At 59.0% G+C, this 115,343-nt stretch carries 100 protein-coding genes, 2 tRNA genes and 1 pseudogene (2 of these 103 only partly in view); 26 read left to right on the top strand and 77 right to left on the bottom strand.

The genetic code is table 11. From position 1 onward, the window contains the following. A protein-coding gene (locus tag J5276_RS19490) for an asparaginase (RefSeq protein ID WP_065704452.1) crosses the window boundary here: on the bottom strand, positions 1 to 322 show its 5' end (the start). 632 nt of this gene lie to the left of the window's left edge; 322 of the gene's 954 nt are visible here — the first part of the coding sequence; the start codon lies at positions 320 to 322; its stop codon lies beyond the left edge, outside the window. Then, the gene (locus tag J5276_RS19495; protein ID WP_019564934.1) at positions 319 to 1,776 is read right to left on the bottom strand and encodes an amino acid permease; all 1,458 of its coding nucleotides are present in this window, start codon (positions 1,774 to 1,776) and stop codon (positions 319 to 321) included. The genes J5276_RS19490 and J5276_RS19495 overlap by 4 nt, the downstream gene beginning before the upstream one ends. A gap of 289 nt (positions 1,777 to 2,065) precedes the next feature. Between J5276_RS19495 and J5276_RS19500 the strand changes: the two genes are divergently transcribed. Next, positions 2,066 to 3,478, top strand: a complete 1,413-nt coding sequence (locus J5276_RS19500) for an aspartate ammonia-lyase (RefSeq protein WP_065704453.1) — start codon at positions 2,066 to 2,068, stop codon at positions 3,476 to 3,478. On the opposite strand, the gene J5276_RS19505 is transcribed toward J5276_RS19500, so the two are convergent. The 4 genes from J5276_RS19505 to J5276_RS19520 all read right to left on the bottom strand — a co-directional run bounded on the left by J5276_RS19505 (position 3,447) and on the right by J5276_RS19520 (position 9,610). Further along, on the bottom strand, positions 3,447 to 4,163 hold the full coding sequence (locus J5276_RS19505; protein ID WP_019564936.1) for a FadR/GntR family transcriptional regulator: 717 nt from the start codon (positions 4,161 to 4,163) through the stop codon (positions 3,447 to 3,449). The genes J5276_RS19500 and J5276_RS19505 overlap by 32 nt on opposite strands. Positions 4,164 to 4,380: 217 nt before the next feature. Next, positions 4,381 to 7,452, bottom strand: a complete 3,072-nt coding sequence (locus J5276_RS19510) for an efflux RND transporter permease subunit (RefSeq protein WP_019564937.1) — start codon at positions 7,450 to 7,452, stop codon at positions 4,381 to 4,383. Beyond that, positions 7,449 to 8,534, bottom strand: a complete 1,086-nt coding sequence (locus J5276_RS19515; RefSeq protein ID WP_174012120.1) for an efflux RND transporter periplasmic adaptor subunit — start codon at positions 8,532 to 8,534, stop codon at positions 7,449 to 7,451. Before J5276_RS19515 ends, J5276_RS19510 begins: the two co-directional genes overlap by 4 nt. Beyond that, positions 8,534 to 9,610, bottom strand: a complete 1,077-nt coding sequence (locus J5276_RS19520; RefSeq protein WP_113048788.1) for an efflux RND transporter periplasmic adaptor subunit — start codon at positions 9,608 to 9,610, stop codon at positions 8,534 to 8,536. Before J5276_RS19520 ends, J5276_RS19515 begins: the two co-directional genes overlap by 1 nt. Positions 9,611 to 9,915: 305 nt before the next feature. On the opposite strand from J5276_RS19520, the gene J5276_RS19525 reads away from it, so the two are divergent. Beyond that, entirely contained in the window at positions 9,916 to 10,530 is a 615-nt protein-coding gene (locus tag J5276_RS19525; protein ID WP_019564940.1) for a TetR/AcrR family transcriptional regulator, read from the top strand. A 570-nt stretch (positions 10,531 to 11,100) separates the two neighbouring features. Then, positions 11,101 to 12,132, top strand: coding sequence for a fatty acid desaturase (locus tag J5276_RS19530; protein ID WP_035199703.1), 1,032 nt, complete (start codon positions 11,101 to 11,103; stop codon positions 12,130 to 12,132). 47 nt (positions 12,133 to 12,179) lie between these two features. Here J5276_RS19530 and J5276_RS19535 read toward each other — a convergent pair whose 3' ends face one another. Genes J5276_RS19535 through J5276_RS19545 form a run of 3 tightly spaced genes read right to left on the bottom strand, consistent with a single transcriptional unit; the run spans position 12,180 to position 13,584 of the window. Then, positions 12,180 to 12,755 (bottom strand): DUF4865 family protein, encoded by a 576-nt coding sequence (locus tag J5276_RS19535; RefSeq protein ID WP_035199704.1) that lies wholly within the window; start codon positions 12,753 to 12,755, stop codon positions 12,180 to 12,182. Continuing rightward, the gene (locus J5276_RS19540; protein ID WP_080671296.1) at positions 12,752 to 13,186 is read right to left on the bottom strand and encodes a cupin domain-containing protein; all 435 of its coding nucleotides are present in this window, start codon (positions 13,184 to 13,186) and stop codon (positions 12,752 to 12,754) included. The genes J5276_RS19535 and J5276_RS19540 overlap by 4 nt, the downstream gene beginning before the upstream one ends. Beyond that, positions 13,183 to 13,584 (bottom strand): tautomerase family protein, encoded by a 402-nt coding sequence (locus J5276_RS19545; protein WP_019564945.1) that lies wholly within the window; start codon positions 13,582 to 13,584, stop codon positions 13,183 to 13,185. The genes J5276_RS19540 and J5276_RS19545 overlap by 4 nt, the downstream gene beginning before the upstream one ends. A gap of 107 nt (positions 13,585 to 13,691) precedes the next feature. On the opposite strand from J5276_RS19545, the gene J5276_RS19550 reads away from it, so the two are divergent. From J5276_RS19550 to J5276_RS19560, 3 genes are all read left to right on the top strand, one after another. Then, positions 13,692 to 14,594, top strand: coding sequence for a LysR substrate-binding domain-containing protein (locus tag J5276_RS19550; protein WP_013761885.1), 903 nt, complete (start codon positions 13,692 to 13,694; stop codon positions 14,592 to 14,594). A 147-nt stretch (positions 14,595 to 14,741) separates the two neighbouring features. Further along, positions 14,742 to 15,197: an Lrp/AsnC family transcriptional regulator gene (locus J5276_RS19555; RefSeq protein ID WP_013761886.1), complete on the top strand. Its 456-nt coding sequence runs from the start codon at positions 14,742 to 14,744 to the stop codon at positions 15,195 to 15,197. Continuing rightward, positions 15,197 to 15,826 carry a LysE family translocator gene (locus tag J5276_RS19560; protein WP_035199708.1) on the top strand — a complete coding sequence of 210 codons (630 nt, stop codon included), beginning with the start codon at positions 15,197 to 15,199 and terminating at the stop codon, positions 15,824 to 15,826. Before J5276_RS19555 ends, J5276_RS19560 begins: the two co-directional genes overlap by 1 nt. 38 nt (positions 15,827 to 15,864) lie before the next feature. Here J5276_RS19560 and J5276_RS30410 read toward each other — a convergent pair. The 29 genes and pseudogenes from J5276_RS30410 to J5276_RS19705 all read right to left on the bottom strand — a co-directional run. After that, positions 15,865 to 15,999: pseudogene (locus tag J5276_RS30410) on the bottom strand (aldehyde dehydrogenase family protein); the annotation flags it as partial. 36 nt (positions 16,000 to 16,035) lie between these two features. Continuing rightward, positions 16,036 to 17,118, bottom strand: a complete 1,083-nt coding sequence (locus J5276_RS19570) for an ABC transporter ATP-binding protein (protein WP_065660446.1) — start codon at positions 17,116 to 17,118, stop codon at positions 16,036 to 16,038. After that, entirely contained in the window at positions 17,115 to 17,915 is an 801-nt protein-coding gene (locus J5276_RS19575; protein ID WP_035199713.1) for an ABC transporter permease, read from the bottom strand. Before J5276_RS19575 ends, J5276_RS19570 begins: the two co-directional genes overlap by 4 nt. A gap of 1 nt (position 17,916) precedes the next feature. Beyond that, complete coding sequence (locus J5276_RS19580) at positions 17,917 to 18,744, bottom strand: ABC transporter permease (protein ID WP_370647636.1); 828 nt, start codon at positions 18,742 to 18,744, stop codon at positions 17,917 to 17,919. Positions 18,745 to 18,853: 109 nt separating this feature from the next. Further along, positions 18,854 to 19,864 (bottom strand): ABC transporter substrate-binding protein, encoded by a 1,011-nt coding sequence (locus J5276_RS19585; protein ID WP_174012122.1) that lies wholly within the window; start codon positions 19,862 to 19,864, stop codon positions 18,854 to 18,856. 56 nt (positions 19,865 to 19,920) lie between these two features. After that, positions 19,921 to 20,235 (bottom strand): NIPSNAP family protein, encoded by a 315-nt coding sequence (locus J5276_RS19590; RefSeq protein ID WP_174012124.1) that lies wholly within the window; start codon positions 20,233 to 20,235, stop codon positions 19,921 to 19,923. 4 nt (positions 20,236 to 20,239) lie between these two features. Then, positions 20,240 to 21,706, bottom strand: coding sequence for an aldehyde dehydrogenase (locus tag J5276_RS19595; RefSeq protein WP_065704548.1), 1,467 nt, complete (start codon positions 21,704 to 21,706; stop codon positions 20,240 to 20,242). 4 nt (positions 21,707 to 21,710) lie between these two features. Next, the gene (locus J5276_RS19600; RefSeq protein ID WP_035199716.1) at positions 21,711 to 22,751 is read right to left on the bottom strand and encodes an LLM class flavin-dependent oxidoreductase; all 1,041 of its coding nucleotides are present in this window, start codon (positions 22,749 to 22,751) and stop codon (positions 21,711 to 21,713) included. Next, positions 22,748 to 23,686 carry a flavin reductase family protein gene (locus J5276_RS19605; RefSeq protein ID WP_035199719.1) on the bottom strand — a complete coding sequence of 313 codons (939 nt, stop codon included), beginning with the start codon at positions 23,684 to 23,686 and terminating at the stop codon, positions 22,748 to 22,750. Before J5276_RS19605 ends, J5276_RS19600 begins: the two co-directional genes overlap by 4 nt. Then, positions 23,683 to 24,528, bottom strand: a complete 846-nt coding sequence (locus J5276_RS19610) for an alpha/beta fold hydrolase (RefSeq protein WP_035199722.1) — start codon at positions 24,526 to 24,528, stop codon at positions 23,683 to 23,685. The genes J5276_RS19605 and J5276_RS19610 overlap by 4 nt, the downstream gene beginning before the upstream one ends. An 11-nt stretch (positions 24,529 to 24,539) precedes the next feature. Further along, positions 24,540 to 25,142 carry an amino acid synthesis family protein gene (locus J5276_RS19615; RefSeq protein ID WP_003511499.1) on the bottom strand — a complete coding sequence of 201 codons (603 nt, stop codon included), beginning with the start codon at positions 25,140 to 25,142 and terminating at the stop codon, positions 24,540 to 24,542. Between the two features lie 118 nt (positions 25,143 to 25,260). Next, a complete protein-coding gene (locus J5276_RS19620) occupies positions 25,261 to 26,439 on the bottom strand; it encodes an iron-containing alcohol dehydrogenase (RefSeq protein ID WP_038494319.1) in 1,179 nt (392 codons plus the stop codon). 97 nt (positions 26,440 to 26,536) lie between these two features. Next, on the bottom strand, positions 26,537 to 27,268 hold the full coding sequence (locus J5276_RS19625; protein WP_025595347.1) for an amino acid ABC transporter ATP-binding protein: 732 nt from the start codon (positions 27,266 to 27,268) through the stop codon (positions 26,537 to 26,539). Positions 27,269 to 27,297: 29 nt separating this feature from the next. Continuing rightward, on the bottom strand, positions 27,298 to 27,987 hold the full coding sequence (locus J5276_RS19630) for an amino acid ABC transporter permease (RefSeq protein ID WP_003511502.1): 690 nt from the start codon (positions 27,985 to 27,987) through the stop codon (positions 27,298 to 27,300). A gap of 76 nt (positions 27,988 to 28,063) precedes the next feature. Then, on the bottom strand, positions 28,064 to 28,924 hold the full coding sequence (locus J5276_RS19635) for a transporter substrate-binding domain-containing protein (RefSeq protein ID WP_174012127.1): 861 nt from the start codon (positions 28,922 to 28,924) through the stop codon (positions 28,064 to 28,066). Between the two features lie 184 nt (positions 28,925 to 29,108). Beyond that, positions 29,109 to 29,804: a GntR family transcriptional regulator gene (locus tag J5276_RS19640; RefSeq protein WP_003511504.1), complete on the bottom strand. Its 696-nt coding sequence runs from the start codon at positions 29,802 to 29,804 to the stop codon at positions 29,109 to 29,111. 144 nt (positions 29,805 to 29,948) lie between these two features. Then, positions 29,949 to 30,833, bottom strand: coding sequence for a formyltetrahydrofolate deformylase (purU, locus tag J5276_RS19645; protein WP_003511505.1), 885 nt, complete (start codon positions 30,831 to 30,833; stop codon positions 29,949 to 29,951). A 91-nt stretch (positions 30,834 to 30,924) separates the two neighbouring features. Continuing rightward, on the bottom strand, positions 30,925 to 32,232 hold the full coding sequence (gene glnT, locus J5276_RS19650; RefSeq protein ID WP_003511506.1) for a type III glutamate--ammonia ligase: 1,308 nt from the start codon (positions 32,230 to 32,232) through the stop codon (positions 30,925 to 30,927). Between the two features lie 83 nt (positions 32,233 to 32,315). Further along, positions 32,316 to 33,644, bottom strand: a complete 1,329-nt coding sequence (locus J5276_RS19655) for an FMN-binding glutamate synthase family protein (protein WP_003511507.1) — start codon at positions 33,642 to 33,644, stop codon at positions 32,316 to 32,318. Between the two features lie 16 nt (positions 33,645 to 33,660). Then, positions 33,661 to 34,347 carry a GXGXG domain-containing protein gene (locus tag J5276_RS19660; protein WP_035200614.1) on the bottom strand — a complete coding sequence of 229 codons (687 nt, stop codon included), beginning with the start codon at positions 34,345 to 34,347 and terminating at the stop codon, positions 33,661 to 33,663. Between the two features lie 35 nt (positions 34,348 to 34,382). Next, entirely contained in the window at positions 34,383 to 35,288 is a 906-nt protein-coding gene (locus tag J5276_RS19665) for a glutamine amidotransferase family protein (RefSeq protein WP_019564960.1), read from the bottom strand. 96 nt (positions 35,289 to 35,384) lie between these two features. After that, on the bottom strand, positions 35,385 to 36,062 hold the full coding sequence (locus J5276_RS19670; protein WP_019564961.1) for a helix-turn-helix domain-containing protein: 678 nt from the start codon (positions 36,060 to 36,062) through the stop codon (positions 35,385 to 35,387). 296 nt (positions 36,063 to 36,358) lie between these two features. Continuing rightward, positions 36,359 to 36,721 (bottom strand): hypothetical protein, encoded by a 363-nt coding sequence (locus J5276_RS19675; protein ID WP_003511512.1) that lies wholly within the window; start codon positions 36,719 to 36,721, stop codon positions 36,359 to 36,361. A 318-nt stretch (positions 36,722 to 37,039) separates the two neighbouring features. Continuing rightward, positions 37,040 to 37,129, bottom strand: a tRNA-Ser gene (locus J5276_RS19680). Positions 37,130 to 37,326: 197 nt separating this feature from the next. Further along, a complete protein-coding gene (locus J5276_RS19685) occupies positions 37,327 to 38,208 on the bottom strand; it encodes a dihydrodipicolinate synthase family protein (RefSeq protein WP_038494355.1) in 882 nt (293 codons plus the stop codon). Beyond that, positions 38,205 to 39,845, bottom strand: a complete 1,641-nt coding sequence (locus J5276_RS19690) for an ABC transporter ATP-binding protein (RefSeq protein ID WP_038494358.1) — start codon at positions 39,843 to 39,845, stop codon at positions 38,205 to 38,207. The genes J5276_RS19685 and J5276_RS19690 overlap by 4 nt, the downstream gene beginning before the upstream one ends. Beyond that, positions 39,838 to 40,761, bottom strand: a complete 924-nt coding sequence (locus tag J5276_RS19695) for an ABC transporter permease (RefSeq protein ID WP_038494361.1) — start codon at positions 40,759 to 40,761, stop codon at positions 39,838 to 39,840. The genes J5276_RS19690 and J5276_RS19695 overlap by 8 nt, the downstream gene beginning before the upstream one ends. Positions 40,762 to 40,775: 14 nt before the next feature. Next, entirely contained in the window at positions 40,776 to 41,690 is a 915-nt protein-coding gene (locus J5276_RS19700) for an ABC transporter permease (protein WP_003511517.1), read from the bottom strand. A 73-nt stretch (positions 41,691 to 41,763) separates the two neighbouring features. Next, positions 41,764 to 43,272 (bottom strand): ABC transporter substrate-binding protein, encoded by a 1,509-nt coding sequence (locus J5276_RS19705; RefSeq protein WP_038495835.1) that lies wholly within the window; start codon positions 43,270 to 43,272, stop codon positions 41,764 to 41,766. Positions 43,273 to 43,592: 320 nt separating this feature from the next. Here J5276_RS19705 and J5276_RS19710 point away from each other — a divergent pair, with 320 nt between their 5' ends. From J5276_RS19710 to J5276_RS19720, 3 genes are read left to right on the top strand one after another with little or no spacing between them, the layout of a single operon-like run. Continuing rightward, positions 43,593 to 44,789 carry an exo-alpha-sialidase gene (locus J5276_RS19710; protein ID WP_174012129.1) on the top strand — a complete coding sequence of 399 codons (1,197 nt, stop codon included), beginning with the start codon at positions 43,593 to 43,595 and terminating at the stop codon, positions 44,787 to 44,789. Next, positions 44,786 to 45,742, top strand: a complete 957-nt coding sequence (gene pdxA / locus J5276_RS19715; RefSeq protein ID WP_038494367.1) for a 4-hydroxythreonine-4-phosphate dehydrogenase PdxA — start codon at positions 44,786 to 44,788, stop codon at positions 45,740 to 45,742. The genes J5276_RS19710 and pdxA overlap by 4 nt, the downstream gene beginning before the upstream one ends. After that, a complete protein-coding gene (locus J5276_RS19720) occupies positions 45,739 to 46,866 on the top strand; it encodes an iron-containing alcohol dehydrogenase (protein ID WP_065704462.1) in 1,128 nt (375 codons plus the stop codon). Before pdxA ends, J5276_RS19720 begins: the two co-directional genes overlap by 4 nt. A 48-nt stretch (positions 46,867 to 46,914) precedes the next feature. Here J5276_RS19720 and J5276_RS19725 read toward each other — a convergent pair whose 3' ends face one another. From J5276_RS19725 to J5276_RS19740, 5 genes are all read right to left on the bottom strand, one after another. Then, the gene (locus J5276_RS19725) at positions 46,915 to 47,622 is read right to left on the bottom strand and encodes a FadR/GntR family transcriptional regulator (RefSeq protein WP_003511522.1); all 708 of its coding nucleotides are present in this window, start codon (positions 47,620 to 47,622) and stop codon (positions 46,915 to 46,917) included. 4 nt (positions 47,623 to 47,626) lie between these two features. Further along, positions 47,627 to 48,667, bottom strand: a complete 1,041-nt coding sequence (locus J5276_RS19730) for a four-carbon acid sugar kinase family protein (RefSeq protein WP_111789632.1) — start codon at positions 48,665 to 48,667, stop codon at positions 47,627 to 47,629. A 160-nt stretch (positions 48,668 to 48,827) separates the two neighbouring features. Further along, positions 48,828 to 49,877 (bottom strand): polysaccharide deacetylase family protein, encoded by a 1,050-nt coding sequence (locus J5276_RS30415; protein ID WP_065704465.1) that lies wholly within the window; start codon positions 49,875 to 49,877, stop codon positions 48,828 to 48,830. Between the two features lie 6 nt (positions 49,878 to 49,883). Beyond that, a complete protein-coding gene (locus tag J5276_RS30420) occupies positions 49,884 to 51,071 on the bottom strand; it encodes an ATP-grasp domain-containing protein (protein WP_065660426.1) in 1,188 nt (395 codons plus the stop codon). A gap of 165 nt (positions 51,072 to 51,236) precedes the next feature. After that, entirely contained in the window at positions 51,237 to 51,626 is a 390-nt protein-coding gene (locus J5276_RS19740; RefSeq protein ID WP_003511527.1) for an acyl-CoA thioesterase, read from the bottom strand. Between the two features lie 172 nt (positions 51,627 to 51,798). On the opposite strand from J5276_RS19740, the gene J5276_RS19745 reads away from it, so the two are divergent. Further along, positions 51,799 to 51,993, top strand: a complete 195-nt coding sequence (locus tag J5276_RS19745) for a hypothetical protein (protein WP_013761913.1) — start codon at positions 51,799 to 51,801, stop codon at positions 51,991 to 51,993. A gap of 38 nt (positions 51,994 to 52,031) precedes the next feature. Here J5276_RS19745 and J5276_RS19750 read toward each other — a convergent pair whose 3' ends face one another. Then, positions 52,032 to 53,840 carry an ABC transporter ATP-binding protein/permease gene (locus tag J5276_RS19750; RefSeq protein ID WP_112291791.1) on the bottom strand — a complete coding sequence of 603 codons (1,809 nt, stop codon included), beginning with the start codon at positions 53,838 to 53,840 and terminating at the stop codon, positions 52,032 to 52,034. After that, positions 53,825 to 54,061, bottom strand: a complete 237-nt coding sequence (locus J5276_RS19755; RefSeq protein WP_162693136.1) for a hypothetical protein — start codon at positions 54,059 to 54,061, stop codon at positions 53,825 to 53,827. The genes J5276_RS19750 and J5276_RS19755 overlap by 16 nt, the downstream gene beginning before the upstream one ends. 71 nt (positions 54,062 to 54,132) lie before the next feature. Between J5276_RS19755 and J5276_RS19760 the strand changes: the two genes are divergently transcribed. The 7 genes from J5276_RS19760 (at position 54,133) to J5276_RS19790 (ending at position 66,338) form a co-directional block, all read left to right on the top strand. Then, a complete protein-coding gene (locus J5276_RS19760) occupies positions 54,133 to 57,462 on the top strand; it encodes a DUF2126 domain-containing protein (RefSeq protein WP_003511533.1) in 3,330 nt (1,109 codons plus the stop codon). A gap of 1 nt (position 57,463) precedes the next feature. Further along, positions 57,464 to 59,869: a circularly permuted type 2 ATP-grasp protein gene (locus J5276_RS19765; RefSeq protein WP_149910305.1), complete on the top strand. Its 2,406-nt coding sequence runs from the start codon at positions 57,464 to 57,466 to the stop codon at positions 59,867 to 59,869. A 4-nt stretch (positions 59,870 to 59,873) separates the two neighbouring features. Next, a complete protein-coding gene (locus J5276_RS19770) occupies positions 59,874 to 60,752 on the top strand; it encodes a transglutaminase family protein (RefSeq protein WP_065660424.1) in 879 nt (292 codons plus the stop codon). A gap of 157 nt (positions 60,753 to 60,909) precedes the next feature. Further along, positions 60,910 to 62,148, top strand: coding sequence for a TadE/TadG family type IV pilus assembly protein (locus J5276_RS19775; protein WP_111851326.1), 1,239 nt, complete (start codon positions 60,910 to 60,912; stop codon positions 62,146 to 62,148). Positions 62,149 to 62,310: 162 nt separating this feature from the next. After that, a complete protein-coding gene (locus J5276_RS19780; protein WP_174012131.1) occupies positions 62,311 to 63,933 on the top strand; it encodes an ABC-F family ATP-binding cassette domain-containing protein in 1,623 nt (540 codons plus the stop codon). 86 nt (positions 63,934 to 64,019) lie between these two features. Beyond that, positions 64,020 to 65,168, top strand: coding sequence for an alpha-hydroxy acid oxidase (locus J5276_RS19785; RefSeq protein WP_111801866.1), 1,149 nt, complete (start codon positions 64,020 to 64,022; stop codon positions 65,166 to 65,168). A gap of 189 nt (positions 65,169 to 65,357) precedes the next feature. Beyond that, positions 65,358 to 66,338, top strand: coding sequence for a GNAT family N-acetyltransferase (locus J5276_RS19790; protein WP_370647628.1), 981 nt, complete (start codon positions 65,358 to 65,360; stop codon positions 66,336 to 66,338). Positions 66,339 to 66,353: 15 nt separating this feature from the next. Here the strand turns inward: J5276_RS19790 and J5276_RS19795 are convergent, their stop codons facing one another. The 11 genes from J5276_RS19795 to cpdR all read right to left on the bottom strand — a co-directional run bounded on the left by J5276_RS19795 (position 66,354) and on the right by cpdR (position 79,729). Next, on the bottom strand, positions 66,354 to 68,558 hold the full coding sequence (locus J5276_RS19795; protein ID WP_174012135.1) for a methyl-accepting chemotaxis protein: 2,205 nt from the start codon (positions 68,556 to 68,558) through the stop codon (positions 66,354 to 66,356). A 297-nt stretch (positions 68,559 to 68,855) separates the two neighbouring features. Then, positions 68,856 to 70,355: an FGGY-family carbohydrate kinase gene (locus tag J5276_RS19800; protein WP_161986919.1), complete on the bottom strand. Its 1,500-nt coding sequence runs from the start codon at positions 70,353 to 70,355 to the stop codon at positions 68,856 to 68,858. Then, entirely contained in the window at positions 70,348 to 71,190 is an 843-nt protein-coding gene (locus tag J5276_RS19805) for a class I fructose-bisphosphate aldolase (protein WP_174012168.1), read from the bottom strand. Before J5276_RS19805 ends, J5276_RS19800 begins: the two co-directional genes overlap by 8 nt. A gap of 2 nt (positions 71,191 to 71,192) precedes the next feature. After that, complete coding sequence (locus tag J5276_RS19810) at positions 71,193 to 72,917, bottom strand: glycerol-3-phosphate dehydrogenase/oxidase (RefSeq protein ID WP_174012137.1); 1,725 nt, start codon at positions 72,915 to 72,917, stop codon at positions 71,193 to 71,195. Between the two features lie 122 nt (positions 72,918 to 73,039). Next, positions 73,040 to 74,038, bottom strand: coding sequence for an aldo/keto reductase (locus J5276_RS19815; protein ID WP_174012139.1), 999 nt, complete (start codon positions 74,036 to 74,038; stop codon positions 73,040 to 73,042). Next, complete coding sequence (locus tag J5276_RS19820) at positions 74,035 to 75,009, bottom strand: sugar-binding transcriptional regulator (protein ID WP_019564982.1); 975 nt, start codon at positions 75,007 to 75,009, stop codon at positions 74,035 to 74,037. Before J5276_RS19820 ends, J5276_RS19815 begins: the two co-directional genes overlap by 4 nt. A gap of 29 nt (positions 75,010 to 75,038) precedes the next feature. Beyond that, on the bottom strand, positions 75,039 to 76,040 hold the full coding sequence (locus tag J5276_RS19825; protein WP_112154889.1) for an ABC transporter permease: 1,002 nt from the start codon (positions 76,038 to 76,040) through the stop codon (positions 75,039 to 75,041). Between the two features lie 12 nt (positions 76,041 to 76,052). Further along, positions 76,053 to 77,573, bottom strand: coding sequence for a sugar ABC transporter ATP-binding protein (locus J5276_RS19830; protein WP_112154888.1), 1,521 nt, complete (start codon positions 77,571 to 77,573; stop codon positions 76,053 to 76,055). Positions 77,574 to 77,642: 69 nt separating this feature from the next. Continuing rightward, positions 77,643 to 78,656, bottom strand: coding sequence for a substrate-binding domain-containing protein (locus J5276_RS19835; protein ID WP_003511565.1), 1,014 nt, complete (start codon positions 78,654 to 78,656; stop codon positions 77,643 to 77,645). Positions 78,657 to 79,210: 554 nt separating this feature from the next. Beyond that, positions 79,211 to 79,285 (bottom strand) — tRNA-Val (locus J5276_RS19840). A gap of 81 nt (positions 79,286 to 79,366) precedes the next feature. Next, positions 79,367 to 79,729 (bottom strand): cell cycle two-component system response regulator CpdR, encoded by a 363-nt coding sequence (cpdR, locus tag J5276_RS19845; RefSeq protein WP_003497910.1) that lies wholly within the window; start codon positions 79,727 to 79,729, stop codon positions 79,367 to 79,369. A 181-nt stretch (positions 79,730 to 79,910) separates the two neighbouring features. On the opposite strand from cpdR, the gene J5276_RS19850 reads away from it, so the two are divergent. Both J5276_RS19850 and hisN read left to right on the top strand, forming a co-directional pair. Continuing rightward, a complete protein-coding gene (locus J5276_RS19850; RefSeq protein WP_065704484.1) occupies positions 79,911 to 80,795 on the top strand; it encodes an N-formylglutamate amidohydrolase in 885 nt (294 codons plus the stop codon). Between the two features lie 320 nt (positions 80,796 to 81,115). Further along, complete coding sequence (hisN, locus tag J5276_RS19855; protein WP_013761929.1) at positions 81,116 to 81,892, top strand: histidinol-phosphatase; 777 nt, start codon at positions 81,116 to 81,118, stop codon at positions 81,890 to 81,892. 53 nt (positions 81,893 to 81,945) lie between these two features. Here the strand turns inward: hisN and J5276_RS19860 are convergent, their stop codons facing one another. Then, complete coding sequence (locus J5276_RS19860) at positions 81,946 to 82,887, bottom strand: alpha/beta fold hydrolase (protein WP_065704486.1); 942 nt, start codon at positions 82,885 to 82,887, stop codon at positions 81,946 to 81,948. A gap of 385 nt (positions 82,888 to 83,272) precedes the next feature. Between J5276_RS19860 and hspL the strand changes: the two genes are divergently transcribed. Beyond that, on the top strand, positions 83,273 to 83,755 hold the full coding sequence (gene hspL, locus J5276_RS19865; protein ID WP_003511572.1) for a heat shock protein HspL: 483 nt from the start codon (positions 83,273 to 83,275) through the stop codon (positions 83,753 to 83,755). A gap of 66 nt (positions 83,756 to 83,821) precedes the next feature. Here hspL and J5276_RS19870 read toward each other — a convergent pair whose 3' ends face one another. Continuing rightward, entirely contained in the window at positions 83,822 to 84,841 is a 1,020-nt protein-coding gene (locus tag J5276_RS19870) for a bile acid:sodium symporter family protein (protein WP_025595317.1), read from the bottom strand. A gap of 99 nt (positions 84,842 to 84,940) precedes the next feature. On the opposite strand from J5276_RS19870, the gene J5276_RS19875 reads away from it, so the two are divergent. Beyond that, a complete protein-coding gene (locus J5276_RS19875) occupies positions 84,941 to 85,801 on the top strand; it encodes a LysR substrate-binding domain-containing protein (protein WP_065704488.1) in 861 nt (286 codons plus the stop codon). Between the two features lie 18 nt (positions 85,802 to 85,819). On the opposite strand, the gene glpK is transcribed toward J5276_RS19875, so the two are convergent. The 19 genes from glpK to J5276_RS19970 form a co-directional block, all read right to left on the bottom strand. Further along, entirely contained in the window at positions 85,820 to 87,319 is a 1,500-nt protein-coding gene (gene glpK, locus J5276_RS19880; RefSeq protein WP_003511578.1) for a glycerol kinase GlpK, read from the bottom strand. A 69-nt stretch (positions 87,320 to 87,388) separates the two neighbouring features. Beyond that, the gene (locus tag J5276_RS19885; RefSeq protein WP_003511579.1) at positions 87,389 to 89,110 is read right to left on the bottom strand and encodes an ABC transporter substrate-binding protein; all 1,722 of its coding nucleotides are present in this window, start codon (positions 89,108 to 89,110) and stop codon (positions 87,389 to 87,391) included. Between the two features lie 76 nt (positions 89,111 to 89,186). Beyond that, the gene (locus J5276_RS19890; RefSeq protein WP_013761935.1) at positions 89,187 to 89,480 is read right to left on the bottom strand and encodes a DUF2160 domain-containing protein; all 294 of its coding nucleotides are present in this window, start codon (positions 89,478 to 89,480) and stop codon (positions 89,187 to 89,189) included. A 1-nt stretch (position 89,481) separates the two neighbouring features. Continuing rightward, complete coding sequence (locus J5276_RS19895; protein WP_003511581.1) at positions 89,482 to 90,405, bottom strand: carbohydrate ABC transporter permease; 924 nt, start codon at positions 90,403 to 90,405, stop codon at positions 89,482 to 89,484. A 3-nt stretch (positions 90,406 to 90,408) separates the two neighbouring features. Continuing rightward, complete coding sequence (locus J5276_RS19900) at positions 90,409 to 91,275, bottom strand: carbohydrate ABC transporter permease (protein WP_003511582.1); 867 nt, start codon at positions 91,273 to 91,275, stop codon at positions 90,409 to 90,411. A gap of 2 nt (positions 91,276 to 91,277) precedes the next feature. Continuing rightward, positions 91,278 to 92,348 (bottom strand): ABC transporter ATP-binding protein, encoded by a 1,071-nt coding sequence (locus tag J5276_RS19905; protein WP_013761936.1) that lies wholly within the window; start codon positions 92,346 to 92,348, stop codon positions 91,278 to 91,280. A gap of 13 nt (positions 92,349 to 92,361) precedes the next feature. Next, the gene (locus J5276_RS19910; protein ID WP_013761937.1) at positions 92,362 to 93,432 is read right to left on the bottom strand and encodes an ABC transporter ATP-binding protein; all 1,071 of its coding nucleotides are present in this window, start codon (positions 93,430 to 93,432) and stop codon (positions 92,362 to 92,364) included. A gap of 38 nt (positions 93,433 to 93,470) precedes the next feature. Continuing rightward, the gene (locus J5276_RS19915) at positions 93,471 to 94,994 is read right to left on the bottom strand and encodes a glycerol-3-phosphate dehydrogenase (protein WP_019564992.1); all 1,524 of its coding nucleotides are present in this window, start codon (positions 94,992 to 94,994) and stop codon (positions 93,471 to 93,473) included. 108 nt (positions 94,995 to 95,102) lie between these two features. Beyond that, positions 95,103 to 95,876: a DeoR/GlpR family DNA-binding transcription regulator gene (locus tag J5276_RS19920; RefSeq protein ID WP_003511588.1), complete on the bottom strand. Its 774-nt coding sequence runs from the start codon at positions 95,874 to 95,876 to the stop codon at positions 95,103 to 95,105. 141 nt (positions 95,877 to 96,017) lie between these two features. Beyond that, positions 96,018 to 97,496, bottom strand: coding sequence for a siroheme synthase CysG (gene cysG / locus J5276_RS19925; protein ID WP_003511589.1), 1,479 nt, complete (start codon positions 97,494 to 97,496; stop codon positions 96,018 to 96,020). Continuing rightward, the gene (locus J5276_RS19930) at positions 97,468 to 100,116 is read right to left on the bottom strand and encodes a nitrate reductase (protein WP_174012140.1); all 2,649 of its coding nucleotides are present in this window, start codon (positions 100,114 to 100,116) and stop codon (positions 97,468 to 97,470) included. Before J5276_RS19930 ends, cysG begins: the two co-directional genes overlap by 29 nt. Before the next feature lie 214 nt (positions 100,117 to 100,330). Then, the gene (nirD, locus tag J5276_RS19935) at positions 100,331 to 100,666 is read right to left on the bottom strand and encodes a nitrite reductase small subunit NirD (protein ID WP_003511593.1); all 336 of its coding nucleotides are present in this window, start codon (positions 100,664 to 100,666) and stop codon (positions 100,331 to 100,333) included. A 5-nt stretch (positions 100,667 to 100,671) separates the two neighbouring features. After that, on the bottom strand, positions 100,672 to 103,119 hold the full coding sequence (nirB, locus tag J5276_RS19940) for a nitrite reductase large subunit NirB (protein ID WP_174012142.1): 2,448 nt from the start codon (positions 103,117 to 103,119) through the stop codon (positions 100,672 to 100,674). A gap of 5 nt (positions 103,120 to 103,124) precedes the next feature. Beyond that, a complete protein-coding gene (locus J5276_RS19945) occupies positions 103,125 to 103,922 on the bottom strand; it encodes an ABC transporter ATP-binding protein (protein WP_003511595.1) in 798 nt (265 codons plus the stop codon). Positions 103,923 to 103,935: 13 nt separating this feature from the next. Then, positions 103,936 to 104,829: a nitrate ABC transporter permease gene (gene ntrB, locus J5276_RS19950; protein WP_035199774.1), complete on the bottom strand. Its 894-nt coding sequence runs from the start codon at positions 104,827 to 104,829 to the stop codon at positions 103,936 to 103,938. Positions 104,830 to 104,941: 112 nt separating this feature from the next. After that, the gene (locus J5276_RS19955; RefSeq protein WP_019564997.1) at positions 104,942 to 106,234 is read right to left on the bottom strand and encodes a CmpA/NrtA family ABC transporter substrate-binding protein; all 1,293 of its coding nucleotides are present in this window, start codon (positions 106,232 to 106,234) and stop codon (positions 104,942 to 104,944) included. Positions 106,235 to 106,611: 377 nt separating this feature from the next. Continuing rightward, the gene (locus J5276_RS19960) at positions 106,612 to 107,889 is read right to left on the bottom strand and encodes a CmpA/NrtA family ABC transporter substrate-binding protein (protein ID WP_112682391.1); all 1,278 of its coding nucleotides are present in this window, start codon (positions 107,887 to 107,889) and stop codon (positions 106,612 to 106,614) included. A 36-nt stretch (positions 107,890 to 107,925) separates the two neighbouring features. Continuing rightward, complete coding sequence (locus tag J5276_RS19965; RefSeq protein WP_003511609.1) at positions 107,926 to 108,513, bottom strand: ANTAR domain-containing response regulator; 588 nt, start codon at positions 108,511 to 108,513, stop codon at positions 107,926 to 107,928. A gap of 102 nt (positions 108,514 to 108,615) precedes the next feature. Next, positions 108,616 to 109,269 (bottom strand): GntR family transcriptional regulator, encoded by a 654-nt coding sequence (locus J5276_RS19970; RefSeq protein ID WP_003511611.1) that lies wholly within the window; start codon positions 109,267 to 109,269, stop codon positions 108,616 to 108,618. Between the two features lie 263 nt (positions 109,270 to 109,532). Here J5276_RS19970 and J5276_RS19975 point away from each other — a divergent pair, with 263 nt between their 5' ends. The 5 genes from J5276_RS19975 to J5276_RS19995 form a co-directional block, all read left to right on the top strand. Next, entirely contained in the window at positions 109,533 to 110,774 is a 1,242-nt protein-coding gene (locus J5276_RS19975) for an NRAMP family divalent metal transporter (protein ID WP_209159632.1), read from the top strand. A gap of 122 nt (positions 110,775 to 110,896) precedes the next feature. Next, positions 110,897 to 111,664 carry a LamB/YcsF family protein gene (locus J5276_RS19980; RefSeq protein ID WP_111782997.1) on the top strand — a complete coding sequence of 256 codons (768 nt, stop codon included), beginning with the start codon at positions 110,897 to 110,899 and terminating at the stop codon, positions 111,662 to 111,664. An 11-nt stretch (positions 111,665 to 111,675) separates the two neighbouring features. Then, a complete protein-coding gene (locus tag J5276_RS19985) occupies positions 111,676 to 112,485 on the top strand; it encodes a putative hydro-lyase (RefSeq protein WP_003511619.1) in 810 nt (269 codons plus the stop codon). Between the two features lie 7 nt (positions 112,486 to 112,492). Next, positions 112,493 to 114,091: a 5-oxoprolinase/urea amidolyase family protein gene (locus J5276_RS19990; RefSeq protein ID WP_174012144.1), complete on the top strand. Its 1,599-nt coding sequence runs from the start codon at positions 112,493 to 112,495 to the stop codon at positions 114,089 to 114,091. A gap of 11 nt (positions 114,092 to 114,102) precedes the next feature. Continuing rightward, positions 114,103 to 115,343 carry the 5' portion of an acetyl/propionyl/methylcrotonyl-CoA carboxylase subunit alpha gene (locus J5276_RS19995; RefSeq protein WP_174012146.1) on the top strand. It continues 490 nt past the right edge of the window, so only the first 1,241 of its 1,731 coding nucleotides appear in the window; the start codon lies at positions 114,103 to 114,105; its stop codon lies off the right edge, out of view.

The following is a 115,343-nucleotide window of genomic DNA, read 5'->3' on the forward strand; positions in this document are numbered from 1 at the left end:
TGGCATGCTGCAAATGCACGAGCAGCGAGGATTCTTCCATCGCATCGGTTCCATGCAGAACGACGACACCGGTGACAGCGGGATCATTGAGCTCCACGCCTACCGCATCGCTGATGCGCTGTATGTCGGCCAATGTCAGGCTGGAGGAATCCTTCGCCATCAGATCGACCGGCTTCAGCCTCGCGTTGATTTGCGGAACCAGTGCAAGCAGGTCTTCACCCGAAAGGCTTGGTGTGCTGGCGCCATCGGCGCCGCGCCTGCTGGCGATGGTACCACCGGTGGCGATGACCGCCACCAATGGAGCTTCACCATGCCCGCTCAATGCGACGCTCCCGCGCCTGCACGTTCGCCGGCCAGACGGTGGATACGGTCGCGCAGCATATACCAGCCGATGACCAGCGCCGGGATGATGACCAGCAGCGAAGCGATGGTCCACGAGCCGACAGGGTAATCAAAAGCCATCAGCACCAGCACGCCGAACAGGAAGACGAGTGTGAGAATGCCAGTGTAAGGCGCACCGAACATGCGGAAATCCGGGCGAGCCAGTTCGCCGCGCCTGGAAAGCTGCCACAGTTTGAGCTGGCAGAGCACGATGACGGCCCATGCGCAGATGATGCCGAGCGCCGACAGGTTGAGTGCAATTTCGAAGGCCGCAGCTGGCACGACGGCGTTCAGCGCCACACCGAGAACGGTGACGGCGGCGGTCACCGCAATACCGCCATAGGGCACGCCGGCCTTGTTCATCTTTGCCAGCGCTGCCGGCGCCGATCCAGAGACCGCCATCGAATGAAGAATACGGCCGGTAGAATAAAGCCCGGCATTGAGCGAAGACAGCACGGCGGTTAGCACCACAAGGTTCATGATCACATCCGCACCCTGAACACCGATGGAACCGAAGAAGGTAACGAAGGGGCTCTCGCCAGCCTTATAGGCGGTATAAGGCAGAAGCAGCGTGAACAGCAATACCGAGCCGACATAAAACACCACGAGGCGCAGCACCACGGCGCGGATGGCGCGGGGCATGACTTTGCGAGGGTCTTCGGTTTCCCCTGCCGCCGTGCCGATCAGTTCGATCGAGGCGTAAGCGAACACTACCCCCTGAATGATGACGAAGGCAGGAAGAATGCCGTTCGGGAAGAAGCCGCCATTGTCGGTGATAATGCTGAAGCCTGTCACATGCCCTTCAATGGGCGTGCCAAAGATGACGAAATAGACGCCAACGACGAGGAAGATCGCAAGCGCCAGCACCTTGATCAGGCTGAACCAGAACTCAAGCTCGCCAAAAACCTTCACCGACAGCATGTTCATCGCCAGCACAACCAGAAGTGCCGTCAACGCAAACACCCATTGGTCGATGCCCGCCAGCCAGGGGACGTAGTGCTTGAAGAAGTTCATATAGAGCGCAACGGCGGTCACATCGGCCACCGAGGTCATTGCCCAGTTCAACCAATACATCCAGCCGGCAAAGAAAGCCATCTTCTCGCCATAGAACTCGCGGGCATAGGACACGAACGAGCCGGAACTCGGGCGATGCATGATAAGTTCGCCAAGTGCACGCAGCACCAGAAACGCAAAGAAGCCGCAAAGCGCATAAACAAACACCAGCGCCGGACCGGCCTGCGCCAGCCGTCCACCGGCGCCCAGGAACAGCCCGGTGCCAATTGCGCCACCAATCGCGATCATCTGGATCTGACGCGGTTTAAGTGCCTTGTGGTATCCGAGGTCTTCTTCCGTGAAGACCTCGCGTTCGGCAGGTGCCGTTTTTACAGATTTCATTGATATTTCTCCTCCCAATGAATTTGCTTTGCAGTCGGCGATACGCCGGAAATCAAAATTGGAACTGGCATGCTCGGCGCTGGATACAGCGCCAGCAAGCTCATGCATCGCTGTAAAGCTGCATGACAGATTTTTGCCCTCATAATTGCAGAGAATGCCGTTCGTCAAGGGGATCGAAGCATTATTGACCTTCGTACGGCGAAGGATTAAGGTCGAAAAATCTGTAAGACAGCTTTACAGATTTTGGTAACGCTTTGAGCTATTGGAGGAAAAAGTGGGCGTGACGCGCATGGAGCATGATTTGCTCGGAACGAAGGAAATTCCGGCAGATGTTTATTGGGGCGTGCACACGGCACGCGCGGTGGAGAACTTTCAGATCACCGGCGTAACGATCGGCCACAACCCCTATCTCGTCAGGGGACTTGCCTATGTGAAGGAGGCCGCCGCCCTCGCCAATCACGAGCTTGGCTTGCTTGACCAGGAGCGGATGGAAGCAATCGTCAGAGCCTGCCGCGAAATTCGTGAGGGTGCGCTTCACGAGCAGTTCGTCGTGGACGAAATTCAGGGCGGTGCTGGCACTTCCACCAACATGAACGCCAACGAGGTCATCGCCAACCGGGCACTTGAACTGCTCGGCCACGCGAAAGGCGATTATGCCCACCTTCACCCCAACGACCACGTCAATCTCAGCCAGTCCACCAACGATGCTTATCCGACGGCGGTCAATGTAGGAATGATCGAAGCGATCGACGATCTCGCGGCTTCGATGGGTGTGCTGAAAGACGCGTTCGATCGCAAGGCACAGGAGTTTTCCGGCTTCATCAAGCTGGGACGGACGCAATTGCAGGATGCCGTGCCGATGACGCTCGGTCAGGAGTTCCGCACTTTCGTGGTGATGCTGGGCGAGGATCAGGCCCGCCTCATCGAATCCGCAGCCCTGCTGCACGAGATCAATCTCGGCGCCACCGCCATCGGCACCGGGCTCAATGCACCGCGCGGTTATGCGGCGCTTGCCTGCCAGCATCTGGCGCGGTTGACCGGACGCCCGCTGGTGACGGCCGCCGACCTGATCGAAGCGACGCAGGACCCCGGCGCATTTGTGCATCTGTCCGGCGTGTTGAAACGTGTCGCCGTCAAACTGTCAAAAACCTGCAACGACCTTCGCCTGCTCTCTTCCGGCCCGCGCGCCGGCATCGGCGAAATCACCCTGCCCTCCGTTCAGGCGGGGTCCAGCATCATGCCGGGCAAGATCAATCCGGTCATTCCCGAAATGGTCAATCAGGTGGCTTATGCGGTAATCGGCAACGACATCACCATCACAATGGCCGCCGAAGCCGGGCAGCTACAGCTGAACGCCTTCGAGCCGATCATGGTGCGTGCCCTTTCCCAGAGCATCAGCCAGCTGAGCGCCGCTTGCCGGACTTTGGCGGCACGTTGTGTCGATGGCATCGTCGCCAATCCCGCCATCATGGCACAGCGTGTGGAGGAATCGATCGGTCTCGCAACCGCGCTTAACCCGCTGATCGGATACTATGCAGCAACTGACGTCGCAAGGGAGGCGCTGGCCAGCGGCCGCACCGTCCCGCAGGTGGTGCTGGAGCGCGGCTATCTGACGGAGGAGCAACTTCATCAGGCACTGAGCCCCCGCCACCTCGCCAACCTACCCGCGCTTACGGGTGTCGAGCCCGATCTTCTCCAATAATGGTCGTTACCACCTGCTTCACCTGACCCAGGTGAAGCTCCATCGCTTCGCGCGCATCGGGGGACGAACCCCGCCGGATCGCCTCGACGATCCGGCGGTGCTCCAAATTCGATGCAACGCGCCGGCCAGCCATCAGGTTGACCATCTCGGACTGTTGGGAAAGAGCCTCGCGCGCATCGGCCACAACCTTGGCAAACAGTGCATTGGACGAGGCTTCCGCAATGGCGCAATGAAATTGCCCGTCCAGCAGCACCCACGGATGCGGCCTTTCCTCAGCCTCCATCCTGTCGCAGAGTTCGAGCAGGGTCTCTAGTTGGGCATCCGTGCGCCGTAGCGCCGCCCAACCGGCCGCCGGCACCTCAATGAAGGGGCGTGCCTCGATCAGGTCACGGGCGGAATATGCTCCGTAACTCAATTCAGCAGGCGGTGTGGCGGTCATTACATAGGTGCCGCTACCCGTGCGCGTCTGCGTCAACCCCAGAGTCTGGAGAGATCGCAACGCCTCGCGCACGATCGGCCGGCTGACACCATATCTTTCCGCCAGATGGGCTTCGGAGGGCAGCCGGGTTCCGACCACGAGCTGACCAGAGGTGATGGCCGAACGGATATCTTCGAACACCACTTCTGCGGCATTCTTGCGATTGATCGGCTTTGCGTCCGCAAGCCAATCCGACAACCCGCCCATCCTTGAACCCTCCGGCACCCTTGGTCTGTCAACGACGCAGAAGCAAACGCTTATCTATTGAAGGACAGCGCCGCTGCCGCAGCTAAGCCGATCTTCCTAACACTATCTGCGCCGAAGGAACAACGATGGCGGGCACATTTGCAGAATTTAAGCGGGACAGTGGCTTTGCCGGCGCCACACCCTCGCGATCACGAGGGTGTGGCTGTCTCACAGGAAATTACGTCTTGATTTCCTGTGCTTCCTGCTTGTCATCTTCGCGCGGAATGCGGAACCACGCGACATAGAGTGCCGGAAGGAACAGCAGCGTGAGCGCCGTGCCAACCACGATGCCGCCCATCATGGCATAGGCCATCGGACCCCAGAATATCTCCCGAGATATGGGGATGAGGGCAAGTGTTGCCGCCGCAGCCGTCAGCATGATCGGTCGCATGCGATGCTCGGTCGCCTCGATGACGGCGCGCCAGGCCGAGACCCCCTCGCTTCTGAGATGTTCGATCTGAACGACGAGAATGACCGAGTTTCGGATCAGAATACCGATCAGTGCCAATATGCCGAGAATGGCGACGAAACCCATCGGCGCGTTGGAGAGCAGCAGCGCTGCCACCACGCCGATCAGCGCCGTCGGAGCAACGGCAAAGACAAGAAACAGCCGGCTGAAGCTCTGCAACTGAACCATAAGGATCGTTGCCATCGCAAACAGCATCAGAGGCACCACGGCTACGATTGGCGCCTGCGAATCCGCGCTGGATTCCACCGAGCCTCCTATTTCCACCTTGTACCCCACGGGGAGCGACTTTTCGAAAGCCTCGAGTTTCGGCTTCAACTGCTCCACGATCGTCGCCGGCTGCGTCGGGCCGATGATGGCAGCCTTGACCGTGACTGTCGGAATTCTGTCGCGACGCCAGATGGTCGGCTGTTCCAGCTCGTAGCGGAAATTGGCGATTGCCGACAGCGGCACGGCCTTGCCGTTCGTGGCCGGCAATTGCAGGTTCTGCAATGTTTCGATGGAGCCGCGCTCCGCCAGCTGCGCACGCGCCACCACATTGACGAGGTAGATATCATCCCTGACCTGCGTCACGGTGGAACCCTCGACAATGCTGTTCATTGCATTGGCGATGTCTTCCGAAGAGACACCGAGCTGGCGGGCCTTGTCCTGCAAAACGTCGACCTTGACCACCCGCGTCGGCTCATTCCAGTCCATGACCATGTTGGACAGCAGCCGATGCTCGCCGACGATGCCCGCCAGCTGCTGGCCTAGTTCGCGGACATGCTGGATATCCGGACCGCTCAAGCGATATTGCACCGGCTTTCCGACCGGAGGGCCGATGTCGAGCAATTTCACGAAGGCGTCGGTGCCGGTAAACGTCCGGTTCAGATAGTCCTGCAACTCAGCGCGCACCTTGTCGCGCACATCAAGCCCCTTGGTGACGATGATTGTCTGGCCGAAGGTGACATCAGGCGTCTGCACGTCAAAGGAGAGGATGAAACGTGGTGCGCCTTCACCGACATAGGTCGTCCAGTGGTCGATGTCGGGGTTTTTCGCCAGCGCTTCCTGCTCGAACTGTGCCATCTGCCGGTTGGTTTCGGCAATCGAGCTGTTCTGTGGCAGGTTCCAGTCTACGATCAATTCCACACGGTCAGAAGCCGGGAAGAACTGCTGCTGCACGAGGCTCATGCCGCCAACGGAAAGGGCAAACAACGCAACCGTGAGGATGATCGTAACCCAACGAAAGCGCAGCGCCCGGGCTAGAAGCCAGGAAAAGCCAGAGGCAAAACGGCCCTTCTTCTCATGGTGCGATTTCATCGTCTTGGGCAACATCGCCACGCCAAGCAGTGGCGTGAACACAACCGCGACAATCCACGACACGATCAGCGAAACGGCGATCACCACGAACAGGGTGAATGTGAACTCACCCGCCGCGCTGTTGTTGAGGCCGACGGGAATGAAACCGGCAACGGTGACCAGCGTACCGGTCAGCATCGGGAATGCGGTCGAAGTATAAACATAGGTCGCCGCTTTTCTGAGATCATCGCCGACCTCGAGGCGTGCGACCATCATCTCGACAGCAATCATAGCATCGTCGACGAGAAGCCCGAGCGCGATGATAAGCGCGCCGAGCGAGATGCGTTGCAGCGAAATGCCGGTATATTCCATATAGACGAAGGTGATCGCCAGCACGAGCGGTATGGAGACCGCAACCACCATGCCCGCCCGCAATCCGAGGCTGATGAAGCTGATGACGAGAACGATTGCGATCGCCTCGAACAGCGCCGAAGTGAAGCCGGAGACCGCCTCATCGACCACGGCCGGCTGATCGGACACGCGATGCACATCGACGCCAACAGGCAGGTCCGCCACGATACGCTTCATCTGTGCATCCAGCTCCTCGCCGAAATGCACGAGGTTCGCACCGGTTTTCATGCCTATGGCAAGACCGATGGCCGGTTGCCCGTTAAAGCGGAACAGCGAAGACGGCGGATCGACATAACCGCGCCGGATCGTCGCCACTTCCGTCAGCGGGAAGAACCGGTTGTTGACGCGCAGATTGATGGCGCGAAGGCTGTCTTCCGAGGTGAACTGGCCGCTGACACGCAGCGCAACACGTTCCGGCCCGGCATTGACGAAGCCGGACTGGGTGACAGCATTCTGGGCTTGCAGCGTCTTGATAATCGATTGCTGATCGATGCCCAGCGCTGCGATCTGCCGCGTGGAAAACTCCAGATAGATCGCCTCGTCTTGCGCGCCGATGACATCAACCTTGCCGATATTGTCGACAGTCAGAACCTTGGCACGCGCGTCCTCCACCAGATCGCGCAATTGCCGCTGGCTGAGACCGTCGCTGGTGAAGGCGTAGATATTGCCATAAACATCGCCGAAACGGTCGTTGAAGAACGGGCCGACAACGCCCGAGGGGAAGTCGCCCTTGATGTCGCCGATCATGTTGCGCACGCGCACCCAGGTGGGTTCGACATTCTTGGCTTTGGTTTCCGGCACGAGTTCCACGAAAATCGTCGTCTTGCCAGCGACTGTCTGGCTGCGCAGATAGTCGAGATTGTCGAGTTCCTCGAGCTTCTTCTCGATCCTGTCGGTCACCTGCCTGGCCACTTCCTCCGCCGAAGCGCCGGGCCATTGCGCGCTGATCACCATTGTCTTGATGGTGAAATTCGGATCTTCCTCACGTCCGAGGTTGAGATAAGAGAAAACACCGGCAAGAACGAAGACCAGCATGAAGTACCAGACGAGCGAACGGTGCTCGAGCGCCCAGTCGGAAAGATTGAATTTCTTCACTGATGGACCTCCTGATCGATCCTGATGGCTTGACCATCCTTAAGCTTGTGAACGCCGGCACTGGCGACACGTTCGCCGGGCTTGACGCCGCCGGTGATGCGCGCACTGCCGCCTTCAGCGGGCTCGCCCTCTATTTTGACCGGGCGCGAGGTGACCGTGGCCGTATCGGTATTGACGATCCAGACACTCCAACCGTCTTCGGTTTTCAGCAGGGCCGACGAGGGGAGCATGATCTGCGATTCGGAGGCGGCAATTGCTGAGGCCGTGACGACCGAGCCGAGCCGGAATGTCGGCGGCGCATCCTGAAGGCTGATTTTCGTGCGGCGCGTGCGTGTTGCGGTTTCGGCTTCTGGGGCAATCTCACGCACCACGCCGGTGGTGCGTATCTTTGGGTCCAGTTGCAGGGCGATATCGAAGGTCGATCCGATATCAAGTCGCTGCGCCGCAAATTGCGGAACATCGACCACAACATCCCGCACTTCCGGGCGGGCAATGGTCACGACCGTCTGTCCGGCAGAGACGACCTGGCCAATTTCACCGGATGTCGCAGTCACCACGCCGTCAAATTCCGCGTGTAGCTGCGTATAGCCCAGTTGCTCCTCGGCCTTATCAAGATTTGCACGGGCTTTGGCGACGGCGGCATTGGCCGTTCGCGTGGCCTGCTCGGCCTCTTCAAGTGCTGCTTCCGTGCCGCTGCGGGCCTCGGCCAGCACGCGCTGACGCTGCTCGGTCGTCACCGCATTGGCCAGTTGCGCTTCGGCGTTGGACAGATCGGATTGGGCGCTCTTTACCGAAAGTTCCAGCGCGAGCGGATCGATCGAGGCCACCACATCGCCTTTCTTGACCAGATCGGCCACATCGACATTGCGGGCAATGATCCGGCCGAGAACACGAAAGCCGAGATCGGTCTGAATTCTCGATTCCACCGTGCCGGTCAGCCGCAGCGCATCGGCGCGCGTCTCCCCTACGACAACGGAGAGCACCGGGCGCGGCGCCTCAGCGGGCGCTTCCTGCTTTTCCTGGCAGGACGAGACCGCAATCGCCGGAAGCAGCAAAAACAAGCTTCTATTTATCCTGAACATTATTGTGCCTGCCCCTTTTCATAGGCGACCTTTTCACCGGTGCGGAGAAATTTGGTCCCGCTGGTCACGACGAGATCGCCGGGAAGAAGTCCTTCCGCCACGACGAATTGACCCGTCTCATAGTCGGAGACCTCAACCCGGCGCATGGCGATTTCCGAGGACTGCGCATCGACCACCCAGACGGCGGGAAGGTCGTTCTGCGATGCCATTGCCGACCAGGGAAGCTCAATCGCCTCCACCTGCTTGAAGCGGAAATGACCCGATACCGGTGCTCCGAGCGGCATGGTCATATCGCCGTTCAGGCCAACCTTGACCCGGATCGTCCCATTGTCGGGATCGATCGTCGGGGAAATCTCCCGCACCGGTCCCTCGACAGCGCGGGCGGGATCCGACAGGAGGCTGACATTGACGAGATTGTCGATATCGCGCTCGAGGAACAGGGATTCGTAGACATCAAATACCGCATCGCGCGGCCCGTCATGCGCCAGCGTGAAAACGAGCTGAGCGGCCTGCGCCACCTGACCGACTTCGACATTGCGCGCGGTGATCACACCATCCGCATCGGCCCTGAGTTCGGTGTAGGAAAGCGCATCGCGCGCCGTATCCAGCTGGGCCTGCGCCGATCTGACGGCGCCTTGTGTGGTGAGCAGGGTTTCCTGCGCCTTGTCGACCGCGGAGCGCGAAGTCACCTGCGTCTTGAAAAGACTTTGCTGGCGATCGAATGCCAACTGCGCCTGCGTCATCTGCGCTTCGGCAGATTGCAGGTTGGCCACCGCAACGTCGATATCCGCCTTTTGCTCTTCCGGGTCGATGCGAGCAAGCAATTGCCCGGCCTTTACCGGGGTACCCACATCCACCAGCCGCTCGGTGATCTTGCCGCTCACCCGAAAGGAAAGGTCCGTCTGGACCCGTGCCCTTACTTCACCGGTGATGACGCTGCCACGGCCGACGGGCTTTTTCGCTGCCGCAACCACATCGACGACACGCAACGGCTTTTCAGCAGGCGGCTCTTCGTTGCTGCAGGACGACAGGGCGAAAATGCCGCCGACCGCCATTGCTAAAAGAATGCTTTTCATGGTGACCTCTTGATCTTCGCCTCACCCTATAATATTTGACTGACTGAATAGTCAATGAAATTCTTGTGTCGCCGATCGGGAACCGTCCGGACGTCAAACCGGGCTCCCCGAATGATCATTACGAATGCCCGGCGCGTCCTCTCGGACGCATCGGGGGATGTGCCGACATATTGAACCACGCACCACGTCTTGTAAAAATCGATTCCGGTTTTTACGCCGGTGCTATAGGCAAACCACCTGTCATTTCCGCCGATTGCGACGGGTAAAAAGGCAAGTGCCGAAAGAATACGTAGGGATCCGGGGTTATGGCAAAAGCAAAACTGACACGCGCAGAACAGAAGATACAACGTCCGTTGGAAATTCTCGACGCCGCATTCGAGGAATTCACCAAGAGAGGATTTACGGCCACGCGGGTGGAGGACATTGCCGAGCGGGTGGGAGTGACGAAAGGCACGGTCTACGTCTATTTCGAAACCAAGGAGGCTCTTTTCGAGGCGATGATCAGGCATGCCTCGGCACCTTTTCAGGAGGCATTCAAGGCTTATGCACGCACGTCGGATGATCCCGTCGAGGAGCTTCGGATGCTTCTTGAATTCCTGTTCGACGCCCTCGTCGACAATAGAAAGATGCGGGAACTGTTTCGCTTCATCGTTGCGGAAGGAGCAAAATTCCCCGATCTCATCGACCAGCACCATGACGTGGTGATGGCGCCGGTATTCGAGCGGATCAATACGATCCTCGAAGAGGGCGTGGCGAAAAAAAGGTTTAGAGCCAACCCCACCGAACTGGCCAAGGTCGTCATGTCACCCATAGTCGGAACATTGGTTTTCCGGTTGATTTTCGACGATCGGCGCAGTCTGGACAAGCAGGTCGTTCTGAAGATTCATCTCGAACTGATCATGCGCGGGCTGCTGGCATAAGGGGCACTCTCCTGCCAGTCGATGACCCCTGATGCTGCGATCTGATACATCGCAAGAAACCTTACATGTCGGGCGCGATACAGCCACAATGCTGCGGTAAGGGTCTGTTGCCTCGAGCATATTGCTCGTATTTGAACGAGTAATTGCCATCCTGTTGCCGAGACCCGCTCACCACTCCAACTTTTCAGCGATTTTAGTTGCCGAGTCGAGCTGTGCTCCTGCGAGAGAATGCCAGTGCCGATTAAATTCTAGTACCCTTCAATCAATTTGAGGTCACCCTGCCCCTCTGTGCAAACAGCGCCGGTACAGTTAGACAGAACAGGTTCCAGCCGCGCAGAGTTGTGCGAGATCCTCGCCGAGCAGATCGACTTAATTAACCGTTTCAGATTTCAGGAGCGAGCTTACAGCTCGAACATTTATGAACAAAACAGTGAATGCCCGCGCCGAGCAGAGCACGGAACCGCCGCGGCAACGCGTGTTGGCTCGAGATCGGGCTATTCCAGAAAACGACCGCCAGCGCGGTGAACACTTTTTTCGAAATGCAGGCGACCAGAAGGATTGCTATCAACCATGACCGCGACGTTAACAGCCCAATTACCTGGCGGCGCGAGTGAAAAGGCCCTGCTTAAAATACTTTCGAATTATCGCAAACCCCGCACCGGCCGCAGCCTGTACGAACTTGCCGTGACGCTTGTTCCCTTTGTATTCCTTTGGGCAGCAGCGTCGGTATCGATTCATTTTGGTTACTGGCTTGGCCTGCTTCTGGTGATCCCCGCAGCCGGATTCCTGTTGAGGCTCTTCATACTGCAACACGATTGCGGACACGGCTCTTTTTTCGGGCGCCGTCGCTGGGATGACTGGACGGGTCGCGCAATCGGTATCCTGACGCTGACGCCCTACGACTATTGGCGCCGCGCGCATGCGGAACACCATGCGTCAGCCGGCAATCTCGATGAGCGAGGGGTTGGCGACATTACAACTCTGACCGTGACCGAATATCGTGCACTCTCCTCACGCGGAAAACTCGGTTATCGCTTGTACAGGCATCCGCTGGTGATGTTCGGCATCGGTCCTGCTTTCCTGTTTCTGTTCAAACAAAGGCTACCGTTTGGCATGATGCGGTCTGGAGCGTTGCCCTGGATTTCGACAATGGCAACAAATGCCGGTGTGGCCGTATTGGCCATTCTTCTTATCTGGGCGATAGGGCTCGTGCCTTTTCTGTTGGTTCATCTGCCAATAGTGCTGCTTGCCGGGTCAGCAGGTGTCTGGCTGTTTTATGTCCAGCACCAGTTTGAAGAAACCCACTGGTCCAAGCCTCCGGAATGGGCTTTTCCCCATGCGGCGATGCATGGCGCCTCGTATTACGATCTTCCGGGTCCGCTGCGTTGGATCACCGGCAATATCGGCATGCACCATGTCCACCATTTGTCGAGCAAGGTACCTTTTTACAGGTTGCCAGAGATTCTGCACGACTACCCGGAGCTTGCGAAACTTGGTCGCATCAGCCTTCGCGACAGCCTGGGCTGCGTAAAGCTCATTCTGTGGGACGAATCCACCAAACGGCTGATTTCGCTACGTGAGGCAGAAAAGCAACCGCGATAGACGAGAGCTGGAACGACGCAATACCCTTTGAGCCGGTGCGTGAGATATCATTCCGCTAAATGCAGAACCGACCCCAATGAGACGTGGCCAACAGTGTAGGTTTGCATTGTTTCAGTAACGGCCGGCACTGTCGGCCAGAGATTGAATTGTAGCAGCAGCCATTTTGTTGGATCGAATGCGGCTATGGCCGCGAGCGCGCCGGCCCTGATTGCTGAACGCGCGTCCGCGGTCGCCGTATCGCGTAGCTTGGCCAGATCAGAATGGGGCGCTATGGACCGAGCCTCCCGTGTGGCATATCGCGAAGCTGTAAGATCAGGTACGTGGTCGGCGTGCCAGACCAGCCATGTCTGCACCGATGGCCAGCCGAAGTCCCGTGTCAGAACCGCAAAACCTGGACCGGACAGGAAGCTGTCTATCCCTTCTGGCTCGTCCCAGAGATAGAACGGCGCGTAGAGATTTTCAGCACTGGTGAAGCCGGCATCCTGCTTTCTCGCCGAAAGATAGGCCTTGAAACGCAGGCGTGGAAAGCCATCGAGCAGCGGCCCCTTCTCCCTTATGCGCCGGTCTATGATCGCCATGTCGTAGCCGGCAGGCAGCGTGAAGCTGTATTGCATGGCGATCATGACGTGCTCTCCTCTTTTTTGACAGGTTCCATCCAGTGGACGGCAGTTCCACTCCTGACCGGCTGGACGCTGAGATAGCTGAAGGGACAGGACGGCGCGGCGCCATGCCAATGGGCTTCGCCGGGCGCAAACCACACCGCATCTCCGGCACGGACTTCACGCGGATCGTCACCCTTGCGTTGGATGAGACCGATGCCATCCAGCACGAAGAGAAGCTGGCCGCGCGGATGACTGTGCCAATGGGTCACGACCCCCGGCGGCACAAAAGCGCGCATTGCCGTCATCTCGCCATCGATCCGGCTCGATAACAGCATCTGGACGAGGAAGGATCCGCTGGAGATACCCTCAGGTGCAGCAACTATTCCGTCACCGGCTCGACGCACGCTCATGGTGGATGGACAGGCCGGTTGCATCTCGAAAAAATCGGTCATCGGCCACTCCCATCCGCTGGTGTGCCTGCTGAAACGCCTGATGCAAAGGACCAGTCATCAAACGTCGAGTTGACGATGGCGACCATCACATCCTCCGGCCTCACACCGGGCGACACCGCCAGGTTTTCGACGAGCCTCGCATAGAAGCGCGCCTTGGTTTCCGGCGATCGCGTCTTGCCGGTGGTGATATGAAAGAAAATGAAATCATCCGACCGAGGGCCGCCGCGATATGTTCGGTCGAAGATCAGTTCGCCCGGTTGGTGCTGGTGGATTGCAGCGAAGCGGTCGTTTTCCGGAACGTCAAAGCAGTCGACAAGCGCGCGGTCGAGACTGTCGGAAACCGCCTTGAGATAGTCGGTGGATTTGCCCGCAAGCAAAGATATTCGGGTGAAAGGCATGGATGCGCTCCGTTCAAGAGGATTGACAGCCACACTATGAAACGACATCATCATCCTGAAAATCAAATTATTCAGGACACTACGTCCTGATTTTAGGGACATTTAATTTGCGCCTTACCCATTTGGATCTGGACGCGCTCCGCAGTTTCGTGATTGGCATCGAGAGCGGGTCGTTCGCGCAGGCCGCAGACAGACTGGGGCGTTCGACCTCTGCGGTCAGCGCACAACTCAAGAAGCTGGAGGACCAGACCGAAACCGCTCTGGTGCGCAAATCCGGCCGGGGGCTGGCGCTGACCGAGAGCGGCGAAGTGCTGCTGTCCTATGCCCGCCGCATATTGAGCCTGAATGACGAGGCGATCAGCGCCGTTCGCGGGCCGGAACTCGCAGGCTGGATCCGCCTCGGGATTCAGGAGGATTTCGGAGAAACCGTGTTGCCGCAGGTGCTGGGCCGTTTCGCACGGGCCCATCCGCGGGTTCGGATCGAAGGGCGCATCGCTCGCAATAGCGAATTGCGGGAGAAGGTCGAGTCCGGCCATCTTGACCTCGCCTTGGCTTGGAATGACGACACGGCTTCGCCGGCTGAAACGGTTGCATCCATGCCACTGTGCTGGCTGGGCGCGGCGGAAACAGAAACTGTCTGGCAGACCGGCGGGAAAGAGCCGCTGCCACTTGCAGTCTTGGAAGCGCCGTGCCTTTTACGTAGCATTGCCTGCAACCACCTTGATCAACAGCGTATCGCCTGGCGCATTGCATTCGTCAGCCCTAGCCTCGGCGGGTTGTGGGCTGCGACAGCCGCAGGCCTTGGCATCGCACTTCGCACACCGTTCGGCCGGCCGCCTTCCGTACGGGTTCTCGATCCACTCACCAATGGTTTGCCACAACTCCCGTCGCTGGGGCTCAGCCTTCTTCGCTCCGGAAAAGACGAAAATCCAATCAGCGCCCATCTCGCCACGATCATCCGCCAAGCCTTGCAGGAAACGCTGCCGGAAGCATGGATAGTGCGACCGTAATCGCTGAAATAGCATGAGCTTCCGCCAAGATTACAGGCACGGCGAAGCTGCAGGGGATTCTTGGCTCGGTTTAAAGGCTTGCGCTCGATTCACAAAAATTCCGCATAATATCTTTCATTATCACAATAAACATGATTATCTGCGGAAATGGATTCAACAGACCGCAAAATCATCAGTCTTCTTGCAGAAGACGCCCGCCGCTCTCTGGCCGATATCGGAAATGTCGTGGAGCTTTCCGCTTCGGCCGTGAACGAGCGCATCCGACGCCTGACGGCCAGCGGGGCGATCCGTCGCATCACCGTTGATGCCGATCCATCCGCATTCGATTTGCCCGTGATCGCCTTCGTGTGGATCGCGTTGGCGCCGGATGCGGACGAGGCCGCGTTTCGTGTCTATGCGGCGTCGCAGTCCGCTATTGCGGAATGTCACCATGTGACCGGGCAGTGGTCCTACCTCGTCAAAGTTCACGTCGGGTCGCTGGCGGAGATCGAAACCTTTCTGGCGACAATGAAACAGAACGGGTTCCTTGCCCGTACCGAAACGATCATCGCCCTGTCTTCTGTCGTGCCGGGACCATTTATGCCGAAGGAAAGCGTGGACTGATGGAACTGATGCTCGTTTTGAAAAGCATTGTGCTGGGCCTTGCGGTCGCAGCCCCGCTCGGCCCCATCGGCGCCCTCTGCATCAACCGGACCCTTGAGCGCGGGTTCTGGGCGGGAGTGGCAGGTGGCCTTGGGACTGCTCTGGCGGATGCCGTGTATGCCAGCCTCGCAGCGCTGGGCTTTTCCGCTTTCGCGGCGACCCTTGCGACAATCGATACGCCGCTCAAAATCGTCGGCGGCCTTTTCATGCTGTGGCTCGGCTGGAAAAGCCTGAGGCCCAAACCTCTGGCAGAAGCGGCCAAGGTTGGAGCGCGCGATCTGCTCGGCACCATCACCGCGACCTTTTTCCTGACGATCACCAACCCCATGACGATTCTGTCCTTTGCAGCAATTTTCGCGGGTCTCGGCCTTGCTGACGCATCGGGAGCGACGAGCGCGTTTTTTGTGGTCGCGGGCGTTTTTCTAGGGTCTTTATTGTGGTGGTTCATGTTGAGCGGCGGCGTTGCATTTGCCCGGCAGCGCCTTCCCACCACCTTTGCCCGCTGGGTTTCCCGCCTGTCCGGAGTGATCCTTGTCTTATTCGGGATTTTTTCCCTAGGTTCACTTGCCTGGGGCATGATGGCTCATTGAAATGCAACGGTTTTTTCTGCGGCTCCAACTTCTGGGAAAATCGGCGCTCCCTCCACGGCCGCATCGAGATCGGCGTCGTCGACGATGAAGGGCGCATTGCCGCAAAGTTCCAGTCCCAGTTTCTTGATGGTCGGCGCGCATTGCCGGTAGAGATGTCCTCCCGTGCTCGCCGAAGAGCATGGGATCATTAAGATGCATATTTCCGACCCTCAACAGAAAACCTGCGCCGACGCGGGATCGAAGGCCAGATGCACGAGATCACCACGGTTGAGGCCCGAAATCGCCTCATGGCCAAATGGCAGGCGCACGGCAAAGGGCTCTCCCGAACCTGTATGGGCGACGACATGGACGTTGTTGCCAAGGAAGGTGATATCGCTGACGGTGGCCTGAAAACCGGCGTAAGAGCCGGGCCTGTTGCGGCTGAGCTGTAAACGCTCCGGACGCAGCATCAGCGCCGCCTTTTTTCCCGGTGCAGCTTCGCCATGAACCGGAATATGGTCAAAGACGATATTCTGCCCGAGCGAAACCGTCGCCTTGCCGCCCGAGGCGGCGAGGAGATCGCAGGCGATGAAGTCGCTGTCACCGATGAATTCGGCCACGAAGCGGGTGGTGGGGTGAGCGTAAAGCTCCGGCCCCGTACCGATCTGGTCAATCACGCCTTTTGAAAACACCGCGATCCGGTCGGAAAGACGCAAGGCCTCTTCCTGATCATGGGTGACGTAAAGGATCGTTACTTCCGTCTGCTGGTGGATGCGACGGATTTCGAACTGGATTTCTTCCCTGAGCTTCTTGTCGAGCGCCGAGAGCGGCTCGTCCATCAGAAGAACCGGCGGATCATAAGCGAGCGCCCTTGCCAAGGCCACGCGCTGCTGCTGGCCGCCCGACATCTGCGCAGGCTTTCTGTCCTCGAAACCTTCGAGACGAACGAGCCTCAGCATCTCCTTCACCTTCGCATCGATTTCCGCCTTGCTCTTTCGGCGCACTTTCAGCGGAAAGGCGATATTCTCGCCAACAGACAGATGCGGAAACAGCGTGTAACGCTGGAAGACCATGCCGATATTGCGCTTGTGCGACGGCGTGGAGAGCAGACTTTCGCCGTTCAGCAGGATGTCGCCCGCCGTCGGCTGTTCGAAACCGGCCAGAATGTAGAGCGTCGTGCTCTTGCCCGAACCGGATGGTCCGAGAAACGTCATGAACTCGCCCGGCTGCACCTCGAGATTGACATCCTGAACGGCGACGACCGGTCCGTATTGCTTGGCGATGCCGCGAATTTGCAGGAGCGGTTTGGTCATGTTTTCAATCCTTTTCGCACAGCCGCGACAAGCAGCATGAGAATGATGGTCACCGCGATGAGAAGCGTCGATGCAGCGGCGATCACCGGCGTCAGATCCTGCCGCAGCGTCGCCCAGATTTTCACCGGCAGCGTCTGCAACGTTGGACTTGCCATGAAGATCGCCAGCACCACCTCATCCCAGGAAGTGAGGAAAGAAAAGATCGCGGCTGAGAACAGGCCATGGCTGATGGCCGGCAAGGTGATGCGGATTTTGGCCTGCAGCGGGCTCGCGCCGCATAGCACTGCAGCGTCTTCGATCGATTTATCGAAATCCTCGAGCGCGCTGGTCAACGCCAGAATGGAGAAAGGCAGCGCCACGACAAGATGGGCAATGACAAAGCCCGTAGTGGTGCCCGCAAGGCCGAGCTTCAGGAAAAAAGCATAAAGCGCCACCGCCAGCACCACGACAGGCAGGATCATCGGCGTCATGAACAAAGCCCGCAGACCCTCGCGCCCAATGAAACGCCCCCGCACCAGGCCGAAGGAGGCCACGAGGCCGATCAACACCGACAGGACTGTGACCATCACGGCGATACGCAGGCTTGTCCAGGCAGCATCCAGCCACCTCGGATCGGCAAAGAAATCCGCATACCATTTCAGCGTCCAGCCGGGCGGCGGAAAGATCAGCCATTGCGACGAGCCGAAGGACAAAGCAGCGATGAAGACAATCGGCAGGATAAGGAATGCCGCTGTCAGCACGGTGATTAAAAGGAGCAGCCACTTCCATGCGCCAAGGCTGTTGTAGTTCAAAAGCATGTCAGCGCCCCCCTGCCCCGGCCGCGCCGAAGAATTTCAGCTGGATTGCGTAAAGCGTCAGCGTCACCACCAGAAGCACCAGCGCCGCTGCCCCGCCCATGCCCCAGTTGACGAGAGACTGCACGAATTGCGCGATAAGCTCGGCCAGCATCATGTTCGCCGTGCCGCCCAGCAGCGCCGGGGTGACGAAATAGCCAAGCGACATGACGAACACCATCAGCGCGCCGGAGATCATACCGGGAGCGGCAAGTGGAATGAGAACGCGGGTCAGCGCCTGAAAGCGGGTTGCCCCGCACAGCGCCGCCGCCTGGAGAATGGCCGGATCGATCTTGCGGATGACGCCATAGAGCGGAATGATGATGAATGGCAGCATGATATAGGTCATGCCGATCGTGACGCCGGTCAGGTTGTTGACCAGTGCAAGCGGCTTGTCGATGATGCCAAGGCCCATCAGCGTCTTGTTGACGACACCCGTCCGCTGCAACAGCACCATCCAGGCATAGGTGCGTGCCAGAAGGTTGGTCCACATGGACAGAAGCAAAATTGCGAAAACGACGGAGGCAAGCCGCGACGGCATGATGGCAAGCGCCCACGCGACAGGAAAACCGATGACCAGCGTTACGAGCGTGACCAGCGCCGAGACCGCGAATGTATTGAAGAAAATCTTCAGGTAGGTGGAGCTGCCCAGCAATGCGGCGTAATTGCCAAAGCCCAGAACAGGCTCGGTAACGCTGCGCGACAGCAGGATGATAACCGGCACGACGAAGAACAGGGCAAGCAGAACGAATGCCGGCAGGGTGGCGGCAAAATTGCCGGGCCGGAAGGGCATCCGCACCTTCGTCTTCGGGCTTTCTGTTTCATCGGTAAGCGAGACCATGCCCAAACCTCCCCGGAGGTGAAAATTTGCGCGGGCGCTTTTGGCTGCCCGCGCCGTTGCCTTACTTGGCCTGCCAGGCGTACCAGCGCTCACCGATCTCGTCACGATGTTGCGCCCAGTAGTTCATGTCGGCATTGACCTGGCTCGCTGTCTGCTGGTCAGGCAGGGTCTTTGCCGTTTCCGGATCCATCAGCTTTGCGGATTCGACATTGACCGGGGCATAACCCGTGGCAGACGCCATATCCGCCTGCGCCTGCGCGGAGGTCGCAAGAGCGATGAACTTCATCGCCGCGTCCTTGTTCTTCGTTCCCTTGGGAACGACGAGAGAATCCGCTGCCGTGATGTTCTGCTCCCAGGAGGTCTCCACCTTCACACCGCTCTCCTCAAGCGCTGTCATGCGGCCGTTCCAGACGCTGCCGAAGGGTGCCTCCGCAGAAGCGATCAACTGCTGCGATTGCGCACCGCCAGACCACCAGATGATATCGGATTTGATCGTGTCCAGCTTCTTGAAGGCGCGATCGAGATCGAGCGGGTATAGCTTGTCGGCGGCAACACCATCGGCCAGCAGGGCTGCTTCGATCACACCCGGCGCGGACCACTTGTAAAAGGTGCGCTTGCCGGGGAACTTTGCCGTATCGAAAAGGTCGGCCCAGCTCTTGGGGCAGGCGGCTACAGCATCAACATTGCAGCCGATGACGAAGGAATAATAGAAGCTTCCGACGGAGTAATCAGTGACGAAACGAGGGTCTAGCTTCGTTTTGTCGATGACGGCGAAATCAAGCTTCTCCAGCAGGCCCTTCGGCCCGGCCTGCGCGGCGTAGTCGCCCTCCACGTCGACCACATCCCATGTCACGCCGTTCGCCTCGACCATGGCTTTCAGCTTGCCATAGTCCGTCGGGCCATCCTGAAGCACGTTGATGCCGGTCGCCACCATGAATTTTTCGGCCCAGGCCGCCTTCTGCGCGTCCTGCGTGGTTCCTCCCCAGCTGGAAAAAACCAGATCATTCGCCTGTGCGGATGCGCCCAGGGCGAAAATTGCTGCGCATGTCATCAATACCAGTTTCGATCTCATGTTCCCTTACTCCGTTTTAGAGCTTGTTGTTGGCATGCACTTCGCGGCCGGCAGATTCACTTCAGCGGTGAAAAAGGCGCCGGCTTCATGATCTTGTTTTCGGCGACTTCAATGAGGTCGCGGATCTTAGGCAGGAAAGACAACCAGCGTGGATCGGCCAGGAGCCGCGCGCGCCGTTCTTCGCGGTCATCCAGGCTGGAAAAAGCCCAGATGTGGACAATTTCATTGATCGGCCCGATCTCGGAAAAGAAGTAACCCACCAGCTCGCCCAGATGGCTTTTCTGGATTTGGATGCCTTCCTCCTCGACAACCCGAAGGTAGGCCGGAATGGCGCCGTTCTTCAGCCGGTAGGTGCGGATCTCGTAAAACATCGCGTCACCGCATCACGAATGGATCGGGGATCGGGTCATCGGAGGTTCTAAGCCATATGGTCTTCGTGCGCGTGTAATCGAGCGCTGCCGCAAGCCCGCCTTCGCGACCATCACCGGAAAGACCGAAACCCCCGAAAGGCGCAATCGGTGAGACGGCGCGATAGGTGTTCACCCAAACCACACCGGCACGGATCGCCTTCATCAGCCGATGGGCGCGCGTCAGGTTCTGCGTGAAGACGCCCGAGGCGAGGCCATAGACCGTGTCATTGGCCAAAGCGATCGCTTCCGCCTCGGTTTCGAAGGAAACAACCGAAAGAACCGGGCCGAAGAACTCCCTTTCCATGGACGGCGAACGAATGCCGTCACAATCGAGAATGGTCGGAGGGTAGAAATAACCAGCGCAATCCACCGCCAGACCGCCCGTCACCACCTTCGCACCGGCTTTTTCGGAAGCAGAGACCAGAGAGACAATATGCTTGCGCTGCCGCTCGGTCGCGAGCGGCCCCACTTCCGTTGCCATGTCCAGCGGCGAGCCGATGCGGATCGCCTCAGCCTTCGCCTTCAAAATCCCGAGGAAGCGATCCTTCACGCTTCTCTCGACGATCAGCCGTGATCCGGCAACACAGCTCTGACCGGTTGCCGCGAAAATTCCCGCGACCTGCGCATTGGCGGCGCTTTCGAGATCGGCGTCGGCAAAGACGAGGATTGGCGATTTGCCGCCGAGTTCGAGCGACGTGGAGGCAAGATTTTCGGCCGAGTTGCGAACGATGTGACGCGCCGTTTCCGGCCCGCCGGTAAAGGCGATATGGGCCACCTTGGGGTGTGTGGTGAGTGCCGTGCCGCAGGACGCACCGAAACCAGTGACTATATTGACGACGCCGGCAGGAAAACCAGCCTCCTGCACCAGCCGGGCGAACTCCAGAAGCGGCGCCGGTCCGTCTTCCGAGGCCTTGATGACGATTGTGCAGCCGGCAGCGAGCGCCGGGCCGATTTTAACGGCTGCCAGAAAAAGCTGGCTGTTCCACGGGACGATCGCGGCCACCACACCCACGGGTTCGCGCCGCAGCCAGACATCCATGTCCGGCTTGTCGATCGGCAGGTAGGCGCCCTCGATCTTGTCAGCCAAGCCCGCATAATAGCGATAATAGTCCGCGACATAGGCAATCTGCGCCGAGGTCTCGCGGATGATCTTACCGGTGTCACGGGTTTCGAGCTCGGCAAGCGTCTTTGCATTTTCGGCAACCAGATCGGCAAGCCGATAGAGCAGCTTGCCGCGTTGCGTCGCCGTCAGTTTCGACCAGGCGGCATCGTCATAAAGCGCCCGATGCGCAGCCTCTACGGCGCGGCTAATATCCGCTTCGCGGCTTTCCGGCATTTCTGCCCAAGGTTCACCGGTTGCCGGGTCGAGGCTCGAAAAGCTCGCCTCACCATCCTCGAAGCGCCCGTCGATGTAACATTGGAAACGGCGCATCATCTTACTCCTTGAAAGCCGGCATGACATCGGAAAGGAAGCGTTCCAGCGAGGCCTTCTTGCGCTCGAAGCTCATGCCGGTATCGATCCAGAAGGAATATTCGTCGTAGCCCATGGCCTCGTAGGCCTTAAGCCGGGTAATAACTTCATCGGCATCGCCGACAACGTTGTTCTTGCGCATGACATCACCGGAAAGCATGGCGTTTGCGGCAATCTCCTCCGGCGCAATACGCTCGATCAGCCCCTGATGAACGGGCTTTTCGTTTTTGAACCATGCAAAGAAGTAGTTGTAATAGACGCTCATCTCATGGGCCGCCTGGGCAATATCGGCTTCATCGGAACCGACATAGGTGTGGCGCAGCAGCATGATTTTCGGCCGCTGTTTATCCGGATTTTTCGCACAGGCATCGTTGAAGCGGCCCATCAGGGTTTCCACCTCGTCATCGCCTTGCCAGAGCGGCGTCACCTGAACATTGCAATCATTGGCGACAGCGAATTCATGCGAATTCGGATCACGCGCCGCCACCCAGATGGGCGGAAAAGGCTGCTGCAGCGGTTTGGGAGCCGATGTGGTGGCCGGGAACTTGAAGAATTCGCCGTCGTGGGTGTAGTCACCCGCCCAAACCCCTTTGACAGCCGGAATAAGCTCGCGCATCCGCTGGCCGGCGCCCCAGGCATCGAGGCCTGGAAGCAGCCGCTCATATTCGAACGAATAGGCGCCACGCGCGATGCCGATATCAAGACGGCCGTCACAGATCAGATCCGCCATCGCCGCTTCTCCGGCAAGCTTGATCGGGTGCCAGAAAGGCGCGATCACCGTTCCCGTACCCAGGCGTGCCGTCTTCGTACGCCGCGCCAGATCGGCGATCGTTACAAAGGGGTTGGGCGCTATGGTGAAATCCATGCCGTGATGTTCGCCGGTCCAGATGGCATGCATGCCACCACGATCGGCGATTTCGCAAAGCGTTACGAACTCCTCGTAGAGTGTCTTGTGGTCCTGGGAGGCGTCCAGCCGCTCCATGTGAACGAAGAGGGAGAATTTCATGGGTTTGGCCCCTTCATGGAGATGGGATGAACCTTGCCGGCAGTCTCGTTACCGACATAGACGCCGAAGTTGCCGATCGAGCTTTCCAGCACGAAACGATTGACGATATCCGCCGTAGCGCCGGAGTCGAATTTTGCCGAAGCCAGCGCGCCGGGCAACAGAAATCGGCCCTCGCGCGGCGCTTGATCGCCATCGGCAAGCGCGTGATAGACGACGTGTTGGCGCCCATCCGTCTTGTTCTCATAAACCGAGTAGAGAAATCCCGTTTTGACGGAGAGACCCGTCAGGTCTTCGAGACGTGATGTCAGCGCCGCGACCGGATCGCCGCTTGCCACGACACAACCGGGAAGCGACAGCACGTCGTCGCCAACGAGGTAAATCTCGCCGCGCCGTTCCAGAACGGCGCCCACGACGATATCGCCCTCTGCCGCTGCCGATACCGCCTTTGCAGCCAGCATCGGCGTGAAATAGCCGCCGCGCGCATAACCGAGACCGTTCAGGCCGCTATTGTCGAAAGCCTCGATACGGCCGAGCAGAATGACATGATCGCCGGCCTCGATAACCTCCTGCATCGAACATTCGAACCAGGCCGCGACGTCTGCAAAGACCGGGGAGCCCTTCGGCGCATCCAACCAGCTGGCGGTGGCGAAACGGTCTTCGACCGGCCGGGCGAAGGTGTTGGAGAGGTCCTTCTGGCTTTCCGACAGAATATTGACCGCGAAGTTTTTGGTGCCCGTCATCGTCGCGAAATTGCGCGAGCTACGGGCAAGGCAGATCAGCAGCAACGGCGGATCGAGCGAAACCGAGGTGAAGGAGTTGGCGGTAAAACCGATGGGCTTTCCTGCATCGTCCCGGGTGGTCACGATTGTTACTCCCGTAACGAAAGCGCCGAATGCATCGCGCAAAGCGCGCGGATCAAGGGTTGCAACAGTCATTGCGGCTCCTCCTCTAAAGCCAGCCATTCGGCCATCATTGCATTGACAGTTTCAGGCGCGGTCAGGTTGACCATATGCCGGTGCGCCTCAACGACGCGGGCGTAACCGCGCGGTGTGATCGCCGCCATCTGCTCGGCCATCAACGGCGTCGAATTGGGGTCGTCCGAACCCGTCAGGAAAAGAGCCGGGCAGATGACCGAGGGCCACCGATCCGCATAGGTCTCGTCGCCGCCCGCAAATGCGGTATAGGCAACCGCGTAACCTTCGGGATCGACCATTTCCAGCCAGCCCCGCGTCAACTCCCGCGCCTGCTGGCTCTTTGGATCGTCGCCGAACCAGCGTAACAAAGGGCCTTCCTTGTCCACGCCAGTGGTCCGGATGGCAGCCGCGCGTGCAAGAACCGCAGCCTTCGCGGCCGGATCACGGCGGTAGACGCCGTTCAGATAACCAACGCGCGCAATTCGATCTCCAAAGGTTGCAGCGGCACCGCCGGAAATCAGCGCACCCATGGAGTGCCCGGCCACATTGGCACGCGCGATCCGCATATCGTCAAGAAACCGGCCGAACCAGCCGACAAAATCCTTGAGCGAGCTGCCCGCTGGCAGGCGTTCACTGCCGCCATGCCCCGGCATATCTACCGCGATGACACGGTGCGTCTTTGAAAAGATTTCGATCTGCGGCTTCCAGGCTTCCAGCCGCATTCCCACGCCGTGGATGAGGATCAGGTCTTCACCGGCGCCTGCCTCGAAATAGGCCGCCCCGCCCTCGGTCACCTTGCGAGGGAGCACAGCAGCACCTGCCTTTGCAGCATTGACCCGTGACGTGGTGGCGGCCTCCTGCATTTGCATCACCCTCAAACGCCCGCCGGGTTGGCAACATCCTGACCGAGATCCTTCAGATCCTGATACCGGTCGCCGATGCGGTGATGAGGCCTGCCGCCGACTGAAGCACCGAGCGCCACGACGATCTCGTCGGCAGCCGGAGCATCGGGAACGGAGGTCTGGATAGTCAGGTAGTGCGAACGGCGGCCTTCATCGTTCTTGTCCATTAAGGGGATCATGATCGGCGCATTGCCGGGACCACGCGTATTGCAGAAGGCGAGATAGGACTTGGCACCCACAGCCTGACGATAGTGATTGCCGAAACGCAACGTGTGAATGAGCGCGGAGGCATGTTCGATCTCACCATCCAGCCCGACGACGGCCGCCTTGCCATAGGCCTCCACCGCTTCGCCGGAACCCACGGCATCAAGGATCATCTTCGTCAGGAGTTCGCCCAGCACCGGCGCACCGGCGTGGATTTCCGGTTTGAGATCATCCACGAAGCCTTTTCCAGCCCAGGGATTTTTCACGACCGCGATGGCGGTGAACAGCTTCAAAGGTGTCGCTGCGGCCTTGCCTCCTTCAATCAACGTTGTTTCGACCTGCAACAGGGTCTTACGGATCTGGATGGGCATAGGCGTTCTCTCCGATAAATATGATGTCTTATGGTATGCCATAATATGCAGGTGTCAAGTGGCGGAAGTCTGCGGCTTGAAGTTGTGAAAAATAACAATTCTTACAGGAGGTTATGGCTCAAGGCCCTTCCATGCGGCCGTCAAAGGCAAGTTCGTAAAGGCGCGTCATTTCCGCTGCCGTCGGAACCCGTGGGTTATTTGCCGGTGTGCCGGAGGCGAGGCCTTGCCGCACCATTTCCGGCAAAAGATCGAGATAGCGGGTTTTGTCGATACCGAATTCCTGCGGGGTCGGCACCTTCAACCGCCTGTTCAGGTCGATGAAAGCCTCCACCATCTTTGCGCCTGCAATCTGGTCACTGTCCGTCGAACTGGCGCAACCAAGTGCGCGGGCGGCGGCGGCATATTGCGGTAGAGCGGAATTCAACGAAAATTGTGTGACCAACGGCAGCACCATCGCATTCGACATGCCGTGCGGAACATGGAAAAAGGCACCGACCGGCCGGCTGAGGCCGTGGATCAACGCTGTGGATGTGTTGGAAACGGCAAGACCCGCATGCGTCGCCCCGAGCATCATCGCTTCGCGTGCTTCCCGGTTTTGCGGGTCGTTCGCGACTTTTTCGAGATTTGCCCCGATCAGTTTCAGCGCGGACAGCGCCAACGCCTCGGAATGGGCATTACCGTTGCGGTTGACCAGCGCTTCCAGCGCATGGGTCAGCGCATCTATGCCGGTATCGACCGTGACGCGGTAAGGGCAGGTCAGCGTCAGCTCGTAATCGATGATGGCCGCAACGGGCAAAGCGGCAGTGCCGAGGATGAGCATTTTTTCGCTGGCAGCCGTATCCGTCACGACGGCGGCGCGTGTTACTTCCGATCCGGTTCCTGCGGTTGTGGGTATGGCAATTACCGGCATGACGGCAAAATCCACGATCCTTGGAACTTTCAGCGCCCGCAGCTCTTCGCCACTGGTTGCAACGATGGCGCCTGCTTTCGCCGTATCCATGGCGCTACCGCCGCCGAGTGCGACGAGACCATCATGACCGCCCCCGGAAACGCGTTTCACCAGTGTGGCGATGGATATATCCGTTGGATCTTCTACGACATCCGCAAAAATGGCGGCATCGATACCCTCACCGCCAAGCGCCTGCAAAAGCGCATCCGCATGGCCGAGTTTCTGCATGACTGGATCGCAGACGAGTAGAGGGCGCTTCACCCCCAGAGATTTCAACAGTGACGGCAATCGGAAACGGCTGCCACCGCCGATGAGCATTTCGCGAGGCATCAGGACACGGTTTATCATTGCGGTTCTCCGCCACTATCATTCTGCGTTGTTCGGAACGGCCTAAGGCACACGATCTGAAGCGGGATTTCGCCATCCCGCTCCGGTCACCGTGGCGTCAATGCGCCAGGATTTTCGACAGGAACGAGCGTGCGCGATCCGTCTTCGGATTGGTGAAGAAGCTGTCACCCTCGCCGATCTCGACGATCTCGCCGCCATCCATGAAGACGATGCGGTCAGCCACCTTGCGGGCAAACCCCATTTCATGCGTCACCACCATCATCGTCATGCCTTCCTGCGCAAGCGAGACCATGACGTCGAGCACCTCGTTGATCATTTCCGGATCAAGCGCCGATGTAGGCTCGTCAAAAAGCATGGCGACCGGATCCATCGCCAGCGCGCGGGCGATTGCGACGCGCTGCTGCTGACCGCCGGAAAGTTGACCGGGATATTTCTTCGCATGCGCGGTAAGCCCCACCCGCTCCAGAAGGGCGTTGGCTTTGACCAGCGCCTCCGCAGGGGAGCGGCCGAGAACCTTCTCCTGCCCGATGCACAGATTTTCGAGGATCGTCATATGCGGGAAGAGTTCGAAATGCTGGAACACCATGCCCACTTTGGAGCGCAGCTTAGGCATATCGGTCTTGGGGTTGGTCACCTCAACCCCGTTGACGGTGATGATGCCGTTGCCGATCGTCTCCAGCGCATTGACGCATTTGATCAGCGTCGACTTGCCCGAACCGGACGGCCCGCAGATCACGACGACTTCGCCCTTGGCGACATTCAGGCTGCAATTGGTCAGAACCTGAAAGGTCGGACCGTACCATTTGTTGACGGATTGAAGTTCGATCATGCTGGTTGCTTGAGACATCGGACTTCTCCCTAGTGTACGTCAGCCGACATTGGGCCGTAGGCCTTGCCGAATCGTTTCTCGATACGGCGCTGGATGAGTTCCCAGGCGGTCGTCATGGCGAGGTAATAAAGGGCCGCAACCATGAAGAGCTCCAGAACGAGGAACTTTTCCTGGATAAGAACCTGCGTGCGGCGCAGCAGCTCCTCCATGGAAATGATGGAGGCGATCGACGTTGTCTTCAGCACGCCATTGACGGAATTGCCAAGCGGCGGAATGATGATGCGGAAGGCCTGCGGCGCAACTATGTAGCGCATCACCTGCGCCTCGGTCATGCCGATGGCGCGCGCCGCATTGATTTGGCCTTTGGGAACCGCGGCGATACCTGCCCGGACGATCTCCGACAGATAAGCGGCCTCGCAAAGCGACAGGCCGATCAGGGTGGACTGCAGAACCGTCAGCTTGATGCCGAGCTGCGGCAGGCCGGTATAGATGATGATGAGCTGCACCAGCAGCGGCGTGCCGCGAAATATCCAGGTGTAGAAATAGGCCGGTCCGGAGAGGAACCGGTATTTCGACATGCGCATCACCGCAATGACGAAGCCCAGCGCAAGACCCGCCGTCATGGCAAAAACCGTGAGGCCGAGCGTCACCATCGCCCCCTCGAAAAGATAATAATTCGTCAGGTATTCGAAGAAACCTTCCCAGTTCCAACCCTTCACGTCTTTCTCCAATTCATGCGGGAATGGTCGCGGCGAGAACTCTCCCGCCGCGCTGACAGTTCAGATGGAGGAGATTTCAGCCTTCCGGACCAAGAACGGCGAGGTCGCCGGGCGCGATGCTCACGCCATAACCACCCATCAGCTTTTCAAGCGAACCATTGGCCTTCATTTCCTTGAGAGCAGCAGAGACGGCACTGGCGACGTCCTTGCTTCCAAAGGAAAGCGAACCGGGCGTAGGGTACATGCCGGAAAGTGCATGCGTGAACTCGCCGCGATCCTGGTATTGCTTGGCGACAGGATCGATGGAGACCGCGGCCTGAACCTGACCTGCCCGCAGCGCCTGATAGACGGTCGCGTAATTGTCGAACAGGTTTATGGTCATCGGCGCAAGACCGCGTTTCTTGAAGTCCTCGTTCAATTCCTTGATCTTGCGCTCGGCATAGCCACCGATATCGGTGCTGACGGCCTTACCGGCCAGATCGTCCACCTTGGTGATGGGCTCGGATGCACCGACGGCCGTTGAAATGCTGATGGCGAGACTCTCATAGGGGATCATGAACAGGATCTTGCGCCGCTCCGCCGTCACGAACAGGCCGGCATTGATCATATCCCAGCGGCCGCCCTGCAGGCCCGGCACCATGGTGGCATATTCCGTGCTGATATATTCGGGCTTCAGGCAGAGGCGCTTGGCGATTTCATAACCCAACTCGATACGAAGGCCTTTGAGCACACCCTGTTGGTCGGCATAGGCCATGGGCGGCAATGTCGGGCTGGTCGCCATCACGAGATGGCCGGGCTTGATGAGGTGATCGTTGGATATTTTCGGCGTGCAGTCCTGTGCAACGGCCGCACCGGCAAGAAGACTGATGACAAAGCCCGCCAGAGAGGTTTTGGCGCGCACGGCTATGCATTTCCGGGAAATCGGATTCCAGTTCATATTAAGCTCCGCTCTTTATATTATTTATTATGGCATACCATCACACCAAACGGATTGCCCTGTCAATAAGCGGTCATTTGTTTTTCTAAATTATTGTAAAACAACCATAAAATCAAAAAACCGCAGAGCCTGCGGCCGCCAACTGGGCAACCGCAAGACAAGCAGAACGGAGCGCCAAAAACCGTCAGTCAGCCGTTTTTTGCGCGGTGAGAACGGCTTCGGCGATAGCGCATGCGCTGGTGACATGATCGAGAGCGGCTTTGTAAGCGGCGTCCCCGTCACCTTTCCGGATCGCATCGACGATCTTTTTCATCTGCGCCGGACCTTCGGTATCGCGGCTTTTCGTCTTAATCGTCATGGAGCGAAGATGGTTGATCCGCACCGTCAGCAAATTGACGACGCCCCAGGCGACATGCCGGTCGATCTTGCTGAACAGCGTATGATAAAAAGACGAGGTATGCGCGAGAACACCGGGCATATCCTTGGCAACGTAACTTTCGCGAATATGCTCGAGTGAAGCCTCAAGCGCCTCGACAATGGCGGGATCGCGACGCTCCGCACAAAGGCGCGCCGCCATTCCCTCCAGCGCACCGCGGATTTCGTAAATCTGCTTGGCCTCGGCGAGATCGAGCAGCGCAACCATCGGCCCCTTGTTCGGCAAATTCGCCACCAGCCCCTCGGACTCCAGATGCCGCAGGACTTCGCGCACGATGGTGCGGGAAACGCCCAGCTGGGCGCAGAGATCGCGCTCTACGAGGCGATCTCCCGGACGGAAGTAACCGTTCACGATGGCGTCGCGCACCTTGTCGAGCGCAAGCTCCCTCAGCGTCTTGGTCGGACGCTCAACGCGAATGGCAGTTCCCTGCAAAGCACCGGTCATGGTATCACCTCGTTTGGCACATCCCGCTTCCGCCCGCCGGGCGTGAAAACAGGTTCTGGCTCTTTATATTATGGCGTACCAACTTATTTAGCCGCGCACCATGTTTATGGCAACAGCGCGCGACCCGCTTGTCGCAATGCCGCGTCACCCCATCCGTTCCGATGCATAGCTGCCCGGGCTTGGCGGGAAGACCACGGTGCGGTTACCGTTGATGAAAGTACGGTGGTGGATATGGGCGTGGATGGCGCGTGCCAGAACCTGCGCCTCGACATCCCGGCCGAGCGAAACATAATCCTCCGCGCTCTGGGCATGGGTAATACGCACAATATCCTGCTCGATAATCGGACCTTCATCGAGATCGGCGGTGACATAGTGGGCCGTCGCACCGATCAGCTTCACGCCGCGCTGATAGGCCTGCTTGTAAGGGTTGGCGCCCTTGAAGGACGGCAGGAAAGAATGGTGGATGTTGATGATCTTCCCCGACATCGTCTCGCACATCCGGTCGGAAAGCACCTGCATATAACGCGCAAGCACGATCAGCTCGGTTCCGGTGCTTTCGGCAATATCCATGATCCGGGCTTCAGCCTGTGGCTTGTTTTCCTTCGTCACTGGAATGTGGTGGAAGGGAATATCATGATTGACCACCACTTTCTGGTAATCGAAATGGTTGGAGACGACGCCAACAATATCGATCGGCAAGGCCCCGATGCGCCAACGGTAAAGCAGATCGTTCAGGCAATGGCCGAAGCGCGACACCATCAGCAGGACCTTCATCCGCTCGGACTGGTCATGAAGCGCCACTTCCATGCCGAATTTCTGCGAGATCGGCATCAGTCCAGCCATCAAGTCGTCACGCTTTGCTCCCTCTTCGGAAATGAAGCCCACGCGCATGAAGAAACGGCCCGTACCGAGATCATCAAACTGCGAACTATCGACGATGTTGCAGCCTTTTTCAGCGAGAAAGCCTGAAAGGGCAGCGACGATACCTCGGGTGGACTTGCAGGTTACGGTCAGGACGAAGTTCGTCATCCGGCACTCTCTCTGTCATCGATACTGGAAAAACCCCGCGCTGTCTGACGAGCGCGGGGAAAAGCCGCGAGGGCGGCGGGGAAACCCGAACTCAAACGTCGAGCGTTGTCTGGTGCTCCCAGGCAGTGAATTGCGCGCAATAAGCGTTCCACTCGCCCTGCTTGAGCTTGAGATAGGCCTTTGAGAACTCCATGCCCAATGCCTGCTGCAGTTCCTCGTCCTTCTCGTATTCGCGCAGCGCATCGAGAAGATTGAGCGGCAGTTTCGGCGCATTCGTCACGGTATGACCTTCGCGATACATGTCTATATCGTGATGCGGACCGGGATCGGCCTGTGAGCGGACACCCGACAGACCGGCCGCAATGATGATGGCCTGGAGCAGATAGGGGTTCACGGCGCCATCCGGCAGACGCAGTTCGAAACGCCCCGGCCCTGGCACGCGAACCATGTGGGTGCGGTTGTTCCCGGTCCAGGTCACCGTGTTCGGCGCCCAGGTCGCGCCCGAGATGGTCCGCGGCGCGTTGATGCGCTTGTAGGAATTAACCGTCGGATTGGTGACGGCCGCAAGAGCGGAGGCATGTTTCATGATGCCGCCCAGAAACGTCTTGCCCTTTGCGGAGAGCCCGAAAGGCATTGCCTTGTCGGCAAAAGCGTTGACCTTGCCGTCCAGATCCCAGACCGAAATATGAGCGTGGCAGCCGTTGCCGGTCAGACCCTTGAAAGGCTTCGGCATGAATGTCGCGCGCAGCCCGTGCTTTTCGGCAACCGACTTGACCATGAACTTGAAGAAGGAATGTTTATCCGCCGTCTGGAGCGCATCGTCATATTCCCAGTTCATCTCGAACTGGCCGTTCGCGTCCTCATGGTCGTTCTGGTAGGGTTTCCAGCCCAACTCCAACATGTAGTCGCATATTTCCGCGATCACATCGTAACGACGCATCACTGCCTGCTGGTCGTAGCAGGGCTTTTCCGCCGTGTCGTACTCATCGGAGATTTTCGCGCCGTCCGGCGAAATGAGGAAAAATTCCGGTTCCACGCCGGTTTTGACCCGCAGCCCTTGCCCGGCCGCTTCCGCGATGAGCTTTTTCAAAACGACGCGCGGCGCCTGTTCCACAGGCTGGTCTTCCATGACGCAATCGGCAGCAACCCAGGCCACATCCTTTTTCCAGGGAAGCTGGATGACCGAGGAGGCGTCCGGCACTGCGAAGAGATCGGGATGGGCGGGCGTCAGATCGAACCATGTGGCGAAACCGGCAAATCCGGCGCCGCCCTTCTGCATATCGGCAATCGCTTCTGCAGGAACCAGCTTGGCGCGCTGGCCACCAAAGAGATCGGTATAACTGATCATGAAATATTTGATGCCTTTTTCGGCAGCAAACTTGGAGAGGTCCAGTGTCACGTCATTCCCCTTTTTTTGAATATCAGACACTTCATCGAAAAAGACGGCCACATCCTCCCAAATGCGCCCGTCCATTGTGTTTTTTAAAAGCTGCCTTTACCCGGGAACCAGTTTGTTCCCGCCAGCGGAACCTGCGCCATTGCCGCAGCCTCCATGGTTAGAGCCACCAGATCTTCCGGCTCCAGATTGTGGAGATGGTTTTTGCCGCAGGCGCGTGCGATGGTCTGGGCTTCGAGCGTCATGACCTTCAGATAGTTGGCGAGGCGGCGACCGGCGGCGATTGGATCAAGACGTGCGGCAAGTTCCGGGTCCTGCGTGGTGATGCCTGCGGGGTCTTTGCCCTCGTGCCAGTCATCATAAGCGCCGGCCGTGGTGCCTAGCTTCTGGTATTCATCTTCCCATTTCGGGTCGTTATCGCCCAGCGCCACCAGCGCCGCCGTTCCGATGGCAACCGCATCGGCACCAAGCGCCAGAGCCTTGGCGACATCCGCACCCGAGCGAATGCCACCGGACACGACCAATTGCACCTTGCGATGCATGCCGAGATCCTGAAGCGCCTGTACTGCGGGGCGAATACAGGCAAGCGTGGGCATGCCGACATTTTCGATGAAGACGTCCTGCGTGGCCGCCGTGCCGCCCTGCATGCCATCAAGCACCACCACATCGGCACCGGCCTTCACGGCAAGTGCGGTGTCGTAATAGGGGCGCGCACCACCAACCTTGATGTAGATCGGTTTTTCCCAATCGGTGATTTCGCGCAGTTCAAGGATCTTGATTTCCAGATCGTCCGGGCCGGTCCAATCAGGATGACGGCAGGCGGAACGTTGGTCGATGCCCTTCGGCAAATTGCGCATATTGGCGACGCGATCGGAAATCTTCTGGCCAAGCAGCATGCCGCCGCCGCCCGGTTTCGCGCCTTGGCCGACGACCACCTCGATGGCGTCCGCACGGCGCAAATCCTTGGGGTTCATGCCATAACGCGACGGCAGATACTGATAGACCAGCGTCTGGCTGTGGCCGCGTTCCTCATCCGTCATGCCGCCATCGCCCGTCGTGGTGGACGTGCCGGCAATGGTCGCGCCACGGCCGAGCGCTTCCTTGGCGTTGCCGGAAAGCGCGCCGAAGCTCATGCCGGCAATGGTGATCGGCGTTTTCAGCGTGATCGGCTTCTTGGCAAAGCGCGTGCCAAGGGTGACGGTCGTATCGCACTTCTCGCGATAACCTTCGAGCGGATAACGCGAGATGGACGCGCCGAGAAACAGCAGGTCGTCGAAATGCGGCACCTTGCGCTTCGTGCCTGCGCCGCGAATATCATAGATGCCGGTCGCAGCCGCACGGCGGATTTCCGCCAGCGTATGATCATCGAAAGTCGCGGACTTGCGCGGTGGGGTGAAGGGGTTGTGATAGCTCATCGGAAAATCCCTCGCCTCAATACGCGTCGGCGTTGTCGATGTTGAAATTGTAGAGCGTGCGGGCCGAACCGTAGCGTTTGAACTCGCTTGGGCTGACATCAGAGACGCCGGCTTTTTCAAGAAGCTCGGCAAGCTTTTCCAGATGTTCGGGCCGCATTTCCTTTTCGATGCAGTCGGCGCCGAGGCTTTTGACCGAGCCGCGCACGAAAAGCTTCGCTTCATAAAGGGAGTCACCCAACGCATCGCCCGCATCGCCGCAGACAACGAGGTGGCCCGACTGGCCCATGAAAGCGGACATGTGGCCGATATTGCCCTTCACGACGATATCGATGCCCTTCATGGAAATGCCGCAGCGGGAAGCGGCATTGCCCTTGATGACCAGCAGCCCGCCGCGACCGGTGGCACCTGCGTATTGCGAAGCGTCGCCCTCGATGACGACGGTGCCCGACATCATGTTTTCGGCAACGCCCGGCCCGGCCGAGCCGTAAACGGTGACGGTGCCGCCATCATTCATGCCGGCGCAATAATAACCGACCGAGCCGCGAACATCGACGATGACGGGGCTGTCTATGCCAACAGCGACGGCATGGTGGCCGCGCGGATTGACAACTTCGAATTCGGTGTCGTTTGTGCCCGAGGAAAGCCCATGGAGCGCGCTGTTGAGTTCACGCAAAGGCGTGTGGGAGAGATCGAAAACTGGCATGGATATGACTTTCGCAATATGCGCCGATGACGGTTTCACGCGGCCTTTTCATGGTCCCAGAAATAGACGGTCGCCGGCTCCGGCTCCCAGACGCGGGCATTTTCGATGCCGGGCAGATTGACCAGCGCGCGGTATTCAGAGCCGAAAGCGACATATTGATCGGTCTCGGCCATCACCGCCGGCTTGCAGGCGATGGGATCGCGCACCACGCCGAAACCGGATTTGGTGCCGACGACGAAGGTAAAGAACCCGTCGAGATCATCGAGCGCGCCGGTCAGCGCTTCGCCCAGATCCTTGCCCTTGGCCATTTCAGCCGTGAGATACGCGGCGGCCACTTCCGAGTCGTTCTGGGTTTCGAAGGTCATGCCCTCGCGTACCAGTTCCCGACGCAGATTATTGTGGTTGGAGAGCGAACCGTTATGCACCAGGCACTGGTCGGCACCGGTGGAGAAGGGGTGTGCGCCAAGCGTCGTCACAGCCGATTCCGTTGCCATGCGGGTGTGGCCGATGCCATGGCTGCCCGCCATGGAGCGCACGCCAAAACGGGCGACGACATCTTTCGGCAGGCCGGTTTCCTTGTAGATTTCCACGCTGTCGCCGGAGCCCATCACCCGCACATTCGGGCGGATGGCAGCCAGGACCGAGCGAATTTCCGTGAGCTTTGCCGATGGAATATCCAGGACCGCGTGGGTGCTTTTCACCGCAACCGAAGCTTCAACACCATTTTCCTTCAGCGCTTCGGCAAGGCCCGAAAAATCGGCGACGGGATCGGCTGACTGGATGGTCACTTTTGCCCGGCCATCGGCAGCGCTTCCATAGATCGCGATGCCGGCGGAATCCGGTCCCCGATCCGTCATGGTCACGAGCATGTCCGAAAGCAGCTCACCCAGCTGCGGTTCAAGGCTTTTGTCCTTCAGGAATAGTCCAACAATGCCGCACATCGACAGGCACCTCCATTCGTTTCTGAATGAAGAGCTAGCATATGGAATTCCATCTCGTCAACTATCAGGAATATTTTTTTCTTCTAAGGCAACTTTTCAATCATTTGTCAGCCGCCTTTGCGGATAGGAAATGATCGACAGATAGCGAGCGGGAAGCTTCACCAGTTCCTCCGGGCCGTGCGGCGCATCAGCATCAAAAAACAGGCTGTCACCCGCCTGCATGGTGAAAAGCTGCTCGCCGTGGCGATAAACCACCTCTCCCTCCAGCATGTATAGGAACTCCATGCCCTCATGCTGGAAGGTCGGAAATACATCCGAGTCCGTCGTCAGCGTGATGAGATAGGGCTCGACGGTGACGCCGCTGGTGTTGTTGTCGATATGGCCAAGCAGGCTGTACTGATGGCCGGCGCGGGTGCCTCTACGCTCGATGTTCACCCCTTGGCCCGCCTTGACGAAGGTGGCGCTGCGCGGCTCCTCGAAGCCACGGAAGAACGCCGTGATCGGCACGCCAAGCGCCTTTGAAAGCGTCTGCAGCGTGGTGAGGGACGGCGAAATATTACCGTTTTCGATCTTTGAGAGCATTCCCACCGATACACCGGTGGCCGATGCGAGATCGGTGACCGTGATGCCCAGCTTCTTGCGATAGGCACGCACCTCATGGCCGATCGCCATTTCGAGATTATTGACCCTCGGCTCGCGAACCGCATGCGGGTCCTGCGACAAAAGCGCAGGCTCGGTCTTTGTGCTGTCCTTTGCCATGTGATCCTCCGGCATAACGTGTTTTCCCTTCTTTAAAGGAAAACTATTTTAATTCAGAGGAAATTTTTACATCGCAGCATCGGTAAAGCCTGCGGAAGGTCAGTACGTCACCCTGCCATCGGAGAGGTCAAAGACGGCACCAGTATAGAGGCATTTCAGTGGACTACGGACACGCGCTGTCCATCGTAGTCTTACGCAGATATTGAAGCTCACCTCTAACACGCCGCCAAGCGGTGCCAAGAATTACCCGGCACCGCTGGATTTCGAAAGGCCCTTCGACCAGTCAATGGCAAGAACCGTTCCTGCGGAGTTCAGGCTTCGACCAGCTCGCGAACATCATCAACGAGAAAATGCACGATCACATAGCGCGTCGTGTATTTCTGACCGCTATCGGACACGCTCTCGACGCTGCCGCCGTCGGAGGGATGCCATTTCTGATAGTGAGGATTGTTGGCGATCAGCGTAATCGCCTTGCCCGAAAACCTGCCGGTCAGCCGATAGCGAGCCTCTGCAAGATGCCAAATCTTTTCAAAATCCTGCTGGCTGATGCGGGCTTTCAAAGCCTTCTTGGATATCGTTTCTTCGGGCGAACTGTCGTCGTGTGCCCCCGATGGAATATGCAGGTCAACCTCTTCCGCGCCGTCCAGCAGAAAGGCAAATTCGTCTGGCCACATCCGTCTCACGTATCGCTCCTCCCAAAGCTTATCGTCCTACAACACAATTATGATAGCGCCTCTGCCGTAAGAGGCAATGGCGGATATCAACGAGCACTTGCCGGCATCCCAATTTTTCGGGAGCGTGGCCATGTGGGCCTCCAACAGGTGCTGAAGATCGCGGGTGGGACGCAACGAAATGGAAGCCAACGGCTATCTCAACCAGTCTGCCTCCGCTGGCGCAAAGCGGCACCGGCTTCGCTAGCGGACTGCAGCATCAAAGCGACCAACGAATGAATCAGGCTATCTCGGAAAAATCTTACGGCTCAGCGTAAATTATGGCGGAGAGGGTGGGATTCGAACCCACGATACCCTTGCAGGTATGCCGCATTTCGAGTGCGGTGCATTCGACCACTCTGCCACCTCTCCGCATGCGCGAACGCTTGCGTTGCGCGCTCCTCATAAACATCAATGGCGGGACTGACAAGGGAAATTTCGTGTTTGTGTCACAAATTATTCGTCCCGGACAAGGCTGTATAAATGCTTCGGCTTCTGGCCGTTTTGTGGATATTTTTCACGTGGCGCCACACGGCTTCACTCCTCCACGTCACATTCGGGCGGTGGCGTCACAGCTGGTGATAGCGACGTAAGATTTCCACGATCCGGTCATCCTGCTCCTGATCCGGCAGAAGGGCGGGTTGCCGGCTGGCGCCGACGGATGGGTCCTGAAGGTAAAGCGAGCGCTTGACCATGGCGGGCGCAAAACCGAGCGCATAGAGATCGGTGCGAAAATCCGTATAGATCGCCTGCTGGCGTTCGGCCTCAGCGATATCGCTGGCGTTGAAGGCATTGAGAATGCCGGCAAGTACATCCGGGAGCGCGTTGCCGAGGCCGGAGATGCAGCCGGCGGCACCGTTCTGCAACGACCAGAGAACGAGATGATCCGGGCCGGAATAGACTTCGAAACCGGGCATCTCCTTTGCTACCTGTAGATAGGCTTCCAGCGTCTGCTGCGCACCGCCCGAATCCTTGATGCCGGCAATGTTGCCATGGGCGGCAAGTTTGCGGGCGGTTTCCGGCTCTATGTGGTTCTGGGTTCGGGCGGGAATATCGTAAAGATAGACCGGTGTTTCGACGGCGTCGGCCACAGTCGAGAAATGGCGGATCAGCCCATCCTGGGTGCAGGCGATGAAGAAGGGTGTGATGACGGCAATACCGTCTACGCCGATGCGGTCGAAGGCTTTGGCGAGTTGCAGCGTTTCGAAAGTGGCGGGCATGCCGGCGTTGACGATGACCTTCGCACGGCCCGCAACTTCGTCCACCACCTCTTCCGTCAGCCGGATTTTTTCTTCATGCGTCAGTGCGGTGAAATCGCCGTTAGTTCCGGCGCACATGATGTTGTTGCCGGCCGCCACCTGACGGCGCACCTGCGCACGGGTCGCTTCGTAATTGATGGTTTCGTCCTCGTTGAAACAGGTCACGAGCGCGACGAAGGCTTGTTTGGTCATGAAAGAACTCCGCTTGGATTTCCAATAGTGTGATCGGCATCGGCCGGACGCACAGACTGCATATCGGGGTCGGGATCGAGGCTGGCGGAAAGAAGTGCGCGCGTATAGGCCTCGCGCGGCGCTTCGAAAACCTGCCGGACAGTCCCGAATTCCACAACCTCTCCCCGCTGCATGACCATGACGTGATCGGCAAAATCGCGGACCACCGGCAGGTCATGCGCGATGAAGATGAAGGAGAGGCCCATTTCACGGCGCAGCTTGTCAAGAAGTGCAACAACCTGCGCCTGGACAGACACGTCGAGCGCCGAGACCGCTTCATCGCAGATGATGAGCTTCGGCTCCAGCGCCAGCGCGCGGGCAATCGCGATCCTCTGCCGCTGCCCACCGGAAAACTGATGCGGATAACGGCGCATATGTTCCGGCGAGAGGCCGACCTGATGCAGCAATTCCGCGACCCGTTCGCGCCATTTCGCTTTGGGTAGTATGTCCGGATGGATCACCCAGGCTTCGGAAACCAGCTGGAACACAGTCATGCGGGGGTTCAGCGACTGGGTTGGATCCTGAAACACCATCTGTAAATCACGCCTGAGGGCAAAGAGTTCGGCAGGCGAAAGCTTGAAGAGATCACGCCCCTTCCACTCGGCGCTGCCGGCATCCGGCTCGTCGAGCCGGAGCAGAATGCGCGCGAGTGTCGATTTGCCGGAACCGCTTTCGCCAACGACAGCTATGGTTTCCCCCGCCATAAGGTCAAAGGAAACGCCCTTCAGTGCCTCGAAAGCCCCATAACGTTTGCGCACATCGCGCACACGGAGGAGCGGTTCGCCGGTCGCATTCGGCTCGTGCATTTCGCCCCTGCCGGGGGCGGCGCTGATGAGCTTGCGGGTATAGGGATGCTTTGGGTTGCGATAGACCTCGCGAACCGTGCCTGCCTCCACCAGCACGCCTTTTTCCATCACGACCACCCGGTCGGCGATTTCGGCGACGACGCCAAGATCATGGGTGATGATGAGAACGGCCATACCGGTTTCCCGCTGCAATTCCTTGAGCAGGGCAAGAACTTCAGCCTGAACCGTCACATCGAGTGCCGTGGTCGGCTCGTCGGCGATCAGGAGATCGGGCCGGAGCGCAAGCGCCATGGCGATCATCACACGCTGGCGCTGGCCGCCGGAAAATTCATGCGGATATTTCTTCAAGGCTCCGTCCGGATCAGGAATTCCAACGCGCGCGACAAGCCGCCTCGCCTCCGCTTCGGCTTTCACCCTGTCCATTCCATGGGTGGTCATCGCCTCGCGGATCTGCCAGCCGACGGTATAGACCGGATTGAGATGGCTGAGCGGGTCCTGAAAGATCATGGCGATGCGCCGCCCATTGATCTCGCGGCGTGGCTCAGCCGGCATTGTCAGAAGGTCTTTGCCATCAAGAAATATCTGGCCGCCGCTGATACGTCCGGGCGGCATGTCGATGAGGTTCATGATGGCCGAGGACGATACCGATTTGCCCGAGCCGCTTTCACCGAGGATCGCAAGCGTTTCACCACGGTCGATATGATAGGAAACATCCTTCACCGCATGCACGACACCGCCTGCGGTGTGAAACTCCACGGAAAGGTTGCGCACATCGAGAAGATGGTCAGCCATGTTTGCGGCCTTTCATTTCCAGCCGCCAGCGCTGCACGGGGTCGAGCGCAATGCGCAGCCAGTTGGACAGCAGGTTGAGCGACAGGGTGGTGAGTATGATGGCAAGGCCCGGCCAGAAGGACAGCCACCAGGCATTGGTGAGGTACTGCCGCCCCTGCGAGATCATCAGGCCCCAGGTGATTTCCGGCGGCTGAATGCCGATACCAAGGAAAGACAGCGCGCTTTCCGCCAGCATCACATAGGCGAAATCGAGCGTCGCAAGCGTTGTCAGCGTCGGCAGGACCACGGGTAGAATATGGCGGAACAGGATACGTTTGCCCGATGCGCCCATCACGCGCGCCGCCTGTACGAACATGCGTTCACGCACCTCCAGCACTTCGGCCCTTGTGGTGCGGATGTAAACGGGGATGCGGGTTATCGCCAGAACCAGCATCAGGTTGAGGATGGATGAGCCGAGCAGATAAAGCACGATGACCGCGATCAACAGTGACGGAAACGACATGATCACGTCCGCCAGCCTCATGATGATCTGGCCAACACGGTTGGAGGAAAAACCGGCGATCAGGCCAAGCACGGTGCCGGTGACGGCGGAAAGGAAAACGGCACCGGCGGCGATCATCAGTGTATTTTGCGTGGCGGCGACGATGCGCGCCAGCAGCGGGCGACCGAGCGCATCCGCCCCCAGCCAGAAATACCATTCGCGTTGCCATTGGAACGGGGCAAGGTTGCGTCCACGCAGGTTCTGCTTCGTCGCCAGCTCGCCAAGCCACGCCGGGCCGACAAAGGCGAGAATGATGACGACGATGAGGAAGATCGCGGCGCAGAGGGCGAATTTATCGGCCCACAACATGCGCAGCATGCGCGTTGCAAAGGATGGCTCATCGATAATCTCTGTATCGGCGTTTGAAAGGCTCATGGCTGAACGTCTCCTCAGTGCCGGATACGCGGATCGAGCAGCGCATAGGCGATATCGATCAGAAGATTCATCAGGAAGATCGCAAGCGCGGTCACAAGAATTGCTGCCAGCACGACGTTGAAATCGCGCTGAAGAATGGAATCGATCATCAGCTTGCCAACCCCGGGGAAACCAAAGATGGTTTCGACGATGACTGCGCCGTTGAGAAGGCTTGCCGCCTGATCGCCGATGACGGTGATGACCGGTAGCATGGCGTTTCGCAAGGCGTGGATGAAGATGATCGGACCCGATTTCACACCCTTGGCGCGCGCCGTTTTGACATAGGCAGAGGACAACGCACCGATCATCGAGCCGCGCACCACCTGAACGATGATGCCGAAGGGGCGCACGAACAGAACCGAGATCGGCAATATCCAGTGCAGCACCGAGCCGGTGCCGGAGGTGGGCAGCCAGGCGAGATTGACGGAAAACACCACGATCGCCACGATCGCGAGCCAGAAATCCGGCACGGAAGCGCCGATGAGCGAAATGGTGGAGGCCATGCGATCGAAGAAGCCACCGGAGCGGAAAGCGGCAAGCGAACCGACGACGATTGCTGCGGTGGTGACGAGGGACATGGTGATGACCGCAAGCCACAGCGTCCAGACGAAAGCCTCCAGCACCACATCCAGCGCAGGGCGGGCTTTCCTGAGCGATTCACCCAGATCCCCCGTCATCACGTCGCCCGCGTAGCGCAGGAACTGCACCATCAGCGGATCGTTCAGCCCATGCAGCGCACGAAACTGCTGCTTCAATTCCTCCGAAGCCTCCACCGGCAAAAACAGCGCGGCCGGGTCGCCCGTCAGGCGGGAGAGGAAGAAAACCATTACGATGAGGCCGATCAGGGAGATCAGGCTTGCAACGGAACGTTTTCGGATGAAGCTCAGCATGGTTACCTCCGGTGTTCAGCACGACGGCGAAGCTAAAGCTCCGCCGCCGCTCTTTGGCAGATGAAATACCGGCTTACTTGATGCCGATTTCCGAAAGCTGCAGCATCGAATTGGTGGCGATGGTGGGCTTGAAGTCCAGCCGTTCGGAGACGCGTGAGAAGCCAACCATGTGGAACAGCAGCACATCCGCCACGACATCGTCATGCAGGTAGGCGATGAGCTCGGACCAGAGCTTGGCGCGTTCATCGCCGACGGCTGCGGATGCTCGTTCGATCAAGTCATCCACCTTGGGGTCCGAGAAACCGGATTGCGTGCCCTTGGTGGCATATTTGAAGAACATGGTGAAGGACGGATCACCCTTGGAATTGTCGTGCATGGCAGCGACGATCTGCGGTCCCCGGCCTTCCTTGAAAGGCTTGGAATAATAGCTTTCGTGCTCGGCCACTTCCACGAATTTGAGGTCGATCTTGAAGCCGACTTCCTGCAATTGCTGCTGGATCGCCTCCATGATCTCGGTGACATTAGGGAAGTTCGCAGTGCGCGCGATGATGGTGATCGGCGTATCCACCTTCACACCAGCAGCTTTTGCCTCCTCCAGCAACTTCTTCGCGCCATCAGGGTCGTAGGGGAAAACCTTGACATCAGGGTTCCAGCCGAGCGTGGTCGGCGGAACGAGTGCGGTGGCCAGCACAGCACCTTCGGGAACCAGCGTGCCGAGGAAAGCCTGCCGGTCGATGGCGAGGTTGAGTGCACGGCGCACCCGCACGTCATTCAGCGGCGCGATGTTGTGGTCGAGGCGCATGTAGACCGTCTCGCTGTCGAGATAGGAAAAGTCGGTCTTCGGGTTTGTCGCGTCGAGCTGCGAAATGGAGGGTGAAAGATCGGCTTCGCCGGTCTGCACCATGGCGGCGCGAACCGAGGGATCAGCTCGGAAAAGATAGGTCGCTTCCGTCACCTGCGGCTTGGCGCCCCAATAGTCGTCACGTGCAGTCAAAACAATCTGCTGGCCCGGTGTCCAGTTGGTCAGCTTGTAAGGTCCGGTGCCAACAGGCTCGCGGATAAATTCCATCTTGGTTTCTTCGGGCACGATGGTGACGAGCGACATCAGGAGCGGCAGAATGGGCTGGGCTGGCTCTGTCTTGAAGTCGATCGTATGGTCGTCGACAATCGTGGGGGTGACGGTCATACCGCCGAAGTAACGACGGGATTCGCATGCATTCTTGTCGCTCATGATGCGCTCGAAGCTATGCTTGACATCCTTGGCATCGAAACCCGTGCCGTCGGAAAACTTCACGCCTTCACGCAGGTGGAAACGCCAGCTGCCATCCACGTTCTGCTCCCATTTTTCAGCGAGGCGCGGTTGCACGCCGTTCTTGCCGCGCACATCAAGCTCGGTCAGCGTCTCGCTGACATTTTCCATGATGATACGGCCAATATTGGAGCGGGTCGCCATGCAAGGCTCCAGCAGGTCAGCCTCTTCCGCCAGCACGATCTTGATCGGCCCCGACGCCGCAAGCGCCGGCGAAACCGCGGCGCTAAGGCAACCCATAACAAGGGCGCCCGCAATCAATGACTTCTTCATTCCGTTCTCCTCCCAGATCAGAAATTCAGCAACATGGCGGCGTGCCGCAAGAGGCATTCAAAAGCCCCGTCTCCTGCATTGAGGAGCATGGCGTGCGGATGATCGTCTCCTCCACCCGTTATCAAAGCATCGACGCTATCACATTTTTTGTCAAATTATTTTTCAGAAGGATTTTTTATTGAGACTTAGTACAGAAGTTTTATGTTTATAAAACATACACTTATTTTAATTCATCAAAAATTTTCGGACGTCCTTTTGTCTTAAATAAACTTGACAACTTTTTGAATATGCCATTTTCATCAGACCAAGAGGAGACCACGATGACCCCTGATGACATTGCTCACGCCATGACCGGAGCCATCCATGCCGTTTCGGAAAACCGGCACGAAGCGTTCCTGCCATCGCCGATGATCCAGAACCATGCGAGCTTTCTGCACCTTCTGCAGGACGGCACCCTGCTGTGCGCCTGGTTTGGCGGAACGCTGGAGGGAAAATCGGATATTTCGATCTTCGCGTCCGCGCTCACACCCGGCGCGAGCCGGTGGGGAGCGCCGCAGCGCCTGAGCAACGATCCCGCCCATTCCGAACAGAATCCGGTTATTTTCACCGCACCTGATGGCACTCTCTGGCTGTTTCACACCGCCCAGCCATCCGGCAATCAGGACGAATGCCGCATCCGCATGGCGCGGGTCGTCCACGACCCGGCAACGCCGGAAAAGCTGTCCGCCGAAGATGGCCGTTTTCTCGATCTTCCGAAAGGCTGCTTCATCCGTGCGCCGCTTCGCATCCGCGATGACGGCGCATGGCTTCTGCCGATCTTCCGCTGCGTCCAACGCCCCGGCCAGAAATGGAACGGCAGCCACGATACCGCAGCACTCGGCATATCGAAAGACAACGGCCTCACATGGCAATTGCAGGAGCTGGCGGGCTCGACCGGCTGCGTTCATATGAGCCCGGTTGCGGGCGCGAATGGGCGCTACTACGCTTTTTTTCGCCGCCGTCAGGCCGATCTCGTTTACCGCACGGAAAGCACAGATGGCGGTCGCTCATGGACAGAACCGCTGCCGACCGACGTACCGAACAATAATTCCTCCATCGCCGCGATCAGGCTCGCACACGGCAGGCTGGCGATGATCTGCAACCCCATCAACGCCGCGCAATCCAGCGACCGTCGCGCCTCGCTTTATGACGAACTGGGCGAGGAAGACGACAGACCGGATGCCGATCCGAGCGGTGGATGTGTGCCCATATGGGGCGTGCCGCGCGCGCCGGTTTCCATCTGCCTGTCCGATGACGACGGCCGCAGCTTTCCTACCCGGATTTTGATCGAGGACGGGCCGGGCACCTGCCTGTCCAACGATTCGACCGACGGCCGCAATCTGGAAATGTCCTATCCATGGCTTCTGGAGGCAGCGGACGGTACCCTGCACGCAAGCTACACCTATCATCGCCGCGCAATCAAATATGTCCGGCTGGCGCCCGGCTGGGCAGACGCCAAGGACGGGAGAATCGGATGAGCAACATCATTGGTATCACCATGGGTGACCCCTGCGGCGTCGGCCCGGAAATAACCGTCCGCGCGCTTGCGGAAATGTCCGCCCCGGATAGGGAAGCAACGCGGATTTATGGCAACCTTGCCACGCTGGAAGCGGCGCGGGGTGCGCTTGGCATCGACATCGATCTTACTCGGAATGTGGTCGATCTGCCGGTGGAGGGTGCGCCGCTGCCATGGGGCACGCTGTCGCCGGTTGCCGGAGACGCCGCTTTCCGTTTCATTGAAAAAGCGGTGCGGGATGCCGAAGCGGGCGCAATCGGCTGCATCGTCACTGCTCCGATTAACAAGGAGGCCCTCAATCTTGCGGGCCACCATTATGACGGCCACACCGGCATGCTGCGCAGCCTGACCGGTTCTTCAGCCGCCTACATGTTGCTTGCCTCCGAGCGGCTGAAGGTCATTCACGTCTCGACCCACGTGTCCCTGCAGGAAGCCATTCAACGGGCAACGACGGAGCGGGTGCTGGCGACCATCCGCGCTGGCAATGCTCATCTGAAGCGCATCGGTTACGAGCGGCCGCGCATCGCGGTTGCCGGTATCAATCCGCATTGCGGCGAAAACGGTCTGTTTGGCACCGAGGATGATGACCAGATTGCGCCAGCGGTTGCCGCCGCGCGCGCTGAAGGCATCGAGGTACACGGGCCGATCTCCGCCGATACCGTGTTCCACCGCGCCTATTCGGGCACTTTCGATCTGGTTGTCGCGCAATATCACGATCAGGGCCATATCCCGATCAAGCTCGTCGCCTTTGATACCGCCGTCAATGTCTCGGTCGATCTGCCGATTGATCGCACTTCGGTCGATCATGGAACGGCCTTCGACATCGCCGGCAAAGGCATCGCCAATCACGGCAACATGAATGAGGCCATAGCCTATGCGCGCAAGCTCGTGGCGGGCAAGGGCGCAAGAGGATGAACACCATGTCCACAGCCTCCATTCTCATCCATCAGCCGCGCAGGCTTGCCGTTGGCGCCGGCACCATTTCTCAGGTCGGCGCCTGGGCCGTCAAAACCGCTTCGACCCTGGTGATCGCCACGCCGCTGACCGCGAAATTTGCCGACCGGCTGCAATTGCAGGGTCCTTTCACTGTCTTTGACGCCATTCCCGGCGAACCGGACACAGGGACGCTCGATGCAGCACTGGCCGCAGCGCGCGCCGCCAAACCCGATCTCGTCATCGGCCTCGGCGGTGGCTCGGTGATGGATGTGGCGAAACTCGTCGCCGCACTCTGGAATTCCAGCCAGACGCTTGAGGATGTGGCAGGACCGAACAGGGTCGCAGGGCGCGACACCAGGCTCGTCCAGATCGCCACCACCGCCGGAACCGGCTCGGAAGCCGGGATTCGCTCGCTCATCACCGATCCCGTCAAGGGCAGCAAGGTCGCGGTCGAAAGCCCTCATCTGATTGCCGATTTCGCGGTGCTCGATCCGGAACTCACGTATTCCGTGCCATCAGCTGTGACAGCGGCGACGGGGGTGGATGCCATGGCGCATTGCGTGGAGGCTTTCACCAATCGCAAGGCCCATCCGATGATCGACGGTTTTGCCCGCATGGGCTTTTCGCTGGTGGGCAAATATCTGGCGCGCGCCGTTCGCGACGGCGCTGATACCGAAGCCCGCGAAGGAATGATGCTCGCCTCCTACTATGGCGGCATCTGCCTTGGCCCGGTCAATACGGCGGCGGGTCACGCCATCGCCTATCCGCTCGGCACGCTTCTCAACCTGCCGCACGGGTTGGCAAACGCTATCGTCTTCCCGCATGTTCTGGCTTTCAACCAGCACGCCGTTTCGGCAAAGACGGCGGAGGTGGCCGGAGCGCTTGGGCTTCGCGAGCATCTTTCATCCGATGATCTTCGCAAGGCAGCGACAGATTTCTGCGCCGGCCTCGGCATTGAAATGTCCCTTGCGCGGCACGGGGCAAGCGAAACCGACCTTCCCCGTTATGCGCAAGACGCTCACGCAATCCGCCGGCTGATGGACAACAATCCCGTCGATATGAGCCTTGATGACGTGCTCGGCATTTACCGCCGCGCTTTCTAATCGAAAGTCCGGTGCGCTATCGCGCGCACCGGCTCGCCGTCACTTCCCTCAATCCGTATGCGAAGACTCGAAGAGGCGGTCACGTGATCCCGTCAGATGGTCGTGCATCAGCCGCCGCGCGGCCTCGGCATCTCCTTCGGCAATCGCCACCGCAATCGCCTCGTGCTCGGCAAACACGCGGGTAAGGCCGGATGCCTCGCGCTTCACCGACATGCCGTGAAACTTCATTCCCACCGCAATGTGGTCCTTGAGAGCCTCCATCGCAGTGGAGAAATAGCTATTCCGTGCCGCCCGCGCGATGGCAAGGTGGAACTGATAATCGGCATCCTCACGGTGGGACTGGCGATTGGTGGCGTCCCGCATCAGCTCGAGCGCCTTTTTGATTGCGACGAGCCTCTCGCCATCATGCCGCAAGGCCGCCGCCGCCGCAGCTGCCGGCTCCAGAGTCAGCCTGAATTCATAACAGTTCAGCAGGTCAGCGACATTTTCGAGCTGGCCGAAGCCCAGCGGCTCGCGCAGGCCGAATGCCCGCACATAGCTGCCGGAACCCCTTCGCGAATAGATGAACCCCTGTTCGCGCAGCCGCCGAAGCGCCTCGCGGACCACCGGTCGCGACACTTCGAATTCCATGGCGAGTTCATGTTCGGTCGGAAGCCGTTCATCCGGCTTGTAGGCGCCGGATTTGATCGCCCGGTGCATTCTCTCGAAAATAATGTCCGGAAGTGCCTTGCGCGCCGTTTCTTTCATCAGCCCCATCTGGTCAGCTTTCTCCAGCGTCATTTTCGCCAAGCATCATTTTCGCAATCCGTTTCAACGTGTCAGCTTGCCCAAAACCACCTGACTTCGCAATGATACATTGGTCGCCGGACCAGCCGACACCAAGACCGGGCAGGCACTCGCCGGCAAGGCGCAGACGCGATACCCCCATGGCAAGCAGCACCGCTTCGGCCGTGGCGCCGCCGGACAAAAGCAACGTGTCGGTCCCGGTGGTGAAAAGCGGCACGACGCCATACGCCAGCTGGTCTGAAACCTCGAGCGGGGAAAGATCTTCCGCCCCTTGCGTCGCGTAAACGAGCGTCAGGCTGGAACGAGCATGCGCGTGAAACGGCACGACGCCATTGGGTGCATCGGTGACCGATACCAACCCCGTTCCTTTAAGGATTTCAATTTGTTCAACGGTGATCGGGTCGCGCGAACCTATGACGAAAAGCCCCTTACCCGCGGGAATAGATGCCGCTTCGGGCACCGCCTGCGCTGTCATCATTTCGGCCAGCGCCTCGGCCAGCCCTCGCGCGCCCACCAGAAGATCAACCCCGTTTGCGCGCCCGGCAAGCAAAGCCTCCCTGATGTCCGCATGCGATAGGGTGTCTGGTATTGCGCAGCGGCTGGCGTGACCGCCCAGTCTTTCATGAACCGAAATCGTGCCGTCAACGCCAAAGCCGGACACGGAACCGTCTACGACGATGCGTCCAAAATCCGGAATGGCTGGCGCTACAAGCGCATGCCGATAGGAAACAGCATCCATTTCGGCGGCGATATGTCCTTTCAGGCGGGAATCGATCTTCTTGAACAGAACTGTATCGGCCGGAACCAGTGCCATCAGTTCCTGCGTGCGGCGGCGGGCTTCATCCGCCTTGCCATCCCGACAACCCAGATTGACGCTGAGGACGGCCGGCGCATCGGCCACCGCTGCACGGACGCCGTCAAGACCAATCGCAACTTCAGTCGAAAGCCCACGCCCGGCGAAGGGGGCGGCCGCATCAAGCGCACCGGTCAGGTCATCGGAAAAAATCAACAGCACGGGCGAAACCTTAAGAAAAGTTGTAATGTTTTCCTTCGATAAATTTATTTATAATCAATAGATAAATGGATGTGAATAACAAAAACAACACGACAGCTCGATTAGCCGCACCGACACATGTCGTCGTCATCGGCGAAAGACGGCAGGGAGAGGTTGATCACTAGACGAACCGGAAAGGCAGGCCTGAGATGAGCGCTTTGACAAAGCGCTTCTTCTGAAAGCGGCCGTTCAGCGAAACGCGCGGCAACAGCATCGGCTTTTCAAGGCTATCGGCCCCAAGAATACCGGCCTGCGTGGTAACAGCTACGGGAAATCCCGCATCAAACACCGCTTTCGCCTCGCGTTCTCCCACGGCCTTTATCCAGCCATAGGGATAGGAAAAGGACCTCGGTCGACGGCCGACATAGGTCTCCACCCGTCTTGTCGATTCCTCGATTTCGTATGCCAGACGCGCCGCATCGATCTTGCGCATGTTCACATGCATCATGGTATGCGCGCCGAGATGGACCAGGGGATCGCTCGACAGCGCCTTGAGTTCGGCCGCATCCATGACGAGTTTTTCCACGATCGCGATCGGATCGATACCATGTTGCCCCGCGACACGGTCGATCCTCTCCACCGCCTCGTCCTCCGCGAATATCTGGACGAAGTTTTCCAGACGCGCAAAGGCTTCCGCTTTTTGTGGAAGGCTGCCGGATTTAATCTGCTCCGGCCCTGTCCCGAAATCGAATTCAAAGGACGTGGCTTTCTGCGTCAGCGTGGCAGTGGTTTCCCACCACACGCTACGCGTCCGCTCCACAAAACCCGGCGTGATGAAAATCGTATAGGGAACAGCATATTTCCGGAAAATCGGTGCAGCATATTCGGCATTGTTGCGATAGCCGTCATCAAGCGTGAAAGCGCAGAACGACCGTTTCTCGGAACTATCGGCGAGCAGGCCCGGCAGATCGTGCAGATGAACGGGAACGAGACCACATTCGAGCGCCGCCTCTATCGCCTCTTCCAGAAATTGTGGCGTGATCGACAAGTGTGCATTCGGCGCAAAAGCTGACGCTTCCTCGTCCGGACGAACATGGTGGAGCGTGAAGATCACGCCACGCCCGGCAAGAGCCGGAAAAGCCGCACGAACCGCCGGCAGGGAAGCTATCTCCAGCCCCGCCCTTATGACCCCATATTTCAGAGAGCGTTTTACCGACCGCAAAAACACCATTACCGATTACCGCAACTTCAAACCGGGCAGAACCCGTTTTTTGATGACTCTCCAGACCGTGAGGGGCAGGTCGATAAGGCCCGGCAAAGGATCGTTCGCCGCAAAAGCCGCCCAGCTGCGGATTGTGCGCAGAGAGGCGACATAGTCCCCAATTCCCGCCTGTCCCCGTCGATTCAACGTCAATGCGGCAATGGCATCACGGACAAGATAGGACCATGACACACCTTGCCGCGCATCTAGCATCTGGCCGCGCGGCATGTCGTTGGCAACCTGCCACAGCAGCGCGCCGAGATCGATGCCGGCCGCTGAACACAGGCCAAACCACGACCATGGGCGAGGATTAACATCGAGAAGTTTCAGCGATCCATCCCTGCCATCCCGCTTGAACTCCACCTCGACCAACCCGCTGTGACCGGCCGATTTCAATATCTTCCTTGCCGCATCGATCGCTTGAGGGTTGTCGACAACCTCGACACAGGTGCTGGTGTAACCAAAATCGACGGGATACTGACGCAGGCGTCGGGCGGTGAATTCTGCAACAGGCTCGCCATCGCGCCAGAGCGCCGCATAGGAAAACTGGCTTTCTCCCCCGCCGGGAATGAGCTCCTGCACGACGACATTGCCCGCGCCGATCTCGCCGCTCGCAGCGGCAAAAGCGGCTTTCAGCGCCTGCCTGTCATCGGCGCGGATAACCTTCGCCCGGGAAATCGCGGTATCGCCCCCGCCCATATTCGGCTTCAGGATAACGGGAAACGTCACGTCCAGCGCATCGGCGTCATCGGACGAGGTCATGGCATAGGTCCGGGGGAAGCTGACACCGAGTTCCGCCGCGCGTTTGTAGAGCAGCGGTTTCTCGCACAACCATTGAAGGGAGGACCAATCAGGCAGGACGATTTTGTAAAGGGCGGAAAGCTCGTCGCGATGTTGTGAAACGAGCTGAACCTCGCCATCCCCTGATGGCACCAGAAGACACCCTTTCAGATGATGCTTCTCTGCCATATCGCGTAAAAACGCCATCGCCCCTGCATCATGAGGACCGGACCAGCGGATCGTGTTCTTCACGAAACGCGACCAGCCCGGCAGCGGTGAATCATGGGTGATATAGTGCACAGGCACATCAAGGGCGCCAAGGCTGCGGGCAAGGGCAAGCGTGCCGTGAGCGCCACCAACAATAACAACACCTGGAATGGTCACAGCCTGATCCCCGCCCTATTCCATACCTTGATCGCAAAAATTGATAAATAAATTGGATATTTCTAAAGTATTGCGCGTTCGGAGATCGAATTGGCGGAGCCGAAGAGCCTCATGCTCTTTCGGCTGCCTGCGAACGGTTGGAAGTTTGCTTCGAAGGCAAGCGCCTTACGCCTCTTTGCGCACAGGGCGCGGCTCGCCTTTGTCATCCACCGCTACCATGATGAAGACGGCCTCCGTAACCTTTTCCCGGGAATCCTGATAGTGCCTGCGGGTCCAGGCCTCGATCTTGAGCGTGACGGAGGTGCGCCCAACCTTTTCGATCCTAGTATAGACACACAATGTATCGCCGATCTTGACCGGTTTCTTGAAGACGATTTCATGAACCGCCACTGTGACGGTACGCCCGCCTGCCACATCATTGGCGCGGACGAAGGCGGCAAGGTCCATCTGCGACATCACCCAACCGCCGAAAATGTCGCCGGCCGGATTGGCGTCAGCCGGCATGGCAAGCGTTCTGAGCGTGAGTTCCATATCGGCGGGCGGTTGCTGTTCCATATCAAATTCCTTTCAAGAACCTCCCGCCGCCGGATTTAAACAACCGCGCCCCCTCAGCCAATAGCCGATTTTTCGCGGCAGCCCTTCCAAAACAGCAAGGAATCACGAAGCCATCGTAAGCTTCGGTTAACCATGATGCGGCACGATTCCAAAAAACCGCGAGGGCGTGCGAATGGCCTATGACTGGAGTGGAAACAATAAGATACAGCAGCGCTACGACCGTATCATTCTCGCGGTTGCCAGCGTCATTGCCATCAGCCTGGCGACCGGCACCTTTGTTCTGCGCTCGCAGATGGAGCCGGACGGCACCATAAGCCTAGCCAAACAGCAACGGCTGGACCTCGAAAAATGGCATTTGCGGCTTTGATCCGCACGATAATGTCAACAGCAGCATAACCCGGCGGCTTATTTTGGAGCGATATCCGGCTTTGCGGTATTTTCCTTCATGGGGGCATGGTCCAGATGGGCCAAAGCCGGGGTAAGAACCGACAAAAATGTCTCTGATCTGCCGATATAGATAATCGCTACGCCGTCGATCCCATTCAAAACCTCCGCCAGCGTATCCTGTGTCTGTTTTTCCAGCCCTTCCAGCAAATCGTCGATGACGATGAATTTCGGCTTCAACAACAGGGCATTGGCGATCCTGATGCTGGCCTGTTCATCCGAATCCAGCTTCTTGTCCCAGCGAATGTGTTCATCAAGCCGGGGCGCCATTTCACCGAGACCGCACGCGGTCAGCGCCGCGACATAGTCTGCCTCCACAAACCGCTGGGGCGCGCGTGGATAGGCCAGAATTTCGCGCAGCGTACCTGTTGGCAAATAGCCGTGCTGGGCAATGAAAAGCGTGTCGGACTGTTCGGGCATTTCGATCCTGCCCTGCCCCCATGGCCACAGGCCGGCCATGGCGGCAAACAGCAGCCGCCGGTTCACGCCCTGTTCGCCATTGATCATCAGACGATCACCCCGCCCGATTTCAACCTCGGCCTCGCGCAGCCGGAAACCACGCTCCAGATCCTGCCCGCCCGCATCACGGCAGATAGTCACCGACCGAAGACGGATTTTTTCGTTGTCGGCACTCCGTTGAAGATCGATTGCGAGGCCGTGCTGTTCAACGCTATCCATCTGGATCAGAGCGTTGCGAAACACCGAAACACGCTGCAACGTCGCCTTCCAGCTGGCAATCGGCCCGAAATTGTCGATATACCAGCGAAGTGCGGTATTGACCTGGTTGAAGGCGCCGACGGCCATCATCAGCCCGCCGAAGGTGAGGTTGCCGGAAAAATAAACTGGTGCTGCGATAAGAATGGGCGCCACAACCGCCAACCAGCCGTAGCCCGACGACACCCAGGTCAGATGTGTCATTGCTAAAGCGAGCCCGCGGATTACGCCGAGCACGGCATCGATATCGACGCCGATCCGCCGCCGCTCGTTTTTTTCACCACGCGCAAGCGCAATCGCCGCCAGATTTTCGCTGGCCCGCATCAGGGAGAAGCGTAGTTCGGCCTCTTTTGAATAACGTTCAGCATTCAGGCCGACCAGACGATAGCCGACAAGGTTGCTGAGCAGGGACGCCGAGCCCGCATAAAGGATCGCCGCCCAGACCATGTATCCGGGAATCGCGACCGGATCGCCGTTGATCGTGATGGAAAAGCCTGCCGACAATGTCCACAGAACGCCGATGAAGCTGATGAGCAGGATCGTCGCATTCACAAGGCCGATGGAAAGCGCCGTGCTGCTTTCCGCAAGGTTGCGGACATCGTCGTGCAAACGCTGGTCCGGATTGATCGCAATCGTGCCGAAACTGGCAAGGCGGGCGGCGCGCCCCGGTTTCAGCCACTGGTCCACCATATCCTTGGCAAGACCCTCGCGCATGTTCAGCGCCGTCATCTGGTTAAGCCAAGTCTGAATGACATTAAGAAGCAACAACAGCCCGGCAATGATCGCGAAGACTTCGAGCTGGTGGAGGAAGGCGTCAAGATCGCGCCGCTCCAGCGCATTGTAAAACGGCGCGTTCCACTCATTGAGCCTGATCTGCCCGTAAGCGGTGAGCAATATCACCGTGAGCAGGGCAATCGACAGCAATATCAGCCGGTTGCGAACCGGCGACGTCCAGAAGGCATTGCCCATCATGCGCAGTTGCGAACGAAAATCGAGATCGAAGCCCGAAAGGTTCGCCGCACTCTTGCGCTGATCGTCGGTCACCGTTGTTGCCATTCATTCCATTCCGAAACGTCAGTCGGCAAAGAAAGCGGTTTGCGATCCTGCACCTTGCGATGCCCAGCAATAACACGCCGTTCGACCTTGTCCACAACCGCGGAGAAATCCTCAGGGAGACAATTAAAAAGCCGCGGCAATTCTTCGCGCCGGCAAACATCGGCGCCTCCGCCAACAATGCGGTTGCCTCCGGAAATGATCCTTGCTTTCTTTTCCTGCATTGCACAAAATCCAAATAATTTCAGAGGGGCGGACAAACCGCATAAACCGGAAAACCGGGCAAGGCAGATTAATGGCGATCAAAGCGAGCATCTATCATCTGACGCATTATAAATACGACAATCCGGTTCGCCTTGGACCGCAAATCATAAGATTGAAGCCCGCCTCGCACTCCAGAACCCATGTTATCAGCCATTCTCTCAAGGTTTCACCGTCCAATCATTTCGTGAACCTTCAACAGGACCCATACGGCAATTATCTCGCCCGTTTCGTTTTTCCCGAGCCGGCGACGGAATTCAAGATCGAGGTCGATCTTGTCGCCGATATGACGGTTTACAATCCGTTCGATTTCTTCGTTGAGGAAGAGGCGACCAAGTGGCCGTTCGATTATCCGCAGGAGCTGCGGGAAGATCTGTCCATCTACATGAAACCGGAACCGACCGGCCCCCTGCTTTCCGCCTTCATGGCCACCGTGGACCACACACCCGGACAGCCGACGGTGGATATGGTCGTCGGCCTCAACGCCCGTCTGCAGCAGGAAATCGGTTACGTCATCCGCATGGAGCCGGGTGTTCAGACGCCGGAAGAAACGCTGGCTTCCGGCAAGGGTTCATGCCGCGACACCAGCTGGCTGTTCGTCCAGATCTTGAGACATCTCGGCCTTGCCGCACGTTTCGTGTCCGGATACCTCATCCAGCTGACACCGGATCTCAAGGCATTGGATGGCCCGTCAGGGACAGAGGTCGATTTCACCGATCTGCATGCCTGGGCCGAGGTCTATATGCCGGGCGCCGGCTGGGTCGGTCTCGACCCCACTTCGGGGCTTTTGACCGGCGAGAGCCATATTCCGCTGGCGGCAACGCCGCATTTCCGCAATGCCGCGCCGATTTCCGGCGGTTATTTCGGCGAGGCCAATACGGAATTCGCTTTCGACATGCAGGTTCGGCGCGTTGCCGAGACCCCGCGCATCACCAAACCCTTCTCCGATGAGAGCTGGGAGAGCCTCAATGCACTCGGCGAAAAGGTCGATCAGGTTCTGAACGCCCATGACGTCAGGCTGACCATGGGCGGCGAGCCGACCTTCGTTTCCATCGACGATTTCGAATCCGAGGAATGGAACACCGGCGCGGTTGGACCGACGAAACGCGAAAAAGCGGACGTGTTGATCCGCCGCCTGCGCGAACGTTTCGCGCCCGGCGGCTTCCTGCACTACGGGCAGGGAAAATGGTATCCGGGCGAAAGCCTGCCGCGTTGGACATTTTCACTCTACTGGCGAAAGGACGGTCTGCCGATCTGGCAGAACCCTGCGCTGATTGCCGAAGAAGGCGCAAATACCGGTGTTGCGGCCGACGACGCGCAAAAGCTACTGAGCGGTATCGCCACTCATCTCGGTGTGGAGCCCGATCTGGTGCTTCCGGCCTATGAGGATCCGGCCGAATGGATCATCAAGGAAGGTAGTCTTCCCGAAAATGTCGATCCGTCCAACTCGAAACTGAAAGACCCGGAAGAACGCAATCGCCTTGCCCGCGTGTTCGAACGCGGGCTGACGACACCGACGGGTTATATTCTTCCGGTGCAGGCGTGGAACGCCAAGCCCACCACAGACAAACGCTGGGTCAGCGAGAAATGGAAAACACGGCGCGGCAAGATTTTCCTCGTTCCGGGTGATAGCCCGGTAGGTTACCGCCTGCCGCTTGGCACCCTGCCCCATGTGCCGCCATCCGCCTATCCTTATATCCATGAAGCTGACCCTTCGATCCCGCGAGGGCCGCTTCCCGAGAAATTCCAGCCCTCCGGACGCACCATGCCGGAAGCGTCTTTCCATGCGGATGAGGCATCCGGCCAGGAACGCATCGAGCAGACGCTTGGTGAAATCGGCGGCGCGGTGCGCACAGCCATGTCGGTGGAACCGCGCGATGGACGGCTCTGCGTCTTCATGCCGCCTGTCGAACGCATCGAGGATTATCTGGAACTGGTCGCAGCGGCAGAAGCGGCAGCGGCCGAGCTCGGGCTGCCCGTCCATATCGAAGGTTATGCTCCACCACATGACGAGCGTATCAATGTCATCCGTGTAGCGCCCGATCCCGGCGTCATCGAGGTCAACATCCACCCGGCCGCAAGCTGGAAGGATTGTGTCGACATCACCACGGCGGTCTATGAAGAGGCGCGACAGACGCGTCTGGGCGCTGACAAATTCATGATCGATGGTCGTCACACCGGCACCGGTGGTGGCAACCATGTGGTCGTGGGCGGGGCCAACCCGAATGACAGCCCTTTCCTGCGCCGTCCCGACCTTCTGAAAAGCCTTGTCTTGCACTGGCAGCGGCACCCGTCGCTTTCCTACCTGTTCTCCGGCCTGTTCATCGGACCGACGAGTCAGGCGCCCCGCATCGACGAAGCCCGCCACGACAGTCTTTACGAACTGGAGATCGCGCTGGCGCAGGTGCCTGCCCCTGGCCAGGGTGCGCCGCCGCTGCCATGGCTGGTCGACCGCCTGTTCCGCAACCTCCTGACGGATGTGACGGGCAACACCCACCGCGCCGAAATCTGCATCGACAAGCTGTTTTCTCCCGATGGGCCGACCGGCCGCCTTGGCCTTGTGGAGTTCCGCGGCTTCGAAATGCCGCCGAATGCCCGCATGTCGCTCGCCCAGCAATTGCTGGTGCGCGCCCTCATCGCCCGTTTCTGGAAAAACCCCGCCGCCGGCAAATTCGTGCGCTGGGGCACGGCACTTGCAGACCGATTCATGCTGCCGCACTACATCTGGGCGGACTTTATGGACGTGCTCGGAGACCTGAGGGAAAATGGCTTCGACCTGAAGCCGGAATGGTTCACAGCCCAGCAGGAGTTCCGTTTCCCCTTCTTCGGTGAGGTGGAATACGAAGGCGCGAAGCTGGAATTGCGCCAGGCTCTGGAGCCCTGGCATGTTATGGGCGAACAGGGTGCCATCGGCGGAACCGTGCGTTTTGTCGACAGCTCCGTCGAGCGTATGCAGGTCCGCCTCGAAACCTCCAACCCTGCGCGCTATACCGTGGCGTGCAACGGTCGCGCCGTTCCGCTAACTCCGACGGAAAACCGAAGCGTTGCGGTCGCCGGTGTTCGTTTCAAGGCGTGGCAGCCCTCTTCCGGCCTGCATCCCGTTCTGCCGGTCAATTCGCCCTTGACCTTTGACATTTATGATACATGGTCGGGACGATCGATCGGCGGATGCATCTACCATGTTGCTCATCCGGGTGGTCGCAATTACGAGACCTTTCCCGTCAACGGCAACGAGGCCGAGGCACGCCGCCTTGCCCGTTTCGAACCATGGGGACATACGGCCGGGCAATATCCGTTGATGGCGGAAACCGTGTCGCCAGAATTTCCGCTGACGCTCGATCTGCGCCGGCCATACGGAGTATAAATTGTCCAAAGCCCCGGCCACGGAACGCAAGACGGAAACGAGCGCGCAATCGCGCGGGCTTGACTACTCCACCTTGCCCGGCGTGGCCGATGAGATGCTCGATACCAACGGCAAGGTCAGACCGGTCTGGAAAACCCTGCTCGGTGCCCTGTCGCGAATGTCGGAACGCGAACTGCATGAGCGCTTTGCCCGCACCGACCGCTATCTGCGCGATGCGGGCGTGTTTTACCGCGATTACAGCAAGGGCAGCAGCGAAAGAAACTGGCCGATCTCCCATATCCCGGTGCTGATCGACGACAAGGAATGGACGGTTCTTTCCGAAGGGCTTAAACAGCGCGCCAATCTTCTGGAAGCCATGGTCGCCGATTTTTACGGCGAAAACCGGCTGGTGAAGGAAGGTTACGTACCGCCGGCACTAATCGCCTCCAATCCGGAATATCTGCGGCCGATGGTCGGCGTAAAACCTGCAAGCGGCCATTATCTGCATTTCTGCTCGTTCGAGATTGGACGCGGACCTGATGGCAACTGGTGGGTACTGGCCGATAGGACACAGGCGCCTTCCGGCGCAGGGTTTGCGCTGGAAAACCGGGTGGCGACCACACGCGCGCTTTCCGACATCTATGCCGAAACCCATGTTCACCGTCTCGCTTCATTTTTCGGCGCTTTCCGCGACACCTTGCAGTCGCACAGAAAACATCCGGATGACCGCATCGCGGTGCTGACCCCCGGCCCCGCCAACGAAACCTATTTCGAACACGCCTATATCGCCCGCTATCTCGGCTTCATGCTGCTAGAGGGTGAGGATCTGACCGTGGTCAACGGCCGCGTGATGGTAAGGACCGTGGCCGGACTGAAACCGATCGGCGTGCTTTGGCGGCGCCTCGATGCCTCCTATTCCGATCCGCTGGAACTGAACCAGCAATCCCACATCGGTACGCCCGGCATGGTGCAGGCGCTGCGCAATGAAGCACTGACAATCGTCAACGCGCTCGGCACCGGCATTCTCGAAACACGGGCCCTGCTGTCCTTCATGCCGCGCGTCTGTCGCCATCTGCTTGGCGAAGACCTGAAACTGCCGTCCATCGCGACCTGGTGGTGCGGACAGGAATCCGAGCGCCGCCACGTTGCCGGCAATATCGAGGGCATGGTCATCGGCCCGGCCTATTCCCGGCTGCCCTTCTTCGAAGACAACGGTCAGTCCGTGCTCGGCTCGTCCTTACGCGAAACAGCGAAGGAATCGATCAGTGACTGGCTCGCTTCCGATGGCCACAGGCTTGTCGGCCAAGAGGTGGTGACGCTTTCCACCACGCCGGCCTATATCGACAACAAGCTCGTGCCGCGCCCGATGAGCCTTCGCGTTTTTGCCGCCCGCACCCAGGATGGATGGCAGATCATGCCGGGCGGCTTTGCGCGGATCGGCAGCAGCAACGATGTATCGGCCATCGCCATGCAATCAGGCGGCAGTGCTGCGGATGTCTGGATCGTCAGCGACAAGCCGGTGGAACGCACCACGCTTTTACCGGCGGAAGAAAGCTTCACCCGAAATATGCCGGGCAGCCTGCCAAGCCGTGCGGCGGACAATCTCTTCTGGCTCGGCCGCTATATCGAACGTTCGGAAGGCGCATTGCGCATCTTGCGCGCCTGGCACGGACGTTATGCCGAATCCGCCGACCCACGTCAGCCCTTGCTTGCGCATGTCACGCGTTATCTCGAAGCGCTGGATGTGGAAATGAACGATGCCGTGCCGGAAAGCCTGCTGAACAACATCAACAGCGCGCTCTATTCCGCCAGCAACATCCGAGACCGTTTTTCGCCGGACGGATGGCTTGCGCTGAATGACCTTGCCAAGACTGCCCGTCGGTTCCACGCAAAGGTTTCGCCGGGCGACGACGCGACCCATGCCATGACGATCCTCCTTCGCAAGCTTGCAGGCTTCGCCGGTCTCGTGCACGAAAACATGTATCGTTTCACCGGCTGGCGTTTCCTGTCGATCGGCCGCTATCTCGAGCGTGGCCTGCATATGACAAGGCTTCTCGGCCACATGACCGGATCGGATGCGCCAGATGGATCCTATGACATGCTGCTCGAAATCGGTGATAGCGTCATGACCCATCGCCGCCGATACAATGTCAGCACGGCGGGTCTGACCGTCACCGATCTTCTGGCGCTCGATCCGCTCAACCCACGGTCCATCCTGTTTCAGCTGAACGAGATTCGTACCGAGGTGGAGCAGCTGCCGAACGCCTTTACGAACGGCCAGATGTCGCCCTTTTACCGCGAGGCAATGCGGCTGCATTCCGGCCTTGCCGTCATGACGCCGGAAAACATGAATGGCGCGATCTACCGCCAGCTCGAAACGGACATGGAACATCTCTCCGATGTTCTGGCCCAGACATATCTCGGATAACCCGATGCTTTATGACCTTTCCCTGCATATGGGTTACTCCTACGACACGCCGGCCCATGGCGCGCGTCACATCATCCGCGTGCTGCCCCTGTCGATCCCGGGCCGTCAGCGCTTCATCGCCGGCACCATAGATGTTTCGCCGGTACCGGAAGAACGGGCGGTCTTTGAGGATTTCTTTCATCAATCGGCCACCTCAGTGCATCTGCGCGCACCGCACGAAAAGCTGGATATCCGCATGCAGGCGCGTGTGATGGTGGAGGCACCTGCGCTGACGGCAGATTTTTCACCCGAGCTTTCACGCCTGCCGCAAGACCTTGCCGACGTCTGGTCGGTCGACTTCCAGTCACCGCATCACTTCATCGGCGCCAGCCCGAGGCTGGGGACGGATACGGCGATATCGGCCTATGCGCGGGAATTGCTGAAGCCCGGAATGACCATTCGCGAAATCGCACTCTCGATGTGCAAACGCATACACAAGGACTTCACCTATGACGGTGAAGCGACGACTGTCGATACGACACCGTCGGAAGCCTTCAAGCTGAAACGCGGCGTATGCCAGGACTTTTCGCATATCATGATCATGGCGCTGCGCAGCCTCGGCATTCCCGCCGGTTACGTCAGCGGCTTCCTGCGCACCATCCCCCCGCCGGGCAAGGAACGTCTGGAAGGTGCCGATGCGATGCATGCCTGGGTTCGCGTATGGTGCGGTGAGGCCGCCGGTTATCTGGAGCTCGACCCCACAAACGATATCGTTGCCGGCAGCGACCATATCGTCGTTGGCTATGGCCGGGACTATTCCGATGTCGCGCCGGTGATCGGCGTATTGAAGAGCTACGGCAACCAGCAGATCAAACAGGCCGTCGACGTCATTCCCGTCCAGTAATGATACATTACGTGTTATTATGAGCATACTCGAATTAATACTTGAAAAACTGCACCAATTTGAACGACGTATAAAATTTAACCGTCTACATTAGTGGATTCTACATCGTTAGCGGGTTTCCTGCGCTCAGTCTAATGTTCTAATTGGTGAGCCCGTTATGATCTCCTCCGCATATCAAAAAATGACGCGCCGTTTCGTTGCCGATACGGGCGGCAATTTTGGCATGATGACGGCAATATTGCTGCCGGTGCTGCTTGGTTTTGCCGGAGCCGGCATGGAGCTGGCGAATGTGATGCAGGTGAAAGCGGACCTGCAGAACACGGCGGATTCGGCGGCTCTCGCGGCGGCGACCGAGGCCCGCTTGAAAGAAGGCGCTCTGACGGACGAACAAATCAAGGAAATCGCCAAGGCCTTCATCGCCAGCCAGATGGAAAAGACCCTGACCGAGGAGGAGAAGAAGGCGCTCGAGAAAAACTCTCCAGTCAATATTGGCACAACGGACGATGCGCGCGGCAAGACCTACACCATCCAGACCACGATAAACTACCAGATGCAGCTTAATCCGCTCTTGGGGTTCTTCGGGGCGAAAACACTCGATCTTGCCGCGACAGGCACCGCGGTAAGCACTGTCAACAAGGGCGCGCCGATCTCCATGTATCTGGTGCTCGACCGCTCGGGTTCGATGTCCTTCAAGACCGATACGCTCAACACCAAGAAAACGTCGTGCCAGAACTACACGGTCGATAACTGGGGGAGTTATCCCAATCTCAAAAATACATCGCCCTGCTACGTCAACAAGGCTACTTCACTAAAAACCGCGGTCGGCTATCTCGTCGCGACGTTGAACAAGGCCGATCCCACTTATACCGCCAACGGCGGTTCCGAACTGGTTCGAACAGGAGCCTCGGTCTATACGCATGAGACCTACGCGGCCCAGCCTATCACCTGGGGTACTAGCAGCGTTGCCACCTATGTCGACAAACAGATCCCGGAGTTTCCGTCTGGCGGTACGGATGCCCGCAGCAGTCTGAATGCCGCATACAACGCCCTTAAAAAAGCGAATACCGTTGAAGCGAAAGAACACAAGGACAAGAAAAGCGAATCCTTCGAGCGATACATCGTTCTCATGACGGATGGCGAAATGACGGGGAACAGCTCCTCCTGGAGTTCCAGCATCGACCAGACTGTGCGCAATACCTGCGATACGGCTAAGAAAGACGGTATCAAGATTTTCAGCGTCGCGTTCATGGCGCCGGACAAGGGCAAGTCGCTGCTGCAACATTGTGCGTCCAGTCTCGACAATTATTACGCGCCTGAAAACATGGAGCAGATCGTTACCGCCTTCGGCGAAATTGCCCGCAAGGCTGCCGGTAGTTTGGCAACGCTGACCAATTAAGGGAAAATCAAGCCAGCATCCCCCGGAAACGACCCCGCTTCCGGGGAGCGATGTTCCCGGGGCGACCTTGCCGGGTTGCATGGCTGGCACGGCGTGCGCGGCAGGTGACAGCGCCGGCGACACATGGCATAGGAGAGCCGCTCCCATTCACAGGCCCCTGTCATGATCCGCATCGAAAATATCAGCAAGTCGAACAGTCACCGCATTCTCTACATCGAGGCCTCCGCTGCGCTCAATCGCGGCGAGAAGATCGGCCTTGTCGGCCCCAACGGCTCTGGCAAGACCACGCTGTTCCGAATGATGACTGGCGAGGAACAGCCTGACGAGGGACAGGTCGTCGTCGAAAAGGGCATGACGGTCGGTTATTTCAACCAGGACGTCGGCGAAATGTCCGGCCTTTCCGCCGTGGCCGAAGTCATGGAAGGTGCCGGCCCGGTCAGCGAAGTCGCAGCCGAACTCCGGCAGCTGGAAGCCGCCATGTCCGATCCCGACCGGATAGACGAAATGGACGCCATCATCGAGCGTTACGGCGAAGTGCAGGCGCGGTATGAAGAACTGGACGGCTACGCGCTGGAGGGCCGCGCGCGCGAGGTTCTGGACGGGCTGAGCTTCAGTCAGGAAATGATGGATGGCGACGTCGCCAAACTTTCCGGCGGCTGGAAAATGCGCGTGGCGCTCGCCCGCATTCTTTTGATGCGCCCGGACGTGATGCTGCTCGACGAACCCTCGAACCATCTCGATCTCGAAAGCCTGATCTGGCTCGAGGATTTTCTGAAGAACTACGACGGCGCGCTTTTGATGACCTCCCACGACCGCGAATTCATGAACCGCATCGTTACCAAGATCATCGAAATTGACGCTGGCAACCTCACCACCTATTCCGGCGACTACGGCTTTTACGAACAGCAGCGTGCGCAGAACGAAAAGCAGCAGCAGGCGCAGTTCGAACGCCAGCAGGCGATGCTCGCCAAGGAAATCAAGTTCATCGAGCGCTTCAAGGCGCGTGCCTCGCATGCCTCACAGGTGCAGAGCCGCGTCAAGAAACTCGAAAAGATTGACCGCGTCGAGCCGCCCAAGCGGCGCCAGACGGTCGCTTTCGAATTTGCGCCGGCGCCGAGATCTGGCGAAGATGTCGTCGCGCTGAAGAAAGTCAACAAGGCCTATGGCAGCCGCACGATCTATGGCGAGTTGGACTTCATGGTGCGGCGCAAGGAACGCTGGTGCATCATGGGTGTCAATGGTGCGGGAAAATCGACCTTGCTGAAACTGGTAACCGGTACGACCACGCCGGATTCCGGCAACGTCACGCTCGGCGCCAGCGTCAAGCTCGGTTATTTCGCCCAGCACGCCATGGATGTTCTGGACGGCGACAGCACCATTCTGGAGTGGCTGGAGGAACGTTTCCCGAAAGCCGGGCAGGCACCGCTGCGCGCCCTTGCCGGCTGCTTCGGTTTTTCCGGTGACGATGTGGAGAAGCGCTGCCGCGTTTTGTCCGGCGGTGAGAAGGCCCGTCTGGTCATGGCTGCCATGCTGTTCGACCCGCCGAATTTCCTCGTGCTGGACGAGCCGACGAACCATCTCGACCTTGACACCAAGGAAATGCTGATCAAGGCCCTGTCGGAATATGAAGGCACGATGCTTTTCGTTTCGCATGACCGCCATTTCCTGGCCGCCCTTTCCAACCGGGTGCTGGAACTGACGCCTGACGGTATCCACCAATTTGGCGGCGGATATACGGAATATGTCGAGAGCACCGGACAGGAAGCGCCGGGCCTGCGCAGCTGAGGCAGCTTGACGGACGTATGAGACGCAGAATTCCCGGGACAGGTTTCATCTTTTAACGTTTGCAGAGCGGATCGGTGGACTAACAAATGCAACTTAAAGACTGCTACAATTTCCACGATTTTCGCCGAATGGCTAAACAGCGTCTTCCCGGACCGATCTTCAACTACATCGACGGTGCTGCCGACGATGAGGTGACGTACCGGAGAAACACGACCGCCTTCGACAATTGCGATCTCGTTCCCGACGTGTTGCGGGGCGTGGCCGATGTGGACATGTCTGTCACCGTCATGGGGCAGAAGCTGGCGATGCCGGTCTATTGTTCCCCGACGGCGCTTCAGCGTCTCTTCCACCATCAGGGGGAGCGGGCGGTTGCGGCCGCAGCCGGAAAATTCGGCACGATGTTCGGCGTTTCTTCACTCGGCACCACCAGCCTCGAGGAAGCGCGCCGGATCAGCGGCGGCCCACAGGTCTATCAGTTTTATTTCCACAAGGACCGTGGTCTCAACCGCGATATGATGGCGCGCGCCAAGACTGCGGGTGTGCAGACGATGATGCTGACGGTGGACAGCATCACGGGTGGGAACCGTGAGCGCGACAAGCGCACCGGTTTTGCCATTCCGTTCAAGCTAAATCTTTCCGGCATTGCGCAATTCGCCATCAAGCCGGCCTGGGGGATCAATTATCTGACGCATGAGCGCTTCAGCCTGCCACAGCTCGACGGCCACATCAAAATGGACGGCGGCGCGCTCTCCATCAGTCGCTATTTCACCGAAATGCTCGACCCATCCATGACGTGGGACGACGTCGCACAGATGGTGCGTGAATGGGGCGGCCCTTTTTGTCTGAAGGGTGTCATGTCCGTGGAGGACGCCAGACGCGCCGTCGATATCGGTTGCAGCGGCATCGTGCTTTCCAATCACGGCGGTCGCCAGCTCGATGGCTCGCGTAGCGCCTTCGACCAACTGGCCGAGATTGTCGACGCAGTCGGTGACCGTATCGATGTCATGATGGATGGCGGGGTTCAGCGCGGAACGCACGTCCTCAAAGCCCTGTCTCTGGGGGCGAAGGCCGTAGGGCTTGGCCGCTATTACCTTTTCCCGCTTGCCGCCGCCGGACAGCCGGGTGTCGAGCGGGCGCTTGAGCTGATGCGCATCGAAATCGAGCGCGGCATGAAGCTGATGGGCTGCACCACCGTCGACCAACTGACACGCCGGAACCTGCGGTTTCGTGACTAGAGCGGTGTCAGCGCGAGGAAATCGAGGCCTGTCGAGCTTATCGACAATATAGTCGGATAATCACCCGTACCGAATGACCCCTTTGAAACCACATAGCGGTTTCGGGAGGTTTTCACGCTATCGGCGCTGCGCTGTGGTGACCTTGGCAAGACCGATCGAATATGATTATGGTTGCATGATGCAACCATAATGGATTTTGGCATGTCCGAAAGACCCTTTCGCATAAACGATATCCGCTCCACCTCGCGTCGGCTCGTGCGCGAACTCGGCTTCATGGGTGGAGACTTTGCCGGCACCGATCTGCCGCCCTCCGCCGTGCACGCCCTGATCGAGATCGAGGCATGCCCACGCATTACCGCACGCGATCTGGGAAAGATGCTTCGGCTTGAAAAGTCGAGCATCAGCCGCATGCTTCGCAAACTGGTTCTTTCGGGCGATGTTCTGGAAGAAACGGACGAAGAGGATAGTCGTATCAAGCGGTTGCGCCTCGCCGGGCGAGGACAGAAGCGGGTCGAAGCCATCCACACCTTTGCCAACCGACAGGTATCAAACGCACTGTCGCGGCTCGCGCCTGCGGATGGCCAAAAAATCCTTGATGGGCTTCGCCTTTATGCCGACGCGCTGGGAGACCGGGCCGACGCCGCGGCTCCCCCGATCGAAATCGTCGAGGGCTACAGGCCCGGCCTTATTGCCCGTATCACGCAAATGCATGCGCTTTATTATGCCCAAACATCAGGCTTCGGCCAGCGCTTCGAATCCGTTGTTGCCGAAGGTCTCGCCTCCTTTTGCAACCGGCTCGAAAGCCCGCAAAATGCGATCTGGGTCGCAATGCGTGGAGACGATATCATCGGCTCCATCGCAATCGACGGTGAAGATCTGGGACCGGGAACCGCGCATCTGCGCTGGTTCATCGTCGATGATGGCGTGCGTGGCGGCGGCGTCGGGCGAAGGCTGTTGGCAACCGCCCTTGCGTTCACGGACGAAAAAGCGTTCGCCGAAACCCATCTGTGGACTTTCAACGGACTTTTGGCAGCACGGCATCTTTACGAGGCCCAGGGTTTTACCTGTGTAGAGGAACGTCCCGGCAGCCAGTGGGGAAGCGAGGTTCTGGAACAGCGCTTCGTCAGGCCGCTTCCTATGGTTGGCGGCGCTGAACGTGAAGCGAACTAAACCCGTGGCGGCCGATCAAGCCGCCTTGAGAGTCCCCCGATGAGCAAGTGCGCCTGAACCCAGCTCGAACTGGCCGAGCAACCGATTCAGCGCATCGACCTCGCCTGCAAGATTGTGGCTTGCGGCGGTCATTTCTTCCACCATCGCGGCATTTTTCTGCGTGTCCTGATCCATCTGGTTCACGGCGGTATTGATCTGCTGAAGGCCGGACGACTGCTCTTGCGCGGATTCGACGATCGCGGCGACGTGCTGGTTGATCTCCTGCACTTCGGCGACAATCGCGTCGAGTGCCTTGCCGGTGTCGCCGACAAGATGCACGCCCTCTTCGACCTGCTGGTTCGATTTTGTGATGAGCGACTTGATTTCCTTCGCCGCGCCGGCAGAACGCTGCGCAAGTTCGCGCACCTCCTGCGCCACCACGGCAAAACCCTTGCCTGCCTCGCCGGCTCGCGCCGCTTCCACGCCGGCATTGAGCGCCAACAAATTCGTCTGGAAGGCAATCTCGTCGATCACACCGATGATACTGGAAATCTCGTTCGAGGATTTTTCGATCCGCTCCATCGCGATTACGGCCTGACGCACGACTTCGCCCGATCGTTCCGCACCGATGCGCGTGCGGGAAACCAGACGGCCCGCCTCATGCGCACGGTTCGCGGCGTCTTTCACGGTTATTGTAATCTCTTCAAGAGCTGCGGCGGTTTCCTCCACGGCAGCGGCCTGCTGCTCCGTCCGCCTTGCCAGATCATCGGAGGCTGCCTTTATTTCCTTAGCGCCGGCATCAATACCGGCGGCATTATCCGATACCCGCAGAAGCGCGTTCTGCAACTTCCCGGCAGAACCGTTAAAATCGTTGCGCACGGCATCGAACCGCTCGACAAAGGGATCGTTGATACGACAGGACACGTCGCCATCTGCGAGCCTGGCCAACGCCTGAGCCAGACTGTCAACTGCGAAACGGATGCCGCTCGCCTCATCGGCCGCCTTGTGTTCGCGGGCCACCCGCTCCTGTTCGCCAAGAGTTCGGTTGGCTTCCGCTTCCTGCTCCAGCAAGGCTTTTTCACGATTGTTTTCGCGCAAAACGTCAAGCGAGCGGGCAAGATCGCCGATCTCGTCCCTGGTCTCGATATCCTTCAATGTCAGCTGGAGATTTCCCCGGGCGATCTGGGCGGTCTCATCGATGACATTCGTGATGCGGTTGATGAACCGCCGTGCAATAAACCAGCCGGCCAACGCCAGCAGCACCGCCGCCGTTACGATCGTCAGGACGGCGTCACGCATCATTGCATGCAGCTGCGCAAAGACCGTGTCCTCCGGAACCGAGACGATTGCGTACCATTTCATGTCGCCGGTGAGCATGACCGGCAAGGCGACGGCAAGGGAAACCGTGCCGTCCTGTGCCGTCATTTCCAGCTCTTTTCCGGGATTGGCGATCAGTTTATCCCAGCCTGCAGTTTGTGCGCCGCCATCTGCGAGGTTCTTACCCATTATCGTCGCATCGGGATGGCTGATGATCTTGCCGCCGCCACTCACAAGGCTCATGAAGCCCGTTCCCATCGGCCGGACGGCTGACAACGCCTTGTTCGTTTCCTCCAGCGACAGATCGAGGCCAGCGACGCCCAGAGTTTTACCGTCGACGATGACAGGTTTCGCGACCGAGGTAATCAGAACCTCCTTGCCATCGATTGCGTAAGAATAGGGTTCGATGACGACTGTTTTCTTCAATGTGAAGGGCAACTGATAATAATCGCCTGGACCCGCGGTGGTATAATCCGTCAATGCGGTGTTGCTTATTTTGCCTCCGCTCCGCACCCAATAGGGTACATAACGACCAGTCGCATCATATCCCTCCTTGTTGACGAAGTCCGCATCCTTGCCATCGAAGGCATTGGGCTCCCATCCGGTCCAGAGACCAAGCAAATCGGGATTGTTCGCCAGCATGTGCCGGATAAGCTGATCGGCCTTGCTCCGATCGGCATCGCCCGACTGCTTCATCGATTCCAGAACCGAGCCGAGGCTATTGACGATGTGAATCATGCCGCCGATATTTTTCTCGGTCGTCAGGGCTTCGGCTTGCGCGATCTGCTGCATACGCTCCATACTGTTGGCCCTCGTATCCTCAAAGGACCGATAAAACAGCACGGCCGAAGCCGCGATCGTTGCAACGACGCCGCACGCGGCGACTGCGAAGATATTACGGCCCGTTGTCGATTTAAACAGCATGTCACATCCCCACAAAAAATCCCGGCCGCGACGGCTGAGGTCGCTGCGCGCAAGCCCAAAATGTCAGCAACCAGGCCAGACGATAATATTAGAAAACTATGCTTAAAAATTACTTTAATTCATATTTTTAGCGCAATTAAGAAAACAGAAATAAATTATAAAACCGTAATATTACAGTACAAACAAAATATTACGCGATATCCGAACCTTCCGAAACGCCAGCATATATTGCAAGCTACGAGCAAGCTCATGCGGCACGCATCATTGCGTGCCGCTGATCAGGAAAACCGGGGGCCTTTAGTCCTGCAAACGCAGATCACTCCAGAAGCCGCGCAACTGGTCGGTCAATTGTGTATAGAGGCCGTAGCGCCGCCTATAATGCGGGAGTTGCCCCGCATCCGGCCGGTAGGCACTGGCCACGCGGGTCATCGCTGCGACCGCCGCTTCATAGCCGGGATAGAGACCGACCGCCACGGCCGCGCCGATGGCCGCACCAAGCGCGCCGGTCTCGCGGGCCTCCGCGACACGCAGCGGGATTTCAAGAACGTCCGCCATGATCTGCGGCCAATGCTGGCTGCGGGAACCGCCGCCGGACATGACGGCACTGTCGACCGGCAGCCCCGCTTCCCTGAGAACGCCGATATGGCGGCGGTGTTCGAAACACACACCCTCGAACAGGGCTCTCAGCATGTGGCCTTCGCCATGCCATCCCGCCAGACCATAAAACCCACCCCGAAATTCCGCGCCCAGTCGCGAGCCGAAGATGAACGGGTGGAAGAACGGATCGTCGGCGCGTTGCGAAACGGAACCGACCAGATCGTTGCAGCGCTCGAAGGCATGGTCACCATGGTCACCGCGAACACGGTGCACGTACCATTCAAGATTGGCCGCAGAGGTGGCGCTGGACTCGATATTGACATAGCGGCCACGTCCAAAGGTCGTGACCATGAAGACATCGGGGCTGATGACCGGTTTATCCGCGAAAACCTGATTAATGCTCCAGGTGCCGGCGATGATAGAAGCCTCCCCGGCGTTGATGACGCCCGACCCCATGGCGCTGGAGACGACATCGAAAAAACCGCCGATAACAGGTGTGCCCTCGGAAAGCCCCGTCAGAGCCGAAGCCTCAGCTGTCACATGGCCGACGATATCCGCCGATTCTACGAGGCGCGGAAAAAAGGCGACGGCATCCTCAAGCCCGTAGAGCGACAGGAGTTCCCGGTCGAGCTTCGCTTCGGGGAAGGCAAGCAACCCCGCACCACTGAGATCGGAAATATCATTGGCAAGACAACCGGTCAGGCGGAAGTTCAGGAAATCCTTGCAGAACAGCACCGTTCCAATCTGGGCATATGTATCGGGCGCATGCCTTTTCACCCAGGCCAGCAGGCTGGGCGTTTGCGCGGGCCAAGGCCGTTGCAGACAACGGTTCTGTAGTTGCGCGCCGCTTTTCCGGTCAAGCTCTACCGCCACATCGGCGGCTCGGCTGTCAAGCGACTGGATACCGATCAGGGGCTGCTGATCCTTGTCCAGCAGGTAGAGACCGTTGCCGTGGCCGGCGCAACCGACGGCGAGGATGCTCCGGGGATCGACGGACGATTTTGCCAGAAGCTGGCGAATCGCCTCGCATCCGTTGCGCCACAACTCCTCCAGATCGCGCTCGACGTAACCGGGCTGCGGAAATGTCGAATGGCCGTCGATGGCGTGTTGCGCGACCTGCCGGCCGGCCGTGTCGAACAGCACCGCCTTGATCACCGTGTTGCCGACATCCAGACCCAATATATGATTTTTATCAGCCACGATTATAGATGTCCCATGCTTCTTCGCTGCCCGCACCCTGATGGACGATAGCCATCAAGGCGGCAACGACGGCCTTGGGGTTGTCATGCTGGTAGATATTCCGTCCATAGACCATCCCGTTCGCACCTTCGGCCACCAGTGCCGCTGATTTCGCCAGCACGTTGCGCAAGTCCTCACGCCCCCCGCCCCGCACCAGAACCGGGCACCGCGCTGCCTCGATGACCTTGTGAAAATCCAGCGGATTGCTGGTGGGATCGGCCTTGATGATATCGGCTCCCATTTCCGAGGCAAGACGCACCAGCGTGACGATCTTTTCAGCATCGCCATCCACCTGGTAACCGCCGCGCACGTCATTGGGCAACATCACCAGCGGTTCGATCATCAGCGGCATGCCGTAACGATGGCAATCGGCGCGCACGCGGCTGATATTCTCGACGCATTGGCGAAACAGTTCCGGCTCGTCCGGCAACATGAACAGGTTCACGACGACGCAGGCGGCGTCCATCTCCAGCGCGCCGATGATCGGATCGTGATAGTTCTGGAGCTGCGACCACATGGTTCTGTGGCGCGTTGAATTATAGGGGTTGCCCATGTCGATGCGCATGACGAGCGCCGGCTTGTCGCGCTGCGGCCTTTGCTGCAATAGGTCCGCCTGTCCGTAGGTCATCTGGATGGCATCGGGAGCTGCTTCGACAAGCCTGTCCACAGTTTGAGCCATATCCTCAAGCCCGACGAGGAAGCTCGGCTCGTTGCAAACCCCGTGATCAATGGCAACGTCCAAGCATCCACCATTGCGGAACAGCCGGTTCATGCGCGCCTTTGTCGAAATCCGCATCATCATGCATTCTCCTTGCATCTGTGTTTAAGCATTGCCGTCGTGACCCCGTAAAAGGTCTCCAGTTCATCAACGAGCCGCTGCCGTTCGTCCGCCGCCTGCTGTGGCGCCCATCCCAGCTCGCGCGCTGCGACGCCAAGGATCGCATCGATCAGATCGGCATCGATGACGCCGGTAATGGCAAGCGTCGTGCGGCGCAGGATGAGATCCGTCAGATGGCGGACATGTTCGCAGCGGATCAGCCAGAACACCTCTGCCGCCGTGATCGGCGGTTTTTCGCAAAGCGGACTGTCATCCGGGCGGCCCCGACAAAAACCCATCAACTCGAAGGCACGTGAACCGTAGGCCGATGCCAGATACTCGGCCCGGTCCCGGTCGATCGAAAATTCCTCCGACAGCAGGGCCGGCAGGCGCACGGCACCGTTGGGGAAGTTCCTGCCGCCGCCGATCGGGCGGTTCATTGTGCCAGTCAGCCGCTTGCGTCCGAGAAAGGCCAGAGCCTCGTCGGTCACCTGTTCGCCAAAGGCTCTGAACGTCGTCCACTTGCCGCCGATCATGCAGAGCTGTGGCGGATCGCCCTCCACGCGGTGGACGAAATGGCTGCGGGATATTCTTCCGGTAAAGGCCGCGTCGCTGCGCGGCAGCGGGCGTATGCCGCTGAAACTGTAGACGATGTCGGAATGGTCGATGGAAATATGCGGAAAGACCTGACGGACCGCATCGAGAATATAATCACGCTCTTCCGGTTCGCATCGCACCCGTTCGGGACGATCGACCTTGATATCTGTCGAACCAGCGAGAACCCGGCCAAGATAGGGAAAGAGGATACAGACACGGTTGTCGGCATTCTCGAAAAAAATCATATGGCCGTTCAAGGCCTTAAAGAGCGCCTCGTTGGCGAGGATCAGATGCGATCCCTTGGTGCCGGAAACGGTCGGTTTCGCCCTCCCCGCAGCCTGTGTGGTCGTTAGCGCTCCAATCGTCTCATCGATCCAGGCGCCCGTCGCATTGACGATGATGCGTGGCCGGACGGGCAAGGTTTCGTCCGTGCCCTCCACCTTAAGACCATAATCACCGCCAGCACGGACAAACTCGGCATAGTTCAGCGCAATGCTTTGCGGCGCATCGGCCCGGGTGTCGATCAGAAGCTCCAGCGCAAGCCGTTCGGGCTGGCTGATCCACGCATCGTAATAGGTGGCCGAATATCTGATGCCTGGCGTCAGGCCCGGCCAGCGTTGCAACGTCTTTCGTGCGTTGCGGAAGGTGTGTCGGGGAAGGATGCGATTTTTGCGGGTGACGAAGTCATAGAGCATGAGGCCCGCCTTGATGGCCAGTGCCCCCCGGCTGGCGGGTTTTCCGCCGGAACCCACAAAGGTCGCAGCCGCGTTGAACAGGCCGCTGAAGGTTGAAAATATCGGGATCGTCGTCGGCAGCGGATGAACCATATGCGGTGCCAGCGTCAGAAGCGCATCACGCTCCCGCAGCGATTCCGCCACAAGGCCGAATTCACCATTTTCGAGATACCGCAGGCCACCGTGGATCATGCGCGAGGGTGCAGCACTGCAACCGGACGAGAAGTCGTTGCGCTCTACCAGAAGCACCCGCAGTCCCTGTAAAGCGAGATCGCGATAGGCGGCGATACCATTGATACCGCCACCGATGACGACGGCGTCGAAATCACCGTCTTGCCGAATGCGGCGTAGAGCGTCCTCGCGAAAACTGGGCATAGGAATACCGTTCGCTGGCTAACAACCAGCGTCCCAATGTTGTTAAACGTTTAAAGCGACGAGAGAGAGGGGTAGCGAAAATTATGCGCTATTCGCCTGAAGCCCCGTCTCAGCTACATGATTTACGCATCGAGCCCCACGAGATGCTCGGCAACGCCGACGCTGATGAGAGCCAGTTCATTTTCCGCGAGGCGCAGGCGGGCCGCAGCAGCGTTTTCAACCGCCTGAGCCGGATCGCGCGCCCCGCACAGCGAGAATGTTATGCCGGGCTGGGCAATCGTCCAGGCAATCACGACCTGCGCAATCGACGCCCCATGCGCTTCGGCCACCGGCTCCAGACGCCGCGTCAGCCGCGCGATCTTCTCGCGGTTTGCCTGGCTGAAACGCGGATTGCCCTTGCGCTGATCATCCCCTGCAAAAACCCGTTCGGGTCCGACCTTGCCGGACAGAAGACCGAGCGCCAGCGACGAGTAGCTCAGGACCGAAACAGCACTCGTGCGGCAAAGCGGCAGAAGTGTCGTCTCGATGTCCCGCCGCACCATTGAATATTCTTCCTGGATGGCATCCAGCGCGCCGGTGGCGATATAGGCTACCAAATCCTCCGGCGAGACGTTGCTCGCGCCGATCGAACGGATCTTGCCTTCGTCCTTCAGGCGCACAAGCGTTTCCACCGTCTCGGCAATCGGCGTCGTCGCATCCTGCCAGTGGGTGACATAGTGGTCGATATAGTCGGTTCCAAGCCGCTTCAGGCTCTCTTCGACCTCATGCCGGATCGAAGCGGCGCCGAGATAACGGTGAACGGGCTTGCCATCCTGGTGGAAGAAATAGGCGCCCTCGTTCACATGCCAGACCAGCCCGCATTTGGTGACCAACACCACCTTGTCGCGCCGGCCGGCAATCGCCTTGCCGACGATGGTTTCCGCAAGCCCCATGCCATAGGCCGGCGCGGTATCTATCAGGGAAATGCCCGCATCGATGGAGGCCTGGATAGCGGCGATGGATTGCCGCTCATCGGTGCCGCCCCACATCCAGCCGCCGATGGCCCAGGTGCCCAGCCCCACGGCTGATGCGCTGATACCGCTGCGGCCAATCGTCCGGGTCAATATTGAATTGTCCGTCACGAAGTTTCCCCCTCTTCCTGATCCAGTAAATAGCCGGCGATCGCCTCGTCCACGACGAGCGAGGTCAGATAGCGGCCGGCAAGCGTGGCTGCCACCGGTCCGGCCTTGATGGCCCCGGCCGCCACGCCGATGATGTTCGGGCACCGGGCAAGCTGCCCGGGGTCCAGCGCCACCACGCGCGAGTTGAGATCGATCCGCGCCAGTTGCCCATCCGCCATGGTGAGATGGGCAAGGAATTCCCCGGCAATGCCCGCATCCACCAGCGCCTGCCCGCCACGGGCCACATCCGGCAGCAGATCGTAATAACCGGAACCGGGCGCCTCCACGGAACCGATGCCAACCAGCGCCACCTGCGCCTGTCGCGCTAAGTCGAACACTTCGCGGATCGAAGCGACATTCATCAGGAGATCACGCTGTTCCTCATCCTCGGCAAATAGCGGCGCATGAATGAGCGACGCGCTGCCGCCGAGCTTTTCCGCCAGTTGCGTGGCCAGATGATTGACATCCGTATAGTGCTTGCCCTGGACACCGCCGGTCAGCGGCACTACCCGCACATCGAAACGGCGCTCGGCCTCCAGATTATCGACGACGGCACTCACCGCCTTGCCGCCGGTAATCGCAATCACGTCGCCGTCGCGGATAGTCTCCAGCAAGTGGTTGGCGGCCACGCGTCCGACCATCTGCAGCGCGGTTTCCGGATTGTCGGACACCGTTGGTGTCACCACCGACTGTCTGAGGCCGAAGCGGCGTGTGATCTCGTTTTCGAGGTCCACCAGCCTCTGATAGGGACTGGCGATAGTGATCTTTACCATGCCTGCCTTGCGGCCCGCCGCTATCATACGGTTCACCTTGGTGTGGGAAAGATTGAGCCGCTCGGCAATTTCCGACTGCTTCACGCCCTCGATGAAATGCAGCACCAGGACGGAGTACATCTGCCTCTGTTGATCGAAATCGTCCTTGGTATCCAGCATGATCGTATATCTCCAATTACCACAGGCGCTCAGCGGCGACGCTTGACAAGATAGTGGTCGAACAGGACCGCCGTCAGCAATATGCTTCCCCTGATGATGTCCTGCCAGTAGACAGACACATTGAGCAAGGCAAGTGAACTGGAAACGACCGACAGAAGGATCGCCCCGAGGATTGCGCCGAGAATGGTGCCCGAGCCGCCCGAAAGGCTGGCGCCGCCGATGACCGCGGCTGCAATCACGTTAAGTTCCATGCCGACTCCGAAGCTCGGCTGTGCTGACCCGAAGCGGGCCATGTAGATCACGCCTGCGAAACCGCACAGCATCGAACAAAGCGTGGTGGTGGCAAACACCACCCGGCCGACGCGGATGCCGGAATAAGCCGCCGCTTTCGGATTGCTGCCGGTATAGAACACCTTACGGAATGCCGTCGTGCGCCGCAGCAAGAGATCGAAGCAGACGACCACCACCGCGAATATGATCAGCACCAGCGGAATGCCGCCAAGCGCGCCCTGGCCGATGAATTTGAATTCCGGAGGCAGCGAGTAGAGACCGAGCGGCCGGCCCCCCGTTGCGAGCAGGCAGACGCCGCGCGCAATCACCATGACGCCGAGCGATACGATGAAGTGATGCAGGCCGATGACCGTTGTCAGAAATCCCATGGCCATGCCGACCAACGTGGTGAGGCAGATTGCCAGCCCGGCCGCGATCCAGGGATCGACACCGTTGAGGAATAGCCAGCCAGCCGCAACCATCGCAAGCGCCGTGACGGAACCGACGGATAGATCAATGCCGCCCGAGATTAACAGGATCGTCATGCCGACCACGACGATGCTTTCGATGGCGAAAACCATCGCCATGGCCCGCAGATTGTCGACCGTCAGGAAATACGGGGATATGAACGACATCACCGCGAAAAGGGCGAGGATGATGACGATAAGTCCGGTCTCCCGTGCCTTGAGCGCCGGTTCCCACCAGCCTGTGCGGCGAACCGCCACTTCTGCAATGCCCGAAGGTGTTTCCGATGTTGCCATTTTCCCGCTCCCTCAGGCCCCTGTCGGGCTCTCTGCAATATTGATCGATGCAAGCTGCATGATCTTTTCTTCCGTCATGTCCTCACCCTCAACCTCGCCGGCAATGCGCCCCTCGCGCACGACCAGTACGCGGTCGCTGACACCGATGAGTTCCGGCAATTCAGAGGATATGACGATCACGCCCACACCCTCGCGTGCCAATTCCCGGATCTGGCGGTGGATTTCGGCCTTTGCGCCCACATCCACCCCGCGTGTCGGCTCGTCGAGAAAGACGACCTGTGGCTCCACCGACAGCATCTTTGCCAGTGCCACCTTCTGCTGGTTGCCGCCGCTCAAGGTGGAGACAGCGTCACCGACGCTGTTTGCCCGCAATTTCAGCCGGCGTCCCAACTCGTCGGCGCGCTTAATTTCCTTGCGCCGTTCGATAAAGCCCATGCCGTTTGATATCCTGCCGACATCGAGCGCCGAGACATTCGCGGCAATGGACATGTTGAGAAACAGCCCGTCGCCCTTGCGGTCTTCTGACAGATAGACCAGCCCCTCCCGAATGCTGTCGCGATAGTCCTTGAGCCTCAACGGCCGGCCGCGCAACGTAACCTCGCCTTTTGGTTTTCCCTCCAGCCGGCAGACCGCACGGACAATTTCGCTTCGACCTGCGCCGATCAGGCCGGCGAGCCCGAGGATTTCGCCCCGGCGCAGATCGAAATCGACATCGAAAACGCGCTTTCCCTCGTTCAGTCCCCGAACAGAGAGAATGACGTCACTCGATTTCTCTTCTTCTGCAAGTTTCGGTGGGTAGAGCTTGTCGAGCACCCGTCCCACCATGCTGTTGACGACTTCCTCCGGAGAAATCTCGGAGATATTCTCCGTCCTGATGTGGCAACCGTCGCGCATCACCGTGATGCGGTCGCAATGCTCAAAAATCTCCGCCATCCGGTGCGAGATATAGATGATCGCAATTCCGCGTTCCGCCAGCCGGTGCATGATCCGGAAAAGGGTCTGGGCCTCGGTTTCGGTCAAAGCCGCCGTCGGCTCATCAAGGATCAGGATACGGCAGTCCAGCGTCAGCGCCTTGGCAATCTCGACGATCTGCTGTTGCGAAATCGACAGATCACCGGCGCGGCTGGCGGGATCGATATCGCCGATTTCCTTGAGGATGGTTGCCGCCCGCTTGCCAAGATCGCGATAATTCATGAACCAGGATTTGCTTTGGCCGGTCTCCGACATGAACATGTTTTCGGCAACCGAAATTTCCGGGCAAAGCGCAATCTCCTGATGCACGAAACCGATACCGAGCCGGTTCGCCGCATTGGGCGAGGATATTTTGACCGGTTTGCCGTCCAGCAGGATTTCGCCGCCATCGGGCTGCAAAATGCCATCGATAATATGCATCAGCGTCGATTTACCGGCGCCGTTTTCACCCGCGAGCGCATGGATTTCTCCCCGCCGCAGCTCAAAGGCAGCACTGCGTAACGCCCGCACGGGCCCGAACGCCTTGTGAATATTCGTCATGTTGAGGATGACCTCGCCCATAACGCCCCTCCCGAACGTGGCTCCCCTTTGCCGGCGAGGCGTAAACCTCGCCGGTTTCAGGGCGGCGCGTCAGCGCCCCTTCATATAGTCATTGAGATCAAAGGAAGCGGCGTTCGCCTTGGTAATCACGGCGAAACCATTGTCCATCGAAGGAACCTGCATCGGGTTGAAGCCCGATACCTTGTAGTCGTTGAAGGGGTCGATCAGATCCGAATGGGCACCCAGAAAGGTGTTCATGAAACCCATGAAGCCCTGAACGCCCTGATTGGGATTGATGGACATGTAGATGTTGCCCTGCTTGATGTGCTCCAGCGTCGCCGGGGTAATATCCGCATGCAGGATCAGGACCTTCTTCTTGGCCTCGAGAACAGCGGTCGTTGCGCCTTCAGCCGAGCCGGCTTCAGGAATCCACAATGCGCCGAGATTGGGGTTGGCCTGCAACAGGGCACCCACCGCCTGATAGGCGACGTTTGCATCCTGGTTGGTCGCCTGGCGGCCGACGAGCTTCATTTCTGGATAGGTGCGCCCCATGTAATCGATCAGTGCGGTGACGCGCAGATCATGGTTGCTTTGGCCCGGATTTTCGAGAACGGCATATTCGCCCTTCTTGCCCAGCTTCTTGACGATCTCGTCAGCCGCAAATTTCGCCTCGGCAACATTGTCCGAGGTGATATAGGCGGTGCGTTTCGACTTCGGCGAATCCGCCGCAAAAGTCGTCACCGAGACACCGGAGTCGATCGCTTTGTTGATCGGTTCGATAAAGGGATCGGCCTGCATCGGATGCAGCAATATACCCTTCGGCTTCTTCACCAGTTCCTGCTCGAAGGACGCGATCTGCTTGGTGATGTCGTATTCGGGCGTGCCGGTGAAAACGGCCTCGCAGCCCAAGGCCTTCGCGGCCTGCTTGAAACCTTCAAAGACCGGCACCCAGTAGGGGTGGCTCGAAACCATGACGTTCATCACATAGGTCTCGCCCGGTTCACAGGCGAATTTGCCCGCAGCAGCGGCCTGAGAGCCGGCGCCTGCGGAAATCGCCACGGCTAAGACACCCGCGGCAACGGTCGATTTCAGAAAAGCCAACATATTCCCCTCCCAAGGACAATGACCAACCCGCAATAAATTTTAAGTCGTGTAATTTATTGCATGACGTTTGAGATATCGGGAAACCGGGCAAGCGTCAATCCGGTTTGAATTTTATTTTTTTGAGTGAAATTTATTGCGGAGCGCATGGATAGTTTGGACGCTGCCTACAGGATAGCCCGTCGCTCGAGCGAACTCCGCGGATCGAATAGGCAGTCAATCTGCTTGCCTATACCAATCAGCTGGCGGCAGTCGGATGTCTTAAGACCAAGGGATGGCAAGGCGCGATGCACTCAGGACGCCAAATGGCGGGCAGCACGCAAACGCTTCGGTTCATCACGCCCTCCTCCATGTCCATGCCGCATGGAAGGCCGCTAAGTCCTCCTGCCGATCCTCTTTGCCCTAGTTGGAGTGGTATTTATGACGGTGTCGCAGCGTGTTCCTGTGATGGGACCGTTGACGCATACTCCATAGGGGACAGGTTCGATTGACACTGAGGCCACTATGCAAAAAGGCCCTGCGATTTCTCGCAAGGCCTTGATATTTAAGAATTCGGATGGTGGGCGTGACAGGGATTGAACCTGTGACCCCTACGATGTCAACGTAGTGCTCTCCCGCTGAGCTACACGCCCTCCGTGGCGGCGGATAGACCACAAAACCGGTTCATGCGTCAACTGCTTTTTTTCGGTTTTGTGAAGGTTTTTTGAGACCCCTTACGCCACAAGGAGTTTGTTGACCTCATCCACCAGATCGCGAAGATGGAACGGCTTGGAAAGCACCTTGGCATCCTTTGGAGCCTTCGAATCGGCGTTCAGCGCGACGGCCGCAAAGCCGGTGATGAACATGACTTTCAGGTCGGGGTCGAGTTCAGTCGCGCGCCGGGCCAACTCGATGCCATCCATTTCGGGCATGACGATATCTGTCAGCAACAGCGAGAAAGGCTCTTCGCGAAGCCGGTCGTAAGCGCTTGCGCCATTGTCGAAGGAAGAAACCTTGTAACCGGCTTTTTCCAGCGCCTTGACGAGAAAGCGGCGCATATCGTTATCGTCTTCAGCGAGAAGAATTTTCTGATTCATCATAAGTGACCGTAACTGCTCAATGTTTGAGATACCCTAGCCCGATTATAGGATTTTCACGGTAAATATCATGTGAACACAAGAATCGGTATAGCGCTGCATGGTCGATAGTATGGACTTGCCGCACCGTAACTGGCAACATGAACATCCTGATAGTTTACGACATGGTAAATGGCACTGAATGGACTGGATAACGGGTGAATACGAGCTGTTCGAAGTAACGGAACCTGCCGTTCAAACCCTGCCATTCGTCTATAATTCACCCCATAGCGGTCGCTGTTACCCCATCTCCTTTCTGGAATCGGCGCGGCTTGATTCGCACGAGATCCGGCGCTCGGAAGATCATTTCGTTGACGAGCTGTTCGCCGCTGCGCCCGACATCGGTGCGCCGCTGCTGAAAGCCAATTTTCCCCGCGCGTATCTCGACGTCAATCGCGAGCCCTACGAGCTTGATCCGCGCATGTTCGAAGGCACTCTGCCTCCCTACGCCAATATCGGCTCCATGCGGGTTGCCGGCGGCCTGGGAACGGTACCCCGTATCGTCGCTGAGAATATGGACATCTATGCCAACCGCCTGCCGGTGGACGAGGCGCTGTCACGGATCGAGACGATTTACAAACCCTACCACGCCTGCCTGCGCCGGCTGCTGTCACGCACCCACGCCAATTTCGGCATGGCGGTACTGATCGATTGCCATTCGATGCCGGGCAATATCCGCGTTGCCGGCTCGAACCTGCGGCCGGATGTCATTATAGGCGATCGCTACGGCACCAGTGCTTCCCAGGAGGTCTCCCGCGCCGCTCTGCATTTTCTTGAAGAACTGGGTTTCGTTGCGGTCTGCAACAAGCCCTATGCCGGCGGCTTCATCACGGAACATTACGGCCGACCGATCCGCTCTCTTCACGCGCTCCAGATCGAGGTCAATCGGGCGCTGTACGTCGATGAAAAAACGCTTTCGAAGAAAGCAGATTTTCCCGCCATTCAGGCATCGCTTGAAATCTTCATGCGCCAGCTCGGCGTTTTCGTTTCGGAATACGCGATCGAAACCTCGCTCGCCGCCGAATAACACATCAAATTCCAGGATATTTCAGATCTCTGTTCCAAACCGCCTGGCCACGCTCCGGGCAAAAAAAACCGCGCCTTGGCGCGGTCAAGTCTAGGGAGGAAACACCCAAGGAGGGTATTTACAGTCAAAGACTGCAGGATCACGCTACGCATTATATGCACAATTGTCAATCATTTTATTTTATGCACTTTTTTTAGGCTTATGCTGAAAATTTGGAATCGGCCTTGCTTGCATCCGTACGTGTGGACGGCGGGTGCAATTCCGGTCTATGCATTTCGCCATACAATTCAGGCCCAATAATTCAGGCAATGAGGTTTCGCATGCTGCCCGACCGGGATTTCTTCTTCAAACTTGCCGAAGCCGCCAGCGCTGAAACGCTTCCCCGCTTCCGCACAGGCATTGCCGTCACCAACAAGGAGGACGGCGGCTATGACCCGGTGACGGAAGGCGATCAGGCAGCAGAAAGCGCCATTCGCGCCCTCATCGAGGCACGTTTCCCGCAACACGGCATTCTTGGTGAAGAACACGGCAATGTCGGTCTCGATCGGGAACATATCTGGGTTATCGATCCGATTGACGGCACACGCGCCTTCATTTCCGGCGTGCCGGTCTGGGGCACGCTGATCGGCTTCCAGTCGGCCGGCCGCGCTTCGATGGGCATCATGGACCAGCCCTTCACGAAAGAGCGTTATTTCGCCGACGGCGAGGCCGCATGGTATTTCGGGCCGGATGGTGAACGCAAGATCCGCACGCGCGAATGCGCTTCGCTGTCGGATGCTGTGCTGTTCACCACGACACCCCATATCTTCACGACGGAAGAAAAGCCCCTTTACGACAAGGTGCAGGATCAGGTTCGCCTTTTCCGTTATGGCGTGGATTGTTACGCCTATTGCCTGCTTGCCGCCGGCCATGTCGATCTGGTGATCGAATCGGGCTTGAAGCCCTATGATGTCGGCGCCCTCATTCCGGTGATTGAACAGGCGGGTGGCATCATCACCACCTGGGATGGGGGTCGTCCGGAAAATGGCGGCCGCATTCTGGCAGCCGGTTCCAAAGCCGTGCACGAACAGGCGCTCGCCATTCTTTCAAAACTGTAGATGGTGCGACTGACGGGGATGGCGCAAACCGCGCCATTCCCGTCATCGCCGCGTCATTCCGGCGCGAAAAAGGCGTCGATGGCCGCCAGCGCCTGTTTGCGGAAAACGTCGCGCTCATGCAGCAATTCATGGCGCGCGCCGGTTATGGGAAGAAGCTGCGCCGCGCGGAAGTTGCGCGAGAGTTCCTCCTGCGCCTTATAGGGCGTGATCGTATCCAGCATCGGCGCAAGAATGAGGGTGGGAATGGTTATGTCCGTCAGATGGTCCTGACGGGTCACCCGACCCATCGTTTTCAGCGCTTCATAAACCCATCGCGCTGTCGGTGCGCCGATGAAGAGTTCCGGAAATTGCCGATGCAGCGCAAGATTTCTGGCAAAACGTCTGGCGTCAGAGGTCAGCGGGTTGCCATCGAAATCCCGTTCGCGCTGATCCCTGCCGAGCTGAAGCTTTCCAAGACCCAACAGGCTTAAAGCGGTCGCGACCAGCCGGATGACGGACGAAGGAACGGATTGCTGGCTGTCCAGCTCGATAAAGGGCGAACAAAGCGCCAGACGGTCGATCCTGTTCGACAGGCCGGGTGCTGCGGCCAGTGCTGCAAGTGCGCCGGTTGAATGCGCGATCATGAAGAATGGCAGCCGGGTATCCGGCAGCACCACCTGTTCGAGAAACAAACTTATATCGCGCTTGTAGTCGGAAAAACGTCGTACATGCCCGGCGCCTGGCTTCTTCAGCAGCCGTTCGGAACCGCCCTGCCCGCGCGTATCGAAGGTCGCGACCCAGAATCCCATGGCCGTAAGATCGCTGACGGTCTCGAGATATTTCTCGATACATTCGTTGCGACCATGCAGCAGAACCACGGTTCCGCGCGCAATGTGTCGGCTGGCGCGGAAGATCGCGTATCGAAGCTGTTTGCCGCCGTGGCCGGTGAAATAACCGACGGTATGGTTGCCGGGAACCGGGTTGTCTTCGCTCTCGCGCAATGTGGCTTCGATCATCGGTCTTTTCCGGCTTCTCTGCCTTTTCGGGATAGGTCGGCGGCGGCGGAAGGTCAAAGAAAAAATTGCCGGAACCGTCGGTTAAAGCAGTCGCGGTTCCGGCGAATAGGACAGAAGAAGAAGGGACGTTATTGCTTCTGCCACGGAGCATGTCTCCGATGACGGATATTTATGGCTCTCAAACTGAACGATGCTGGAACCGGATGTTCAGCGATGGTTCATCTTGTTGTCGCCCTTTCCGCTTTAATTCGCCCCCTTGACGGAGCGCCAAGCCATTCCCATCTCATTCATGCGGCCGCCAGAACGGGGCCGCGCCATATGTCCGGCCGTCGCCAGAACGGGACGCCGGATCAACCGCAAACAGTCGCTTCATAAGGAGGACACCATGCGTCACGTCGATTTTTCCCCCCTCTATCGCTCCACCGTCGGTTTCGACCGTCTTTTTTCGATGCTCGACGGCCTCGGCCAGCCCGAACAGGCCCAGTCCTATCCGCCCTATAACATCGAGCGGACGGGTGAAAACGCCTATCGTATAACCATGGCGGTTGCAGGTTTCGATGAAACGGAACTCAGCATAGAATCCCGTGCCAATACGCTGACGGTGAAAGCCGAGAAGGCTGCAGATGAGAAGTCGTCTGAAGGCGAGTTCCTGTATCGCGGCATTGCCACGCGCGCTTTCGAACGCCGCTTCCAGATGGCCGATCATGTCGAAGTCCAGACCGCTTCCCTGAAGAATGGCCTGCTTCACATCGATCTCGTCCGCAATATTCCGGAAGCCATGAAACCGCGCCGCATCGCGATCTCCTCCGACAGCGCAGATGCGCCGAAGACGATCGAAGCACAGGTCACGCCGGCCCAGGTCAACTAAGCCGATCCGGATGTCAAACGAACGGCCCCGTAAGGGGCCGTTTTTTGTTTGCCGAAAATTCAGCCCTCAGCGGGTGGATACTGCCGCGCCTTCCGCAGCGACAGTTTCCGTTATCGCTGCTTTTTCATGGGCCTTGCGGGCATAACGCTGGGCCAGCACTGCGCAGACCATCAGCTGAATCTGATGGAAGAGCATGATTGGCAATACGATTGCGCCGATGCTCTGGCCGGCGAAGATCGCTCCTGCCATGGGCACGCCGCTGGCAAGGCTCTTCTTCGACCCGCAGAAGGTGATGGTGATTTCATCCGCCTTGTCGAAACCGAGCGCCCGGCTGCCGAACATCGTCACGCAGAGAACAAGCGCCAGAAGAACGATATTGATGCCGATGACAACGCCGATATCGCGCACGGAAAACGTCTGCCATATGCCTTCGATAACTGCTTCGGAGAAGGCAAGATAGACCACCATCAGGATGGAACCGCGATCGACCGGCGACAGCAATTTCTTGCGTGCCCTGATCCAGTCACCGATCCACGGCTGCAGCACCTGGCCGGCGATGAAGGGCAAGAGCAGTTGCAGGAAGATTTGCAGGAACGCATCCAGCGAAAATCCACCACCATGGCCACCGACCGTGAACAGCAGCCCGACCAGCAGCGGCGTCAGCACCATGCCGAAAATATTCGAGGCGGAGGCTGAACAGATCGCGGCAGGCACGTTTCCGCCTGCCATGGATGTGAAGGCGATGGACGATTGCACCGTCGACGGCAGGACGCAGAGAAACAGCACACCCATATAAAGCGGTGCCGGCAGAATGCTCTCGGGAATGAAACCGATCGCCACGCCCAGCAATGGGAAAAGGCCGAAGGTGACGAGAAGGATCGCCATGTGCAGGCGCCAGTGCAAGATACCCGCAATCACCACATCCCGCGACAGCCGCGCGCCGTGGAGAAAAAACAGCAATGCGATTGCCAGTTTCGTGGCAAGCCCGAAATACACCGCTGGCTGTCCGCTGATCGGCAAAAGGGAAGCCAGGATCACGGTGGCCACCAGCATCATGGTGAAACGGTCAGGCAGGAAGCGGGTCATGGGAGGTCTTTCCGACATCGGTTTTTCTTGAAATATCCCATACTATCGCTCATCATGAATTCGGATGCAAAGACTAACAGTTATCACGATATGAGATAAATGCTGAACCTTCAACATCTTGCCAGCTTCGTGATGCTTCAGCAAACCGGCAGCTTCACGCTGGCTGCGGAGCGGCTGGGCATCGGCCAATCCACCGTCAGCCAGCATATTCAGCGGCTTGAGGCGGCACTTGGCCGTCGGTTGATTGCGCGCAGCACCCATCAGGTGAAGCTGACGGGCGAAGGCGAGGCGCTGCTCGGTTATGCCCGCAATATGCTGGAGATCGACAGCAGGGTTTCATCGCTGTTCAGCGAAAACCGCCTGCGCGGGCGCTTAAGGCTCGGCGTTTCCGAGGATTTCGTCGCCAGCCGGCTCACCGCCATTCTGGAAGAATTCATCCGCCTCTATCCCTTGGTCGATCTGGAGCTGACGGTGTCGCTGAGCGGCGTGCTTTACCAGATGCAGGATAATGGCGAGTTGGACGTCGTGCTCGCGAAACGTCGACTCGGTGATAAGCTCGGCCACTTCCTGTACCGCGAACCTCTGGTATGGCTCGCGCGTGACCCGGAGCGAATGCTGAGCCAACCGGACGCCCTGCCGTTGATCGCCTTTCCGCCGCCAAGCATTACTCGAAAGGCGGCACAGGAAGCGCTGGATCGGGCAGGTCTCGCGTGGCGGATCGTCTGCACCTGCGGCAGCCTTAGCGGACTGACCGCTGCCGCAAGGGCGGGCATGGGGATCCTCGTGCAACCGCGCAGCATGGCGCCAGCCGGCCTCAGGGAGATTGAGGCTGATGTGCTGCCGGCGCTCGAAGACGTAGAATTCGTGCTTCAGCCAAGTAAGGGCGCGGACACAAAACTGGTACGCGCCCTTTCCGATCTGGTATCCAGCAAGAGCATCGCACCGGGCAGTTTTGCGTAAAAAAGACGCTTGCTTGCGTCAATCTTCCCGTTTCGAGAGGCAGCGGCCAACACTATCACGCCACCCCGCGATGGCGCTCTTACGCTCAGTCTCATCCATATCTGGCAGAAAACGGCGATCCCGTTTCCAATGGGCGGCAAAGGCCTCCCGGTCCGGCCAGATGCCGGCGCGCGATGCTGCGAGCCATGCCGCACCGAGAATGGTGGTTTCCAGAAATACCGGCCGGTCGACCGGTGCAGCGAGAATGTCCGCCAGCCGCTGCATGGTCCAATCCGAGGCAACCATGCCGCCATCGACCCGGAGCACCGTCTTGCCATTGTCGCCCGCCCAGTCGTTGCGCATGGCGTCCAGAAGATCGAAGGTCTGATAGGCGACACTTTCGAGAGCCGCACGGGCAAACTCCGCAGGGCCGGTGCCACGCGTCAGGCCGAAAATCGCGCCCCGCGCTTCGGCATCCCAATAGGGCGCGCCAAGGCCGGTGAAGGCCGGCACGAGATAAACCCGCTGCTTGGGATCAGCCTTTTCGGCAAGCGCGCTGACTTCAGACGCGACCGATATGAAACCGAGCTCGTCACGCAGCCATTGCACGGCGGCGCCGGCAATGAAGATCGAGCCTTCGAGCGCATAGGTCGTCACGCCATCGAGGCGATAGGCAATGGTCGTCAGCAACCGGTTTGTCGAGGCGACCCGGTCGGTGCCGGTATTGAGAAGCGCAAAGCAGCCGGTGCCATAGGTCGATTTCATCATGCCGGGTTCGAAGCAGGCGTTACCGATAACGGCAGCCTGCTGATCACCGGCGACGCCGAGGATCGGAATTTCCGCACCCAGAAGCGCCTTGTCCGTTACGCCGAAATCGGCAGCGCAATCAAGCACCTCCGGCAGCATGGCGCGGGGAATGTCGAGGATGGACAGCAATTCGTCATCCCAGGCATTGTCCTCGATATTGTAGATCAGCGTTCGCGAGGCATTGGTAGCGTCGGTCACATGGCGGCGACCGCCGGTGAGGCGATAGATCAGGAAACTGTCAACCGTGCCGAAGCAGATTTCGCCCTTCACGGCTTTTTCGCGAAGGCCGCTGACGCTGTCGAGAAGCCATTTCAGCTTCGTGCCGGAAAAGTAGGGGTCGAGCAGCAGACCGGTCTTTTTCGAAAAGAGCGGCTCCAGCCCCCTTCGTTTCAGATCCTCGCAAATTGGTGCAGCACGGCGATCCTGCCAGACAACGGCCCGATGCACGGCCTCACCCGTATTACGGTCCCACAGCACAGTCGTTTCGCGCTGGTTGGTGATGCCGATCGCCTCGATATCGGAAGCGGAGATACCGGCATCGGCAAGCGCCAGCCGGATTGTTTCAAGCACGCTTTTCCAGATATCCTCGGCATCGTGTTCGACCCAGCCGGAGGCCGGGAAATGCTGCGGAAATTCTCGCTGGCCGACACCGATGACCCGCATGTCGCGATCAAAGACCATCGACCTTGTCGATGTCGTCCCCTGATCGATCGCCAGAATATAACCGCCCATTATGTCACTCCCTTTCAAACGCAATGACGGGGCGGCAAAGCCGCCCCGGTTTAAGATTTCACGCAGACATTACTTCTGCCAGCTTTTGACCAGCTCGTCGTAATTGACGGTGACCGGCTTTTCCTTTTCGTTGGCAATCTTCAGCTGCGGTGCCAGATTACCCTTCGAAACGGCGTCCTTGTTCCAGTAGTCGATATCGTGTTCTTCCGCCAGTTTTGGGCCGATATCGCCCTGCACACCGGCGCGCTCGATACGGGCCATGACTTTTTCCTGCTCGGCGCAGAGCGAGTCCATTGCGGCTTGAGCGGTTTTGGCACCCGAAGATGCATCGCCAATTGCCTGCCACCAGAGCTGTGCCAGCTTCGGATAGTCAGGCACGTTGGTGCCGGTTGGCGACCATTGCACGCGAGCGGGCGAGCGATAGAACTCGATCAGACCACCAAGCTTGGCGGCCCGGTCCGTGAAGCTCTTGTGATGGATGGTGGTATCGCGAATGAAGGTCAGACCAACATGGCTCTTCTTCACATCCACGGTCTTGGAAGTTACGAACTGCGCATAAAGCCATGCGGCCTTGGCGCGATCGTCAGGGGTGGATTTCATCAGCGTCCACGAACCCACGTCCTGATAACCGAGCTTCATGCCGTCCTTCCAGTAGACGCCATGCGGGGAAGGTGCGACGCGCCATTTCGGCGAACCGTCCTCGTTCACGACAGGCAGGCCGGGCTTGGCCATATCGGCAGTGAAGGCCGTGTACCAAAAGATCTGCTGGGCAATGTTACCCTGCGCCGGCACCGGACCGGATTCGGAGAAGGTCATGCCCTGCGCTTCTGGCGGCGCAAATTTCTTCAGCCATTCGAGATATTTCTCGATGGAATAGACCGACGCCGGACCGTTGGTATCGCCGCCGCGTGCCACGCAAGAGCCGACCGGCTGCGACTTGTCGTTGACCTTGATGCCCCATTCATCGACAGGCAGGCCGTTTGGCAGGCCCTTGTCGCCGTTGCCGGCCATGGAAAGCCAGGCATCGGTGAAGCGCCAGCCAAGCGACGGGTCCTTCTTGCCATAGTCCATATGGCCGAAGACCTTCTTGCCGCCGACATCACGGCCGGTGAAGAATTCGGCAATATCCTCATAGGCCGACCAGTTTACGGGCACACCAAGGTCGTAGCCGTATTTGGCCTTGAAATCGGCCTTGTTCTTGTCGTCGTTGAACCAGTCGTAGCGGAACCAGTACAGGTTCGCGAATTGCTGGTCGGGAAGCTGGTAGAGCTTCTTGTCCGGTGCCGTCGTAAAGGCGCTGCCGATGAAGTCCTTGAGATCTAGGCCGGGATTGGTGACGTCCTTGCCCTCATTGGCCATGAAATCCGTGAGGTTGCGCACCTGCTGGTAACGCCAATGCGTGCCGATGAGGTCGCTGTCATTCACCCACCCGTCATAGAGGTTCTGGCCGGTCTGCATCTGGGTCTGAATCTTTTCGACGACGTCACCTTCCTGGATGATGTCGTGCGTGACCTTGATGCCGGTAATAGCGGTAAACGCCGGTGCCAGGACCTTCGATTCATATTCATGTGTTGTCAGGGATTCGGAAACGACCTTGATGTCCATGCCAGCAAAAGGTTTTGCGGCATCGATAAACCATTGCAGTTCCTTTTCCTGATCTGCACGCGAAAGCGACGACATATCGCCGATTTCCTTGTCCAGAAATTGCTTTGCCTCCTCCATTCCGGCGAAAGCGGAACCTGTCATTGCCAGCAGCATGGCTGCCGTCGTCGTCATCAGATGCCGTCGCATATCAGTCCTCCCAAGGGTTGCGATTGCACGAAGTCTGCCGGGTGCGGTTTTCCTCCGCCGCACCGTTCTTCCTGCTCTAGACGAAACGGAAAACGCCAATTGCGTAAACCGCCGACAGAGCGAGAGCCCACCACAGGTTCGGGCCGATCAGCCCGAGCCATGCAAGATGAATGAAAGCGCTGCCGAGCAGCGAAATGAACAACCTGTCGCCACGCGTTGTCTCGAAGCGCAGCAGGCCGAAGCGGGGGTTGCCGCCGGGCGAGAGCTGTTCCCAGAACCACATCCCAACCAGCAACACGGCGATGGCACCGAAAAACGCGGCCGTCTGCCAGGTCCATGCCATCCAGGTAAAATCGGGCATCTTCGTCATGTCAAACCCTCCCCAGCGCAAAGCCCTTGGCGATGTAATTGCGAACAAACCAGATCACCAGCGCACCGGGAATGAGCGTCAGCACGCCGGCGGCGGCAAGCAGTCCCCAGTCCATGCCGGCGGCAGAAACGGTTCTCGTCATGGTCGCGGCGATCGGCTTGGCGTCAGTCGTCGTCAGCGTGCGGGCGATCAGAAGCTCGACCCACGAGAACATGAAGCTGAAGAAACAGGCGACACCGATGCCGGAGGCAATGAGCGGCATGAAAATCTTCACGAAGAATTTCGGGAAGGAATAGCCGTCAATATAGGCGGTCTCGTCGATTTCCTTCGGTACACCCGACATGAAACCTTCGAGAATCCACACCGCCAGCGGCACGTTGAACAGGCAATGCGCCAGCGCCACGGCAATATGCGTGTCGATCAGCCCGAAAGCGGAATAGAGCTGGAAGAAGGGCAGCGCGAAGACGGCAGGTGGCGCCATGCGGTTGGTCAAAAGCCAGAAGAACAGGTGCTTGTCGCCCAGGAAGCGGTAACGCGAGAAGGCATAGGCCGCCGGGAGGGCCGCCGAGACCGAGATCACCATATTCATGACGACGTAGATGATCGAGTTGATGTAACCCGAATACCAGGATGAATCCGTGAAGATCGTCCGATAATTCTGCAACGTCGGCTGGTGCGGATAAAGCGTCATCGACGAGACGATTTCTGTGTTCGTCTTGAAGCTCATATTGATAAGCCAGTAGATCGGCACGAGCAGCAGGATGATGTAGATCGTCGGCACCAGCCAGGAAAAGCGCGATGGCCCATGGCGGCGGCGCGATCGTGAATTCGCAGCAAGGCCTGATATTCTCGCCGAACTGGCTCTTACCGGTGGATTGCCGATACCGTTGAGTTCCACGCTTGTGGTGACATCAGAGGCGCTCATGTCTCAAGTCTCCGCGTCGTGGCTGGTCATCACGGTGTAGAACACCCAGGACAACAGCAGGATGATGAGGAAGTAGATCAGCGACATGGCCGCCGCGGGACCCAGATCGAACTGGCCGAGCGCTACCTTGACGAGATCGATGGACAGGAAGGTGGTGGAATTTCCGGGGCCGCCGCCGGTGACGACGAAAGGCTCGGTATAGATCATAAAGCTGTCCATGAAGCGCAGCAGGAATGCGATGAGCAGCACCCGCTTCATCTTCGGCAACTGAATGAACCGGAAAACCGCAAAACGCGATGCGCCATCGATCCTTGCTGCCTGATAATAGGCATCCGGAATGGAGACGAGGCTGGCGTAGCACAGGAGGACGACGAGGCTTGTCCAGTGCCACACATCCATGATGACGACGGTGATCCATGCGTCGACGGGATCGTTGACGTAGTTGTAATCAAGCCCAAGCTGATTGGCGTAATAACCCAGCAACCCGATATCGCTGCGGCCGAACACCTGCCAGATCGTGCCTACCACATTCCATGGCACCAAAAGCGGCAGCGCCATGGTGACGAGGCAGACCGGCACGCCGATGCCGGATTTGGGCATCTTGAGCGCGATGAATATGCCGAGCGGAATTTCAATCGCCAAAATGATGCCGGAAAATACCAGATTGCGTCCGAGCGCGTTCCAGAAACGGTCGGAGCCAAGAATTTCCTGAAACCATTGGGTTCCCGCCCAGAAGAACTGGTTGTTGCCGAAGGTATCCTGCACCGAATAGTTCACGACCGTCATCAGCGGGATGACGGCGGAAAAGGCGACCAGCACCAGAACCGGCAGCACCATGAACCACGCTTTGTTGTTCCAGGTCTTTTCCATGGTCAGGCCCCCATCTTCACACGCCAGGAATCGGCAAAGACACCGATAGCGGCCGGATCGAAGCGAACACCCGCTTCTGCCGGAATGTCCTCCTCCTCCGGAACGACAATCGCAAGCTTTTGGCCGGCGAACCGGGCGCGAACGATCTTTTGCCGGCCGATATCCTCGACCTTGTCGACGGTGATGGGCATGCCACCCCGCTCCAGCCGAACGAATTCCGGGCGGATGCCGATTTCGATCCGCTTCGATCCATCCACCACCGGCACGCCGGCAAGCGGAACGCCAAGGCCGCCGACAACCGCCGTTGCGCCATCGATGCTGGCAGGCATCACATTCATGCCGGGCGAACCGATGAAGTAACCGACGAACGTATGTCCCGGGCGTTCGAAAAGCTCGGCGGGTGTGCCGATCTGGACGATCTGACCGTCATACATGACCACCACCTTGTCGGCGAAAGTCAGCGCTTCGGTCTGGTCGTGCGTAACGTAGACCATGGTGAAACCGGACTGGCGGTGGAGGCGCTTCAACTGTGAGCGCAGCACCCATTTCATATGCGGATCGATCACCGTCAGCGGCTCGTCGAAGAGGATGGCATTGACGTCGGATCGCACCAACCCGCGCGCCAGCGAAATTTTCTGCTTCTGGTCCGCCGTAAGTCCGCGCGCGTGGCGTTTGGCCATGCCGGAAAGATCGGTCATCTCGAGAATTTCCCGCACACGGCGGTCGACTTCGGCTTCCGGCACTTGCCGGTTGCGCAGCGGAAAAGCCAGATTGTCATAGACTGTCATCGTGTCGTAAACGACCGGGAACTGGAATACCTGGGCGATGTTGCGATCTTCGGTGGAAAGATCGGTGACATCCGTTCCGTCAAAGGCGATGCGACCTTCCGAGGGGCGCAGCAAGCCGGAAATGATGTTGAGCAACGTGGTCTTGCCGCAGCCGGAAGGGCCAAGCAGCGCATAGGCACCGCCATCCTCCCATTCGTGATGAACTTCCTTCAGGGCATAATCACCTGCCGCCTGCGCCTTGGCGTTGTAAGCGTGGCGGATATGATCGAGCGTGATGCGTGCCATGATCGATCTCCCCTTAAGCCGCTTCGCCGATGGCGTGGCCGTGTGTATCGAAAGCCATCAGGTGCCGCGTATCGAGAAACAGTTCGATCTCCGTGTCCGGCTCGATGTCGTGAATGCCCTGCGCCAGCATCACCCAACGCTGGCCAGAAAATTCCACATGTACGAAGCTTTCCGATCCGGCGATCTCCGAGATCAGTGTCCGCGCCCGGATGGATTGCGCCGCCTGTCCCTTTTGCTGGGGGAAAAGATGATGTGGCTGGAAGGCAATGGTCACTGGACCGTCAGGCATGGCAGCAAGATGCGCCGGCACCGGCACAACCGCATGGTCGGCGCGCGTGAAGGCGCCGCCCGTCTTGATGACCTCGATGGTGTTGAGTGGCGGATCGGCAAATATTTTCGCGGTTACTATATCCACCGGACGCCTGTAAACTTCGATCGTGCGGCTGAATTGCGTTACCTTGCCCTCGTTAAGCGTCGCGGTATTGCCACCAAGCAGCAGAGCTTCGGAGGGTTCCGTCGTGGCGTAAACAAAGATCGCACCGGATTCGGCAAAGATGCGCGGCAATTCCTCACGCAACTCCTCACGCAGCTTGTAATCGAGATTTGCGAGCGGCTCGTCGAGGAGCACCAGATTGGCGTTTTTGACGATGGCGCGGGCAAGTGCCGTGCGTTGTTGCTGGCCACCGGAGAGGTTGAGAGGCGTACGATCGAGATAGGGCGTCAGCCTCAGAAGCTCGGCGGCCTTCCTCACCTCCCTGTCGATCGTTGCCTTGTCCTTGCCGGCAACGCGCATCGGCGAGGCGATGTTTTCATAAACGCTGAGCGCCGGATAATTGATGAACTGCTGATAGACCATGGCGACGTTGCGCTTCTGAACCGGCCAGCCCGTCACGTCCTCCCCATTAAAGAGAATCGTACCGCCACTTGGCTTGTCCAGCCCGGCCATCAGCCGCATGAGTGTCGTCTTGCCCGAAAGTGTCGGTCCAAGCAGGACGTTCAGGCTTCCGCGCTGCAACGTCAGATCGGTCGGGTGAATATGATATTCACCGCCGGCCATCTTCGAGACGTTTCGCAATTCAAGCATGGTGATCCAAAGCCTCCTCCGCTTTTTGATTCGGATCGTCAGATTGCCTTCAAGCGTCCACCTGCAATGTCATCGATATAATCCTCCAGCCCGCGCACCTCTTCTTGGGTAAAGAAAAGCCCCTGCTTGGTGCGGCGCCACAGAATATCCTCCGCCGTCAGCGCCCATTCCCGGGCCATCAGCCAGCGCACCTCGGCCTCATAAAGCGTGCCGCCGAAATGCCGTCCCAGCCCTGCCATGTCCCCGGCATTGCCAATAATCGACGCGGCGTCCGTTCCGTAGCAGCGGATGAGCCGCTTCGCATGCCTCTCATCGAGGAAAGGATAACGCGACCGCAGGGCCGTGACCTCTCCCGCATAAGCCTCGGCACCGAAATTTCCGCCCGGCAAATGTGAACCTGCCGTCCACGGCGAGCCCTTTTCACCCAGCGCATCACCGATTTTTTCAAGAGCATGTTCGGCAAGCCGCCGATAGGTGGTGAGCTTGCCACCGAAGATATTGAGAAGCGGCGCTTCGCCTTCAGCTCCTTCGGTTTTCAGCACATAATCGCGGGTTGCCTCCTGCGCTTTCGATGCGCCGTCGTCAAACAGCGGCCGCACGCCGGAATAGGTCCAGACGATATCGGCCGACGTCACCGGTTCAGCGAAATATTCGCTCGCCGCGTTGCAAAGATAGCTGATCTCCTCGTCGCTGATCTTAACAGCCCGGGGGTCGGCGGTATAGTCGCGATCCGTCGTGCCGATCAGGGTAAAATCCTGCTCATACGGGATGGCGAAGATGATGCGCCCGTCCGGGTTCTGGAAAAAATAGGCGCGCGGATCGGAAAACTTCTTGCGCACGATGATGTGGCTGCCCTGCACGAGGCGGACATTGTGGACATTGTTTTTACCGAATGTCGCAGCCAGAACCTTGTCCACCCAGGGACCTGCCGCATTTACCAGCATGCGCGCCCGGTAGGTCGCGGTTTCTCCGGCACCATTTTTAGTTTCGACCCGCCAGAAGGCGCCTTCGCGCCGTGCCGAAACGACCTGCGTGCGGTTGAGGATCAAGGCACCGCGATCGGCGGCATCGCGGGCATTCAGCACCACAAGACGGGCATCGTCCACCCAGCCGTCAGAATATTCGAAAGCCCGGGCAAAAATCGGCTTCAGCGGTTTCCCTGCGGGATCACGGCGCAGATCGAGCGAGCGGGTGGCGGGCAAAAGCTTGCGGCCGCCGAGATGGTCATAAAGAAAAAGCCCGAGACGCACGAGCCAGGCCGGGCGCACGCCGCCCTTCTGGAATGGCAGAACAAAGCGCATAGGCCAGATGATGTGCGGCGCCATGGCCCACAACACCTCGCGCTCCATCAGCGCTTCTCGCACCAGACGAAATTCGTAATGTTCGAGATAACGCAAACCGCCATGAATGAGCTTTGTGGCGGCCGAAGAGGTGCCGGAGGCAAAATCGTTCATTTCCGCAAGCGCAACGGAATAACCCCTGCCGACAGCGTCACGCGCGATGCCGCAGCCGTTGATGCCGCCGCCGATCACGAAAACATCGTGGATTGCCTCGTCAGACATGGACCCTCCCGCGCTTTCATCGACGCTCTCCTCATCGATATATTGAAAGCACGGACATCTAATTTGAAGACAAAACGAATGTCAAACGAAATTCCAGGGCGGTTCGGATCAAGGCTCCCCAACCTCGGTTTCAATCAACCTGACGTCATGATCGGCACAGATGGATCGGATCGAATCGACCGGACAATGATCGGTAATGAAGGTGTGCACCTGTGAAAGATGGCCGATGCGCACCGGCGCCGTCCGCTCGAATTTCAGTGAATCCGATACAAGAATGACGTGGCGAGCGTTGGACATGATCGCCTGGGCAACCTTGACCTCGCGAAAGTCGAAATCCAGCAAAGCGCCGTCTTCATCAATCGCAGAAACGCCGATGACGGCGAAATCGACCTTGAACTGGCGGATAAAATCCACTGCGGCCTCACCAACGATGCCGCCATCGGAACCGCGCACGACGCCGCCAGCGATCACCACCTCGATGCCCGGAAAAACCCGTAACCTGTTGGCAACATTAATATTGTTGGTGATGACCATCAGCTCGTGATGATCCGCCAGCGCTTCGCCCACCGCCTCGGTCGTCGTACCTATATTGATGAAAAGCGAGGAGTTGTTGGGGATGAGGGCAGCGGCAGCGGCGCCGATCGCCTGCTTTTCGGAGGAGGCGATCGCACGGCGTGCCTCGTATTTGACGTTTTCGTTGCCGCTCGGAAAAAGTGCGCCGCCATGGATGCGCGTCAGCACCCGCGTATCGCAGAGATCGTTGAGGTCCTTGCGGATCGTCTGTGGCGTTACCGAAAACCGCGTGGCCAGCTCGTCCACCAGCACACGCCCGCTTGCTTTCGCCAGCGCAACGATTTCATCCTGACGCGGTGTGAGCATCATTTCACCCTCCCTCCTCTTTCAATTTTTTCGTTTTATTGAAGAGCGAACGAAAAACCAATGTCAAGGGACGGTTTTGTGGCGCCGATCAGGTCCACTTGCGGAGGTATGCGAAAAACGTATCCGCACGGACCAGCAAGATTATTAGCCGGCTTTCTGAATTGACATCGGGACCGGCTCCGGCAGGCCGATCTCGGAAAACGCAGAGATTGCAGCACCAAACGCATCACCGATGCCGATCAATATAGGCTCGTTCACGCCCAGGCGCTCAACCGCCGCAGCCAGTTGCACAAGCGAACCGCACCAGCGCCGCTCATTTTCGCGGCTGACGGAAATCATGATGGCGACGGGCGTCGAGGCCGGCATGCCATGCGCCAGAAGGGCTTCCTCGATGCTGGCAGCGGTTCGCCCGCCCATGTAAAAAACCGTGGTCACGGAAGGGTTCGACAGGGACTGCCAGTCTATATTCTCCGGCAGCTTGCCCTGTCTGGAGTGCCCGGTGACGAAGCGGACCGACTGGGCGTGATCGCGGTGGGTGAGGGAAACGCCGAGCCGCGAAGCCATGGCGCTTGCCGCGGTGATGCCGGGTACGATTTCGACCGGGATGTTTTCAGCCTCCAGCGCTGCGATCTCCTCGCCGGCGCGTCCGAAAATCATCGGATCGCCGGATTTCAGCCGCACTACCCTTTTGCCGGCCTTGGCAAGGCGGATCATCATGTCGTTAATATCTTCCTGCTTGCAGCTTTCCCGGCCGCCGCGCTTGCCAACCAGCATGCGCTTCGCTTCCCGCCGCGCCAGTTCCAGCACCTCGGATGAAACGAGATCGTCAAACAGAATGACATCCGCCGCCTGCAGGGCGCGTACCGCTTTCAGCGTCAGCAGCTCGGCATCGCCCGGTCCGGCACCGACCAGCGTCACAAGGCCGCGTGCCGATCCTTTCCGACCTGCCTGCGCGCCGATGTCTGTCAGCAGCCTTTCTTCGCTGCCCTCATCCAGCCTTTCGGTAAACGCCCGGTCGACAAATTTCTCCCAGAATGAACGCCGCGCCGGGCCGGGCGCGAGGCGTATATTGACCCGCTCTCGGATGGTCTGGGCAAGCGCGCCCCAATCCTTGAGAGCGAGCGGCAGCAAAGTCTCGATGCGCCGGCGAATGGCCTGCGCCAGAATGGGTGCGGCGCCATCGGTGGAGATCGACACCACCACCGGCGAACGATTGACGATGGAGCCAAACTGGAACTGGCAGAATTCCGGCTTGTCGATGACATTGACAGGCACGCCGGCTGAGCGCGCGGCATTGTAAAATCGTCCCGCCTCTTCGTCGGTTTCACAATCCGCCAGCGCCAGTTCCGCGCCTTTGAAACTATCCGGACCCCAGGAACGGTCATGCCATGTCAGCATCTGGCTTGTCGAGACGAGCGCCTTAAAGCATTCCGAAAGCTCGCTTTCCTCGCAATAGAGGTGAAGTTCCGCCCCGCAGGCAAGCAGTAGCTCCGCTTTCCATGCGGCCCCATCCGATCCGCCCGCCAGCACCACGCGCTTGCCCTCAAGCCCCCAGAAGACCGGCAACTTGGCGAGCTTCTCCATGCGGTTCGGTTCATTCCGCTGCGGTTTTAAGGCATCCATCGATGATCCCCCTGATCTCGGCGCGGCAGGAGCCGCAATTGGTTCCGGCATTCAACGCAGCACCTATGGCTTCGACGCTGTGGCAGCCATTGCGGATGGCGGCCGTGATCTGGTTGACCCCGACATTGAAGCAGGAGCAGACCGTCGCCCCCGGATCGGCGCGGCCGGCGCCGGGACGCCCGGCGACTAGCGCAAAACGCATGCGCAAATCCTCATGGCGTTCGTTCAGCTGTGAAATCGCCCAGTTGCGGGCAACGGCCACCGGCTCTCTGGCGACGAACAGCGCTGCCAGCAGGGTATCACCGTCGAAGAAAGCAAGCCGCAGATTGCCCGTCTGCCGGTCACTGTAACCCAGAGGCTCAACCCTGATATCGATGCCGAAAACCTGTCGCGCCCAGAGCGTCCAGTCCTGCGGCTGTTCCTCGAAGGCAAGCTCCATGCGGTAGCCGCCATCCGCCTTCGCAACTGCCCAATAGGCGCAGCCCGGCGCATCAGGCCGGGTGCGGGCAATCGCAAATCCATAGGCTTTCGCTACAAAACGTCGTGCACTCACGCCGACATTCTTCGAAGCGGGCTGGCCGGAATGTGGGTCCGTGACCGCTGGCACGAGCATATCGATGCGGGCCTGCGAGGCGAACTGGTCGTTCCAGTGCATCGGCGCAAACACAGCTCCCCGTGCCTGCCTCTCGCTGACCAGAGCCCGCAGCAGGACCTTGCCGTGCGGGCTTTCAATCTCCACCAGATCGGCGCTTTCGATTCCCAGCAACTGTGCATCGCGCGGGTGAAGTTCGGCAAAGGGTTCAGCGATATGGGCAGTGAGCCGCGCGCTTTTGCCGGTACGGGTCATGGTGTGCCATTGGTCGCGGATGCGGCCGGTGTTCAGCGTCAGCGGGTAGTCCGCCGATGTCCTGCCGGTCTCCGGCAGTGCCGTGGCGATGAAGCGGGCCTTGCTATCCGCATGGAAAAAGCGGCCATCCGCGAAAAAGCGGGTCGTGGCGGCTTCACCGGGTTCGGCTTTTGGCCATTGAAACGGTGTCATCGTATCGTAGGAATCACGGTCGATCCCGCCGATATCGAAATCGCGGCTTCCGGCGTTCTCGAAGCCGGAGAGAGCGGCATGCTCGGCGAAAACCTCAGAAGGTTGCCGGTAGCCGAAGGCGGCGTCAAAACCCATGCGCCGTCCAACTTCGGCGAATTGCCACCAGTCGGCCTTTGCTTCGCCGGGCGCGTCAAGAAAACCGCGCTGGCGGGAAATACGTCGTTCGGAATTGGTGACCGTGCCGTCCTTTTCACCCCAGCCGAGCGATGGCAACAGCACATGAGCGTGGCGGGCGGTATCGGTATTGGCGATGACATCGGACACCACGACAAAGGGACAGGCCTTGATCGCCGCCTCGACGGCACCGGCATCCGGCATGGAAACGACGGGGTTGGTTGCCATGATCCACAGCGCCTTGATGCGGCCATCGGCAACTGCCCGGAACATATCCACGGCCTTGAGGCCAGGCTTCTGCGCAATCGCCGGCGAGGCCCAGAAGCGCTGCACGCGGTCGCGGTCTTCAGCGTTCTCGATGGCCATATGGGCCGCCAGCATATTGGCAAGCCCGCCCACCTCGCGTCCGCCCATGGCGTTGGGCTGGCCGGTCAGCGAAAACGGCCCCATGCCCGGCCGGCCGATGCGGCCTGTGGCGAGGTGGCAATTGATGATGGCGTTGACCTTGTCGGTGCCGCTTTGCGACTGGTTGACGCCCTGACTGTAGCAGGTGACGGTTTTTTGCGTGCGTTCGAACAATTCGTAAAAGGAAATCAGTTCCGCGATTGTCAGACCGGTCTTGTCGGCAATCTCCGGCAGGCTGTGCCCGGTCGCTGCCTGCATCGCGGCATCGAGGCCGACAGTGTGGTTTCCAACATAAGCACTATCGAACGCGGAACTGCCGGAAAGATGGGCCAGAAGACCGGTAAACAGCGCCACATCTCCATCCGGGCGGATGGCGAGGTGCATATCGGCAATATCTGCGCTCATCGTCCGGCGCGGATCGATGACCACCACCTTCATGTCCGGCCGCGCCGCCTTTGCGGCAGCAAGCCGTTGATAGAGGACGGGATGACACCAGGCGAGATTGGATCCGGTGAGGATTACCAGATCGGCAAGCTCCATATCCTCATAGGTGCCGGGCACCGTATCGGCCCCGAAGGCGCGGCGATGGCCGGCGACCGAAGACGACATGCAAAGCCGTGAATTCGTATCGATATTGGCCGATCCGATGAAACCCTTCATCAGCTTGTTGGCGAGGTAATAATCCTCCGTCAGCAATTGGCCGGAAACGTAAAAGGCCACCGAATCCGGGCCGTGCTCGGAAATGGCCTCGGAAAATCTTGAAGCAACGAGTTGAAGCGCTTCGTCCCATGCCACTCGCTTTCCGTGGATTTCGGGATGGAGCAGCCGTCCGTCGAGGTCGATGGTCTCGGCCAGAGCCGAACCCTTGGAACACAGCCGACCGAAGTTGGCTGGGTGGTCTGGATCGCCTTTGAAGGAAACGATGCCGTCATCGGCAACGGTGGCGATGACACCGCAGCCGACACCGCAGTAGGGACAGGTGGTTTTCGTTTCAACGGGCATGGGTTTGCCCCCTGAGCAAGTGGCGTTTACCCCCCTCTGCCCTGCCGGACATCTGCCCCTCAAAGGGGTAGATCAATTGTGGCACCGGCTCTATTTTACAGCTTGCGTCTCCGACAACAGAGATGAAGCGAGAAGCGTGCCACTTGTCGATCTTGCCCCTCGAGGGGGAGATGTCCGGCAGGGCAGAGGGGAGTATCGTCGGCAACATCTGATATCACTCCGCCGCAATCATCAAAGTTTCGAGCGCAATCGAAAGCCGCCCGTCGAGATTGCGGAGAGGAATGGTCCTCACCTCACCCTCATCCGCCCCCAACGCCTTGCCGGTCTCCAGCGAAATGACCCAATTGTGCAAAGGACATGTCACCGAAGCCCCGTGCACGATGCCCTGAGACAGCGGGCCGCCTTTGTGCGGGCAATGATCCTCGATGGCGAAGACCTGATTTTCAGCCGTGCGAAACACGGCGATCTTGCCCATAGGCGTTTTCACGCAGCGCGCGCCGCGCAGCGGGATGTCGGAAATGTCGCCAATATCGATCCAGTTGCTGTCCATCGTTCTCACTCCGCTGCCTCGTTGAAACCGATTGCCGCCATCGGCCTGAATTCGTGCTTGTCGTGGCCGGACACACGTTCCGACCAAGGATCGACCTGCGCGAATTTCTGGCTGAAGACGAAGCGGTCAAAATAGGCCCGGCGCTTGTCGGCATCGTCCATGATCTGGCGGCGGACTTCGTCGTAACCGATGCGCTTGGCCCATTTATAGATGCGCTCGAGGTAGCGCGCCTGCTCGCGGTACATCTGGGTCAACGCCACGATATGCTCCAGCGCCTCATCCTCGGTATGGACGAGGCCCAGCACTTCCGTACCCTTGATATCGAGACCAGCGGCACCGGCGAAGTGGATTTCGAAACCGGAATCGACGCAGATGACGCCGATATCCTTGCATGTCGCCTCAGCGCAGTTTCGCGGACAGCCGGAAACCGCAAGCTTCAGCTTGGCGGGCGTCCATGAGCCCCACATGAATTTTTCGATGCGGATGCCGAGGCCGGTGGAATCCTGCGTGCCGAAGCGGCACCATTGTTCTCCAACGCAGGTCTTCACGGTGCGAAGCCCCTTGGCATAGGCCTGGCCGGAAATGAAACCGGCCTTGCCGAGATCGGCCCAGACCGCCGGCAAATCCTCCTTCTCGATGCCGAGAAGATCGATGCGTTGCCCGCCTGTCACCTTCACCATCGGGATTTCGAACTTGTCGACCACATCCGCAATCGCCCGCAGTTCGGAGGAAGATGTGACGCCGCCCCACATGCGCGGAACGACGGAATAGGTGCCGTCCTTCTGGATATTGGCATGGACGCGCTCATTGATATAACGCGACTGGTAGTCGTCGGCATATTCGTCGGGAAAATCGCAAACGAGATAGTAGTTGAGCGCCGGTCTGCACTTGGCGCAGCCGCAGGAGGTCTTCCATTCCAGTTCCTGCATCACGGCGGGAATGGTCTTCAGGCTCTTGGCCTTGATGAGACGGCGCACATCATCGTGGCCGAGATCTGTGCATTTGCACATGGGCTGCACGGCAGCGGGATTATAGCTGTCGCCAAGCGTCAGCGCCATCAGCTGTTCGACAAGGCCGGTGCAATTGCCGCAGGAGGCGGATGCCTTGGTATGGGCGCGCACATCATCCAGCGAGGTCAGCCCCTTCGAGGTGATGACAGAGGTGATCTTGCCCTTGCAGACGCCGTTGCAGCCGCAGATTTCCGCATCATCCGGCAAGGCTGCAACGGCCGCCATAGGGTCCAGCGGGGACCCTCCCTGATAGGCCTGGCCGAAGATCAGGGTTTCGCGCATGGCGGAAATGTCGGTCGATTTCTTCATCAGGTCGAAGAACCACGAACCATCCGCCGTCTCGCCGTAAAGAACCGCGCCGATGATGCGATTTTCCTTGAGGATCAGGCGCTTGTAGACACCGGCGGTGGCATCGCGCAGCACGATTTCCTCGCGGTCGTCGCCCTCGGCAAAATCGCCGGCGGAAAACAGGTTGATGCCGGTGACCTTCAGTTTGGTATTGGTGACCGAACCATGATACTCGGCTGAACCGCCGCAAAGCCGGTCCGCCAGCACCCGCGCAGATTCATAAAGCGGCGCGACCAGCCCGTAGCACATGCCGCGATGCTCGGCGCATTCGCCAAGCGCATATATCGAGGCATCCGACGTCATCATGCCATCATCCACGACGATGCCGCGATTGACGGCGATGCCGGCTTCCTTGGCGAGACCCGAGGCGGGACGGATGCCGACCGCCATCACCACCATGTCGCCTTTAATGACGCGACCGTCTTCCAGCTCGATGCCTTCAACCTTCTCCGCGCCGAGAATGCATTTGGTATTGGCCTTGGTGATGATGTCGATGCCGCGCTCGTTCAGCGCCTTTTCCAGAAGATAGGCCGCTGCCGGATCGAGCTGCCGCTCCATGATCGTCGGCATCAGATGGATGACGGTGACGTCCATTCCCTGGCGCTTCAGCCCATAAGCTGCTTCCAGACCCAGAAGGCCGGCGCCGATGACGATGGCGCGACCCTTGCCTTCGGCGATTTCAAGCATCTTCGTGACATCGTCGAGATCGCGATAGGCGAGAACGCCCGGCAATTGATGGCCAGGGACGGGAATGATGAAGGGCAGGGAACCGGTGGCGATCACCAGCCTGTCGTAGGAAACGGTGATGCCGTTTTCGCTGGTTACGGTCTTGTTGTCGCGGTCGATGCCGGTGACCTTGGCGCCCTTGTGCAGCGTCACATTGTTGGCCGCGTACCATTCGTCATTGTGGATGACGATATCTTCATAGCTCTTTTCGCCTGAGAGTACCGGCGAGAGCATGATGCGGTCGTAATTGACGCGCGGCTCGGCGTTGAAAATGGTGACGTCGTAGAGGCCGGGGGCGGTTTCGAAAAGGTTTTCCAGCATGCGCCCCGGCGCCATGCCATTGCCGATGATGACGAGTTTTTGCGCCATAGTGGTTACTCCGCAGCTTCGACGAAGCGGTGACGTTCGTAAAGGAACTTCAGCACGGCCTCGCGGCATTTGAGGTAGGTCTTGTCGGATGCAAGCTCGATGCGGTTGCGCGGGCGCGGCAGCGGCACGTCAAGCACTTCGCCGATATGGGCGGCGGGACCGTTGGTCATCATTACGATACGGTCGGACAGCAGCACCGCCTCATCCACATCGTGGGTGATCATGACCATGGTGTTGCCAAGCCGGGCGTGGATTTCCATCACGGCGTCCTGAAGGTGGGCGCGAGTCAGCGCATCCAGTGCGCCGAAAGGCTCGTCCAGCAGCAGGATTTTCGGCTCCATGGCGAGCGCCCGGGCGATGCCGACGCGCTGTTTCATGCCACCGGAAATTTCAGACGGTTTCTTGTCCTTGGCATGGGCCATCTGCACGAGATCCAGATTGCGCATGACCCAGTCGTGGCGTTCCGCTTTGGTCTTGGTACTGCTGAAGACCTTCGCGACGGCCAGGTTGACGTTTTCATAAACCGAAAGCCAGGGGAGCAGGCTGTGGTTCTGGAATACGACGGCGCGTTCCGGGCCAGGTTCGTTGACCTCGCGGTTTTCCAGAAGCACGACGCCTGCTGAGACTTTGGTCAGCCCGGCGATGAGGTTGAGCATGGTGGACTTGCCGCAGCCGGAATGCCCGATGACCGAGACGAATTCGCCCTTGCCGATGGTCAGGTTGATGCCTTTCAGCACCTCGGCGCGCGAACCGCCCTTGTCGAAATATTTGTCGATATGATCGAGTTTCAGATAAGCGTTCATAATGGTCGCCCTTTTAGTTGGCCGCAGCGCCGCGGGTGATGACCTTGCCGAGCGCCGCTACCAGCTTGTCGAGCATGAAGCCGACAACGCCGATGTAAGCGAGCGCCACGATGATGTCGGGCAGGCGCGAGGAGTTCCACGCATCCCAGATGAAGAAGCCGATACCGACGCCGCCGGTCAGCATTTCCGCCGCCACGATGGCGAGCCAGGAGAGGCCGATGCCTATGCGCAGACCGGTGAAGATGTAAGGCGCGGCCGACGGCAGCATGATCTTGAAGAAGAATTCGATCTGGTTGAGCCGCAGCACCTTCGCAACGTTGCGATAATCCTGCGGAATGTTGCGCACGCCGACCGCCGTATTGATGATGACGGGCCAGATGGAGGTGATGAAGATCACGAAAATGGCCGACGGATTGCTGTCCTGAAAGGCGGCAAGTGAAAGCGGCAGCCAGGCGAGCGGCGGCACGGTGCGCAGGACCTGAAAAATCGGGTCGAGGCCGCGCATGGCCCAGACCGACTGGCCGATGACCGCACCGAGAATGATGCCGGCGATGGCCGCAAGGCCGAAACCGTATGCCACGCGCTCCAGCGAGACCAGCACGCGCAAGCCGAGGCCGATATCCTGCGAACCATTATGGAAGAACGGCGATACGATGAGATCGTAGCTTTCCTCGAATACCTGGCTTGGCGGCGGCAGGGACGAGCCGGGGGCGGAACAGAGCACCTGCCAGACGCCCAGCAGAACGGCGAGGACGACAAATGGCGGTATGATATTGCGGGCCGCCGCAGCACCCAGTTTACGCAGATTGAACCGCGAGGGATGTTTGGGCGGAAGGGTCACGACGTTTGCCTTTTGTACCACCGGTTGCTGCGGCTGTTCCTTGAAATTTCGAGCCAATGCGGACATGGCATTTCCTTTGGATTTCGGTTGCGGTCAGGGTCTCGCCCCTCATCCGGCCTTTGGTGTCCATCATTAAATGGCAACCCGGCGGAGGAGGGGCGACACCCGTGTCTCCTCCTCAGGAGGCTGCCTTGATGGAAAGACTTTCGAGATAGGCCGACGGGTTTTCCGGGTCGAAGACCTTGCCGTCGAAGAAGGTTTCCTTGCCGCGCGACGTGGAGGCGGGAATATCGGCAACACCGAGATCCTTTGCAGCGTCACGCCAGATGTCCTCGCGGTTGACCTTAGCAACCAGCGCCTTCACGTCCGTATCGGGTGCAAATTTACCCCAGCGGATGTTTTCTGTGATGAACCAGCTGTCGTGGCTGCGGAAGGGATAGGACGCGTGATCCTGCCAGAACTTCATCTGCAGACCGGTATTTTCCAGCACGCGGCCGTTGCCGTAATTGATATTGCCCTTGAGGCGGCCAAGAACGTCCTTCGGTGGCACGTTGAACCATTGGCGCTTGCCGAGGATCGTGGACATCTCCTCCTTGTTCGCCATCTCATCGCACCATTGCTGGGCCTCCATCACGGCCATCAGCAATGCCTTGGTGGCGTTGGGGTTCTTTTCCACCCAGTCGGCGCGCATGCCGAGCGCCTTCTCGGGATGCCCTTTCCAGAGTTCCCCGGTGGTACAGGCAGTGAAGCCGATGCCCTGATTGACGAGTTGCTCGTTCCAGGGTTCGCCCACACAGAAGACGTCCATATTGCCGACCTTCATGTTGGCGACCATCTGCGGCGGCGGAACGACGATGGTGGAGACGTCCTTGTCCGGGTCGATGCCGCCGGCGGCCAGCCAATAGCGGATCCACAGATCATGCGTGCCGCCGGGAAATGTCATGGCAGCCTTGATTTCCTTGCCTTCTGCCTTCTTCTTCTCGAAAGCTGCCTTCAGCTTGGACGCGTCAAGCTGAACGCCGGTTTCAGCATATTCCTTGGCGACGGAAATACCCTGGCTGTCGAGATTGAGGCGGGCGATAAGCGCCATCGGCACAGGCACGTTGTTCTGCGTCACCTTGCCGGTATGCATGAGATAGGGCATCGGGGTCAGGATATGCGCGCCATCAATGCCGTTCGATGCGCCGCCGAGCACGAGATTGTCACGTGTCGCACCCCAGGATGCCTGTTTGAGAACCTCGACATCCGGCATGCCATGCTTGGCGAACAGTCCCTTTTCCGCCGCGATGATAAGCGGGGCGGCGTCGGTCAGCGCGATGAAGCCGATTTTCGCGCCCTTCACTTCCGGCTCAGCCGTGGCTGCGAAAGCGCCTGACGGAAAAGCGGTGCGCACGGCGGTAACAAGGGCTGCGGTGGCTGTCGTCTTCAGTATGGTGCGGCGGCTGACATCGCCCGAGAATATCTTTTTCATTCGCATCTTCCCCTTATTGGACCACCGCATGGGTGGCGCGTTCGCTTGCGAAAAAACCTGAAAATAAAAAAAACGCCGCTCGGTGTTTGCGCCTTCGGAACGGGAGGTGTTCCGGGCAGCAAAACCTTGCGACGTCTATGTCTGTGAAAGCGCTTATGCCGCGCCCTGCTCGCCCCGATCGCCGTTGACCAGTGCAAAGACTAAGACGCAAGAGGCGTGCCAGTTTTACTTATGGAAGCTATCGCCTTGGAAAAAAACGGAATTTACGAGATTGAATCGGACGATTAAATTTTAATCAGTAGAAATTTTGTCTATGGTTTGCGCAGATGGATAAATTCCGCGCTTGAAATTTGCGCAGCTTGCCCGGCCGACGGCTGTCAGGCCTCGCCTTGCGAGATGGAAAACGGGGCAGAACTGCGCACGGAAAAGCCATTCACATAGCCAGCAATGTCTGCGGGATCGAAAACAAAACCGTCCACGAACCGGTCACCCGCCTCCTGCCCTTCGACTCGAATATCGGCATCATCGGGCGCATTGGCATCGCCCAGTGCCGCCCGATAAATATCTGGACGGTAAGCGGACAGGGTGGCCTCCACACCACCTTGCGAAAACTCCGTCTGCCCCCAGCGGATCATCTGGCTGTAAATCCACAATGCCTGGCTCTGGCGCGGATAATTGGCATGGCCGCCGTGGAAGAGGAAATATTTGTCGATGACCCGGCGATTGCCCTGGCTGTCGATGTTGAATTCACCGGCAAGCACATGGCGGATGATGCTTTGCGGCGCACCGATATAACGCGGATCGGCAAGTGTCCTGCTCAGATCATCGTGATTTTCCGCAAGGTCGCACCAACGTGCGGCGGCATCGAGCGCCGTCAGCAGCCGGCTGACCGTTTCCTGCTGGCTTTCGGCCCATTCAGGCCGCATCCCGATCACTTTTTCCGGCGCAGACGGCCACAAATCCTGCTTGGCAGCGACGATCCTGCCCACACCGCGCTCGGCGGCAACGATGTTCCACGGCGCACCCACACAGAAACCATCGATGGCGCCCGCCGCCAATGCATCCGACGTCAATGGCGGTGGTACGACCACCAGTTTGACGTCGTGATCGGGATGAATGCCACCAGCGGCGAGCCAATAGCGAAATTCGTAATTGTGCGAGGAAAACGGATAGGTCATGCCGAGCGTCGGTGTAGCTTCGCCCCGCGCTCGCATGTCATCAAGCACCTGCTTTAAGGCCTTCGCATTTTCCAGCGCCCCCGCCGTTTCGGAAAGCCCCGTCAACGCCTTCATCCGGGCAAAAAGCCGCGTCGAAAGCGTTATCGCATTGCCGCCGCGCCCAAGTGAAAACGGCGTGATCGTCGGCGAAGGGTTCGAGCCGAGTCCGAGCATGGAGGCAACGGGCATCGGCGACAGCATATGGGCAATGTCGAATTGCCGGAATGCCAGCCGGTCGCGCACATTCGCCCAGGAAACATCCTTGACGAGATCGAGCGTCAGGCCTTCGCGCTCGGCAAAGCCGAATTCCGCCGCAGCAATGAGGACGGACGCATCGACAAGAGGAATAAAACCTGCCCGCAGGATTTTTTGCCGGTCGCTGCCAACAATTGCCGGCGCGCCCGCTTTTGAACCGGCCGATTTTTCCTGTGCCGCCATATCATACACTCCTCGACTGTCCTGCCGGCGGGTTCGTTACATCAACAGACCGGCCGCGGTGACCACGCTTTGCGCGATCTCGGATATTTTCTTTTTCTCGTTCATCGCCGTTTGCCGCAGAAGCGCAAAAGCCTCCTCTTCGGACAGGCCACGCATTTTCATCAAAATGCCTTTGGCGCGCTCGATGACCTTGCGCTCCTCAAGCGCCGATTTTGCTTCGGCAAGTTCCTGTCGCAGACGGCTGAAAGCGTTGAAGCGGCTGACCGCCATATCGAGGATGGGTTTGACGCGCTCTTTCTTCAGCCCGTCAACGACATAGGCGGAAACACCCGCCTCAACGGCCGCCTCGATGGACGCGGTATCGGAGCGGTCGACAAACATGGCGATCGGCCGGCCGACCGTGCGTGTCAACTGAAACAGATGCTCCATCATGTCGCGGTTGGGATTTTCAAGGTCGATGAAGATGACATCGGGCTGCAGCGTCTCGATGGTCCGCGCCACGCCGTGCACCTCATGGATGAGCGTCACGCGATTATACCCGGCTTCGCGCAGACCCTCCTCGATGATCGAGGCGCGGATCGCGTTTTCGTCTATAACGAGAATGGTGAGGTCGCGAAGCGTCATGTCGGCATTGATGACGCACCGCAACAAACTTGGCAATCAGGCGCCGATATAAAAATGGAGCGGACGTGAAAGGGACGTTTTCATCCCGCTCCGCCTGATTTCTCAGGACGCCCGTTCGAGCGCCTTCAAAACCGTCCGCTCGGAAAGATTGAGATAGATTTCCATCTCGTCACCGGCCTCAGCCGCCTTGCCCTCTTCCATCAGTGACAGGATCTTGCTGTTCATGTCCACAAAGGGGGAATGGAGCTGCTCCGGGTCTTTCAGCAGGCCGAAACAAAGCCTGAGCTCAGCGGCAATGCGCTCGTAAAAATCGCTGAGACGAGCGCTGTCGAGAAGGTCGACCACGGCGGCGTGGAACTTCATGTTGGCGCTGCCCACGCCTAACCAGTCTGCCTGGTCGCGCTTTATCCTGGCATCATCGACCGCCGTGCGCATTGTCCGGATGGCCGGGTGCTTGTGCCAGGCCTGACGCAGCGCCCCGCATTCCACCATGCGCCGCACCCTGTAAATATCAATCACCGAAGCCAGGGTGGGAACGGCGACAAAAACGCCGCGATTGGCCTCGTGACGCAGCAGACCATCCTTGGTCAGGAGACGAAAGGCTTCACGCAGCGAATTGCGGGAGACCTCGAAACGTTCGCTGAAGGCTGCTTCCGAAAGACGCTGGCCCGGCATCAGTTCACCGGAGATCAGCAGGGTGCGAATACCCTTTGCCAATCGATCCGCAAGCGGCAGACCCTCTATCGTTTCCGTCATGGCGCTTTCCTTAAGAGCAATGCAACGTTGGGAATTCCGTGACAGGCATGTTCGGACACGGCATGATTGCCCATAGCACAAAGCTTCAGCAAAGCGCCAAAAAAACGTGATGAATTCATACTCATAACGTCCAACAAATAGACAAAATAAAAGAACGATTATCATTTATTGTTGAACAATATTGACAATCTCACGGAACAAGACAAGATCGGTGGCATAAAGCATCCGCGAGGGGCGGATTGCGACAGGAGCGGAGAAAATCCATGGAGCAGAAAAAGCTCACCCCGACTGCCGATCTCAAAATGTCAAAACGTGCATCTCTTCTGGGAGCAATCTTCCTGATGGCAACATCTGCCATCGGTCCCGGCTTCATCACGCAGACGGCGACATTCACCATGCAGCTTGGTGCCGCATTCGCCTTCGGCATTCTTGCTTCCATCCTCATAGACTTCTTCGTTCAGCTCAACATCTGGCGCATCGTAACGCTGACGCGCATGCGTGCGTCCGACATCGCCAATGCTGCCATTCCGGGCTCCGGCTATCTTCTCGCCATTCTCGTCATCATCGGCGGCCTTTTCTTTAATATCGGCAATATTGGCGGCACAGGCCTCGGCCTGAACGCCATCTTCGGGCTCGATCCGAAAATCGGCGGCGCCATCAGCGCAATCTTTTCCATCGCCATCTTCGTTTCCAAACGGGCTGGCCTCGCCGTCGACCGGTTCATCATTTTCGCCGGTATCCTGATGATCGTGCTGACGCTCTACGTTGCATTCGTATCCGCGCCGCCGGTCGGTGATGCCTTCCGCCAGACCTTCCTGCCGGACACAATCAATTTCGCGACCATCACCACCATCGTCGGCGGCACCGTTGGCGGCTACATCACCTATTCCGGCGCGCACCGCCTGCTGGACCGGGGAATGGTCGGCATTGAAAACCTGCCCGCCGTCAACCGCGCCGCTCTGACCGGCATCGCTGTCACCGGCATCATGCGTTACGTGCTGTTCCTCGCCATTCTCGGCGTTGTCGCCAGCGGCGTCGTCATCGATACATCGGGCCAGGCCGCCAATCCCGCCGCACAGGCTTTCCGGTCGGCCGCGGGCGATCTCGGCTTCCGCCTATTCGGCATCATCTTCTGGGCTGCGGCCATCACAAGCGTCATCGGCGCGGCGTATACCTCCGTCTCGTTCCTGCCCGTGTTCAAGCAGGATATGACGGAACGCGCCCGCAACATGGCGACGGTCATCTTCATCGCTGTCTCGCTCGTCTGCTACCTGCTCATCACGACGCCGCCCGCCGCCATGCTGGTCTTCGTTGGCGGCCTGAACGGTCTTATCCTGCCCATCGGCCTCAGCATCTTCCTGTTTGCCGCATGGAAGCGCGAAGACCTGATGGGCGGCCACCGCTACTCGCGCATTCTGCTCGGGCTTGGCGTTCTGACATGCGCATTGACGTGGTACATGGGCTACAAGTCCGCCGGCACCATTTTCGGCCTGCTCGGCCTGTAAAAACTAGAGCGTTTCCGCATTTCGGAGAAAAGCGGAAACGCTCTATATATTTGTTATTACGCATTTTCCCGACGCAAAACCGCTACGCACTTTTGCTGGAAATGCTCTAAAGGGAGGCAAACATGGCCGCTATCGATCTCAACAGCGATCTTGGCGAAAGTTACGGCGCGTGGCGCATGGGAGATGACGAGGCGATGCTTGCCATCGTTTCCAGCGCTAACATCGCCTGCGGATTTCACGCAGGTGACCCGGCCGGCATCTACCGGACCGTTAAGGCCGCTGCCGAAAAAGGCGTGGTCGTCGGCGCCCATGTTTCCTACCCGGACCGCGTCGGCTTTGGCCGCCGCGATCTGGATGCGACCTCCGAAGAGCTGATCGCCGATGTCATCTACCAGATCGGTGCACTGAAGGGTGTCGCCGCCGCTGCCGGAACCACCGTGCGTTACGTGAAGCCACATGGCGCGCTTTACAACCGCATCGCCAATGACGCGAAACAGGGACAGGCGGTCATCGACGGTATAAAGGCCGTCGATGCCTCGCTGGTGCTGATGGGCCTTGCCAATGCGCCCATCCTCGATCTCGCCCGCAAGGCAGGCCTTGCCGTCGTCGCGGAAGCCTTCGCTGACCGCGCCTATACGCCAGAAGGCCAACTCGTCTCGCGCCGCGAGGCGGGCGCCGTACTGCACGACGCTGCCAAAATCGCCGACCGGATGGTGCAGCTTGCCCGCGAAGGAACACTCGAAGCCATCGACGGCAGCAGCATCAAGATCGAAGCACAATCCATCTGCGTGCATGGCGACAGCCCCGGCGCGGTGGCGATCGCCCAGGAAATCCGCCGCCGTTTCGAAGCCGAGGGCATCGAAATCCGCTCTTTTGCATCCATCCTCTAAAAGGGCGACCAATGACGATACCCTTATCCTTTCTGAGCCACACCAATGCGGATGCCGCCCGGACGGCCCGCGCCGATTATCGTGGCGGCCTCGTTGCACCGACCTCCGGCATCGCTCCCGGTTTCACGCAGGCCAACATGATCGTGCTGCCGCGCGACTGGGCCTTCGATTTCCTCCTCTATGCGCAGCGTAATCCCAAGCCCTGCCCGGTGCTCGATGTTTCAGATCCCGGCTCACCAACCACGCTTCTTGCCCCCGGTGCCGATCTCAGGACCGACCTGCCGCTTTACCGTATCTGGCGGGACGGCAAACTTGCCGAGGAAACGGCGGATGCGACCGCCGCATGGGCAGAGCGTGACGATCTCGTCGCTTTCCTGATCGGTTGCAGCTTTACCTTTGAAACGCCGATGGTCGAAGCGGGTATCGAAATCCGTCACATGACCGACAAAAGCAACGTTCCGATGTATCTGACCAACCGCCCCTGCCGGCCGGCCGGCCGATTTAAGGGCAACATGGTCGTTTCCATGCGACCGATCCCGGCTTCGCGCGTGGCCGATGCCGCGACAATTTCAGGACGTTTTCCGGCGGTTCACGGTGCGCCCGTGCATGTCGGCGCGCCGGAAGAAATCGGCATATCGGATCTCGCGAAGCCGGATTTCGGTGATGCGGTGCGGATCGAACCCGGCGAGGTTCCAGTTTTCTGGGCCTGCGGCGTGACGCCTCAGGCTGCAGTCATGGCGTCCGGCGTGCCGTTCGCGATTACCCATGCGCCCGGGCACATGTTCATCACCGACATTCCCGATTCTGCCTATCACGCGTGAGGATATGATGCGTTTTCTCCCCGTCAGCCTCACCACCATTCTCGTCGAACTTGCCGATCTCGATGAAACGCTGGCGCTGTTCGCCTCGCTTCAGAACGATCCGATTGAGGGCATCGACGAAAGGGTTCCGGCTGCCCGCACCCTGATGATCCGTTTCCGCCCCGAAAAGATTGGCGCAGAGGCGCTGGTTGCACGGCTTTCCAGCCGCGATCTCTCCGCAAAAATCGCGCCCTCGGACAATCTGGTGGAAATCCCCGTCCATTATAACGGCGAAGATCTGGCCGACGTTGCCGAACTGACCGGCATGAGCATCGAAGAAGTCATCCGCCGCCATACCGAAAGCGAATTCACCGTGGCCTTCTGCGGTTTCGCGCCCGGCTTCGGTTATCTGGTTGGCGGCGATACGGCTCTTCACGTGCCGCGCCGGCAAAGCCCGCGTACCCGCATTCCGGCGGGTTCGGTGGCGCTGGCTGGCGCCTTCAGCGGCGTCTATCCGCAAAACAGCCCCGGCGGCTGGCAGATCATCGGCACCACACCGGTGAAGATGTGGGATATAGACCGTGATCCCGGCGCGCTTTTCCAGCCGGGTTATCGCGTGCGTTTCTTCGATATGGACAAGGCCGGAAGAACGGTTGATGTTCCCACCTCAGCGCCGCGCACCGCCAGGCCTGAGATGACGAGAGAAGGCCCGCATTTCGAGGTGCTCGCGGCCCCCATGCCCGCCATTTTTCAGGATCTTGGCCGCTTCGGGCAAACCGGACAGGGCGTCTCCGCCTCCGGCGCACTGGATCGTGGCGCGTTTAACGCCGCCAACCGTATCGTCGGCAATCCCGTTAACTCGCCGTGTCTCGAGCTGACGCTCGGCGGCTTTTCCTTCAAAAGCACGAGCCGCGCCGTTATCGGCATTGCGGGCGCACCCTGCCCCATCACAGTCAAGACCGCAGATCGCAGTTTCACGGCACAAACCCATGTTCCCGTGTCTCTCGAACCCGGCGATATCGTAACCTTGGGTCAGCCGCCGAAGGGCATGCGCTGTTATCTTGCTGTGCGTGGCGGGTTCGATGTCGAGCCCGTGCTGGGCAGCTATGCGACGGATACGCTCGCCGTAGTGGGTCCAAAAAGCGTGACTGCGGGCACTACTCTGCCGCTGAAGGGCGAAAAGACAGGACTTTCCAGCGTGTCTGTCGACGAGGCTCCGGCCTTCGATCCGCCGGCAACCGGCGATATTGTGACGCTCGACGTGGTTCTCGGACCGCGTACCGACTGGTTCACGCAAAAGGGCCTCGATACGCTGACCAGCCAGCTCTGGCAGGTCACGCCGCAATCGAACCGCGTCGGCATCCGCCTTGCCGGCGAAGTGCCGATGGAGCGCAGGGACAGTGCCGAATTGCCGAGCGAAGGCACGGCCACCGGAGCAATCCAGATTCCCCATAGCGGCCAGCCCGTTCTTTTCCTTGCCGACCACCCGTTGACCGGCGGCTATCCCGTCATCGGCGCGGTCGCGGAATACCATCTCGATCTTGCGGGGCAAATCCCCGTCAATGCCAAAATCAAGTTCCGCCCGATCGGCCCTTTTGCCGAAATCGCGGCGGCTAAAAGTCTGTAGGGAGAATAGCGATGAAAAAAGTGCTGATTGCCAATCGCGGCGAGATCGCGGTGCGGATCATCCGCGCATGCCGTGATTACGGCCTGCAATCGGTTGCCGTTTATGCCGATCCCGATCAGGATGCGCTATTCGTTCGGTTGGCGGATGAGGCCTATGCGCTGGAAGGCGTCCGCCCCGCCGAAACCTATCTCGATATCGCCAAGCTGATCGCGATTGCCAAACGCGCCGGCGCGGACGCCGTGCATCCCGGTTACGGCTTTTTGTCCGAACGCGCCGAATTTGCGCAGGCGGTTATCGATGCCGGCCTTAGCTGGATCGGCCCCGACCCACATGTCATTGAAGCGCTGGGCGACAAGGTGGAAGCGCGGCGCATCGCCACCGGCGTCGGCGCACCGCTGGTGGCCGGCAGTGACGGCCCCGTCTCTACCGCCGCCGAAGTCACCGCTTTTGCCGAAGAATACGGCCTGCCCGTCGCCATCAAGGCAGCGCATGGCGGTGGTGGGCGCGGCCTGAAGGTCGCATGGAAGATGGACGAGATCGCCGATCTCTACGAATCCGCCGTTCGCGAAGCGACCGCCGCTTTCGGTCGCGGCGAGTGCTTTCTCGAACGCTTCCTCGACCGGCCCCGCCATATCGAGGCGCAGGTTTTGGCCGACAAGCACGGCAATGTGCTGGTGCTGGGCACCCGCGATTGCTCGCTGCAACGTCGGAACCAGAAGCTGATAGAGGAGGCTCCGGCCCCGTTCCTGTCTGCCGAACAGCGACAAAAAATCCACGACTCGGCAAAGGCGATCTGTGCCGCCGCGGGCTATTCCGGTGCCGGCACCGTCGAATTCCTGCTCGGCGTTGATGGCACGATTTCTTTCCTGGAGGTCAATACGCGCCTGCAGGTGGAACATCCCGTTACCGAGGAAACCACCGGTATCGATCTCGTCATCGAGCAGTTCCGCATCGCCGAGGGCCACACCCTGCGGGTGGTTGAAACGCCGGAACCGCGCGGCCACTCTATGGAATTCCGCATCAATGCCGAAGATCCCGGCCGAGGATTCCTGCCAACACCCGGCGCGATCTCGATTTTCGATGCTCCTTCCGGCCCCGGCATCCGTATGGATAGCGGCGTCGTCAGCGGCTCCAGCGTGCCTGGCGTATTCGACTCGCTGATGGCGAAGCTCATCGTTACGGGTACCGACCGCGATCAGGTTCTGCGCCGCGCGCGCCGCGCGCTGAAAGAATTCCGTATCGAAGGCATTGC

The organism is Agrobacterium sp. S7/73 (assembly GCF_019355535.1).
In the GTDB taxonomy this organism is placed as follows: domain Bacteria; phylum Pseudomonadota; class Alphaproteobacteria; order Rhizobiales; family Rhizobiaceae; genus Agrobacterium; species Agrobacterium tumefaciens.

What these genes read in the sequence shown, in the direction of transcription:
- J5276_RS19495 (WP_019564934.1), bottom strand. Translation starts at nt 1,776, where the DNA reads ATGAAATCTGTAAAAACGGCACCTGCCGAACGCGAGGTCTTCACGGAA.
- J5276_RS19500 (WP_065704453.1), top strand. Translation starts at nt 2,066, where the DNA reads ATGGAGCATGATTTGCTCGGAACGAAGGAAATTCCGGCAGATGTTTAT.
- J5276_RS19505 (WP_019564936.1), bottom strand. Translation starts at nt 4,163, where the DNA reads ATGGGCGGGTTGTCGGATTGGCTTGCGGACGCAAAGCCGATCAATCGC.
- J5276_RS19515 (WP_174012120.1), bottom strand. Translation starts at nt 8,534, where the DNA reads ATGTTCAGGATAAATAGAAGCTTGTTTTTGCTGCTTCCGGCGATTGCG.
- J5276_RS19520 (WP_113048788.1), bottom strand. Translation starts at nt 9,610, where the DNA reads ATGAAAAGCATTCTTTTAGCAATGGCGGTCGGCGGCATTTTCGCCCTG.
- J5276_RS19525 (WP_019564940.1), top strand. Translation starts at nt 9,916, where the DNA reads ATGGCAAAAGCAAAACTGACACGCGCAGAACAGAAGATACAACGTCCG.
- J5276_RS19530 (WP_035199703.1), top strand. Translation starts at nt 11,101, where the DNA reads ATGACCGCGACGTTAACAGCCCAATTACCTGGCGGCGCGAGTGAAAAG.
- J5276_RS19535 (WP_035199704.1), bottom strand. Translation starts at nt 12,755, where the DNA reads ATGATCGCCATGCAATACAGCTTCACGCTGCCTGCCGGCTACGACATG.
- J5276_RS19540 (WP_080671296.1), bottom strand. Translation starts at nt 13,186, where the DNA reads ATGACCGATTTTTTCGAGATGCAACCGGCCTGTCCATCCACCATGAGC.
- J5276_RS19545 (WP_019564945.1), bottom strand. Translation starts at nt 13,584, where the DNA reads ATGCCTTTCACCCGAATATCTTTGCTTGCGGGCAAATCCACCGACTAT.
- J5276_RS19555 (WP_013761886.1), top strand. Translation starts at nt 14,742, where the DNA reads ATGGATTCAACAGACCGCAAAATCATCAGTCTTCTTGCAGAAGACGCC.
- J5276_RS19560 (WP_035199708.1), top strand. Translation starts at nt 15,197, where the DNA reads ATGGAACTGATGCTCGTTTTGAAAAGCATTGTGCTGGGCCTTGCGGTC.
- J5276_RS19570 (WP_065660446.1), bottom strand. Translation starts at nt 17,118, where the DNA reads ATGACCAAACCGCTCCTGCAAATTCGCGGCATCGCCAAGCAATACGGA.
- J5276_RS19575 (WP_035199713.1), bottom strand. Translation starts at nt 17,915, where the DNA reads ATGCTTTTGAACTACAACAGCCTTGGCGCATGGAAGTGGCTGCTCCTT.
- J5276_RS19580 (WP_370647636.1), bottom strand. Translation starts at nt 18,744, where the DNA reads ATGCCCTTCCGGCCCGGCAATTTTGCCGCCACCCTGCCGGCATTCGTT.
- J5276_RS19585 (WP_174012122.1), bottom strand. Translation starts at nt 19,864, where the DNA reads ATGAGATCGAAACTGGTATTGATGACATGCGCAGCAATTTTCGCCCTG.
- J5276_RS19590 (WP_174012124.1), bottom strand. Translation starts at nt 20,235, where the DNA reads ATGTTTTACGAGATCCGCACCTACCGGCTGAAGAACGGCGCCATTCCG.
- J5276_RS19595 (WP_065704548.1), bottom strand. Translation starts at nt 21,706, where the DNA reads ATGCGCCGTTTCCAATGTTACATCGACGGGCGCTTCGAGGATGGTGAG.
- J5276_RS19600 (WP_035199716.1), bottom strand. Translation starts at nt 22,751, where the DNA reads ATGAAATTCTCCCTCTTCGTTCACATGGAGCGGCTGGACGCCTCCCAG.
- J5276_RS19605 (WP_035199719.1), bottom strand. Translation starts at nt 23,686, where the DNA reads ATGACTGTTGCAACCCTTGATCCGCGCGCTTTGCGCGATGCATTCGGC.
- J5276_RS19610 (WP_035199722.1), bottom strand. Translation starts at nt 24,528, where the DNA reads ATGCAGGAGGCCGCCACCACGTCACGGGTCAATGCTGCAAAGGCAGGT.
- J5276_RS19615 (WP_003511499.1), bottom strand. Translation starts at nt 25,142, where the DNA reads ATGCCCATCCAGATCCGTAAGACCCTGTTGCAGGTCGAAACAACGTTG.
- J5276_RS19620 (WP_038494319.1), bottom strand. Translation starts at nt 26,439, where the DNA reads ATGATAAACCGTGTCCTGATGCCTCGCGAAATGCTCATCGGCGGTGGC.
- J5276_RS19625 (WP_025595347.1), bottom strand. Translation starts at nt 27,268, where the DNA reads ATGATCGAACTTCAATCCGTCAACAAATGGTACGGTCCGACCTTTCAG.
- J5276_RS19635 (WP_174012127.1), bottom strand. Translation starts at nt 28,924, where the DNA reads ATGAACTGGAATCCGATTTCCCGGAAATGCATAGCCGTGCGCGCCAAA.
- J5276_RS19640 (WP_003511504.1), bottom strand. Translation starts at nt 29,804, where the DNA reads ATGACCGGTGCTTTGCAGGGAACTGCCATTCGCGTTGAGCGTCCGACC.
- purU (WP_003511505.1), bottom strand. Translation starts at nt 30,833, where the DNA reads ATGACGAACTTCGTCCTGACCGTAACCTGCAAGTCCACCCGAGGTATC.
- J5276_RS19655 (WP_003511507.1), bottom strand. Translation starts at nt 33,644, where the DNA reads ATGAGCTATCACAACCCCTTCACCCCACCGCGCAAGTCCGCGACTTTC.
- J5276_RS19660 (WP_035200614.1), bottom strand. Translation starts at nt 34,347, where the DNA reads ATGCCAGTTTTCGATCTCTCCCACACGCCTTTGCGTGAACTCAACAGC.
- J5276_RS19665 (WP_019564960.1), bottom strand. Translation starts at nt 35,288, where the DNA reads ATGTGCGGCATTGTTGGACTATTCCTGAAGGACAAAAGCCTTGAACCG.
- J5276_RS19670 (WP_019564961.1), bottom strand. Translation starts at nt 36,062, where the DNA reads ATGCCGGAGGATCACATGGCAAAGGACAGCACAAAGACCGAGCCTGCG.
- J5276_RS19675 (WP_003511512.1), bottom strand. Translation starts at nt 36,721, where the DNA reads ATGTGGCCAGACGAATTTGCCTTTCTGCTGGACGGCGCGGAAGAGGTT.
- J5276_RS19685 (WP_038494355.1), bottom strand. Translation starts at nt 38,208, where the DNA reads ATGACCAAACAAGCCTTCGTCGCGCTCGTGACCTGTTTCAACGAGGAC.
- J5276_RS19690 (WP_038494358.1), bottom strand. Translation starts at nt 39,845, where the DNA reads ATGGCTGACCATCTTCTCGATGTGCGCAACCTTTCCGTGGAGTTTCAC.
- J5276_RS19695 (WP_038494361.1), bottom strand. Translation starts at nt 40,761, where the DNA reads ATGAGCCTTTCAAACGCCGATACAGAGATTATCGATGAGCCATCCTTT.
- J5276_RS19700 (WP_003511517.1), bottom strand. Translation starts at nt 41,690, where the DNA reads ATGCTGAGCTTCATCCGAAAACGTTCCGTTGCAAGCCTGATCTCCCTG.
- J5276_RS19705 (WP_038495835.1), bottom strand. Translation starts at nt 43,272, where the DNA reads ATGAAGAAGTCATTGATTGCGGGCGCCCTTGTTATGGGTTGCCTTAGC.
- J5276_RS19710 (WP_174012129.1), top strand. Translation starts at nt 43,593, where the DNA reads ATGACCCCTGATGACATTGCTCACGCCATGACCGGAGCCATCCATGCC.
- pdxA (WP_038494367.1), top strand. Translation starts at nt 44,786, where the DNA reads ATGAGCAACATCATTGGTATCACCATGGGTGACCCCTGCGGCGTCGGC.
- J5276_RS19720 (WP_065704462.1), top strand. Translation starts at nt 45,739, where the DNA reads ATGAACACCATGTCCACAGCCTCCATTCTCATCCATCAGCCGCGCAGG.
- J5276_RS19725 (WP_003511522.1), bottom strand. Translation starts at nt 47,622, where the DNA reads ATGGGGCTGATGAAAGAAACGGCGCGCAAGGCACTTCCGGACATTATT.
- J5276_RS30415 (WP_065704465.1), bottom strand. Translation starts at nt 49,877, where the DNA reads ATGGTGTTTTTGCGGTCGGTAAAACGCTCTCTGAAATATGGGGTCATA.
- J5276_RS19740 (WP_003511527.1), bottom strand. Translation starts at nt 51,626, where the DNA reads ATGGAACAGCAACCGCCCGCCGATATGGAACTCACGCTCAGAACGCTT.
- J5276_RS19745 (WP_013761913.1), top strand. Translation starts at nt 51,799, where the DNA reads ATGGCCTATGACTGGAGTGGAAACAATAAGATACAGCAGCGCTACGAC.
- J5276_RS19750 (WP_112291791.1), bottom strand. Translation starts at nt 53,840, where the DNA reads ATGGCAACAACGGTGACCGACGATCAGCGCAAGAGTGCGGCGAACCTT.
- J5276_RS19755 (WP_162693136.1), bottom strand. Translation starts at nt 54,061, where the DNA reads ATGCAGGAAAAGAAAGCAAGGATCATTTCCGGAGGCAACCGCATTGTT.
- J5276_RS19760 (WP_003511533.1), top strand. Translation starts at nt 54,133, where the DNA reads ATGGCGATCAAAGCGAGCATCTATCATCTGACGCATTATAAATACGAC.
- J5276_RS19770 (WP_065660424.1), top strand. Translation starts at nt 59,874, where the DNA reads ATGCTTTATGACCTTTCCCTGCATATGGGTTACTCCTACGACACGCCG.
- J5276_RS19775 (WP_111851326.1), top strand. Translation starts at nt 60,910, where the DNA reads ATGATCTCCTCCGCATATCAAAAAATGACGCGCCGTTTCGTTGCCGAT.
- J5276_RS19780 (WP_174012131.1), top strand. Translation starts at nt 62,311, where the DNA reads ATGATCCGCATCGAAAATATCAGCAAGTCGAACAGTCACCGCATTCTC.
- J5276_RS19785 (WP_111801866.1), top strand. Translation starts at nt 64,020, where the DNA reads ATGCAACTTAAAGACTGCTACAATTTCCACGATTTTCGCCGAATGGCT.
- J5276_RS19790 (WP_370647628.1), top strand. Translation starts at nt 65,358, where the DNA reads ATGGATTTTGGCATGTCCGAAAGACCCTTTCGCATAAACGATATCCGC.
- J5276_RS19795 (WP_174012135.1), bottom strand. Translation starts at nt 68,558, where the DNA reads ATGCTGTTTAAATCGACAACGGGCCGTAATATCTTCGCAGTCGCCGCG.
- J5276_RS19805 (WP_174012168.1), bottom strand. Translation starts at nt 71,190, where the DNA reads ATGCGGATTTCGACAAAGGCGCGCATGAACCGGCTGTTCCGCAATGGT.
- J5276_RS19810 (WP_174012137.1), bottom strand. Translation starts at nt 72,917, where the DNA reads ATGCCCAGTTTTCGCGAGGACGCTCTACGCCGCATTCGGCAAGACGGT.
- J5276_RS19820 (WP_019564982.1), bottom strand. Translation starts at nt 75,009, where the DNA reads ATGCTGGATACCAAGGACGATTTCGATCAACAGAGGCAGATGTACTCC.
- J5276_RS19825 (WP_112154889.1), bottom strand. Translation starts at nt 76,040, where the DNA reads ATGGCAACATCGGAAACACCTTCGGGCATTGCAGAAGTGGCGGTTCGC.
- J5276_RS19830 (WP_112154888.1), bottom strand. Translation starts at nt 77,573, where the DNA reads ATGGGCGAGGTCATCCTCAACATGACGAATATTCACAAGGCGTTCGGG.
- J5276_RS19835 (WP_003511565.1), bottom strand. Translation starts at nt 78,656, where the DNA reads ATGTTGGCTTTTCTGAAATCGACCGTTGCCGCGGGTGTCTTAGCCGTG.
- cpdR (WP_003497910.1), bottom strand. Translation starts at nt 79,729, where the DNA reads ATGAATCAGAAAATTCTTCTCGCTGAAGACGATAACGATATGCGCCGC.
- J5276_RS19850 (WP_065704484.1), top strand. Translation starts at nt 79,911, where the DNA reads ATGGACTGGATAACGGGTGAATACGAGCTGTTCGAAGTAACGGAACCT.
- hisN (WP_013761929.1), top strand. Translation starts at nt 81,116, where the DNA reads ATGCTGCCCGACCGGGATTTCTTCTTCAAACTTGCCGAAGCCGCCAGC.
- J5276_RS19860 (WP_065704486.1), bottom strand. Translation starts at nt 82,887, where the DNA reads ATGATCGAAGCCACATTGCGCGAGAGCGAAGACAACCCGGTTCCCGGC.
- hspL (WP_003511572.1), top strand. Translation starts at nt 83,273, where the DNA reads ATGCGTCACGTCGATTTTTCCCCCCTCTATCGCTCCACCGTCGGTTTC.
- J5276_RS19870 (WP_025595317.1), bottom strand. Translation starts at nt 84,841, where the DNA reads ATGACCCGCTTCCTGCCTGACCGTTTCACCATGATGCTGGTGGCCACC.
- J5276_RS19875 (WP_065704488.1), top strand. Translation starts at nt 84,941, where the DNA reads ATGCTGAACCTTCAACATCTTGCCAGCTTCGTGATGCTTCAGCAAACC.
- glpK (WP_003511578.1), bottom strand. Translation starts at nt 87,319, where the DNA reads ATGGGCGGTTATATTCTGGCGATCGATCAGGGGACGACATCGACAAGG.
- J5276_RS19885 (WP_003511579.1), bottom strand. Translation starts at nt 89,110, where the DNA reads ATGCGACGGCATCTGATGACGACGACGGCAGCCATGCTGCTGGCAATG.
- J5276_RS19890 (WP_013761935.1), bottom strand. Translation starts at nt 89,480, where the DNA reads ATGACGAAGATGCCCGATTTTACCTGGATGGCATGGACCTGGCAGACG.
- J5276_RS19895 (WP_003511581.1), bottom strand. Translation starts at nt 90,405, where the DNA reads ATGAGCGCCTCTGATGTCACCACAAGCGTGGAACTCAACGGTATCGGC.
- J5276_RS19900 (WP_003511582.1), bottom strand. Translation starts at nt 91,275, where the DNA reads ATGGAAAAGACCTGGAACAACAAAGCGTGGTTCATGGTGCTGCCGGTT.
- J5276_RS19905 (WP_013761936.1), bottom strand. Translation starts at nt 92,348, where the DNA reads ATGGCACGCATCACGCTCGATCATATCCGCCACGCTTACAACGCCAAG.
- J5276_RS19910 (WP_013761937.1), bottom strand. Translation starts at nt 93,432, where the DNA reads ATGCTTGAATTGCGAAACGTCTCGAAGATGGCCGGCGGTGAATATCAT.
- J5276_RS19915 (WP_019564992.1), bottom strand. Translation starts at nt 94,994, where the DNA reads ATGTCTGACGAGGCAATCCACGATGTTTTCGTGATCGGCGGCGGCATC.
- J5276_RS19920 (WP_003511588.1), bottom strand. Translation starts at nt 95,876, where the DNA reads ATGATGCTCACACCGCGTCAGGATGAAATCGTTGCGCTGGCGAAAGCA.
- cysG (WP_003511589.1), bottom strand. Translation starts at nt 97,496, where the DNA reads ATGGATGCCTTAAAACCGCAGCGGAATGAACCGAACCGCATGGAGAAG.
- J5276_RS19930 (WP_174012140.1), bottom strand. Translation starts at nt 100,116, where the DNA reads ATGCCCGTTGAAACGAAAACCACCTGTCCCTACTGCGGTGTCGGCTGC.
- nirD (WP_003511593.1), bottom strand. Translation starts at nt 100,666, where the DNA reads ATGGACAGCAACTGGATCGATATTGGCGACATTTCCGACATCCCGCTG.
- nirB (WP_174012142.1), bottom strand. Translation starts at nt 103,119, where the DNA reads ATGGCGCAAAAACTCGTCATCATCGGCAATGGCATGGCGCCGGGGCGC.
- J5276_RS19945 (WP_003511595.1), bottom strand. Translation starts at nt 103,922, where the DNA reads ATGAACGCTTATCTGAAACTCGATCATATCGACAAATATTTCGACAAG.
- ntrB (WP_035199774.1), bottom strand. Translation starts at nt 104,829, where the DNA reads ATGTCCGCATTGGCTCGAAATTTCAAGGAACAGCCGCAGCAACCGGTG.
- J5276_RS19955 (WP_019564997.1), bottom strand. Translation starts at nt 106,234, where the DNA reads ATGAAAAAGATATTCTCGGGCGATGTCAGCCGCCGCACCATACTGAAG.
- J5276_RS19960 (WP_112682391.1), bottom strand. Translation starts at nt 107,889, where the DNA reads ATGGCGGCACAGGAAAAATCGGCCGGTTCAAAAGCGGGCGCGCCGGCA.
- J5276_RS19965 (WP_003511609.1), bottom strand. Translation starts at nt 108,513, where the DNA reads ATGACGCTTCGCGACCTCACCATTCTCGTTATAGACGAAAACGCGATC.
- J5276_RS19970 (WP_003511611.1), bottom strand. Translation starts at nt 109,269, where the DNA reads ATGACGGAAACGATAGAGGGTCTGCCGCTTGCGGATCGATTGGCAAAG.
- J5276_RS19975 (WP_209159632.1), top strand. Translation starts at nt 109,533, where the DNA reads ATGGAGCAGAAAAAGCTCACCCCGACTGCCGATCTCAAAATGTCAAAA.
- J5276_RS19980 (WP_111782997.1), top strand. Translation starts at nt 110,897, where the DNA reads ATGGCCGCTATCGATCTCAACAGCGATCTTGGCGAAAGTTACGGCGCG.
- J5276_RS19985 (WP_003511619.1), top strand. Translation starts at nt 111,676, where the DNA reads ATGACGATACCCTTATCCTTTCTGAGCCACACCAATGCGGATGCCGCC.
- J5276_RS19990 (WP_174012144.1), top strand. Translation starts at nt 112,493, where the DNA reads ATGCGTTTTCTCCCCGTCAGCCTCACCACCATTCTCGTCGAACTTGCC.